Origin of the sequence: Streptomyces sp. NPDC001668 (assembly GCF_042893155.1) — a bacterium.
Classification (GTDB): Bacteria; Actinomycetota; Actinomycetes; order Streptomycetales; family Streptomycetaceae; genus Streptomyces.
Genome location: NZ_JBIAUQ010000010.1, coordinates 112,651 through 214,248 on the forward strand (window position 1 = coordinate 112,651; position 101,598 = coordinate 214,248).

General features: G+C 71.5%; 77 protein-coding genes (1 of these 77 only partly in view). 47 read left to right on the forward strand and 30 right to left on the reverse strand.

The genetic code is table 11. The annotated features are described in order from the left end of the window. Positions 1–167 carry the end of a WD40 repeat domain-containing protein gene (locus tag ACFYZ8_RS28155; protein WP_388537871.1) on the forward strand. The gene continues 1,057 nt to the left of window position 1, outside the view, so 167 of the gene's 1,224 nt are visible here — the last part of the coding sequence; its start codon lies off the left edge, out of view; its stop codon occupies positions 165–167. Here the strand turns inward: ACFYZ8_RS28155 and dapA are convergent, their stop codons facing one another. Then, entirely contained in the window at positions 168–1,061 is an 894-nt protein-coding gene (gene dapA / locus ACFYZ8_RS28160; RefSeq protein ID WP_388537873.1) for a 4-hydroxy-tetrahydrodipicolinate synthase, read from the reverse strand. A 154-nt stretch (positions 1,062–1,215) separates the two neighbouring features. Here dapA and ACFYZ8_RS28165 point away from each other — a divergent pair, with 154 nt between their 5' ends. Genes ACFYZ8_RS28165 through ACFYZ8_RS28180 form a run of 4 tightly spaced genes read left to right on the forward strand, consistent with a single transcriptional unit; the run spans position 1,216 to position 3,038 of the window. Continuing rightward, complete coding sequence (locus tag ACFYZ8_RS28165) at positions 1,216–1,344, forward strand: hypothetical protein (RefSeq protein ID WP_272920813.1); 129 nt, start codon at positions 1,216–1,218, stop codon at positions 1,342–1,344. Next, a complete protein-coding gene (locus ACFYZ8_RS28170; RefSeq protein WP_359029647.1) occupies positions 1,341–2,033 on the forward strand; it encodes a hypothetical protein in 693 nt (230 codons plus the stop codon). The genes ACFYZ8_RS28165 and ACFYZ8_RS28170 overlap by 4 nt, the downstream gene beginning before the upstream one ends. Positions 2,034–2,085: 52 nt before the next feature. After that, entirely contained in the window at positions 2,086–2,505 is a 420-nt protein-coding gene (locus ACFYZ8_RS28175; RefSeq protein WP_359029648.1) for a phage holin family protein, read from the forward strand. Then, the gene (locus ACFYZ8_RS28180) at positions 2,502–3,038 is read left to right on the forward strand and encodes a DUF3618 domain-containing protein (RefSeq protein ID WP_388537875.1); all 537 of its coding nucleotides are present in this window, start codon (positions 2,502–2,504) and stop codon (positions 3,036–3,038) included. The genes ACFYZ8_RS28175 and ACFYZ8_RS28180 overlap by 4 nt, the downstream gene beginning before the upstream one ends. A 92-nt stretch (positions 3,039–3,130) precedes the next feature. On the opposite strand, the gene ACFYZ8_RS28185 is transcribed toward ACFYZ8_RS28180, so the two are convergent. Then, on the reverse strand, positions 3,131–4,108 hold the full coding sequence (locus tag ACFYZ8_RS28185) for a YihY/virulence factor BrkB family protein (protein WP_359029650.1): 978 nt from the start codon (positions 4,106–4,108) through the stop codon (positions 3,131–3,133). A gap of 127 nt (positions 4,109–4,235) precedes the next feature. On the opposite strand from ACFYZ8_RS28185, the gene ACFYZ8_RS28190 reads away from it, so the two are divergent. From ACFYZ8_RS28190 to ACFYZ8_RS28200, 3 genes are all read left to right on the forward strand, one after another. Further along, entirely contained in the window at positions 4,236–4,937 is a 702-nt protein-coding gene (locus tag ACFYZ8_RS28190; RefSeq protein ID WP_359029651.1) for an antibiotic biosynthesis monooxygenase, read from the forward strand. 91 nt (positions 4,938–5,028) lie between these two features. Next, a complete protein-coding gene (locus ACFYZ8_RS28195) occupies positions 5,029–5,643 on the forward strand; it encodes an ArsR/SmtB family transcription factor (protein ID WP_388537878.1) in 615 nt (204 codons plus the stop codon). Positions 5,644–5,646: 3 nt separating this feature from the next. Further along, a complete protein-coding gene (locus ACFYZ8_RS28200) occupies positions 5,647–6,381 on the forward strand; it encodes an SRPBCC domain-containing protein (RefSeq protein WP_359029653.1) in 735 nt (244 codons plus the stop codon). A 22-nt stretch (positions 6,382–6,403) separates the two neighbouring features. On the opposite strand, the gene ACFYZ8_RS28205 is transcribed toward ACFYZ8_RS28200, so the two are convergent. Then, positions 6,404–8,227 carry an endonuclease/exonuclease/phosphatase family protein gene (locus tag ACFYZ8_RS28205; RefSeq protein ID WP_359029654.1) on the reverse strand — a complete coding sequence of 608 codons (1,824 nt, stop codon included), beginning with the start codon at positions 8,225–8,227 and terminating at the stop codon, positions 6,404–6,406. 275 nt (positions 8,228–8,502) lie between these two features. On the opposite strand from ACFYZ8_RS28205, the gene ACFYZ8_RS28210 reads away from it, so the two are divergent. From ACFYZ8_RS28210 to ACFYZ8_RS28230, 5 genes are all read left to right on the forward strand, one after another. Next, a complete protein-coding gene (locus ACFYZ8_RS28210; RefSeq protein ID WP_388537881.1) occupies positions 8,503–9,927 on the forward strand; it encodes a hypothetical protein in 1,425 nt (474 codons plus the stop codon). A 208-nt stretch (positions 9,928–10,135) separates the two neighbouring features. Then, entirely contained in the window at positions 10,136–11,578 is a 1,443-nt protein-coding gene (locus tag ACFYZ8_RS28215; protein WP_359029656.1) for an alkaline phosphatase PhoX, read from the forward strand. Positions 11,579–11,767: 189 nt separating this feature from the next. Next, positions 11,768–12,415 carry a GntR family transcriptional regulator gene (locus tag ACFYZ8_RS28220; protein WP_388537883.1) on the forward strand — a complete coding sequence of 216 codons (648 nt, stop codon included), beginning with the start codon at positions 11,768–11,770 and terminating at the stop codon, positions 12,413–12,415. Between the two features lie 40 nt (positions 12,416–12,455). Further along, positions 12,456–13,472, forward strand: a complete 1,017-nt coding sequence (locus tag ACFYZ8_RS28225; protein WP_388537885.1) for a 1-aminocyclopropane-1-carboxylate deaminase — start codon at positions 12,456–12,458, stop codon at positions 13,470–13,472. Between the two features lie 66 nt (positions 13,473–13,538). After that, the gene (locus ACFYZ8_RS28230; protein WP_359029659.1) at positions 13,539–14,102 is read left to right on the forward strand and encodes a helix-turn-helix domain-containing protein; all 564 of its coding nucleotides are present in this window, start codon (positions 13,539–13,541) and stop codon (positions 14,100–14,102) included. Positions 14,103–14,196: 94 nt separating this feature from the next. Here ACFYZ8_RS28230 and ACFYZ8_RS28235 read toward each other — a convergent pair whose 3' ends face one another. The 7 genes from ACFYZ8_RS28235 to ACFYZ8_RS28265 form a co-directional block, all read right to left on the reverse strand. Continuing rightward, positions 14,197–15,438: a TerD family protein gene (locus ACFYZ8_RS28235; RefSeq protein ID WP_388538089.1), complete on the reverse strand. Its 1,242-nt coding sequence runs from the start codon at positions 15,436–15,438 to the stop codon at positions 14,197–14,199. A gap of 59 nt (positions 15,439–15,497) precedes the next feature. After that, complete coding sequence (locus tag ACFYZ8_RS28240; RefSeq protein WP_388537887.1) at positions 15,498–16,487, reverse strand: zinc-dependent alcohol dehydrogenase family protein; 990 nt, start codon at positions 16,485–16,487, stop codon at positions 15,498–15,500. Then, complete coding sequence (locus ACFYZ8_RS28245) at positions 16,484–17,344, reverse strand: carbohydrate ABC transporter permease (RefSeq protein WP_388537889.1); 861 nt, start codon at positions 17,342–17,344, stop codon at positions 16,484–16,486. Before ACFYZ8_RS28245 ends, ACFYZ8_RS28240 begins: the two co-directional genes overlap by 4 nt. Then, positions 17,341–18,279 (reverse strand): carbohydrate ABC transporter permease, encoded by a 939-nt coding sequence (locus ACFYZ8_RS28250; RefSeq protein ID WP_388537891.1) that lies wholly within the window; start codon positions 18,277–18,279, stop codon positions 17,341–17,343. The genes ACFYZ8_RS28245 and ACFYZ8_RS28250 overlap by 4 nt, the downstream gene beginning before the upstream one ends. After that, positions 18,276–19,649: an ABC transporter substrate-binding protein gene (locus ACFYZ8_RS28255; protein ID WP_388537893.1), complete on the reverse strand. Its 1,374-nt coding sequence runs from the start codon at positions 19,647–19,649 to the stop codon at positions 18,276–18,278. The genes ACFYZ8_RS28250 and ACFYZ8_RS28255 overlap by 4 nt, the downstream gene beginning before the upstream one ends. Before the next feature lie 78 nt (positions 19,650–19,727). Further along, positions 19,728–20,495 (reverse strand): DeoR/GlpR family DNA-binding transcription regulator, encoded by a 768-nt coding sequence (locus tag ACFYZ8_RS28260; protein ID WP_359029665.1) that lies wholly within the window; start codon positions 20,493–20,495, stop codon positions 19,728–19,730. Between the two features lie 304 nt (positions 20,496–20,799). After that, positions 20,800–21,609 (reverse strand): NAD(P)-dependent oxidoreductase, encoded by an 810-nt coding sequence (locus tag ACFYZ8_RS28265; protein ID WP_359029666.1) that lies wholly within the window; start codon positions 21,607–21,609, stop codon positions 20,800–20,802. Between the two features lie 161 nt (positions 21,610–21,770). On the opposite strand from ACFYZ8_RS28265, the gene ACFYZ8_RS28270 reads away from it, so the two are divergent. Further along, the gene (locus ACFYZ8_RS28270; protein ID WP_388537896.1) at positions 21,771–22,715 is read left to right on the forward strand and encodes a 5-dehydro-4-deoxyglucarate dehydratase; all 945 of its coding nucleotides are present in this window, start codon (positions 21,771–21,773) and stop codon (positions 22,713–22,715) included. After that, entirely contained in the window at positions 22,712–23,872 is a 1,161-nt protein-coding gene (locus tag ACFYZ8_RS28275; protein WP_388537898.1) for a hypothetical protein, read from the forward strand. Before ACFYZ8_RS28270 ends, ACFYZ8_RS28275 begins: the two co-directional genes overlap by 4 nt. Here ACFYZ8_RS28275 and ACFYZ8_RS28280 read toward each other — a convergent pair. After that, complete coding sequence (locus tag ACFYZ8_RS28280; protein ID WP_388537900.1) at positions 23,809–25,188, reverse strand: MFS transporter; 1,380 nt, start codon at positions 25,186–25,188, stop codon at positions 23,809–23,811. The two genes, ACFYZ8_RS28275 and ACFYZ8_RS28280, sit on opposite strands and share 64 nt — an antisense overlap. A 139-nt stretch (positions 25,189–25,327) precedes the next feature. Between ACFYZ8_RS28280 and ACFYZ8_RS28285 the strand changes: the two genes are divergently transcribed. From ACFYZ8_RS28285 to ACFYZ8_RS28380, 20 genes are all read left to right on the forward strand, one after another. Continuing rightward, complete coding sequence (locus ACFYZ8_RS28285; RefSeq protein WP_388537902.1) at positions 25,328–25,912, forward strand: TIGR03086 family metal-binding protein; 585 nt, start codon at positions 25,328–25,330, stop codon at positions 25,910–25,912. Positions 25,913–25,986: 74 nt separating this feature from the next. After that, the gene (locus ACFYZ8_RS28290; protein ID WP_359029671.1) at positions 25,987–26,742 is read left to right on the forward strand and encodes an MBL fold metallo-hydrolase; all 756 of its coding nucleotides are present in this window, start codon (positions 25,987–25,989) and stop codon (positions 26,740–26,742) included. 160 nt (positions 26,743–26,902) lie between these two features. Next, positions 26,903–27,559 carry a GntR family transcriptional regulator gene (locus ACFYZ8_RS28295; RefSeq protein WP_359029672.1) on the forward strand — a complete coding sequence of 219 codons (657 nt, stop codon included), beginning with the start codon at positions 26,903–26,905 and terminating at the stop codon, positions 27,557–27,559. Beyond that, positions 27,556–28,467, forward strand: coding sequence for a dihydrodipicolinate synthase family protein (locus ACFYZ8_RS28300; protein ID WP_359029673.1), 912 nt, complete (start codon positions 27,556–27,558; stop codon positions 28,465–28,467). The genes ACFYZ8_RS28295 and ACFYZ8_RS28300 overlap by 4 nt, the downstream gene beginning before the upstream one ends. After that, a complete protein-coding gene (gene araD, locus ACFYZ8_RS28305; RefSeq protein ID WP_359029674.1) occupies positions 28,464–30,194 on the forward strand; it encodes an L-arabinonate dehydratase in 1,731 nt (576 codons plus the stop codon). The genes ACFYZ8_RS28300 and araD overlap by 4 nt, the downstream gene beginning before the upstream one ends. A 149-nt stretch (positions 30,195–30,343) precedes the next feature. Continuing rightward, complete coding sequence (locus tag ACFYZ8_RS28310; protein ID WP_388537905.1) at positions 30,344–31,279, forward strand: carbohydrate ABC transporter permease; 936 nt, start codon at positions 30,344–30,346, stop codon at positions 31,277–31,279. After that, positions 31,276–32,172, forward strand: a complete 897-nt coding sequence (locus ACFYZ8_RS28315; protein WP_388537907.1) for a carbohydrate ABC transporter permease — start codon at positions 31,276–31,278, stop codon at positions 32,170–32,172. The genes ACFYZ8_RS28310 and ACFYZ8_RS28315 overlap by 4 nt, the downstream gene beginning before the upstream one ends. Further along, positions 32,169–32,528: a hypothetical protein gene (locus ACFYZ8_RS28320; RefSeq protein WP_388537908.1), complete on the forward strand. Its 360-nt coding sequence runs from the start codon at positions 32,169–32,171 to the stop codon at positions 32,526–32,528. Before ACFYZ8_RS28315 ends, ACFYZ8_RS28320 begins: the two co-directional genes overlap by 4 nt. Beyond that, positions 32,525–33,715, forward strand: a complete 1,191-nt coding sequence (locus ACFYZ8_RS28325) for a Gfo/Idh/MocA family protein (protein WP_388537910.1) — start codon at positions 32,525–32,527, stop codon at positions 33,713–33,715. Before ACFYZ8_RS28320 ends, ACFYZ8_RS28325 begins: the two co-directional genes overlap by 4 nt. Then, positions 33,712–34,557: a PmoA family protein gene (locus tag ACFYZ8_RS28330; protein WP_388537912.1), complete on the forward strand. Its 846-nt coding sequence runs from the start codon at positions 33,712–33,714 to the stop codon at positions 34,555–34,557. The genes ACFYZ8_RS28325 and ACFYZ8_RS28330 overlap by 4 nt, the downstream gene beginning before the upstream one ends. Positions 34,558–34,580: 23 nt before the next feature. Then, positions 34,581–36,080 (forward strand): family 43 glycosylhydrolase, encoded by a 1,500-nt coding sequence (locus ACFYZ8_RS28335; RefSeq protein WP_388538091.1) that lies wholly within the window; start codon positions 34,581–34,583, stop codon positions 36,078–36,080. Positions 36,081–36,113: 33 nt separating this feature from the next. Beyond that, positions 36,114–38,138: a pectinesterase family protein gene (locus ACFYZ8_RS28340; RefSeq protein WP_388537914.1), complete on the forward strand. Its 2,025-nt coding sequence runs from the start codon at positions 36,114–36,116 to the stop codon at positions 38,136–38,138. Between the two features lie 56 nt (positions 38,139–38,194). After that, positions 38,195–39,538, forward strand: a complete 1,344-nt coding sequence (locus tag ACFYZ8_RS28345) for an ABC transporter substrate-binding protein (protein ID WP_388537916.1) — start codon at positions 38,195–38,197, stop codon at positions 39,536–39,538. Between the two features lie 96 nt (positions 39,539–39,634). Beyond that, entirely contained in the window at positions 39,635–40,435 is an 801-nt protein-coding gene (locus tag ACFYZ8_RS28350; RefSeq protein ID WP_388537918.1) for a rhamnogalacturonan acetylesterase, read from the forward strand. A gap of 31 nt (positions 40,436–40,466) precedes the next feature. Further along, positions 40,467–41,786 (forward strand): pectate lyase, encoded by a 1,320-nt coding sequence (locus ACFYZ8_RS28355; RefSeq protein WP_359029683.1) that lies wholly within the window; start codon positions 40,467–40,469, stop codon positions 41,784–41,786. A 284-nt stretch (positions 41,787–42,070) separates the two neighbouring features. Beyond that, positions 42,071–43,201 carry a pectinesterase family protein gene (locus ACFYZ8_RS28360; protein ID WP_388537920.1) on the forward strand — a complete coding sequence of 377 codons (1,131 nt, stop codon included), beginning with the start codon at positions 42,071–42,073 and terminating at the stop codon, positions 43,199–43,201. Beyond that, positions 43,201–44,232 (forward strand): pectinesterase family protein, encoded by a 1,032-nt coding sequence (locus ACFYZ8_RS28365; RefSeq protein ID WP_388537922.1) that lies wholly within the window; start codon positions 43,201–43,203, stop codon positions 44,230–44,232. Before ACFYZ8_RS28360 ends, ACFYZ8_RS28365 begins: the two co-directional genes overlap by 1 nt. Continuing rightward, a complete protein-coding gene (locus ACFYZ8_RS28370) occupies positions 44,219–45,376 on the forward strand; it encodes a dienelactone hydrolase family protein (RefSeq protein WP_388537924.1) in 1,158 nt (385 codons plus the stop codon). Before ACFYZ8_RS28365 ends, ACFYZ8_RS28370 begins: the two co-directional genes overlap by 14 nt. Positions 45,377–45,414: 38 nt before the next feature. After that, entirely contained in the window at positions 45,415–46,527 is a 1,113-nt protein-coding gene (locus ACFYZ8_RS28375) for a chondroitinase-B domain-containing protein (protein ID WP_388537925.1), read from the forward strand. Positions 46,528–46,621: 94 nt separating this feature from the next. Further along, entirely contained in the window at positions 46,622–47,419 is a 798-nt protein-coding gene (locus ACFYZ8_RS28380) for an HAD family acid phosphatase (protein WP_388537927.1), read from the forward strand. Here ACFYZ8_RS28380 and ACFYZ8_RS28385 read toward each other — a convergent pair. Next, entirely contained in the window at positions 47,416–49,614 is a 2,199-nt protein-coding gene (locus tag ACFYZ8_RS28385; protein WP_388537929.1) for a family 43 glycosylhydrolase, read from the reverse strand. The two genes, ACFYZ8_RS28380 and ACFYZ8_RS28385, sit on opposite strands and share 4 nt — an antisense overlap. 207 nt (positions 49,615–49,821) lie before the next feature. On the opposite strand from ACFYZ8_RS28385, the gene ACFYZ8_RS28390 reads away from it, so the two are divergent. Beyond that, positions 49,822–50,976, forward strand: coding sequence for a right-handed parallel beta-helix repeat-containing protein (locus ACFYZ8_RS28390; RefSeq protein ID WP_359029690.1), 1,155 nt, complete (start codon positions 49,822–49,824; stop codon positions 50,974–50,976). A gap of 108 nt (positions 50,977–51,084) precedes the next feature. Here the strand turns inward: ACFYZ8_RS28390 and ACFYZ8_RS28395 are convergent, their stop codons facing one another. The 3 genes from ACFYZ8_RS28395 to ACFYZ8_RS28405 form a co-directional block, all read right to left on the reverse strand. Then, the gene (locus tag ACFYZ8_RS28395; protein ID WP_388537932.1) at positions 51,085–52,767 is read right to left on the reverse strand and encodes a rhamnogalacturonan lyase B N-terminal domain-containing protein; all 1,683 of its coding nucleotides are present in this window, start codon (positions 52,765–52,767) and stop codon (positions 51,085–51,087) included. A 120-nt stretch (positions 52,768–52,887) separates the two neighbouring features. After that, positions 52,888–53,742: a hypothetical protein gene (locus ACFYZ8_RS28400; protein ID WP_388537934.1), complete on the reverse strand. Its 855-nt coding sequence runs from the start codon at positions 53,740–53,742 to the stop codon at positions 52,888–52,890. After that, entirely contained in the window at positions 53,739–54,305 is a 567-nt protein-coding gene (locus ACFYZ8_RS28405) for a SigE family RNA polymerase sigma factor (RefSeq protein ID WP_388537935.1), read from the reverse strand. Before ACFYZ8_RS28405 ends, ACFYZ8_RS28400 begins: the two co-directional genes overlap by 4 nt. 246 nt (positions 54,306–54,551) lie before the next feature. On the opposite strand from ACFYZ8_RS28405, the gene ACFYZ8_RS28410 reads away from it, so the two are divergent. Then, on the forward strand, positions 54,552–55,955 hold the full coding sequence (locus ACFYZ8_RS28410; RefSeq protein ID WP_388537937.1) for an NCS2 family permease: 1,404 nt from the start codon (positions 54,552–54,554) through the stop codon (positions 55,953–55,955). Between the two features lie 13 nt (positions 55,956–55,968). Here the strand turns inward: ACFYZ8_RS28410 and ACFYZ8_RS28415 are convergent, their stop codons facing one another. From ACFYZ8_RS28415 to ACFYZ8_RS28425, 3 genes are all read right to left on the reverse strand, one after another. Continuing rightward, positions 55,969–57,420 carry a peptidoglycan D,D-transpeptidase FtsI family protein gene (locus ACFYZ8_RS28415; RefSeq protein WP_388537938.1) on the reverse strand — a complete coding sequence of 484 codons (1,452 nt, stop codon included), beginning with the start codon at positions 57,418–57,420 and terminating at the stop codon, positions 55,969–55,971. An 80-nt stretch (positions 57,421–57,500) separates the two neighbouring features. Beyond that, entirely contained in the window at positions 57,501–57,971 is a 471-nt protein-coding gene (locus ACFYZ8_RS28420; RefSeq protein WP_359029696.1) for a GNAT family N-acetyltransferase, read from the reverse strand. 131 nt (positions 57,972–58,102) lie between these two features. Beyond that, on the reverse strand, positions 58,103–58,876 hold the full coding sequence (locus ACFYZ8_RS28425) for an IclR family transcriptional regulator (RefSeq protein WP_020121403.1): 774 nt from the start codon (positions 58,874–58,876) through the stop codon (positions 58,103–58,105). A 129-nt stretch (positions 58,877–59,005) separates the two neighbouring features. Here ACFYZ8_RS28425 and ACFYZ8_RS28430 point away from each other — a divergent pair, with 129 nt between their 5' ends. After that, positions 59,006–60,535 carry an aldehyde dehydrogenase (NADP(+)) gene (locus tag ACFYZ8_RS28430; RefSeq protein ID WP_359029697.1) on the forward strand — a complete coding sequence of 510 codons (1,530 nt, stop codon included), beginning with the start codon at positions 59,006–59,008 and terminating at the stop codon, positions 60,533–60,535. A 231-nt stretch (positions 60,536–60,766) separates the two neighbouring features. Next, entirely contained in the window at positions 60,767–61,375 is a 609-nt protein-coding gene (locus ACFYZ8_RS28435) for a DUF1349 domain-containing protein (protein WP_359029698.1), read from the forward strand. On the opposite strand, the gene ACFYZ8_RS28440 is transcribed toward ACFYZ8_RS28435, so the two are convergent. Further along, positions 61,335–62,723: an MFS transporter gene (locus tag ACFYZ8_RS28440; protein WP_388537941.1), complete on the reverse strand. Its 1,389-nt coding sequence runs from the start codon at positions 62,721–62,723 to the stop codon at positions 61,335–61,337. The two genes, ACFYZ8_RS28435 and ACFYZ8_RS28440, sit on opposite strands and share 41 nt — an antisense overlap. A 70-nt stretch (positions 62,724–62,793) precedes the next feature. Here ACFYZ8_RS28440 and ACFYZ8_RS28445 point away from each other — a divergent pair, with 70 nt between their 5' ends. The 3 genes from ACFYZ8_RS28445 (at position 62,794) to ACFYZ8_RS28455 (ending at position 65,713) form a co-directional block, all read left to right on the forward strand. Next, positions 62,794–63,768, forward strand: coding sequence for a GlxA family transcriptional regulator (locus ACFYZ8_RS28445; RefSeq protein WP_388537943.1), 975 nt, complete (start codon positions 62,794–62,796; stop codon positions 63,766–63,768). Positions 63,769–63,828: 60 nt separating this feature from the next. Beyond that, on the forward strand, positions 63,829–64,554 hold the full coding sequence (locus tag ACFYZ8_RS28450) for a DsbA family oxidoreductase (protein ID WP_388537945.1): 726 nt from the start codon (positions 63,829–63,831) through the stop codon (positions 64,552–64,554). 97 nt (positions 64,555–64,651) lie between these two features. Beyond that, positions 64,652–65,713 carry an aminotransferase class V-fold PLP-dependent enzyme gene (locus ACFYZ8_RS28455; protein WP_388537946.1) on the forward strand — a complete coding sequence of 354 codons (1,062 nt, stop codon included), beginning with the start codon at positions 64,652–64,654 and terminating at the stop codon, positions 65,711–65,713. Positions 65,714–65,869: 156 nt separating this feature from the next. On the opposite strand, the gene ACFYZ8_RS28460 is transcribed toward ACFYZ8_RS28455, so the two are convergent. The 11 genes from ACFYZ8_RS28460 to ACFYZ8_RS28510 all read right to left on the reverse strand — a co-directional run bounded on the left by ACFYZ8_RS28460 (position 65,870) and on the right by ACFYZ8_RS28510 (position 94,454). Then, on the reverse strand, positions 65,870–66,622 hold the full coding sequence (locus tag ACFYZ8_RS28460) for an alpha/beta fold hydrolase (RefSeq protein ID WP_359029703.1): 753 nt from the start codon (positions 66,620–66,622) through the stop codon (positions 65,870–65,872). Continuing rightward, positions 66,619–69,027 carry a beta-ketoacyl synthase N-terminal-like domain-containing protein gene (locus ACFYZ8_RS28465; RefSeq protein WP_359029704.1) on the reverse strand — a complete coding sequence of 803 codons (2,409 nt, stop codon included), beginning with the start codon at positions 69,025–69,027 and terminating at the stop codon, positions 66,619–66,621. Before ACFYZ8_RS28465 ends, ACFYZ8_RS28460 begins: the two co-directional genes overlap by 4 nt. A gap of 8 nt (positions 69,028–69,035) precedes the next feature. Then, positions 69,036–78,155, reverse strand: a complete 9,120-nt coding sequence (locus tag ACFYZ8_RS28470; protein WP_388537949.1) for an SDR family NAD(P)-dependent oxidoreductase — start codon at positions 78,153–78,155, stop codon at positions 69,036–69,038. 37 nt (positions 78,156–78,192) lie between these two features. Beyond that, positions 78,193–84,453 carry an SDR family NAD(P)-dependent oxidoreductase gene (locus ACFYZ8_RS28475; protein ID WP_388537951.1) on the reverse strand — a complete coding sequence of 2,087 codons (6,261 nt, stop codon included), beginning with the start codon at positions 84,451–84,453 and terminating at the stop codon, positions 78,193–78,195. 156 nt (positions 84,454–84,609) lie between these two features. After that, entirely contained in the window at positions 84,610–85,374 is a 765-nt protein-coding gene (locus ACFYZ8_RS28480; RefSeq protein ID WP_388537953.1) for a 2-oxo acid dehydrogenase subunit E2, read from the reverse strand. After that, positions 85,371–85,619, reverse strand: a complete 249-nt coding sequence (locus tag ACFYZ8_RS28485) for an acyl carrier protein (RefSeq protein ID WP_359029708.1) — start codon at positions 85,617–85,619, stop codon at positions 85,371–85,373. Before ACFYZ8_RS28485 ends, ACFYZ8_RS28480 begins: the two co-directional genes overlap by 4 nt. Then, complete coding sequence (locus ACFYZ8_RS28490; protein WP_388537954.1) at positions 85,609–87,543, reverse strand: HAD-IIIC family phosphatase; 1,935 nt, start codon at positions 87,541–87,543, stop codon at positions 85,609–85,611. The genes ACFYZ8_RS28485 and ACFYZ8_RS28490 overlap by 11 nt, the downstream gene beginning before the upstream one ends. Next, positions 87,533–88,600 (reverse strand): 3-oxoacyl-ACP synthase III family protein, encoded by a 1,068-nt coding sequence (locus tag ACFYZ8_RS28495; protein ID WP_388537956.1) that lies wholly within the window; start codon positions 88,598–88,600, stop codon positions 87,533–87,535. Before ACFYZ8_RS28495 ends, ACFYZ8_RS28490 begins: the two co-directional genes overlap by 11 nt. A 135-nt stretch (positions 88,601–88,735) precedes the next feature. Then, entirely contained in the window at positions 88,736–89,980 is a 1,245-nt protein-coding gene (locus tag ACFYZ8_RS28500) for an FAD-dependent monooxygenase (protein ID WP_388537958.1), read from the reverse strand. A gap of 853 nt (positions 89,981–90,833) precedes the next feature. Continuing rightward, a complete protein-coding gene (locus tag ACFYZ8_RS28505) occupies positions 90,834–93,563 on the reverse strand; it encodes a BTAD domain-containing putative transcriptional regulator (RefSeq protein WP_388537959.1) in 2,730 nt (909 codons plus the stop codon). A 6-nt stretch (positions 93,564–93,569) separates the two neighbouring features. After that, the gene (locus ACFYZ8_RS28510) at positions 93,570–94,454 is read right to left on the reverse strand and encodes a hypothetical protein (RefSeq protein WP_388537961.1); all 885 of its coding nucleotides are present in this window, start codon (positions 94,452–94,454) and stop codon (positions 93,570–93,572) included. 1,121 nt (positions 94,455–95,575) lie between these two features. Here ACFYZ8_RS28510 and ACFYZ8_RS28515 point away from each other — a divergent pair. The 5 genes from ACFYZ8_RS28515 (at position 95,576) to ACFYZ8_RS28535 (ending at position 101,459) form a co-directional block, all read left to right on the forward strand. Beyond that, positions 95,576–97,795 (forward strand): LuxR C-terminal-related transcriptional regulator, encoded by a 2,220-nt coding sequence (locus ACFYZ8_RS28515; protein ID WP_389050139.1) that lies wholly within the window; start codon positions 95,576–95,578, stop codon positions 97,793–97,795. Positions 97,796–97,825: 30 nt separating this feature from the next. Beyond that, complete coding sequence (locus ACFYZ8_RS28520; protein ID WP_388537964.1) at positions 97,826–98,896, forward strand: AMP-binding protein; 1,071 nt, start codon at positions 97,826–97,828, stop codon at positions 98,894–98,896. A 227-nt stretch (positions 98,897–99,123) separates the two neighbouring features. Beyond that, entirely contained in the window at positions 99,124–99,429 is a 306-nt protein-coding gene (gene fdxA, locus ACFYZ8_RS28525; protein WP_388537966.1) for a ferredoxin, read from the forward strand. 10 nt (positions 99,430–99,439) lie between these two features. Beyond that, complete coding sequence (locus ACFYZ8_RS28530) at positions 99,440–101,020, forward strand: methylmalonyl-CoA mutase (protein WP_388537968.1); 1,581 nt, start codon at positions 99,440–99,442, stop codon at positions 101,018–101,020. A 37-nt stretch (positions 101,021–101,057) separates the two neighbouring features. Further along, positions 101,058–101,459, forward strand: a complete 402-nt coding sequence (locus ACFYZ8_RS28535; protein WP_359040670.1) for a cobalamin B12-binding domain-containing protein — start codon at positions 101,058–101,060, stop codon at positions 101,457–101,459. Positions 101,460–101,598: the final 139 nt, after the last annotated feature.

Sequence of the window (101,598 nt, forward strand, 5' to 3'; positions counted from 1 at the left end):
GGCGGCTCATCGCCTGGGACATCGGCGAGAACGACAAGAACGAGCACCACAACCGGCTTGTGCTCGTCACCATCGGCAGCGACAAGGAGATCCCGCTCAGCGGCTTCAGGGAAGGCAACACACCGGACGGTGCCGGGCGCTGGTATCCACTCTTCGCCCAGCCCTGATCAGAGAGCCACCAGCCGTTCGTACTCCGCCAGCAGCCCGTCGGCCGTCTCCCGGCCGACGGGCCGCAGCGGGGCGCGGACCGGGCCCGCGGGCAGACCGAGCGCGTTGAGGAGGGCCTTGGCGGTGACCGTGCCGGGCAGGCCCGCCGACATCATCGCCTCGATCAGCGGTGTGGCCCTTTGTTGGAGGCGGGCGGACACGGGGGTGTCGCCCGCCTCGAACGTCTCCAGGATCGCCCGGAGCCGAGCGGGGACCACGTTGGCCACCGTGCTGACGTAACCCGCCCCGCCCACCGCGTACAGGGCGAGGATGTGCTCGTCGCAGCCCGCGTAGTACGCCAACTCCGTGCGGTTCAGGACCTTCTGGGTGCCGAGAAGGTCGTAGGAGCAGTCCTTGACCGCGACGATCCGTGGGTGCCCGGCGAGCCGGATCATCGTCTCCGGCTCGATGCGGGTGCCGGTGCGGCCCGGGATGTCGTAGAGCATGACGGGCAGTCCGCAGGAGTCCGCGATCTCCCGGAAGTGGGCCTCCAGCGCGTCCTGCGGCGGCCTGCTGTAGTAGGGGCTGACCACCAGCACCCCGTCCGCGCCCGCCTTTTCGGCGGCGAGGGCCAGCTCCACGGTGTGCCGGGTGTCGAAGGTGCCGACCCCCGCCACGACCGAGGCCCGCCCGCCCACCGCCTCCCGTACCGCCATGACCAGCGCGGCCTTCTCCGCGTCCGTCGTGGTCGGCGACTCGCCCGTCGTGCCGGAGAGGACCAGCCCGTCGCAGCCCTCCCTCACCAGGTGGTCGGCGAGCTTCTGCGCGCCGTCGAGATCGAGGGCGCCTGCCTCGTCGAAGGGCGTGATCATGGCGCAGAGGGCGCGGCCGAAGGGCGGGGAGGCTGTCGTCATAGGCGTAGTCTCGGCAGATCCACCGTGAAGCTCCACTTAATTCTTCTACGGTGCATCGGTAAGTGATGCTGCGAGAAGATGCCATGTATCCAAATCGGGCCCATATGGGTCACCATGGTCGGGACGGTGCACGACCCCTGGTCCTGGAGGCGTCATGAAGCTCGGCAAGGCACTCGCCACCGGAGTCGCGGAAGAGCGGCCGGAGATCCACGAGGAAGAGCTCGAGCTCCCCGAGGAGATCAAGGAGCTGAAGGTCCCCGAAGAGGTTCCGGCGGCCCGATGAGACTGCGGCTTCCGGAGGAACGCCCGACGGAGCCGCCGACCGGATACAAGATCGCCCACCCGGTGCTGTCCCAGGACGGCACCCGGGCCGGGTTCACCGGTGTGTCGCTCGGCGGCGCGCTGCCGTACGGCGTCCTGGCCGACGCGTCCTGTGTCTACGGCCTGCGGCACCGGGCGCCGAACCGCCGCTGCGACTGCGGCTTCCACTGCGTGCACGACCGCGCGGCCGCCGAGGCGCTGCTGTGCACGGCCGAGCACCGCACGGCCGTCCTCCTCGACGTCCTGGTCCTCGGCCGCTACCTCCGCTTCGAGCTCGGCTTCCGCTACGCCCGCCAGCGGGTGCGGACCGCCACGGTCGGCCCCTGTGCCTGCGGCGCGGTCGCGGCGGCCCTCGCCGACGCCGGCTGGGGCCGGCCCGGCTGGCGCGCCCTGGCCCCCTCCTGCGCGGACTGCCTGCGCGGACGTACGGCCCTCTCGCTCGCCGGGTTCGCCCGGCTGGCCGGGGAGGGGCTGCGGGTGGTGGCACGGCCGGCCACCGTGCTCGCGCAGGGTGATCCGCTTCTGCCCGAGGAGGTCGGGGTGCCCGAACTCGCCGCCGAGGCGGCCCTGTTGCAGGCCCGGCTCGACTGGTTCCAGAGCCAGCTGGCCCGGCTCGGGCAGCGCGGACCGGACGGCGGTCCGCAGGGGTAGTGGACGCCGGGTCGGGTACCCGGGTGTTCCGACCGAGAGGAGGCGGAACACCGTGACCGGAACCACGGCCCCCAGGCCGGCGCACGACGAACATCATTCGGTGGGCGAACTCGTCGGACAGGCCACCGAACAGGTCTCCCTGCTGGTGCGGCAGGAAGTCGCCCTCGCGAAGGAGGAGCTGGCCGAGAAGGGCCGCCGGGCCGGAAAAGGCGGCGGGCTGCTCGGTGCCGCCGGCGCCTTCGCCTACGCGGGACTGCTCGCCCTGGCCGGAACGGCCACCGCCGCTCTCTCGCTGGTGCTGTCGGTGTGGGTCTCGGCGCTGATCGTGACGGCTGTGCTGTTCGTGATCGCGGGGGTGCTCGCCGCCATGGGCCGCGCCCAGCTGCGCCGTGCCACACCCCCGACGCCCGAGGAGGCCCTCGGCAGCGTCAAGGCGGACGTCGAGGAGATCAAGGAGAGGGCGCACCGATGACGGACAGGACGAGCGGCGAGCCTACGGCGACGGGGGCCAAGGGGCCCGATGAGCTGCGCCGCCAGATCGAACGGACCCGCAGTGAACTCGGCGACACGGTAGAGGAGTTGGCAGGCAAGATGGACGTCAAGGGTCGCGCGCGGGCTCGTGCGGCAGACCTCAGGGACAAGGCGGGCGCGATGACCGTGCAGCTGCGCAGCAGCGCCGCGCAGGCCGGCCACACCGTGCACGACAAGGCCACCCAGGCCGGCCACACCGTGCACGACAAGGCCACCCAGGCCGGCCACGTGGTCCAGGACCGGGCGGTGCGGACCGGTCATCAGGTCCAGGACCGGACCCAGCGGGCGGGCCGGCTCACCCAGGGCAAGGCCTCGCAGACGAGTGCCGCGCTGGAGCGCAGGGCGGAGCACAGCGTGCCCCAGCCGGCCCGGCCCCTGGTCCTGGCGGCGATACGGCATCCGCGGCCGGTGCTGATCGTCGGCGCGGCCCTGGCGGCGGTGATCGTCGTGTCGTGGCGGTACCCGAAGAAGTAGGCCGCGGCACTCCGAAGACCGGAGGGGGCGGCACCCGGAACCACCGGGTGCCGCCCACATCCGTGCGTGCGGTCCGCCCGCCGCGGGGCGCGTCACTTCCCCCGTGACACCCGCGCCCGCAGCCTCGGCGGCCACTTCCGCGTGTCCCGGGGCTCCACATACGGCTCCTCCGTCGGCTCGGCCGCACCGGAGGCGATCGCGCGCTCCCGGGCCAGCTCCGCGTCGAACTCCAGGCCAAGCAGGATCGCCAGGTTCGTCAGCCAGACCCACACCAGGAAGACGATGGCGCCGGCGAGGGTGCCGTAGGTCTTGTTGTACGAACCGAAGTTGGCGGCGTAGAGCGCGAAGCCCGCGGAGGCCGCGAGCCAGACCAGGGTGGCGAGGACACTGCCCGGGGAGATCCAACGGAAGCCGTGCACACGGACGTTGGGGGCGGCCCAGTACAGCAGCGCGATCATCAGGACGACCAGGAGCAGCAGCACCGGCCACTTGGCCACGTCCCAGAGCGCGATCGCCGCGTGGCCGAACCCCACGGCCCGGCCCGCCCGTTCGGCCAGCGGGCCGGTGAACACCACGATCAGCGCGCTCGCCGCCAGCATCAGCATCAACGTCATGGTCAGCGCGATCCGCAGCGGGGTCAGCTTCCACACCGGGCGCCCCTCGGGAAGGTCGTACACCGCGTTGGACGTACGGATGAACGCGGCGACGTACCCGGACGCCGACCACAGCGCGGCGAGCAGTCCCAGGACCGCCAGCACACTGCCCGTGCCGCCGCTGTCGCCGAGCTGGACCACCGCGTCCCGCAGGATGTCCCGGGCCGGGCCCGGCGCGAGGTCCCCGATGTTGTCCAGGATCTTGTCCGTGGCGCGCTGCCCCACCACGCCCAGCAGGGAGACCATCACCAGCAGGGCGGGGAACAGCGACAGAACGCCGTAGTACGTCAACGCCGCCGCGCGGTCGGCCAGTTCGTCGTCCAGCAACTCCTTCGCCGTGCGCCGCAGCGCCGCGCGCCAGGACCGCGCGGGCAACTTGGAGGGGCTGTGCGGCTGTTCCTCGGCCTGCTCGTCCATGCCGTGGCGGGTCTCCCGAAACCATCTCCCGAATCGCCTCCCGAACAGCCGACTTGACCTGAATCGAGGTTGAGGTTGAAGGGTGGGCGGCGCACACACCGAGCTGCGATCCGAGGAGGTCCCGCGTATGACCCGCCGTACCGACATCCATCCCGACCTCACCCGCCCCGGGGTGGGCGCGTCCCTCTTCAGCACCTGGCGGGTCGGCAACCCGCTGCGGCAGCGGCAGACCGTCGAGGCCATCGCCGGCGCCTGGGAACGCCGGCCGTGGCCCGCCGGCGGACTCCTCGGCTACCACGTCTACACCAGCCACGACACCGCGAGCCTCCTGCACTACTCGCAGTGGACCGACGAGCAGGCCTACGAGGCCTTCGCGCGCACCCAGCGCCTGGAGCGGGTCGACGAGATCGACACCGCCGTCCCGGGCATCGAGCGGGTGGGGCTCGGCCGCTACCGGCACTACCGCAGCGCCGTCCGGGACGGTGACCAGCGGATTCCGGGCTGCATAGTGATCGTCGACATCGAGTTCGAGGGGCCCGACCCCGACCGGCAGCGCGTCTGGGTGGACGCCGTCATCGAGGCGCTGGAGAGCGAGCCGAACCCGCACCCCGGCGGTATCGGTGCCCACTTCCACCTCAGCACCGACGGCACCCGCGTCCTCAACTACGCCGAGTGGGAGAGCGCCCAGGCCCACCTCGACGCGCTCGCCGCGCCGGGGGACGGGATCGGCTCGGCCTCGGACCGCTGGGAGCGGGTGCAGACCTGGCCGGGGCTGAAGAGCAGTGTGGTCAGCCGGTACGACCACGCGCTGGGCCTGCTGCCCGGATAGGGCGGCCTCGGACAGAGGCGCTTCCGGCGGGGGCGCTTCCGACAACTCTGCTCGTCTGGACAAAAAAAGTTTTCGGTGAGACGGTGGATCCATGCTGGACGTCACCGTGATCGAGGACCCCGAGGCCGCAGCCGTCTCCCTGGACCCCATAAGGGCGAGGCTGCTCGCCGAGCTGGCGGCCGGCCCCGCGTCGGCCGCCATGCTGGCCGGCAAGGTCGGGCTGCCCCGGCAGAAGGTGAACTACCACCTGAAGGCGCTGGAGCGGCACGGCCTGGTCGAGCTCGCGGGGGAGCGCCGCAAGGGCAATGTCACCGAGCGGCTGATGCGGGCGACCGCGGCGTCGTACGTGATCTCGCCGCTCGCCCTCGCCGCCGTACAGCCCGACCCGGACCGCTTCCGCGACCAGCTCTCCGCGCGCTGGCTGCTCGCGCTCGGGGCCCGACTGGTGCGGGATGTCGGTCAGTTGATCACCGGTGCGGCCAAGGCCCGCAAGCGGCTGGCGACTTATGCGCTGGACGGCGAGGTGTGTTTCGCCTCGGCCGCCGAACGGGCCGCGTTCATCCAGGAGTTGACGGCGGGGATCACCGCGCTGATCCGCAAGTACGACGCCCCGGACGCCGAGGGCGGACGGGATCACCGGATCGTCGTGGCGGTCCATCCCACGCTCAAGCAGAGCGAGCCCACCGAACAGAGCGAGTTGGAGTAGATCATGTCCAAAGAGTTCGAGATCGCCCGCGAGTTCGAGGTCGACGCCACACCGGAGCAGGTGTGGGAGGCGATCACCACCGGGACCGGCGGCTATCTGTGGCCGATGGAGCCGCCCGAGCCCCGCGTCGGCGGCACCGGCCCCTTCGGGTCCAAGGTCACCGCCTGGGACCCGCCGCACCGCTACACCAACCGCGTCGAGGACGTCGACGGCATCAACGAGCAGACCCTCAACCAGCTCGACTACACCGTCGAGCCCCGCGACGAGGGCCGGCGGGCCTGGGTGCGGTACGTCCACAGCGGGATCTTCGTCGACGACTGGGACAACCAGTACGACGGCGCCGCCAAGCACACCGACTTCTATCTGCACACCCTGCGCGAGTACCTCACCCACTTCGCGCCCCGCCCGGCCGCCTTCGCCACCTTCGACGGACCCGAGGCGTCCAAGGCGCCGGACGCCCTCACCGTCGTGGGACGGGCGCTCGGGGTCGGCGAGGAGGTGGCCGCGGGCACCCGGCTGACGGTCCACGGGCCGGACACCTTCGAGGCCGTGGTCGACTTCCGCAACCCGTACTTCATCGGCCTGCGCACCGACCGGGGCCTCACCCGGATCTTCGGGCGCAACCACTGGGGCCACCCGGTCGGCATCTCCCTGCACGACTTCGCCCCCGACTCCGACATCAAGGAGTGCGAGGGCGAGTGGCAGGCCTGGCTGAACGGGGTGTTCAACCAGGCCTGACCGGGCGGGAGTCCAGCGGGTGCTACGGCTTGAAGCGCAGCACCTGCGGGTCGTGGTCGCTGATCTGGTCGTTGAACTCCGAGTTGATGTGCACGCTGTCGTACTCGAAGTCGCAGCCGCGCCGGATCGACGGGCTCACCAGGATCTGGTCCAGGACCTGCTGGTTGCCCTGGTAGTCGTAGGTGTAACGCTCGCTCTTCGGCAGCGACTTGATCGCCGACCAGAGCTCGCCGTCGCCCTCCAGGATCTTCGCGGTGTCGGAGAACTCGAAGTCGTTGATGTCGCCGAGGGCGATGACGTCCGCGTTCTTCTGGACGTCGAGGATGCTCTTGACGAACGCGTTCACCAGCGTCGCCTGCGCGTGGCGCTGGACCTCCGAGCTGCGCGGCACCGGCTGGGTCGCCGAGGTCAGACCGTAGTCGCCACCCTTGGAGTTGAGGTGGTTGGCGATCAGGAAGACCGTGCGGCCACGGAAGACGAACTCGCCGGCCAGCGGCTTGCGGCTGGACTTCCAGGCGTCGTTCGCGGGGTCGATCCGGCCGGGGGAGGCCGTCAGCTGGGCCTTGCCGTGCACCTTGGTGACACCGACGGCGGTCGTCGAGTCGCCGCCCGCGCGGTCGACGAAGGAGACCCGCTCCGGGTTGAACAGGAACACCTGGCGGATGTTGCCGCCGGGCTCGCCGCCGTCCTGGTCGTTGACCGGGTCGATCGAGCGCCAGTCGTACTTCGGGCCGCCCGCCGCCACGATCGCGTCGATCAGCTTGTTCACCGTCACGTCGGCCGCGACCGTACCGTCGTCCTTCGCGCCGTTGTTGTCCTGGATCTCCTCCAGGGACACGATGTCGGGCGACTTGAGGTTGTTCACGATCGCGGAGGCGTGCTCCTCGAAGGTGGCGTCGGTCGGGTCGAGGTTCTCGACGTTGTACGTCGCGACCGCGAGCTCGCCGTTCCGCTGCTTCTGCGTGGTCTCCCGCTGGAGACCGGCGCTCTCCAGCGTGCCGATCTGACCCGCGACCAGGGTGTAGCCGCCGAACTGGTTGTAGTCCAGCGGGCCCGCGGTGGTGCCGGTGAGGACGTCACCGACGTTCGCGACCGGGAAGGCGGAGGTCGAGCCCAGCGACTGGATCTGGAGCCGGCCGGTGTTCTGCGAGCTGTAGGAGCCGTAGAGCGTGCCGCCGCGCTCGGTGGCGTTCTCGCGCGGCTTCACCGTCACCCACAGCTCGGTGTACGGGTCCGTCGCGCCGACCACGCGAACGTCCTTGACCTGGACGTTCATGCCCTCCAGGGACTCGTAGTAGTCCAGGGCGTACTTCTTCGGCTGGAGGGTCAGGCCGTTGATCGAGTTGCCCGCGGCCGGGTCGCCCTCCGGGGCGTACGCGGCGGGCACCGACCTCGCGTCGACCACGGTGGCCGCCGGGACCGCGTTGCCACTGGAGACGACGGTGACCGTCGGCTTGGTGATCTCGGTCACCGACTGGTTCCCGCTGGACGTGCCGCCCGGGACGTACTCCGAGACCGTGCCGGTGACCGTGACGGCGTCACCGACGGCGACCTTCGGGGCGGAGCTGGTGAAGACGAACACGCCCTCACTGGTGGCCGGGTCGGCATCGGGGTTCGGATCCTGGATCCAGAACCCCTTGGAGGAGCCGTAGGTGCGCACACCGGTGACGATTCCGGCCACATCCGTGACCTTCTGACCGGCGTACGGGGATATCCGGGTCGCGCCCTGGATGTCATGGATGCTGACGGCGGCCGCGTGCGCGGGCGACACGAGGACGACGGTGGAGGCCGCGGACAGGGCGGCGACGGTGAGCGCGGCGAGACGCGCGGACTTCTTGCTCGGCAACGGGATCCCTCCGGGGACGAACGTAGGCGCCGGGACGAGGGTGACGTGGAACGGTGGGAGCCGCGACCTGTGGGGCGGTTGCGACGCGCGTAGAAAATACAGTGAACAGATGTCCGGCGGATTTCTACGCGCGTCAATCTCCTGCCTGGTCAGTCCAGTTGTCAAGGTTTCAGCCATGGACGGGAGCGGTCGGGGAGATGAACCGGGCGGCATGGGTCCATATCCGTCTACGCTGAGCGGCTGAGTGGCACGACGCGTCCGAGGAGAACCAGCCGATGTCAGACAGCTCCCCCCTGCCGCCGGTGCGGCTGCACCCCGAAGCGGAGCTGGCGCGGGCCGCCCTGTCCACCCCGCTGCTCGCCCGGGCCGCCCGGCTCGCCCGCTGGGCAGGCGAGGACACGCGGGTCGACGCCGGGGGCGGACTCGTCGAGGAGCAGCTGCCCGCGGCCGCCGCGCACCTCGGACTGACCGGGGACGAGGCGGCGGCCCACGCGAGCGAGGCATGGCGGGTCGCCGTCGACACCGGGCTCGTCGAGATCACCGACGAGGAGGAGGGCACGGTGGTCACGGGCGAGGACCTGGCGCTGCTGTCCGGGTCCCCGCAGGACGTGCTCGGCGTGTGGACGACGGCTCTGGAGACCGCGCTGGCCGACGCGAGCGTGCCGGATCTGGACGATCTGGTCGACGCCCTGGACGAGAGCGGGGAGGTCGACTTCGCCTCCCTGGACTGGGACCCGGAAGCCGAGCAGGAGTTCCTCGACGGGGTGCTCGGCAACCTCTACCTGCTCACGGTGAGCGCGGACGGCCCCGGCGACGGGCCCGTGCCGCTGCCCGCCCTCGCCGCCTCGATGATCGTGCCCAGCGACATGGGCGAGCCCACCAACGACGTCCTGGAGCAGGTGTCCGACGCGATGATGCGGCTGGACGACCAGTTCCGGATCCTGGAGCCGGTGGGGCTCGTCGAGTACCAGCCCGTCGACGAGGCGCTGATGGCCGACGCCGACGAGGAGCCCGCCGCGCCCGTCGACGACACCGACGTCTCCCGGTACGGCATGGTGCGGCTGACCCCGCTCGGGCTGTACGGACTGCGCTCACGGCTGCTGGAGGCGGGCATCCCGGCGCCGGCCGTCGGCGACCTCGCCGACAAGGGGGCGGACGCGCTCCTGGACGGCACCGCCGGGTTCCCGCCCGCGGCCGCCCAGGCCGAGACCGAGCAGTGGCTGGACCGGCGTGAACCTCTCGCGGCGGCACGGGAGTTGCTGGCGGCGGCCCGGGGGAGCGACACGGGGGCGCCGCTGCGGAGGCTGCGGTGCCAGCAGGCCCTGTCGTTGGTCGGCACGGTCGCCGAGCCCGCGCTGCGGGACGTCCTCGACGATGCCGAGCTGGGCGGGCTGGCCCGGGTCTGGCTGGCCGAGCGGGGGTTCGGGGATGTGCCCGCGCCGTCCCAGGACATGGTGTTCTGGCTGACCGTCGACACGATTGCCGCGCAGCTCGCCGCGGAGGGGAACTCCGAGGAACTCCAGGCGCTGGTGGAGGGGCTGGCCCAGCAGCACAGCGGGTTCTTCGCGGCGGCCTGGAAGGTCGACCATCCCGCCACGGCGGATGTGCTGGAGGCGATGGGGCGGCTGCACCCCGACAAGAAGGTGGCCAAGGAGGCCCGGAAGGCGGCGTTCAAGGCGCGGTCGCAGCAGGGGGGTTGAGGTTGTGTCGCGGGTGCGGGTGAGTGGGGGCTGGTCGCGCGTTCCCCGCGCCCCTGAAAGAGGCTCTTTTCTCGCCCTTTGTTGATTCATGGAACCGGGTGCACTGAAGTCTCCTGGCGTTCAACCGGTGTTCAGATGTGGGCGGGAGCGTAGCGCCGACCCGAGGTCCCCCACCCTCCACGGCATACCCACCGTCTCAGGAGACACCATGTCGCTCACCCGCAGGGACTTTGCCGCGAAATCCGCGATCACCGGGGCCGGAGTCGCGCTGGCTGGCACGGTCGGCGCTCTCGCCACCGCCCCCAACGCGCTCGCGGCCACCGACGTCGAGAGCGCGGACGCGCAGACTGCGGGCGCCCACGGCGGCGTCGGCTACGGCCCCCTGATCGCCGACCCCGAGGGCCTGCTCGCGCTGCCCGCCGGATTCACGTACGAGGTCATCACCTACAGCGGCAAGACCAAGCTGGAGTCGGGTGAGTTCACCCCGTCCAACCACGACGGTACGGCCACCTTCTGTGGCCCCCGCGGTGCGACCCTCCTGGTCAACAACCACGAGCTCAAGGGCCCGCGGGCCAACTGGCCCCACCCCGTGCCGCTCACCGAGGGCCTCGTCTACGACCCCGCCGCCTCCGGTGGCTGCACGGTCGTCGAGGTCCGCCACGGGCATGTCGCCGAGTGGGTCGGCATCGCCGGCACCTCCACCAACTGCGCGGGCGGCACCACCCCTTGGGGCACCTGGCTCACCGGCGAGGAGACCGAGGACAAGGCCGGCCAGAACGGCATGACCAAGGACCACGGCTACATCTTCGAGGTCGACCCCGAGGACCGCCGCGCCAACCGCGACCCCAAGCCCGTCAAGGCGTTCGGCCGGTACGCCCACGAGGCGGTCGTCATCGACCCCAAGCGCGGCCACGCCTACCTGACCGAGGACGCTTCCGGCCCCAACGGCCTGCTCTTCCGCTGGACCCCGCCGGCGGGCTTCCACCACGGCCGCGGCAAGCTGCGCACCCTCGCCGACGACGCGGGGGTCCTGCAGGCCTTCAAGTGCTTCGACTCCGGCGGCAAGTTCGTCGACGACCTCTCGCGCGCCACGAAGATCGGCACGGTGTACGGCGTCGACTGGGTCGACGTGCCCGACCGCGACGCCAGGACGGTCTCCGTCCGCAAGCAGTTCACCGACGGCCAGGTCACCCGCGCCCGCAAGCTGGAGGGCATGTGGTGGGGCGACGGCGGCGCGTACATCGTCTCCTCGTACGCCCGTGAGGAGAGCCCCGTCCAGCACGACGGCCAGGTCTGGTTCTACGACCCCAAGCGCCGCACCCTCACGCTGAAGGTCCTCCTCGGCGTGAACCCGGACCCCTCCAAGGACGGCGCCTTCGACGGCCCCGACAACATCACCGTCTCCCCGTACGGCGGCCTCGTCATCGCCGAGGACGGCGAGGGCGTCCAGCACCTGTTCGGCGCCACCGAGAGCGGCCGCACCTACCCCATCGCCCGCAACGAGCTGAACATCGGCACCGAAGAGAAGCCCGAATACAGCGAGTTCACCGGCGTCACCTTCTCGCCCGACGGAAAGACGCTGTACGCCAACATCCAGACGCCGGGAATCATGCTGGCGATCACGGGGCCCTGGAAGCGCCAGCGTCGCTAGAACACAGGATCACTCGTGCAGGCAAGAGGCGGAGGCACGTCGTGGGGGAGCCCACGCCGTGTCTCCGACTTCCTCCGGCGGAAGCAGCTTCGGGAGGCTGTCTGCCGCCCGTAGGCATCGTTCTGACTGCAGTGTCCTGACACAGACCCCACTTGTCTGCCCGCCGACTAATATCTAACATTTCAGTTCATGGAAGCCATCCGGCCGCTCGGTCGCACCCTCCTCCGCGACCGCGCCTACGCCTCCATCCGGGACGCCATCGTGGCCGGGGAGATCGAGCCCGGGGCGGTGGTGCGGGACGCGGATCTCGCCGAGCGGCTCGGGCTGTCGCGGGCGCCCGTGCGGGAGGCCTTCGCCCGGCTGGTCGACGAGGGGCTGCTGGAGAGCAAGCCGCAGAGCTACACCCGGGTGACCCAGGTCGTGGCCGCCGAGGTGCGGGACGCCGCCGCCGTGGTCGGGGCCATGCATGAACTGGTCACCCGGGTCGCCGTGCCACGGCTGTTCGCCGCCGACGTCGAGACGATGCGCGCGGCCAACGAACGGTTCGCCGCCGCCGTCACCGCCGGTGACGTGGACGAGGCCCTGCGCGCCGACGACGAACTCCACGACGTCCTCGTCCGCGTCAGCGGCAACCGCGCGGCGGCCGCCACGACGGCCCGCTACACCCCCCTGATCCGCCGCCTGGAGCGCCGGCGCTTCGGCGAGGGCGGCACCTGCCGTTCCGCGGGCCTGCACGACCGGCTGATCGAGGCCTGCGCGGCCGGTGACGTGGACGGCGCGGTCCGGGTCACGGCGGAGATCTGGCGAGGGCTGGCCGAACTCGCCGACAGCGACTGATCCCTCCCCGGAGGGCCCCATCCCGTCACAGGAGGACCCCATGCCCCTCGCGTCCTACGACCGTTACCCCCTCCTCTTCGGACCGTCCCCCGTCCACCGCCTGGAGCGCCTCACCGCGCACCTCGGCGGTGCCGCCCTGTGGGCCAAGCGCGAGGACTGCAACTCCGGGATCGCGTACGGCGGCAACAAGACCCGCAAGCTGGAGTACCTGGTCGCCGACGCGCTCGCGAAGGGCTGCGACACCCTCGTCTCGATCGGCGGCGTCCAGTCCAACCACACCCGCCAGGTCGCCGCCTGCGCCGCCCGGGCCGGGCTCAAGTGCGTGCTGGTCCAGGAGAGTTGGGTGGACTGGCCGGACGCCGTCTACGACAAGGTCGGCAACATCCTGATCAGCCGGCTCGCCGGGGCGGACGTGCGCCTCGTGAAGGCCGGGTTCGGGATCGGGTTCAAGGAGAGCTGGGAGCAGGCCCTCAGGGACGTCGAGGAGGCGGGCGGCAAGCCGTACGCCATCCCCGCCGGCGCCTCCGACCACCCGCTCGGCGGTCTCGGCTTCGCCGCCTGGGCCTACGAAGTCGCGGACCAGGAACGGGAGTTGGGGGTCTTCTTCGACACCGTCGTGGTCTGCTCGGTGACCGGGTCCACCCAGGCCGGCATGGTCGCCGGTTTCCGGGCGCTGGAGGAGGCGGGCGGGCGGCCCCGGCGCGTCCTCGGCATCGACGCCTCCGCCAAGCCCGTCACCACCCGGGAACAGATCGCGCGGATCGCCCACAGCACCGGGCAACTCATCGGCGTACAGAAGGAGTTGACCGAGGAGGACGTGGAGCTGGACGAGCGGTACCACGCGGGTGTCTACGGCATCCCCGACGCGACCACGCTGGAGGCGATGCGCCTCGCCGCCCGCACCGAGGGGATGGTCACCGACCCCGTGTACGAGGGCAAGTCCATGGCCGGGATGATCGACCTCGTCCGGCGCGGAGAGATCGGCGCCGACTCCACGGTCCTCTACGCCCACCTCGGCGGGCAGCCGGCGCTCAACGGGTACAGCGCGCTCTTCTGACCGGATTGCCCTCTTTGCCGTTCGATAGCATGCGGCGAGAGTCTCCGGTTCGCGAGGAGTATGTGGATGGCGCAGGTCAGGCCCATGCGCGCGGACGCCCGGCGCAACTATGAGCGGCTGCTCAAGGTGGCCGCGGAGGCGTTCGCCGAGCGCGGGGAGGGTGCGTCGCTCGACGACATCGCCAAGCGGGCGGGTGTGGGGTCCGGGACGCTCTACCGGCACTTCCCGACCCGGCAGGCCCTGCTGGAGGCGGCGTACCTGGACCGCGTCGAGGGGTTCGCACGACGGGCCGACGAACTCGCGCGGGAGCTGCCGCCGGGGCAGGCGCTGGGGGAGTGGCTGTACGAGCTGTGCGTCGGGACGATCGAGGTGCGCGGGCTGAGGACGCTGCTGGGGTCCGCGATGGCGGACGGGAGTGCGGTGCTCACGGTGTGCGGGACGCATGTGCGGGGGGCCGCGACGCGGTTGGTGTCGGCGGCGCAGGAGGAAGGCTCACTGCGCCGGGATGTCGAGCCGATCGAGCTGCTTCGGCTGGCGCACGGGGTGGCGGGGGCGGCGGAGCTGGGTGACGGCGGGGGCGAGTCCATCCGGCGGTATCTGACGTTGCTCACGGAAGGACTGCGGGCCTAGTCGGACCGGACCCGCGGCTGAGCCGCCCCAGGGGCGCGGGGAACTGCGCGACCAGCCCCCGCTCAGCCGCGGACGGACCACTACCCGGCGCCGCTCAAAGGGCCTGCGCCGCCGGTTTCACCATCCCCCGTACCGTGCGGGACTTCACGAAGTCGCCGATCGCCGTCATCTCCCACTCGCCGGAGAACTGCTTGATCAGCTTGGCCATCATCACGCCCGTCTGCGCCTCCGCGTTCGTGAGGTCGAAGCGGACCAGTTCCTCGCCGCTCGCCGCGTCGATGAGCCGGCAGTACGCCTTGGCGACCTCGGTGAACTTCTGGCCGGAGAAGGAGTTGACCGTGAAGACGAGACCGGTGACCTCCTGGGGGAGCCGGCCGAGGTCCACGACGATCACCTCGTCGTCACCGCCGCCCTCACCCGTGAGGTTGTCGCCGGAGTGCTTGATGGCGCCGCCGACGATGGACAGCTTGCCGAAATAGCAGCTGTCGATGTGGTTGCGCTGCGGACCGTAGGCGATGACCGACGCGTCGAGGTCGATGTCCTTGCCGCGGTAGGCCGGCTCCCAGCCGAGGCCCATCTTGACCTGGGAGAGCAGGGGGCGGCCGCCCTTGACCAGGGAGACGGTCTGGTTCTTCTGGAGGCTGACCCGGCCCTTGTCGAGGTTGATCTTCCCGGCGCCGGGAGCGGGAGCGGGCGGAGCCGGGGGAGCGGCGGGTGCCGGCGGTGCGGCGATCCGCGGGTCCACGGCCGGGGCGGGCGGGGCCACCGGGGTCTGCACGGTCGGCGCGGGCGGGGCGGGCGGCGGAGTCACCGGCTGCGGCGGGGCCACGGGGGCCGGGGCCGGTTCGTCCACGGAGACGCCGAAGTCGGTCGCGATGCCCGCCAGCCCGTTGGCGTACCCCTGTCCGACCGCGCGGGCCTTCCAGGCGCCGTTGCGCAGGTAGATCTCCACGACCACCAGCGCCGTCTCGGTGCCGAGCTGCGGCGGTGTGAAGGTGGCCAGCACGCTGTTGTCGTCCGCGCCCCGGATCGTGGCCGTCGGTTCGATGCCCTGGAAGGTCTGGCCCGCGGCGTCCGGGCTCGCGGTGACGACGATCTTCTCGATGCCCGGGGGCAGGGCGGCGGTGTCGACGCTGATCGCGTCCGGTGCCGTACCGCCGCCCGACCGGTAGGTGACCCCCGGCCCCGTCGGCTGGTTGTAGAAGATGAAGTCGTCGTCGGAGCGCACCTTGCCGTCGGCGGTGAGCAGCAGGCCCGATACGTCGAGCCGCACCGGAGCGGAGACGTCCACCGTCACACGGGTGACGGGGAGGGGGATGTTCGAGCCGGGGGTCATAGCTGTCATGCCCGGTGAACGAGCGACGCCGCTTTACCGTTCCCTTAATCTTCCGCCCTTCACGGCACCACCACGATCTTGCGTCCCACCCCGGCCGCGAACTGCTCCAGCGCCTCGGGATAGCGGTCCAGGGGGAGCCGGTCGCTGATGAAGATCCCGGGGTCCAGGACGCCGTTCGCGAAGAGTTCCGCCGCCCGTTCGAAGCTGTGCAGGACGGCCATGGAGCCCGTGATGGTGATCTCCTGGTTGTAGATCCGGTACGGGTCGATCGTCACCCGCGTCGCGTAGTCGGCCACCCCGAACTGGAGGAAGGTGCCGGCCTTGGCCACCCGGTCCAGGCCGTCCTGGATCGCCGTCGCGTTGCCCGTCGCGTCGATGACCAGGTCCCAGCCCTGCGGGCGGTCCAGCTCGTCCGGGTTCGCGGCGGAGGCCGAGACGCCGAGCTTGCGGGCCGTCTCCAGACGGGACGGGTTCACGTCGACCACGTCCACGCTCGCCGCGCCGGTCCGCTTGGCCAGCTCCAGCATCATCAGGCCCATCGTCCCCGAGCCGTAGATCAGGACATGGGCACCCAGGCGGGACCGCAGGACGTCGTAGCCCCGGACCGCGCAGGACAACGGCTCCACCAGTGCCGCGTCCTGCGTACGGACGTGTTCGGGCAGCCGTACGCAATTGGCCACCGGCGCGACGGCGAACTGCGCCGCGCCGCCCGCCGTCGTCACGCCGATCGCGGCCCAGCGTTCGCAGAGGTTGTTGTGGCCGGTACGGCAGTAACGGCACTCGTGGCAGTAGAGCGAGGGGTCCACGGCCACCCGGTCGCCGACCGCCAGCTCGGTGACCCGGGTGCCGACCCCGACCACCGCGCCCGCGAACTCGTGGCCCGGCACGATCGGCAGCTCGGGGGCGAACTCGCCCTGGAGGATGTGCAGGTCGGTGCCGCACAGTCCGCAGGCGGCGACCTCGACGACGACCTCGCGCGGGCCCGGCGTCGGGTCCGGGACCTCGGCGACGACGGCACGGCCCACGGACTCGATGACGGCGGCCTTCATTTCACGGCTCCAAGGGACAGGCCCTGGACCAGTTTGTCCTGGGCGGCGAACCCCGCGGCGAGCACCGGCAGGGAGATGACGAGCGACGCGGCGCACACCTTCGCCAGGAACAGGCCCTGGCTGGTGATGAAGCCGGTCAGGAAGACGGGGGCGGTCTCGGCCACGACGCCGGTGAGCACCCTCGCGAACAGCAGTTCGTTCCAGCTGAAGATGAAGCAGATCAGGGCTGTCGCCGCGATGCCGGGCAGGGCGATGGGGGCGACCACGCGCGCGAGGACGGTCGGGAGGCGGGCCCCGTCCACGCGCGCGGCCTCGATCACCGCGACCGGGACCTCGGCGAGGAAGGACTGCATCATCCAGACGGCGATCGGCAGGTTCATCGACGTGTAGAGGATGACCAGCAGCCAGATGTTGTCGAGCATGTCCGTGTTCTTGGCGAACAGGTAGATGGGCAGCAGCCCCGCCACCACCGGCAGCATCTTCGTCGACAGGAAGAAGAACAGGACGTCCGTCCACTTCTTCACCGGGCGGATGGAGAGCGCGTACGCCGCCGGGAGGGCCAGCAGCAGGACGAAGAGGGTCGAGGCCAGCGAGGCGACCGTCGAGTTGATCAGCGCCGGCCAGGGGCTCGCGCCGCCGCCCGTGCCGAAGAACTCGCGGTAGCCGTCCAGGGTGAGGGCGGCGCCGAAGGAGGGCGGGTTGGTGGCCGCGTCCGTCTCCGAGTGGAAGGACGTCAGGGCCATCCACGCGATCGGCAGGAAGAACACGATCCCCAGCAGCCAGGCCACCAGGCCGAGGCCGAGTCCCTTGCGCGGTACAGCCCCTTTGCGCTTCACGGCAGTTGTGCTGATGCTCATGCCCGGCCCGCCTCCTCACGGAACAGGGACGACACCACGCGCAGGGCGAAGGTCGCGATGATGATCGAACCGATGACGACCAGGACGCCGGCCGCCGAGGCGAGGCCGTTCTCGTGGGCCTGGTAGAAGCTCTGGTAGACGGTGTAGGGCAGGTTGGCGGTCCCGAGGCCACCCGAGGTGAGGGTGAACACCGCGTCGAAGTTCTGGACGATGTAGATCGAGCCCAGCAGCGCGCCGAGTTCGAGGTACCTGCGCAGATGCGGGAGCGTCAGATGGCGGAATATCTGCCAGTCGCTCGCGCCGTCCACCCGCGCGGCCTCCATCTGCTGCTGGTCGCGGCTCTGGAGTCCGGCCAGCAGGATGAGCATCATGAACGGGGTCCACTGCCAGATGAGGGACGCCTCGACCGCGAGCAGCGGGGTGTTCGAGATCCAGTCGGGCTGTGGGCCGCCCACATAGTGCAACAACCCATTGAGCAAGCCATATTCAGGGTTGTAGAGCACGTGTTTCCAGAGCAGGGCCGCCGCCACCGGGACCACCAGGAAGGGGGCGATCAGCAGGGTGCGGACCACGCCCCGGCCCTTGAAGCGACGGTCGAGGAGCAGGGCCAGAAGCAGTCCGAGGACCAGGCTGACCAGGACGACCGTGACCGTCAGCAGGACCGTCGTCCACACCGAGTGGCGCAGGTCCGCGTCGGTGAGGACCTCCTGGTAGTTGTCGACGCCGGTGAAGTGACGGGCCTTGGGATAGAGGGAGTTCCAGTCGAAGAACGAGATCACCACCGTGGCCACGAACGGCAGCTGGGTGACCACGATCATGAAGACCAGGGCGGGGAGCAGCGGGCCGCGGGTGGCCCAGGCGCGCAGCCGGTTCGAGGGCTGCCGCGCGGTGCGTACGGTCGGAGCGGCCAGGGGGGCCGTGGTGGTCGCGGTCATCGTCCCTCGTACTCCTCGGAGATCTTCTCGGCGATCCGCTGGGACTTCTCCAGGGCCGACTCGACGGACTGGCGTCCGGCGATGGCCGCGCTGATCTCCTGGGAGACCCTGGTGCCGAGGTCGGTGAACTCGGGGATCCCGACGAACTGGATGCCGGGCGCGGGGCGCGGCTGCACACCCGGGTCGTTCGGCCGGGCCTGCTCGATGGCCTCCTTGGTCATCTCCTGGAAGGCGGCGGCCTCCTTGACGTAGGCGGGGTTGGTGTACGTCGAGGCGCGCTTGCCGGCCGGTACGTCGGACCAGCCGATCCGGTCGCCGACCAGCTGCTCGTACTGCTTGCCGGAGGCCCAGGAGACGAACTTCCAGGCCTTGTCGGGGTTGCGGGAGGCGTCCTGGATGCCCCAGGCCCAGGTGTAGAGCCAGCCGGAGGACTTCGTCTCCTCGACCGGGGCGGGGGCGTAGCCCACCTTGCCCTTGACCGGGGAGCCCTTCGCCTCCAGGGAACCGGCCGCGGAGGTGGCGTCGTACCACATGGCGACCTTGCCCTGGGTCATGTTGTTGAGGCACTCGGCGAAGCCGGACTGGGCGGCGCCGGACTCGCCGTGCTCGCGCACGAGGCCGACGTAGAACCTCGTCGCCTTCTCCCATTCCGGGGAGTCGAGCCGGGCCTTCCAGCTCTTGTCGAACCAGGTGCCGCCGAAGGTGTTCACGACCGTGGTGAGCGGGGCCATGACCTCGCCCCAGCCCGGCAGGCCGCGCAGACAGATGCCCTTCATGCCGGGCTCGGCCCCGTCGGCCCTCGCGGCCAGGTCGGCCACCTGCTGCCAGGTGGGGTGGGCCGGCATCGTCAGGCCCTTCTGCTCGAAGACGTCCTTGCGGTACATCAGGAAGGACGACTCGCCGTAGAAGGGCTGGCCGTAGAGCTTCCCGTCGTCGCCGGTCAGCGACTGGCGCATCGGCGCCAGGACGTCCTTCTCGTCGTACGACGGGTCCTTGGCGACGTACGTGTCCATCTCGTGCAGCCAGCCGTTGCGGGCGTAGATCGGTATCTCGTAGTTCGACAGGGTCGCCACGTCGTACTGGCCGGCCTGGTTGGCGAAGTCCTGGCTGATCTTGTCGCGGACGTCGTTCTCGGGCAGGACGGTGAAGTTGACCTTGATCCCGGTCTCCTTGGTGAAGTGGGCCCGGGTCAGCTTCTGCAGCTCGGTCATCTGCGGGTTGTTGACCATCAGGACGTTGATGGCGTCGCCGCCCGACCCGGCCCCGCCGGCTCCGACCCAGCAGCCGGAGAGCAGCGGGGCGAGCAGCGTCCCTGCGGCGGCCATGGCGAGCGTGGCTCGCGGAGGCCGTCGTCGGCTCTGGGTTCGCATGGATCGCTCCTGGACATAGAGGAATATAACGGGCGCCCTGGGGGCGTGGAAGTCCTACGGATCACGTCAGTCGGAGAGTCAGGCGCGGATGACCTGGGGCCCCAGCAGGGAGTACCGGTGGGCTTCGGAAGAGGGCAGCAGCGTGCTCGTCACGATCGCCTCCAGCGCGCCGATCTCCGCGAAGCGGCAGAAGCTGACCGCGCCGAACTTGGTGTGCACGCCCGCGAACACCGTGCGGCGCGCGGCCCGGATCGCCTGCGCCTTGACCTCGCTGACCGCGGGGTCGGGGGTGGTGAGGCCGTGTTCGCGGGAGATGCCGTTGGCGCCGATGTAGGCGAGGTCGAGGACGAAGCCGGCCAGCATCTTCGTCGTCCAGTGGTCGACGGTGGCGAGGGTGCCTGGACGGACCCGGCCGCCGAGCAGCAGGACGGAGGTGTTCTCGGCCTCGGCGAGGGCGCCGGCGACCGGCAGGGACGCGGTGACCACGGTCAGCGGCCGGTCCCGGGGCAGGGCCTCGGCGATGAGCTGCGGGGTGAAGCCCTCGTCGACGAAGACCGTCTCGGCGTCCCCGAGCAGCTCGGCCGCGGCGGCCGCGACCCGGCGCTTCTCGGGGACATGGCTGGTGGCCCGGAAGGCGAGCGTGGTCTCGAACCCGGCGCTCTCCACGGGGTAGGCGCCGCCGTGCGTGCGGCGGACCAGGCCGTGGTCCTCCAGGGCGCGGAGGTCTCTTCGTACGGTTTCCTTGGCGACGCCGAGTTGGGTGGCGAGGGTGTTGACGTCGACGGAGCCGGTGGAGCGGGCGGTGCGGACGATCTCCCGCTGGCGTTCTTCCGCGGTACTGGTCATTCGGTCACCGCCTTCTCTGCCGTGTTGCCCGTTCGGGCCGTCTGCAGGAAGTTGTACAGCGGGTGCGGGGTGGTGACCAGGTCTGTTGCGGGGGAGATCCTGTCCGTGTGTGCCCGTTCGGGCGGGCCGGGCCTACGGGGCTGGGGAGTGCGGTCGGATGGCGGCTGCGGGTCCGATGTGGCTGGTCGCGCAGTTCCCCGCGCCCCTGGGGGTGGCGCTTCGCGCCTACCTCAGAACCCGTTCTCGTGCCCGGAACGGCCGCGGGCGGGCCCGTTCGGTGCCCGCCTGCTGGTGTCGGGAGGTGTCAGTACGGCCAGATCGGCGGGTCCGTCACGAACTGGCCGCCCAGGTAGGCGTGGCCCTCGTTGCCGTCCTGGAGTTCGCCCTGTTCGGCGATCAGCTTCTCCGCGTACGGCTCGGAGTCGTCCTGCGGGTCGTAGCCGAGTGCCCGCGCGGTGGTGAGGTCCCACCACAGGCGGGTGTTGGCGGAGGAGCCGTAGACCACGGTGTGGCCGACCCGCTCGGCGGTCAGGGCCGCGTGGAAGAGACGGGCGCCGTCGGCCGGGCTCATCCACACCGAGAGCATGCGCACGCTGGTCGGCTCGGGGAAGCAGGAGCCGATGCGCACGGAGACGGTCTCCAGGCCGTGCTTGTCCCAGTAGAACTGCGCGAGGTCCTCGCCGAAGGACTTGGACAGGCCGTAGAAGGTGTCCGGGCGGCGCGGGGTGTCGATCGGGATCAGCGGGTCGTCGCCCTGCGGGCGCGGGGTGTAGCCGACGGCGTGGTTGGAGGAGGCGAAGACGATCCGTCCGACGCCCTCCGCGCGCGCGGCCTCGTAGAGGTTGTAGGTGCCCTCGATGTTCGCCTTGAGGATCTTCTCGAAGGGGGCTTCCAGGGAGATGCCCGCGAAGTGGACGACCGCGTCGACACCGCGCACGGCCTCGCGCACCGCGTCCTTGTCGGCGAGGTCGGCGACGAGCGCGTCCGGCTCGCCCTCGATGGGCCGCAGATCGAGCAGGCGCAGGTCGTAGCCGTAGGCCGGGAGGAGATCCCGCATCAGGGTGCCGAGCCCGCCGGCGGCGCCGGTGAGCAGGACGGTACGGGGAGCGGGCATCCGTGAGTCTCCTTGAACGGCCTCATGAGCACGGTATTCACATCCGTGGACAAGTTAGAGATCGTGTCTTGGCTTCGTCAAGGGTGGCGGGATGTGTGTTCATAAATATAAACTCTGATCAGTATTCTGCATGATTCTGCATGCCACTTTAGGGAGAGCCTGTGACGCCGTCCGCCGACCTCGCCCGCCGACTCGGCATCCCCAGCGGGCCGCTGTTCTTCCCCGTCACCGCCTACGGCCCCGACGGATCCCTCGACCTCGACGTGTATCGCGCGCACATACGCCGAGGCGTGGACGCGGGGGCCGCGGCGGTGTTCGCGTGCTGCGGCACCGGGGAGTTCCACGCGCTCACGCCCGAGGAGTTCGAGCGTTGCGTCCGGGCGGCCGTCGAGGAGACGGCGGGGCGGGTGCCGGTGGTGGCCGGTGCCGGATACGGCACCGCGCTCGCCGCACGGTACGCGCGGCTCGCCGAGGCGGCCGGGGCCGACGGACTGCTCGCCCTGCCGCCCTACCTCGTCGTCGCCGGACAGGAGGGGCTGCTGCGGCACTACCGCGAGGTGGCCGCCGCGACCGCGCTCCCGGTGATCGTCTACCAGCGCGACAACGCCGTCTTCACCCCGGGGACCGTCGTCGAACTGGCCCGCACCGAGGGGATCATCGGCCTCAAGGACGGCCTTGGCGACCTCGACCTGATGCAGCGGATCGTCAGCGCGGTACGCACCGAGGGCCCCGGCGACTTCCTCTACTTCAACGGACTGCCGACCGCCGAGCAGACCCAGCTCGCCTACCAGGCCATCGGCGTGCCCCTGTACTCCTCCGCCGTCTTCTGCTTCGCCCCCGAGATCGCCCTCGCCTTCCACCGCGCGCTCGTCGACGGCGACCGGGCCACGGCCGACCGGCTGCTCGACGGCTTCTACCGCCCCTTCGTCGAACTGCGCGCGCGTGGCCGCGGATACGCGGTCTCCCTGGTGAAGGCCGCGGTCCGGATGCGCGGTCTCGACGTGGGGGAGGTCCGCCCGCCGCTGCACGAGCCGGGCGGGGATCATGTGAAGCAGCTCGCGGAGATCATCGAGCGCGGATACGCGCTCCTGGAGGAGGCACAGTGAAGGCGTCGACGTTCGTATACCCCTGGGACGTCAACGGGGACCCGGAGGCCGCGGCCCGCATCGCCGGACTCGGCGTACAGCAGGCGACCCTCGCCTCCGCCTACCACTCCACGCGCGCGTTGACCCCCCGCCACCCGCGCCACCGGATCGTCACCGCCGAGCACGCGGCCGTGCTGTATCCGACGGACGCGCGCTGGGAAGGACGTGAGCTGCGGCCGTACGCCGCGGGCGACTGGGCCCCTGGTGACGCCTTCGGGGAGGCCGCGGCGGAACTCACCCGGGCCGGCCTCGAAGTGCACACCTGGGTCGTCCTCGCGCACAACTCCCGCATGGGTGCCGAACATCCGGACACCTCGGTCGTCAACGCCTACGGCGACCGCTACCCGTGGGCCCCGTGCATCGCACAGCCCGCCACGCGCGCGTACCTCGTCGACCTCGCCGCCGAGGCGGCGCTGCGCCCGGGAGCGGCCGGCACCGAACTGGAGTCCCTCGGCTGGTACGGCCTCCAGCACCTGCACGCCCACGACAAGACCGGCGGGGTGCCCCTCGGCGACGCCGGGATGTACCTCATGGCGCTCTGCTTCTGCGGGACGTGCCGCGAGGGGTACGGCGAACAGGGGCTGGACGCCGACGCGCTCGCCGCCGCCGTACGGGCCGCCCTGGAGCCGCTGTGGCAGGGCGCGCCGGACGACGGGGGCTGGGCCGGGGTCGAGAAGCTGCTCGGCGCCGGGACGGCGGCGGCCACGCGCGCGTGGCGCGACGAGACCGCCCGCACGCTCCAGGAGACGGCGGTCCGCGCGGTCCGCGCGGCCGCGCCCGAGGGCTTCCAGATCCTGCTCCACGCCGACCCCGTGACGTACCACGTCGGAGCCAACCCGGGCGTCGACGCCGAGCACATCCTGTCCGTGGCGGACGGTGTCGTCGTGCCCTGCGCGGGCGGACCGGACCTGCTCGCGCCCTTCGCCCGGGCCCGGAAGGACGCGGTGATCGCCGCCAACTTCCCCGTCGTCTCGCAGATGGGCGGCAGCCCCGGCACACTCGCGGCGGACGTGGCCCGCGCGCGGGAGTTCGGGGCGACCGAAATCCGGCTGTATCACGCCGGCCTGGCGTCGGACGGCGACCTGTCCGCGATCCGCGAGGGGCTCGCCGTCCTCTGACACAACGGCAGGGCCGTGGCGAGCCAGGCCACGCCCAGGACGGCCGACAGCGGTCGCTGGTCGACCAGTTCGACCAGGGCCGCGCCCGCCGCGAGACCGAGCACGTTCGGGGCGTACACGAGCGTCTGCGCCGTGGCGACGGTGCGGCCCAGCAGCGCGTCCGGGGTCTCGCGCTGCGCGGCGGTGAGCGCGGCGATCAGCACACAGGGCAGGCCCGCGCCGATGGCCGCGCTGCAGACCAGGGCGAGGGGGCCGGACGGGATCGCCCGCAGTCCCGCGGCCACGGCGGCCAGGGCGATGCCGTACGCGGCGAACCGGCGCTCGTCCAGCCGGCGCAGCGCGGGCCCGGAGACCAGCCCCACGGCCACGGAACCGGCGCCCTGCACGGCGTACAGCGCACCGGCGTACGCGGGGGAGTGACCGAGGCCGTCGATCACGGCGTAGAGCAGGGCGCCGTTGACCCCGGCACAGAGCATGGTGGTGCTGCCGGCCAGGACCAGGGGGCGGAGTATGGGGTGGGCCCATATGTGGCGGGTTCCGGTGCCGACGGGGGCGGGCCTGGAAGGCGTCGGTGTGCCACCGGGTGCTTTCGCCGCCCTTGTCGCGGCGCGCCTGAACAGCCTGCGCCCGGTGACGGCGGCACGCACGCGCCCCGGGGGCCCCGCCGCGGACGCCGGTCGCCCGGACGGTTCGTCCGCGCTGCCGCCGTCCGCCGTCGCCGAAACGAGGGCGTCCGGCCGGTTCTCGCGGACCCGCAGCCCGGTGTAGAGGAGCGCGGCCAGGGCGAAGGTCGTGGCGTCCAGGAGGGCCACGGCCGGTCCGCCGTAGAGGCCGTAGAGCCCTGCTCCCGCCGGCGGGGCCACCAATTTCATGCCCTCCGTGATCGCCAGCCGCAGTCCGTTGAAGTCACCGAGCAGGGACGGGGGGACGGCGCCGGCGACCAGGGCCGACTCCGCCGCGTCATGGACCACGCCCGTGGCGCCGTACACGAGAAGGACCGTGAGGAGGAGCCACACGCGGCCGGGCGTGTCCACGGCGAGGAGCGCCGGGAGGAGGGCCGCGAGCAGGAGGCTGCCGCCGATCAGCAGGGGTTTGCGGCGGACCCGGTCCGCCAGGGTGCCGAGCAGCGGGCCCGCCAGGGTCGGTGCCCACATCGCGAGCAGGCACAGCGCGGCCAGGCCGTTCGAGCCGGTGAGGTCCTTGACCCAGACGCCGGACACGAGCCACAGGGCCGAGGTGCCGAAGCCGGAGACGATCACTCCGGTGAGAAACAGCCTGGCGTTGCGGTCGCGCAGGACCGTCCATGTCTTCGTCATGCCTCGACATCGTGGGTCTAAGGCCCCGGGGACGGGATGGGGCAGCTGCCCTGGATACCGGCGATGAGTTTTCGGGGCGCGCGCGGTCAACCCCTCACCACACCGGCAGCCGCTGCCCGGACACCACAAGGAGCACCGCATGACCGTCCCGCCCCTGGACCTCGGCCCGCAGACCCGCGTCATCGCCCTCCTGGCCGAAGGCGTCACCGACGACCAGCTCGGGAACACCACGCCGTGTCCCGCGTACGCGGTGCGCAACATGCTCGGCCACCTGCTCCACCTCTCCGCCGCCTTCCGCGACGCCGGCCGCAAGGACCTCGGCGCCACCACCGACACCCCGCCGACCGACTCCGTCCCGGACATCGGCCCGGGCTGGCGCGAGGACCTCCCCAAGGTCCTCGACGAACTCGCCGAGGCCTGGCGCGACCCGGCCGCCTGGACCGGCATGACCCGCGCGGGCGGGGTCGACCTGCCCGGTGAGGTCGCGGCGGCCGTCGCCGTCGACGAACTGGTCGTCCATGGCTGGGACCTGGCCCGCGCCACCGGCCAGGCGTACGATCCGGACCCCGCCGCGCTCCGGGCGACGTACACCTTCCTCCGGGCCTCCGCGGAGGACCCGGGCCGTGACGCCATCTTCGGGCCGATCGTCCCGGTGACCGAGGACGCGCCGCTGCAGGACCGGGCCCTGGGCCTGAGCGGGCGGAACCCGGGCTGGAGGCCGTAGACACGGGGGGCGACCTGCCGTAGACGAACGGAAACCGGCGGCGGGCGGCAGGTCCGGACCGTACGCTCCCCACCATGCCGCCCCTCAGCCTCACCGTCCTCGGTACCGCCTCACCGCACCCGGCGCCGGGCCGCCCCTGCTCCGGCTATCTGCTGCGTGGCGGGGGCGCCGAGGTGTGGGTGGACGCCGGGCCCGGAACCTTCGCGGAGTTGCAGCGGCACACGGATCCCTCCCGGCTGACGGCGATCTGGATCTCCCATCTGCACGCCGACCACAGTTCCGATCTGCTGTCCGCCGTGTACGCCTTCGCGTACGGCGGACTCACCCCGCCCGCCCCGATCCCGGTGTACGCGCCACCGGGCTGCGCCCACCGGCTCGCCGGGTTCTTCGGGCGCTCGGACGTGCGCTTCCTCGACGGCATTCTCGACTTCCATCCCCTGTACGACGGCCATGACGTCCGGCACTGGAACCTCCGGCTCGCCGCCCGGGCGGTGGCGCACGACACCGAGGCGTACGGGCTGCGGGCCGAATGCGCGGGGCGCGTCCTCGCCTACTCGGGGGACAGCGGGCCCTGCGCGGCCCTCGTCGAACTCGCCGCGGAGTCGGACGTGTTCCTGTGCGAGGCGGACATCGACCGCCATCGCGAAGGCGAACAGGTCCATCTGACCCCCGAGGACGCCGGTGACATCGCCCGCAAGGCCGGGGCGCGCGAGCTGGTCGTCACCCACGTCGGACCCACCCTGACCAGGGAGGCGGCGACCACACGCGCGGCCGCCGCCTTCGCCGGGCGCACCAGTACGGCCTTCGAGGGCGCCACCCGGCTTGTCTGACGGCTCACTTCACCGCAACTTCAACTTCCTTTGCCAGAAGCATTGACGAAACATCACGCCCCTCCTACCTTCAACGCGTCGTACTTCGTACGTCATATATGAGACGCGATACGCGAGATCAGATACGCAAGATCCGATACGCGAGATCCGAGAGGCGCGCATGACCTCTGTGCCCACGCCGATCCCCTCCCGCACGCAGTACGTGCTGGAGGAGATCAAACGCCGCATCCTCACCGGGCGCCTGACGCCTGGTCAGGCCCTGGTGGAGACCGAACTCGCCGCACAGTTCGGGGTGTCCAAGACCCCGGTGCGCGAGGCGCTCAAGACCCTGGCCGGGACCGGGCTCGTCGTGATGAGCCAGTACAAGGGCGTCACGGTGCGCATGGTGGACGCGGACATGGCGCGTGAGGTCTACGACGTCCGCCTGCTCCTCGAACCCGAGGCGCTCAAGCGGGCCGTGCGGCGCGGGGCGTCGCTGGATGCCGCCCGTGACGCCCTGACCCGGGCCGACGACGCCACCGACACCGCCGAACGCTCCCTCGCCAACCGGGAGTTCCACCGCTCGCTCTACCTGCCCTGCGGCAACCCGCTGCTCGGCCGGATGCTCGACGAGGTCCGCGACCAGGCCGCCCTGGTCTCCGCGGTCGCCTGGGCGGCCTCGCCCTCCTGGGAGCGGGAGGCCGGCGAGCACCGCGAGATCCTGCGGCTCGCCCTGGACGGCGACGCCGACGGCGCGGCCCGCGCCCTGCACGCCCACATCGCGTCCTTCGTCGAACGGGCGTTCCCCGGAGTACTGGACCAGGAAGGTCAGGAATGAGCAGCGAGACGTTCGAGACCCAGCGGACGGCCCTGGCCGACGTGGTGGCGATCCCGGTGACCCCGTTCGCCGAGGACGGCACCATCGACCAGGACGCCCACCGGGCCCTGCTGCGTCGGCTGCTCGACGGCGGGATCACCACCCTCACCCCCAACGGGAACACCGGCGAGTTCTACGCCCTCAGCCCCGAGGAGCGCCGCCTGGTCACGGAGCTGACCGTCGAGGAGTCCGGGGACCGGGCGGACGTCCTGGTCGGCGTCGGGCACGACCTGCCCACCGCCGTCGCCTCCGCCCGGCACGCCCGGGAGCTCGGCGCCGGGATGGTCATGGTCCACCAGCCCGTCCACCCCTACGTCTCGCAGAGCGGCTGGGTCGACTACCACCGCGCGATCGCCTCGGCCGTCCCCGAACTCGGGGTCGTCCCGTACGTCCGCAACGCCCAGCTCAGCGGCGACCGCCTCGCCGAACTCGCCGACGCCTGCCCGAATGTGATCGGCGTGAAGTACGCCGTCCCGGACGCGGCCAAGTTCGCCGCCTTCGCACGGGACGCGGGCCTTGAGCGGTTCGTGTGGGTGGCCGGGCTCGCCGAGCCCTACGCCCCCTCGTACTTCTCGGCGGGCGCCACCGGCTTCACCTCGGGGCTCGTGAACGTCGCCCCCGCCGTCTCGCTGAACATGATCGAAGCGCTTCGGTCCGGTGACTACCCGGCCGCCATGAAGGTCTGGGAGCAGATCCGCCGCTTCGAGGAACTCCGCGCGGCGAACGGCTCCGCCGACAACGTCACCGTCGTCAAGGAGGCCCTCGCCTCCCTCGGCCTGTGCCGCCGCGAAGTGCGCCCGCCCAGCCGCGAGTTGCCCGAGAGCGAGCGCTCCGAGGTCGCCGCGATCGCCGCCGGGTGGTCGATATGACCGACCGGAAGCGTCCCGAAGAGCTCAGGAGCCACCAGTGGTACGGCACCGAGGGCCAGTTGCGCACCTGGTCGCACAACGCCCGGATGCGCCAGCTCGGTTACGAGGCCGAGGAGTACCGCGGCCGCCCGGTGATCGCCGTCCTCAACACCTGGTCCGACATCAACCCCTGCCACGTCCATCTGCGCGAGCGCGCCGAGGCGGTCAAGCGGGGCGTGTGGCAGGCCGGGGGCTTCCCGCTGGAGTTCCCGGTCGCCACCCTCTCGGAGACCTACCAGAAGCCCACCCCGATGCTCTACCGCAACCTCCTCGCCATGGAGACGGAGGAGTTGCTGCGGTCGTATCCGATCGACGCGGCGGTGCTGCTCGGCGGCTGCGACAAGTCGACGCCGGCGCTGCTCATGGGCGCGGCCTCGGCCGACGTCACCTCGCTCTTCGTGCCCGCGGGTCCGATGCTGCCGGGGCACTGGCGCGGTGAGACCCTCGGGTCCGGCACCGACATGTGGAAGTACTGGGACGAGCACCGCGCCGGCAACCTGACGGACTGCGAACTGCGTGAGCTGCAAGGCGGGTTGGCGCGCTCCCCGGGCCACTGCATGACCATGGGGACCGCGTCCACGATGACCGCGGCGGCGGAAACCCTTGGCATGACCCTGCCGGGCGCGTCCTCGATCCCGGCCGTCGACTCCGCGCACGAGCGGATGGCCGCGGCCTCCGGGCGCCGCGCGGTGGAACTCGCCTGGACCGGGATCAAGCCGTCCGAGATCCTCACCCGCGAGGCCTTCGAGGACGCCGTCACCACGGTGCTCGGGCTCGGCGGTTCCACCAACGCGGTCATCCACCTGATCGCGATGGCGGGACGCTGCGGGGTCACGCTCACCCTCGACGACTTCGACCGCATCGCGCGCACCGTGCCGGTGCTGGCCAACGTCCGTCCCGGCGGCCAGACGTACCTGATGGAGGACTTCTACTTCGCGGGCGGCCTGCCCGCCTTCCTCTCCCGGATCACCGACCTGCTCCACCTGGACCGGCCGACCGTCAACGGCACCCTGGGCGAGCAGATCGAGGGAGCGGTCGTCCACAACGACGACGTCATCCGCACCCGCGAGAACCCGGTCGCCGACGAGGGCGGGGTCGCCGTCCTGCGCGGCAACCTCTGCCCGGACGGCGCCGTCGTCAAGCACATCTCCGCCGAGCCGCACCTGCTCAAGCACACCGGACCCGCGGTCGTCTTCGACGACTACAAGACCATGCAACGCACCATCAACGACCCGGAGTTGCACATCACCGCGGACAGCGTGCTGGTGCTGCGCAACTCCGGTCCCAAGGGCGGACCCGGCATGCCCGAGTACGGCATGCTGCCCATCCCCGACCATCTGCTCAAGCAGGGCGTGCGGGACATGGTCCGCATCTCCGACGCCCGTATGAGCGGCACGAGTTACGGCGCGTGCGTGCTGCACGTGGCCCCGGAGTCGTATGTCGGCGGACCGCTGGCTCTTGTCCACACGGGTGACATGATCACGCTCGACGTGGAGGCGAGGACGCTGCAACTCAACGTGGACGACGAGGAGTTGGAGCGCCGCCGCAAGGACTGGACGCCCCCGCCCAGCCGCTACGAACGCGGCTACGGCGCCCTCTACAACGACCAGATCACGCAAGCGGACACCGGCTGCGACTTCGAGTTCCTGGCCAGGCAAGGCAAGGTCCCAGATCCGTACGCAGGGTGACTGGTCCCACCTTCAGGGGCGCGGGGAACTGCGCGACCAGCCACAACGCACCCGCACCCGCCACACAACAACAAGTGGCACCCCACGCACAGCGAGAAAGCGCTTTCCGCACCACGAACGCAAGCCGTACCGAGAACGGAGCCTCTGTCATGGCCCAAGCCGCAGCCGTGGCGAAACCGCCCGCGCCACCCCGGCGGCGCCGTGCCTCCGCCACGCCGCGCAGGCTGCCGTACCTGCTGATCGCGCCGGCGGCCCTGCTGATGCTGGGCTTCATCGCCTACCCGGTCATCAGCGTCTTCTACTACAGCCTGCAGAACTACAACCCCACCAAGCCCTGGCGCAACGGATACGCGGGCTTCGACAACTTCGTCCAGATCTTCACCAAGGACCCGCAGTTCTGGGACACGCTGACCTTCAGCGCCAAGTGGGTCTTCGTCGAGGTCGGACTCCAGCTGCTGTTCGGCCTGGCGCTGGCGCTGATCGTCAACCAGACCTTCGTGGGCCGTGCGGTGGGCCGTGCGCTGGTCTTCTCCCCGTGGGCCGTGTCCGGGGTGCTGACCTCCGCGATTTGGGTGCTGCTCTACAACTCCCAGACGGGCATCACCCGTTACCTCGCCGACATGGGCGTCGGCTCCTACGGCACCAGCTGGCTGTCGGACACCTCCACCGTCTTCTCGGCGGCGGTCGTCGCCGACCTGTGGCGCGGTGTCCCCTTCTTCGCGATCCTCATCCTCGCCGACCTCCAGTCCGTCTCCAAGGACCTGTACGAGGCCGCCGAGGTCGACGGGGCCAGCACGCTCCAGCAGTTCTGGCACATCACGCTGCCCCACCTCAAGGACGCGATCATCCTGTCCACGCTGCTGCGCGCGGTGTGGGAGTTCAACAACGTCGACCTGCTCTACACCCTGACCGGCGGCGGCCCCGCGGGGGAGACGACCACCCTCCCGCTCTACATCGCCAACACCAGCGTCGACGCCCACAACTTCGGCTACGCGTCCGCCCTGACCACGGTCGCGTTCGTGATCCTGCTCTTCTGCTCGATGGTCTATCTGCGGCTGAGCAAGTTCGGAGGCGGTTCCAAGTGATCACCAAGGAGGCCACACAGGTCGCGCCCGCGCCCGTGCACGAGACTCCCGAACCGCCCCGGTCGGTGAAGCGCCGCCGCGCCTGGGACGAGGTCCCGCGCTGGCACATCTACCTGCCGCTGTCGATCTACCTCGTCTTCACCCTCATCCCCTTCTACTGGATCCTCCTCTTCGCGCTGCGCCCGGCCGGCTCGACCTCGCTCGTGCCCTGGCCGATCACCTTCGACCACTTCGAGAAGGTGTGGACGGAGCGGTCGTTCGGGACGTACTTCGAGAACAGTGTGTACGTCGGTCTCGCCACCCTGGTGATGACGACACTGGTCGCCCTGGCCGGGGGTTACGCCCTGGCGCGGTTCGACTTCAAGGTCAAGAACGCGTTCATGCTGGCCCTGCTCTGCTCCCAGTTCGTACCGGGCGCGCTGCTCCTGGTGCCGCTGTTCGAGATCTTCGCCGAGCTGAAGATGATCAACTCGCTGGGCAGTGTCATCATCGCCGAGACGGTCTTCCAGCTCCCGCTGTCGATGATCCTGATCAGCAACTTCATCAAGAACGTGCCGTACTCCCTGGAGGAGGCGGCCTGGGTCGACGGCTGCAACCGGCTGACGGCCTTCAGGATCGTCGTCCTGCCCCTCCTGCGCCCCGGCCTGATCGCCGTCGGCTCCTTCGCCTTCGTGCACTCCTGGAACCACTTCCTGTTCGCCCTGATGTTCCTCAACAACCAGGACAAGCAGACGATCCCGGTCGGCCTCAACACCCTGATGAGCGCGGACAGCGTCGACCTCGGCGCGCTCGCCGCAGGCGGCATCATCGCGGCCGTCCCTGTGGTGATCGTGTTCGCCTTCATCCAGAAGTGGCTGATCACGGGCTTCAGCGCGGGGGCGGTGAAGGGATGACACTCCGTCGGATCGCCGTGGGGGGCCTGGTGCTGGGCCTGGTGGGTGTCGTCGTCCGGTGCGAGGGGCGAACCGTGGGCCGTGCCCTCCTGAGGAGAAGCGACGCACGGGTGCCCGAGACACCGGGTGCGGCGGTCATCGACCGGGCGCGGTATCCCGCCGGAGGCGACGACGACCGCAACTCCCTCGGAGTCTCCACCGAGTCCGCGATCCACGCCGAGGACAACGCCTTCCACACCTCCGGTCACCTCACGGCGGACGTCGCCTGGACGCCTACCCTGCACACAAAGATCGACAGCGCCGCAGTGGCCGACCGACAGGTGGCGCGCGGCGCGGGCGCAGGGAGGATGCCATGAACACCGTGGACACCAGGAACACCGACGACACCCCGGGGACCGTGGACATCGTCCTGGCGGGCGCGCGCGGGCACGGCCGCTGGCACCTGGAGAACATCCGGCGACTTCAGGACAAGGGGATCGTACGGCTGGCGGGGATCTGCGAGCTGACCCCGCTGACCGGGGACGAGATCCCCGAAGGGCTGGGCACGCCCGAGCAGTCCGCCGACTTCGGCGCGCTCCTCGACTCCACCGGCGCCCGGATCGCGGTGATCTGCACCCCGATCCCGACCCACACGGACCTGGCGCTCGAAGCGGCCCGCCGAGGCGTGCACATCCTCCTGGAGAAGCCCCCGGCGCCGTCGTACGCCGAGTTCCGCCGCATGGCCGACGGGGTCGCCGCGGCCGGGGTGGCCTGCCAGATCGGCTTCCAGTCGCTGGGCTCGCACGCCGTGCCCGCGATCCGCGAGCTGGTCGGCCAGTGTGCGATCGGTGAGGTCACCGGGATCGGCGGGGCCGGTGCCTGGGCGCGTGCCGAGGCGTACTACCGGCGGGCGCCCTGGGCGGGCAAGCGGCGGATGAACGGCGTCGACGTGATCGACGGCGTGCTGACCAACCCCCTCGCCCACGCCGTGGCCACCGCGCTCGCCCTGAACGGCACCACCCGCGCCGAGGACATCACCCGCATCGAGACCGAGCTGCTGCGCGCCAACGACATCGAGTCCGACGACACCTCCTGCGTCCGCGTCACCACCGCGAACGGCCTCCCGGTCACCGTCGCCGCGACCCTGTGCGCCGAGGACCCCGACGAGCCGTACGTCGTCGTGCACGGCAGCCACGGCCGGATCACCTACTGGTACAAGCAGGACCGGGTGCTGCTCCAGCGGGCCGGCCACGGCCCCGAGGAGTACGAGTACGGCCGTACCGACCTGCTGGAGAACCTGGTCGACCATGTCACCGACGGCGACGAGCTCCTGGTCGTCCCGGAGGTGACCGGCGCGTTCATGAAGGTCGTCGAGGCCATTCGGACGGCCCCCGACCCGACCCCGCTCCCGGCCACGGCCTGGCACCTGCTCCCCGACGAGGACCGTCGTGTCGTCCCCGGCATCGACGGACTCGTCGCGGCCGCCGCCGACAACCTCGCCCTCTACTCCGAGCTGGGCGCCGACTGGGCCCGGCCACACGTCGCGAACGAGGTGAGCACATGACGACCCCCGATTCCGCGGTCCTGCGTGTCGCGGGCCGCCCGGTCGGCCGCTACGTCACCCGGCCCGAGCTGCCCGCCCGGCTCTCCCCGCGCCCCTACCTGCACCCCGTCACCACCCTGGCCGGCACGGCGGTCACCGAACTCAGCCCCGCCGACCACATCCACCACCTCGGCGTCGGTGTCGCCGTTCCCGACGTCGAGGGGCACAACTTCTGGGGCGGCCGCACCTACGTCCGCGACCAGGGCCCGACCGAGCTCGACAACCACGGCGCCCAGCGCCACAGCTCCTTCCAGCTGCGCGACCCGGACGGCTTCGTGGAGGAGCTGCGCTGGGTCGCCTCGGGAGCGGAGCTGCTGCGCGAGCGCCGTACCGTCGCGGCCACCGAACTGACCTCGGCCGCCTGGGCGTTGGACTTCACCTTCTCCCTCACCAATGTCACCCAGGACCCCCTGTCGATCGGCAGCCCGGCCACCAACGGCCGCCCGGGCGCGGCCTACGGCGGCTTCTTCTGGCGGGCCCGCAAGGAACAGGACGCGCCGGACGTCTTCACCGCCGACCGCGAGGGCGAGGCGGCGATCCACGGGACCCGCGCCGACTGGGTCGCGCTCACGGGCAGCACCTGGACGCTCGTCTTCGCCGGGGCCACCGACCAGACCCGCCGCGACCCGTGGTTCGTGCGCGCCGACGAGTACCCGGGCGTGGGCTCCTCCCTCGCCCACGACTCAAGGCTGCCGATCCCGCCCGGCGAGACCGTCGTACGCCGGATCGTCACCGTGGTCGCCGACGGACGCCTGCCCAAGCTGGAAGCGGCGGCCCTGGTGCGGAAGGCGGTCAGCCAGTGACGACCACGCCTCCGACCGCGCCGCTGACCTACACGAACCCCGTCCTGAACGCCGACTGGTCCGACCCGGACGTCATCCGCGTCGGCGACGACTTCTACCTCACCGCCTCCAGCTTCGGCCGCGTCCCCGGCCTGCCGCTGCTGCACTCCCGCGACCTCGTCAACTGGACGCTGATCGGCCATGCCCTCGAACGCCTGGAACCGGCGGGGGAGTTCACCAGGCCCCGGCACGACTGCGGGGTATGGGCACCTTCTCTCCGGTACCACGACGAACGCTTCTGGATCTTCTGGGGCGACCCGGACCAGGGCATCTTCCAGATCAACGCCCCCGGGATCAGGGGTCCTTGGACCCGCCCGCACCTCCTCAAGTCGGGCAAGGGCCTGATCGACCCGTGCCCGCTGTGGGACGAGGAGACCGGCGAGGCCTACCTCGTGCATGCCTGGGCCAAGTCCCGCTCCGGCGTCAAGAACCGCCTCACCGGCCACCGGATGGACCTCGACGGCCGGGAACTCCTGGACGAGGGCAAGGTGATCGTCGACGGGGACCGGATCCCCGGCTGGTTCACCCTCGAAGGACCCAAGCTCTACAAGCACGAGGGCTGGTTCTGGATCCTCGCGCCCGCCGGGGGAGTGGAGACCGGCTGGCAGGGGGCCTTCCGCTCGCGCGGCTTCTTCGGGCCGTACGAGGAGAAGGTGGTCCTGGAGCAGAAGGACACCGACGTCAACGGCCCGCACCAGGGCGGCTGGGTGCGCACCCCGTCCGGCCAGGACTGGTTCCTGCACTTCCAGCAGAAGGGCGCCTACGGCAGGGTCGTCCACCTTCAGCCGATGCGCTGGGGGGAGGACGGCTGGCCGATGCTCGGCGACGAGGGCGCCCCCGTCGCCGTACACGCGAGGCCCGAGCTGCCGCCGCAGCCGGACGCGGCGCCCGCCACCGGCGACGACTTCCCCGGCGGACGCTTCGGCCGGCAGTGGCAGTGGACCGCCAATCCGCAGCCCGGCTGGGCCACCCACCACTCCGGCGACGGACTGCGGCTCACCTGTGTCCGCTCGGCCGACGCGCACGACCTGCGCAAACTGCCGAACGTCCTCACCCAGCGACTGCCCGGCACACCATCGGCCGTCGAGGTGGAACTGCGACTGCACAGCGAGGAACCTGGTGCACGCGCCGGTCTCGCCGTCCTCGGGGACGCCTTCAGCTGGATCGGGCTCCAGCGCGGCGCCGACGGGAGCGTCCATCTCGTGCACCGGTTCGCCGAGGGCGTCGCCGAGCGGGAGCGGGACGCCGACCATCCGCGCTCCGCACCCACCGGAAAGGTCCGGTTGCGCATCGAGATCGGCACGGGGGCCCGCTGCCGGTTCTTCCACGACCTCGGCGACGGCCTGCGCTCTTCCGGACCCGTCTTCGCCGCCACCCCCTGGCGCTGGGTCGGAGCCCTGCTGGGACTGTTCGCCCTCGCGCCCGTCGGAGGAGGACACGCCGGAGCGGCAACCTTCTCGCACTTCAGGATCGACCACCTGTAACGGACCGAACCCGTAAGCCTGTTGGGAGCCGCAATGACGCAGCACCTTCATAGCAAGCGCTTGCAGAGACCGGGGTACGGCAGAGTCGTGGCCGCCGTACTCGGCCTCGTCGCCGCCCTGGGCCTCGGGGCGGCCGGAGAGGCGAAGGCGGCCCCCACCGCGCAGGTCTCCGGCGCGTCGGCCTCCGTGGACCGCTTCTCCGGCGCGTCGGCCTCCGTGGACCGCTTCGACGACCGGCCGCACGGCTTCGCCTCCCTCGCCGGCGGTACCACCGGAGGAGCCGGCGGCAAGGTCGTCACCGTCACCGACCAGGCCTCGCTGGCGAAGTACGCGGCGGCCGAGGAGCCGTACGTCATACGGGTCTCGGGAGCGATAGCCGTCGAACCCTTCGGCTCGGACATCGTCGTGACCTCGGACAAGACGATCATCGGCGTCGGCGACACCGGCGAGATCGTCCACGGCGAGCTGCATCTCAACCCCGGCACGCACAACGTGATCATCCGCAACCTGACGATCCGCGACTCGTACGTCGAGGGCGACTGGGACGGCAAGACCACCGACTTCGACGCCATCCAGATGGACACCGTCGACCACGTCTGGATCGATCACAACCGCTTCGAGCACATGGGCGACGGGCTGCTCGACATCCGCAAGGACAGCCGGTACATCACCGTCTCCTACAACCAGTTCACCCACCACAACAAGGCGTTCGGGATCGGCTGGACCACCAATGTCCTGACCGAGATGACGATCGACCACAACTGGTTCCGCGGCACCAAGCAGCGCAACCCCTCGGCGGACAACCTCGCCTACGCCCACCTCTACAACAACTACCTGTCCTCGCAGGTAGCCGACGGCGACCCGGTGTGGACGTACGGGAACTGGGCGCGCGGCAGGACGAGGATGGTCATCGAGAACAGCTACTACGACGGCGTCCAGCATCCCTACCAGGCCGACACCACCGCGGAGTTGGTGCAGCGCGGGTCGATCCTGAAGAACACCACCGGGCGAACGGACGCCTGGGGCAAGGCATTCGATCCGCGGTCCTTCTACGACTACCGGCTCGACCCGGCAGCCGCCGTGCCCTCACTGGTGTCGAGGTTCTCCGGCCCGCAGCGGCGGATCGGCGTGACCCTGCACGTCCCCGGCGACCACCCGACCGTGCAGGCAGCCGTGGACGCCGTGCCCGACGGCAACGCGGAGCCGGTGACGATCGCCGTCGCGCCGGGTACCTACCGGGCCAAGGTGTACATCCCGGCGACCAAGCCGAAGATCGTGCTCCAGGGGACTGGACAGGACCGGTCCGACACCGTCATCGTCTACGACACCCCCGCCGAGTACGGCGGTTCGACGGGCAGCGCGACGGTCCGGATCGCCGCGAACGACGTCACCGCCCGCCACCTCACCTTCAGCAACGACTTCGACGAGGCCGCGGTCGAGCTGAAGGGCGAGCAGGCCCTCGCGATGAAGACGACCGGCGACCGGATCGTCTTCGAGGACACCGCCTTCCTGGGCAACCAGGACACCCTGATGACCGACAGCCCCAAGCTGGACGTGATCAGCCGGGTCTACATCCGCGACTCGTACATCGAGGGCGATGTCGACTTCGTCTACGGCCGGGCGACCACGGTGATCGAACGGTCCGTGATCCGGGCGCTGAGCCGCGGCTCGGACACCAACAACGGCTACATCACGGCCGCTTCGACCTGGACGGGCAATCCGTACGGTTTCCTGATCACCCGGTCGAGGATCGTGAGCGACGCCCCGGACCAGAGCTTCCACCTGGGCCGGCCGTGGCACCCCGGCGGTGAACCCGCCGCCGTGGCCCAGGTGTTGATCCGTGACACGGCACTGCCGGCCGCGGTGAAGACCTCGCCGTGGACCGACATGAGCGGCTTCTCGTGGAGGGACGCGCGGTTCGCGGAGTACCGCAACACCGGACCGGGAGCCGCACCGAGTGCCGACCGGCCGCAGCTCGCCGCCGCCGACGCGAGGACGTACACCGTCGCGAACTACCTCAAGGGCACGGACGGCTGGGCCCCCCACGCCCACCACTGACTTCCCCCCACAGCTTCATGTCTCCGCTGGAATCAGAAGAAGAAGAGAGCCGATCAATGAAGATCAGTATCCGCAGAAGCAGGCGCGCTGCCATAGCCGTCGCCCTCGGGTCCGTCCTGGCGCTGACCGCCACCGCCTGCGGTGACGACGGCAGCGGGTCGGGCGGTGACAAGGGCGACGCGGGCAACGGCAAGGGAAAGATCGTCTTCTGGGACAACAACGGCGGTGTGCGCACCGACATCTGGAAGGAGGTCATCGCCGACTTCCAGAAGGCGAACCCGGACATCAAGGTCGAGTACGTCGGCATCGCGTCCACCGAGTACCAGTCCAAGGTCGACACCGCCATCCAGGGCGGGGGCCTGCCGGACGTCGGCGGCGTCGGTGCGGCCATGCTCGCCGGCTTCTCCGCCCAGAACGCGCTGGAGCCGCTGGACGACCGGCTCGCCAAGTCCTCGCTGAGCGGCAAGCTCAACGAGAAGATGGTCGAGTCGCTCAAGGCGGCGGGGGGTGGGGACGGGACCCTGTACTCGATCCCGACCTCCGCCAACAACGGTGTGCTCTACTACCGGACCGACCTGTTCAAGAAGGCCGGCCTCGACGAGCCGACGACCTGGGACAAGTTCTACGAGGCCGCGAGCAAGCTCACCAACTCCAAGAAGAACGAGTTCGGTTACACCATCCGCGGTGGTGCCGGGTCCATCGCCCAGGCCCTGGACGCGGCATACGGGCAGAGCGGGATCACCTCCTTCTGGAACGGTGACAAGACCACCCTCAACGACCCGAAGAACGTGGCGGCGCTGGAGAAGTACGCGGCGCTGTACAAGAAGGACACCCCGGCGGCCGACCTCAACAACGACTTCACCAAGATGGTCGCCCAGTGGGACTCCGGCACGATCGGGATGCTCAACCACAACCTGGGGTCGTACCAGGACCACCTGAAGGCGCTCGGGGCGGACAAGTTCCGGGGCATCCCGCAGCCGATCGGCGCCGGCGGCAAGAGGGTCCAGGTGTCCAACCCCGTCGACGGGCTCGGGATCTTCAAGAGCTCGAAGAACAAGGACGCCGCGTGGAAGTTCATCGAGTTCGCGACCTCGCACGCGGAGAACTCGAAGTTCAACAAGTCCGCCGGGCAGGTGCCGTCGAACAACGACGCCGCGAAGGACTCCTGGATCTCCGAGGCCGAGCCCACGAAGCTCGCCGCCGCCGCGCTGACCGACGGCTCCACCAGCATCGTTCAGCTGCCGTACTACCTGCCGGACTGGAACACCATCTCCAAGGCGGACAACGAGCCGAACTTCCAGAAGGTGCTGCTCGGGGACATGAGCGCCAAGGACTTCCTGGACACCATGGCTGAGCAGCTGAACAAGGCTCAGGCGGAGTGGAAGGAACAGAACGGCTGAGAGCTCGGGTGGTTCCGGACGTGGGGAGCTGCGGGTCCGCCGTGGCCGGTCGCGCAGTTCCCCGCGCCCCTCACAGGTCAGAAAGGTGCACCTGATATGACACTCACGCGTAGACAAGTCACCGTCGCGGCGCTTGCCACCGTGCCGCTCGCTCTCGGCGCGGCCGGCACCGCTCAAGCCTCTCCCCGGAGGACTCGCACCCTCTTCATCGCCGGCGACTCCACCGCCGCCCAGAAGTACTCCGACGCCGCGCCCGAGACCGGGTGGGGCATGGCACTCCCCTTCTTCCTGGCCCAGGACCTGGCCGTCGCCAATCACGCGGTGAACGGCCGGAGTTCTAAGTCCTTCGTGGACGAGGGACGGCTCGACGCGATTCTCGGTCTGATCAAACCCGGTGACTTCCTGCTGGTCCAGTTCGCGCACAACGACGAGAAGACCGCCGATCCGACCCGCTACACCGAGCCCTGGACGACGTACCAGGACTATCTGCGCCTGTACATCGACGGCGCCCGCGCGAAGGGTGCCCGGCCGGTGCTCGCCACGCCCGTGGAGCGACGGAAGTTCGACGCGAGCGGCAACGCCGTGCCGACCCACGGCGAGTACCCGGCGGCCATGCGTGCGCTCGCCCAGGAAGAAGGCGTGACGCTGCTCGACATCCAGGCGCTGTCGCTCGCTCTGTGGCAGAAGCTCGGCGTCGAGGAGACCAAGAAGTACTTCAACTGGACCGACACCGAGCAGGACAACACGCACTTCAATCCGCCCGGTGCCATCGCGGTGGCGCGTCTGGTCGCCCGTGAACTGCTGCGGCACCGCGTGCTGGCGCCCCGGGACGTGCGCCGGCTCGACGCCGAGATCCCGGAGTCGTGGATCACCTGGCCGTCGCCGGCCACCGTCTGACCCTCCCCTTCATCCAGAAGAGAGCCGCACAATGAACGCACAGATATGGCATGGGCATGTCATGACAAAGGCGATGGCCGTGGCAGGATGCGCCGCCCTGGTGCTCACGGTCACCGGCACCACCGCCCAGGCCAAGGGGCACGACCTCGCCCGCGACACCCTCGCCGCCGGTGACGGCTGGGCCTCCGACGGCACCGGCACCACCGGAGGCGCGGCCGCCGACGCCGCCCATGTGTACACCGTGACCGACTGGGCCGGCTTCAAGGCCGCCCTCGCCGCCGGCGGGACCGCACCGAAGATCATCAAGGTGAAGGGGACCATCGACGCGGTCTCCGAGGGCTGCGACTCCCTCGCCGCGCCCGGGTACGACTTCGACGCCTACCTGGCGAAGTACTCCCCCGAGGCGTGGGGCCTGGACACCGACCTGAGCGCCGAGCCCGACGACAGCCCCGAGGGCCTGCGCCGCGTCTCCGCCGCCAACCAGGACCAGACCATCAAGGCGAACGTCCCCGCCAACACCACGATCGTCGGTATCGGCAAGAACGCCGGGTTCAAGGGCGCGAGCCTCCAGATCAAGGCCGTGGACAACGTCATCGTCCGCAACCTCACCTTCGAGAGCCCCATCGACTGCTTCCCGCAGTGGGACCCCACCGACGGCGACAAGGGCAACTGGAACTCCGAGTACGACACCGCCGTCGTCTACGGCTCCACCCATGTGTGGCTGGACCACAACACCTTCACCGACGGCTCCCACCCCGACAGCGCCGCGCCGACCTACTTCGGCATGCTCTACCAGCAGCACGACGGCGAGCTGGACATCGTCCGGGGCGCGAACTACGTCACCGCCTCCTGGAACGTCTTCACCGAGCACGACAAGACGATCCTGATCGGCAACAGCGACAGCGAGTCCACGGCGGCCGGGGACCGGGGCAAGCTCAAGGTCACCTTCCACCACAACCTGTTCTCCAACCTCGTCGAGCGCGCACCCCGCGTCCGCTTCGGACAGGTCGACTCCTACAACAACCACTTCGTCGCGAACAGCGACTACGCCTACAGCTTCGGCATCGGCAAGGAGTCCCAACTCGTCGCCGAGCACAACGCGTTCACCCTGCCCACGGGGGTCAGCGCGGCGAAGGTGCTCAAGCGGTGGAACGTCTCCCCGCTCACCGCCGACGACAACTACGTCAACGGCACGCTCACCGACCTGATCGCCGTCCACAACGCCGAGATCCCCGCCGAGACCCTGTCGTCCGGCGCGGGCTGGACCCCGACCCTGCGCACGAAGGTCGACCCGGCCAAGAAGGTGCCGGGGATCGTCGACCGCGGCGCGGGCGCGGGCCGCATCTGCTGACATCGTTCCCGTTGGGCCGGCCTGGGCCGTTGGCGCGGGTTCTGTCGGCGGGCGCCCGCTGGACCGGTCGGCCCGCCGACGTGGTCCCTCCGACCGACGGGCCGGCCTGCCGGCACCGGCCCGCCAGTCGACCGGGCCCGCCGACCCCAGCCATCGGCAGGCCCGCGTCTGCCCGTACCACCCCCTGACCGGCCGGGGCGGAATCCAGCGGCCGCCCCGGCCACCTTCCCCACCCCCCACAGCGAGGCACCCCCTACCGAGCCGCACGCCCAAGGAGCACCCGCATGTCCTCGCCCCACGCACAACTCCCCCTGTCCAGAAGGGGGTTCCTGCTCGCGAGCACCGGAGCGGCAGCCGCGCTCGCCCTCACCACGAGCCCCGCGACGGCCGCCCCGGCCAGGCGCCCCTTCGGCCGCTTCGGATCGCCGGCCGCCCGGCTCTCCCCGCAGACGCTCTACGTCGACCCCCGGGGCCGCGGCGACCACACCACCGTGAAGGACGCCGTCACCGCCGCCACCGGCAGCGGCTGGACCCTGGTCCTCGCCCCCGGCACCTACCGGGAGACCGTCGCCGTCGACGCCACCCGCACCGAGGCGACCTGGATCGGCGCCACCGAGGACCCCCGGGACGTCGTGATCGTCTACGACAACGCGGCCGGCACCCCCAAGCCCGGCGGCGGCACCTACGGCACCACCGGATCGGCCACCACCACCGTGCAGGCCGACGGCTTCACCGCCCGCTGGATCACCTTCGCCAACGACTGGCTGCGCGCCGACCACCCCGAGATCACCGGCACCCAGGCCGTCGCCCTCAAGGTCCAGGGCGACCGCTCCGCCTTCCACCACTGCCGCTTCCTCGGCCACCAGGACACCCTGTACGCCGACTCGATCGCCCTCACCTCCTTCGCCCGCCAGTACTTCGCGCACTGCTACGCCGAGGGAGACGTCGACTTCGTCTTCGGGCGGGCCACGGCGGTGTTCGAGCACTGCCACTTCCGGACCCTGAACCGGACCGACCTGGCGGCGGCGCCGTACGGCTTCGTGTTCGCGCCCTCGACGGCGGGGGCCAACCCGCGCGGGTACCTGGTGACCCACAGCCGGGTGACGAGTGAAGCCCCGGACGGCTTCTACAAGTTGGCCCGTCCATGGGTGCCCAGCTCCGACACCACCGCGAAACCGAGCCTCACCGTCCGGGACACCTGGCTGGGCCCCGGTATCGACGCGGCCGCCCCCTACACCAACATGTCGGACACCTTCCCCTGGCAGAACCAGCGCTTCGCCGAGTACCGCGACACCGGCCCCGGCGCCAGGATCACCGTCCCGGAGAACCGGCCCCAACTCACCGCGGAGCAAGCCGAGTCGGCGACGCGCGAGACCTACCTCGGCGACTGGCGGCCCTGGAAGGAGTCGTGCTGATGCGCAGGCGCACCCTTCTCGCGGCCGGCCTCGGACTCGCGGCGGCGGGAGCGACCCCCGCCTTCGCCGCCGGAGGACACCGCGTCCTCCACGTCCGCCCCGGCGACTCCGTCCAGGCCGCCGTCGACGCGGTGACCGGCCCCGGCTGGACGATCGTCGTGCACCCGGGCACCTATCGTGAGGTCGTCGACGTCCCCGCCGCCGCGGCGGAGTTGACCCTGCGCGGCGCGAGCCGTGACCCCCGCGCCGCCGTCATCGTGTACGACAACGCCAACGGCACCCAGAAGCCCGACGGTTCGGGCACCTACGGCACCGCCGGCTCCGCCACCTTCACCTCCGCCGCCCCCGGCCTCACCGTCCGCGACCTCACCCTCGCCAACGACTGGCTGCGCGCCGACCACCCCGACATCACCGGCACCCAGGCGGTCGCCGCCTACACCTACGGCGACCGCACCCACTTCGAGAACGTCCGGCTCCTGGCCCACCAGGACACCCTCTTCGTCGAGACGACCGCGCTCACCGCCTTCGACCGGCAGTACTTCCGCCGCTGCTACATCGAGGGCGACGTCGACTTCGTCTTCGGCCGGGCCACCGCCGTCTTCGACGAGTGCCACTTCCACACCCTCCAGCGGGACGTCGGCTTCACCCCCAAGGGCATGGTCTTCGCCCCCTCCACGGCCCGCGCCAACCCGTACGGCATCCTCGCCGTCCGCTCCCGCATCACCTCCGGGGCTGAGGACGGGGCGTACAGACTGGCACGGCCCTGGGTGCCGTCGTACGAGACGACCGCATGGCCGTCGCTCGTCGTGCGGGACTCCTGGATCGGGCCCGGAATCGACCCGGTCACGCCCTACACCAACATGCGCGAGGCCTACCCCTGGCAGACCATGCGCTTCCGGGAGTACGCCAACTCGGGCCCCGGCGCGGTCATCACCGTCCCCGACAACAGGCCCCAGCTCACCGCCGCCGAGGCCGCCGCGCACACCCCGCGGACGTATCTGGGGGACTGGAGGCCCTATGGGCACCGGTGACCCGCTGGGGCGGCGGGCGTTCGTGGTCGGCGCCGGAGCGGCCGTGCTGGCCGGGGGAGCGGTGAGCCCCTCCGAGGCCGGGGTGGTGGACGGCCCGCTGCCCGACTTCCACCCGGCGCTCAAGGCCGAGCTGACCTTCCCGCTGGCCTGGGGGACTTCACCGGTCCGCGACTTCCGCACCTGGCGCCGGCAGGCCCGTGCCAAGGTCGAGGAGCACCTGCTCGTCGACCGCGAGGACGGAACGCCGTACGCGCCCGAGCGCAGCCAGGTCTCCCAAGGCGACGGCTACACGCGGGAGTTGGTCACCCTCTCCCTCACCCGCCACGAACGCGTCCGGGCCGCCCTGCTCACCCCGCACGGCCCCGGCCCGTTCCCCGCCGTGCTGCTGCTCCACGACCACGGGGCGAAGTTCGACATCGGCAAGGAGAAGCTGGTCCGGCCCTGGTACGACGACACCCGGCTCGCCTCCGCGCAGGCCTGGGCCGGCAAGTACTTCAGCGGCCGGTTCGTCGGCGACGAGCTGGCCCGGCGCGGCCATGTCGTCCTGTGCGCGGACGCCCTCGGCTGGGGCGACCGCGGACCGATCACCTACGACCAGCAGCAGGCCCTGGCCAGCAACTTCTACAACCTCGGCTCCTCGCTCGCCGGGCTCATGGCCCGTGAGGACGCCCGCGCCGCCGAATTCCTCGCCGGCCTCGACCAGGTGGACCCCCGCAGGGTCGCCGCCGTCGGCTTCTCCATGGGGGCCTACCGCGCCTGGCAGACCGCCGCGCTGACCGACGCCGTCAAGGCGACGGCGGCCGTCTGCTGGATGACCGGCCTGAAGGACATGATGGTGCCCGGCAACAACACCCTGCGCGGGCAGTCCAGTTACTACATGCTCCACCCCGGGCTGCCCCGGTTCCTCGACTTCCCCGACGTGGCGAGCATCGCCGCCCCCAGGCCGATGCTCTTCTTCGACGGCGGGCTCGACCCGCTGTTCCCCGCCGACGGCGTCCACGTGGCGTACGACAAGCTGCGCGCCGTCTGGCACTCCCGCCACGCCGAGGAGCGGTTGCGCCTGAAGACCTGGCCCGACCTCGGCCATGTCTTCGTCGACCGCATGCAGGACGAGGTCTTCAGCTGGCTCGACTCCGTCCTGTGAACCATCCCCCCACCCGCACCCGAAGGGACCCGCTCCCCATGTCTCGTCGTACCTCTCTCACCGTCCTGTCGGCCCTGTCCCTGGGCGTCGGCCTCGCCGTCCTCCCCACCCAGGCCCAGGCCGCGACGGTCGTCGTCAGCAACTCCACCGACCTGTCCAACGCCATCAAGAACGCCACCGCCGGCACGGTGATCCAGGTCCGCGGCGGCACCTACTACCCGACGGCCACCCTCCAGTCCACGGCGAACGGCAGCTCCTCCGCGCCCATCACGCTCACCGCGTACGGCTCGGAGACCGTGAAGATCGACGGTTCGTCGCTGCCCGCCGGCGCCTGGATCTTCAAGCTGACCGCCGACTACTGGAACGTCTCCAACATCACCTTCCAGAACTCCCCGGACAGCGCGGTCGTCTGCCAGTCCTGCACCGGCACGGTCTGGAACAACATCAAGACCATCAACGGCGGCGACTCCGGCTTCACGCTCACCGGCGACGGCACAGTGAACAACACGGTCAAGAACCTGGACAGCTACGGCAACTACGACCCGGCGGAGCACGGCCAGAACGCGGACGGTGTCGCCATCAAGTTCGGCTCCGGCACCGGCAACCTGGTCACCGGAGCGCGCCTGTACAACAACTCGGATGACGGCATCGACCTGTGGTCCTTCGCCTCGCCCGTCACGATCGAGCACTCCTGGTCGTTCGGCAACGGCGTCAACCGCTGGGGCGACTCCGCCTTCGAGGGCAACGGCAACGGCTACAAGCTGGGCGGCGACGGCGAGGTCGTCGCGCACGTCGTCAACAACTCCGCCGCCTGGGGCAACGCGGGCAACGGCTTCACCGAGAACTCCAACACCGGCGCGATCGTCATCAACCGCACCACCGCCTACGCCAACAGCAAGTGGGGCTACTACTTCGCCACCAGCTCCGCGAAGCTCGGCAAGAACCTCGCGGTGAGCAACGGCGGCGGCTCGGTCAGCAAGGGCTCCAAGGTCAGCTCGTCCGGCAACAACTGGGACAGCGGGATCAGCACCCCCGCCTTCAAGTCGACGGACGCCTCGACGACGTACAACGCCCGCAGCTCCAGCGGCACCCTGCCCGCCACCACCTTCCTGACGACGGGCAGCACCACCATCGGCGCGACCATGAACTGACGCGGCCCGCGAGGACCCCGTCCCGGGGCGCTTGACCCGTTTTTTACCCGGCGGGTCTCGCGCCCACGCGGGTGACGCGCGTAGAACCTCTGTCATGCATAAGTCACTGCGTATCGCAGCCGTCACCACCGCCTGCGCGGTCGTCGGCGTCGCCGTGTACGGCGCCGGTGCGGCCACGGCCCACCAGTCCACGGCGAACTCCACGCACGAGCCCTACAACATCGGGCTCCTGGTCAAGGACATCGACACCTACTACGGCACCGCGCCCGACGCGAACGGTGTCTACCAGGCGTCGCCCACCAGCCCGTACGCCAAGGACCTCGCGAGCATCGACGCGGCCGCGCGGAAGTACATCGACCAGGCCGCCCGCAAGGCGCACCACCGGGGCGAGAAGCCGGCCGTCGTCTTCGACATCGACGACACCCTGCTGCTCAGCCTCGACTACGAGAAGCGGTACAACTACACGTACAACGCCACCACGTGGGCCGACTACGTGAACCGGGCCGACCGTCCCGGGGTCTTCGGCAGCGCCGAGCTGGTGCAGTACGCCGAGAAGAAGGGCGTGGAGGTCTTCTACAACTCCGGCCTGAGCGAGGCGCAGCGGACCGCCGCGGTCGAGAACCTGAAGAAGATCGGCGCCGATGTGAACCTCGACGCCGACCACATGTTCCTCAAGGACAAGGCGAACCCGCCGTCCTACCTGAACGCCTGCGCCACGCCCGGCACCTGGACCTGCACCACCGTGCAGTACAAGTCCGGCACCCGCGCGCACATCGAGAAGGACCTCGGGTACGAGATCATCGCCAACTTCGGCGACCAGTACTCCGACCTCGACGGCGGTTACGCCGACCGGACGTACAAGCTCCCCAACCCGACGTACTTCGTGAGCTAGTTCCGCACCGGCCGGATCCCCGCCAGGGTCGGCACCACGGGCTTGATCGTGCCGTCCGCCGCGAACTCCATGCGGTCGACGGTGGTTTCGCGGTGCATACCGTCGCCGCCCGGCTTCCCCGGCCCGTTCAGGGCGAACCGGTGATAGACGATGTACCAGTCGTCGGTGCCGGGGACGTTCACCACGGAGTGGTGGCCGGTGGCGAGGATGCCGTACTCGGGACGCTTGGACAGGATCGTCCCCTTCTTGGTCCACGGACCGAGCGGGGACGGTCCCGTCGCATAGGCGACGTGGTAGTTCTCGCTGCGGGTGTCGTCCTCGGACCACATGAAGTAGTACGTGCCGTTCCGCTTGATCACGAACGACCCCTCGCGGAAGTTGTCCGGGGTGATGTCCTCGATCTTCGAGGGGTCGTACGACACCATGTCGTCGTTCAGCGGCACCACGTACCCGTGCCCGTTGCCCCAGTAGAGGTACGGCGTCCCGTCGTCGTCCGTGAAGACGGCCGGGTCGATCATCTGCCCCTTCAGCGCACCGCCCTTGGCCACCAGTGGCTTGCCGAGCGCGTCCTTGAAGGGACCCGCGGGGGAGTCCGCCACGGCCACACCGATCTGCTGCTCGGCGCAGAAGTAGAAGTAGTACGTCCCGTCCCGCTCGGCGATCGCCGGCGCCCAGGCGTACTTGTCGGCCCACGACACGTCCGCGCCGAGGTCCAGGATCACCCCGTGGTTCTTCCAGTGGACCAGATCCTTCGACGAGTACGCCGTGAACCGCGTCCCGCCCCAGCCCTGGAAGCCGTCGGTCGTCGGGTAGATCCAGTACTCGCCGTCCAGATAGTGCACGTCCGGGTCGGCGTTGAGGCCGGGAAGAACCGGGCTACCGGTCGCCACGGCCTCGACCGTCCATCCGCGGGTCGTCCCGTCGGCCCCCGTCACCGTGTACGTCTGCGGCTTGCGGAAGTCACGCCGGGTGCCGGAGGCGGGGCTCACGCGGGCCCCCGCGCCGACCGCCAACTCCGGTGCCAGACGGGTGAGATCGATGCCGGGCCGCATCGGCAGCACGACCTTCGAGGCGGCCTCCGTGACGATCGCGTACCCCTTCTGGCCCTCGGCCGTCGCGTCCACGACCGAGGTCCCGGAGACCGGATACGCGGCCAGCAGCCGGTCGTACTCCTGCTGCGTCACCGGAAGTACCGTGCCATGGCGGGGACTTGCGGGCAGCTGGTAGTTCGTGGACGGGGTCCACTTCCCCGAGTCGAGGTCGGTGGTCTCGAAGGGGACGTATCCGCGACCGCCGTACTCGTCGATGAACAGGTACCACTTCTTCTCGGTGTTCGACTTGAACACCGTCGGACCCTCACCCCGGTCCATCGCACCGCTGCCGATGCAGTCCGCGACCAGGTCGTACTTCGTCGAGGTCAGACTCGTCGACTTCTCGCCGGTGATGAACTTGGCGCAGGGCGAGCTGGAGGTGGGGTCCCGCTCGTCCTTGGTGTAGCGGTAGTAGGTGTCCTTGTACTTCACGACCGTCGAGTCGATCACCGAGTAGCCGGGGTCGTCCCAGACCTTGGGCGCGCTGAAGGTGCGGAAGTCCTTGGTGGTCGCGTACAGCATCTTGTTGTACGTCGATCCCGTGTGCCCGGGGTCCTCGTCGGCGTACAGCTTCGACGCCCAGAAGACGACGTACTCACCGAGGCCGGCGTCCCAGTAGGCCTCCGGCGCCCAGGTGTTGCCCGCGTTGTCCGGGGCCACCTTCACCAGCCGCTGGTCGGTCCAGTGGACCAGGTCGGTGGACTCCCAGATCATGACCGACTTGCTGCCGTGCCGCTGGACGTCGTCCCAGCTGCCGCTGCTGTTCCGGTACATGCGCAGGTCGGTGGCGATCAGATAGAACTTGTCGCCCTCGGGGGAGCGGATCACGAACGGGTCGCGCAGGCCCTTCTCGCCGGTCGTCGACGTCAGGACGGGCTTGCCCTGGTTCAGCTCGCGCCAGTGCAGCGGGTCGTTGCCGCGGCTGAGGGCGTAGCGGATCTGCTCGCCGTCGGCGGTGCCCTCGCCGGTGAAGTAGGCGAAGAGATAACCGGCGTACTTGGGGTGGCTCACGGGTGGTGCTCCTGAGTGGGCGGTACCGGGCGGTGCGGTGAGGAGGGCGAGCAGTAGCGAGAGACAGGCGACGAGGAGGATACGTGGGCGCATGTCGCTCCTGTGAGTGTGGGGGTGTGGGGGTTTCTGTTGGGGGCTGTGCGCGCCTTCGGAGTGTTACGAGCGGGAAACAGCGCGTCAATCGGTGAGCGCGGGATGACAAGCAGCGAAAGTTTCGGTCGTTTTCGTTGAGCCGTGGCAACCTTCGGGGGGCACGGCGGCGACTTCAGGGCGTCCCGTCACCAAGGAAAGGAACGCCCCGTGCGTCACAGCACCGGCCGTCACCGCCGCACCCGCACGCTCTCCATCGCCGCGGCGGTCGCCGTCGCCGCGGGCGCCGGCGGTGTGTATCTCGGCCTGTCGGGCGGCGGGGCCGAGGCCGCGTCCACGACGGTCACCGTCTCCGGCACGGCCCAGCTGGAAGCCGCGGTCAGGAACGCCGTCGCCGGTACGACGATCCAGGTCCGCGCGGGCACGTACACCCCCTCCGCCACCCTCAAGTCCACCGCGAACGGCACGAGTTCGGCACGGATCACCCTGCGGGCCCACGACGGCGAGAAGGTGCGGATCGACGGGTCCAAGCTGCCCGCCGGGTCCTGGCTTGCCGGGATCTACGGCGACTACTGGACCGTCCAGAACCTCACCTTCCAGAACTCACCGGCCCAGGGTCTCGTCGTCACCTCCTCCGTCGGCGGTGTCTTCAAGAACCTCGTCACCGCGGACAACGGGGACTCCGGATTCACCCTGCGGGGCGACGGGACCAGCGACAACCTCGTCCAGAACCTGGACAGCCACGGCAACTACGACCCGGCGGGGCACGGTCAGAACGCCGACGGGATCGCCGTGAAGTTCGGGTCCGGGACCGGCAACAGGATCACGGGGGCGCGCCTCTACAACAACTCCGACGACGGGCTCGACCTGTGGCAGTTCTCCTCGCCGGTCACCGTCGAGCACAGCTGGGCCTTCGGGAACGGGAAGAACCGGTGGGGTGACGGCGCCTTCGAGGGCAACGGCAACGGGTTCAAGCTGGGCGGCGGGGGCGTCTCGGTGGCGCACCTCGTCAACAACAACGCGGCCTGGGACAACACACTTCACGGCTTCACCGAGAACTCCAACACCGGGGCGATCGTGCTGAACCGCAACACGGCGTACGCCAACACCGAGGCCGGGTTCTACTTCGCCACCGGCCGGGCCCGGTTGGCCCGGAACCTGGCGGTGAGCAACAAGGGGGGCCTGTCCAAGCTGGGTTCGTCCACCGTGTCCGCGGCGAACAACTGGGACCGCGGTGTCGCCACGCCGGCCTTCAAGTCGGTGGACGCGGCCACGGCGTACGGGGCCCGCGCGGCGGACGGCTCGCTGCCCGCGACGGCCTTCCTGACCACCGGCTCGACCGTCGTCGGCACGACGATGAACTGAGCGGCGAAACGCCGAAGCGACGAAACGCCCCGCCTGTCGTCACAGGCGGGGCGTTCCTCGTGCCGGCCCGAGGGGGGCTCCAGCCGGCAGCTGCTGGCCGAGGGGGGCTCAGGCCAGCAGGTCTACGCAGTCGAACGACGTGCCCGCGCTGAGATAGGCACTGCCGCCCGAACCGCTCACGATGTCGAGCTTCAGGACGTTGTACTGGGAGGTGTCGCTCTTCCAGGCACTACTAGGGACGTTGAACGTGAACGAATGGTTGTTCCCACGGTACGAACCCGTGGTGAGAGAGCGGGTGCTGGGCTGCGTGGGAGCCGTGGGAACGGCCGAAACCCAGTCGTTGACGGTGACGCGGGGACGGCCGCCCGCGAACGCGTCCGTGACCCCGACCCGCAGCGTGTGCGCGGCCGCCGCCTGCGCCGCCGTCAGCTTGAAATAGATCAGGATGCCGTCGTTGACGTCCTTCCACATGTACGCGGGGAAGGACGCCGCCTCGCCGCCGCTGCCGATCGTGACGTTGCCTGTCCACTTGGCCGCGCGCCCGTCGGACGGATGCGCGTACGTCATCAGCTGGGCGTTCTTGAACCCGCCGGGCGTACCGTCCCAGTCGCCGAGCCGCCAGACGGCCTTGGCGGTGGACGGATCGCCGGTGATCGTGAGGCTGTGCAGGGAGGTGGTGGCGCCCGCCGTGACCTTCACCGACGCGGTGTGCACGGCGAGTTCGCCCTTGTAGACCGTCATCGTGTACGTCCCCGGCAGCATCCCCTTGCAGGAGAACGCCCCGGTCCCGCTCGCGGCCTTCGCCCAGTACTGCGCGTCCGCGTTGGCGAATCCCACCGTGTACGGGTACGTGGCGTCCATGCCCTTCAGGCCGACCCCGGCAACCTTGCCGCGGCCGGCCGCGCCGACCCAGCCGGTGACGCCGAGCCCGTCGACCCAGCCGGTGTCGAGCCTGTCGTGGAAGAGCGAGGACGAGGGAGCGCCGCCGTCGGTGAAGGAGAGGACGTACGGGCCCTGGAGGCCGAAACGTTCCGCCTCGGTCTGGGCCTCGTTGTAGTGCAGGATCTCGTACAGCCCGGCACCCTTGTCGTTCGAGTGCCGCAGCAGCGAGCGGTAGAAGGGACCGCCGGAGGCCTTCTCGTGGTTGGAGCGGACGATCCAGAGGCCGACCGAGCCGGTGGTGAAGCCGATGTGGTCGTAGTCGATCGTCCGCTTGCCCGAGTAGTGCTTGGAGTGGGTCGTGCCGTCCGCGCGCTTCCAGACGTCACCGGCCTCGATGATCCGGTCCGAGGTCTCGATCCAGGAGTCCGAACCGGTGTTGGGGAACATCCCGGGCTTCAGGCGGACGATGTAGCGGGTCGCGGTGAAGGAGGCGTCCTTCTTGTCCGTCCACAGGTAGACGTTGTTCTGGCCGCTGCGGGCCGCGTACCACTGGGTGATCGCGCCGTGCACGACCTTGATCAGAACGACCGCCCCGGACTGCCTCACCGTGACCGTGGACGCCCCGAGCCCCGACTCGACGTGCGAGTTCTTACCGCCGTACCCCTGGTACTCCTTGCCCTTGTAGACCAGGGACGTGAGGTCGCCGGTCGTCTTCGAGACCTTGAAGACCAGGGAGGATCCGGTGTCGACGACGTAGTTCTTGCCGTCGTCCGAGTAGCCGAACGTCGCCGCGGATGCGGCGGAGAGGAGGCCGGTGCCGCCCGCGACGGCAACACCGGTGGCGGCGACGCCCAGCGCCGAGGCGCCGAGTACCCGTCGGCGGGTGAGGGGTCTCTTGTGCGTGCTCAAGGGGAGGTGCTCCGTCATCAGGGGGGACCGTTCACCCATTAAGTGGCCGCTGACGAGGAAAGGGTTGCCGCGCCGGCCGAGATTTTCGGTAAGACTCCGGCAAGAGACCCGCACGTCCCCTTACGAGTCCCCTTCGTCCGTGGCGCCCTCGTCCTGCGCCGCGAAGTCACCCTTCACGGCGAGGTCCCCGGACTTCGCGGTCGCGGTCGCCGTGTAGCCGTCGTCCTTGGCGTCCCGGCCGCCGCGCTGGTGGTTGTACTGCCCGGCGAACACCCACTCGCCCTTCGGGACCGTACGGCCGTCCTTGAGCACCCAGGTGTAGACGAGGAAGCCGTCCCGCTCGGTGACCGTCAGCGTGAAGTCGTCCTCGGGCAGCGAGCGCCAGGCGCCCGCGTTGCTGACCCCGCCGGTCTGGGCGATCCTCAACTCGACGGTGAGCGCGGTCAGCTGCTCGGAGGTCTTGAAGGTCAGATTGCTCTGCGCCCAGAACTCGTTGCTGTGCGGGTCCACCGAGCCGTCCGACCACAGCGGGCCGTCCTCGACGCCGGTCGCCCGCACCTCGGTGGAGTGGTGCGGGGTGCCCGAGGGGGTGCTGCTGGGCTGCTCGGCCCGGTGCGTGGGTGCGCTGCTCGGCTTCGGGTCCGCCGACGGGGCGGGCGGGCGGCTCGTCGCGTCGGGGGAGGGGGTGGGCGTACCCGTGGAGACCACCGATCCCTGCGCGGGCGGCTCGTCCTTCACCGCGGACGCCACCGCGTACCCGCCGAGGCCCAGCACACAGGCGACCGCGGCCGTGGCGCTGACCACCCGCACCCAGCCGTAGACCGGCGGCCGGGTCGCCCGGTGGTCGGGGCGGGTCTGTTCCGACATGCCGCGCTCGATCCGGGCGAGCATCCGCTCGCGGTTCGGCTCGTGCGCCTCGGCCGCTTCCTGCAGCCGGGCGCGCAGTTCGCCGTGCACGTCCCGCCGCATGGTCATCGGTCCCTTCCTCCGGCGTCACCGGTACGCGCCATCGCGGCGTGCACGGTCAGCGGAGCGTTCCGTGTGCCGAGCAGCCGCTGCAACTCGGCCATCCCCTTGGAGGTCTGGCTCTTAACCGTACCGACCGACACCCCGAGGGCCAGCGCGGTGTCCTTCTCTGAGAGATCGAACGCGTGCCGCAGCACGACACACGCCCGCTTGCGGAACGGCAGTCTGCGCAGCGCCTCCTGGACGTCGACCACGCCCGCCACGTCGGGGTTCTCGACCTTCTCCTCGCGCTGCGACCAGAACAGGGCGATGCGGCGGCGCTCACGGACCGCGCTGCGGATACGGGTGCGGGCCAGATTGGCGACCACCCCGCGCGCGTACGCCGCCGGGTGGTCGGCCGCGCGCACCCGGTCCCAGCGGTGCCACAGCGCCAGCAACGCGTCCGCCGCCAGGTCGTCGGCGGCGTCCTGCTCGCCGGTCAACAGATGGGCGAGGCGGGACAGTTCGGCGTAATGGCGCTCGAAGAAGGCGTGGAACTCCACGGAGGCGGCGTCGTCGACGACTGTGCCCACGGGCTCCCTCTCCCTTGTGTGTCATGTGAATGACATGTGATCGTCCGGGGGTGGCCGGGCGGAGATCCGGAAGCGTAGCAGTGATCGAATACCCGTTTCTCGTACGGGTCTTCGAACGAGGTGTGACAGGGCGACCGGGGTGACCCCCCGATCCGTAACACGGGGAAAACCTGAAACGCGTTCAACACAGGAACAATCCAGCCAGCATCCGCACACAGATCATTCAGGCACCAAGGAGCATCGACCATGTCCGTCGACCGGTACTTCAGGATCTCCGAAAGGGGATCCACCTTCGCCCGTGAGATACGCGGCGGCTTCGCCACGTTCTTCACGATGGCCTACATCCTTGTCCTGAATCCCATCATCCTCGGCAGCGCGAAGGACAAGTTCGGGCACCAGCTGGACGCGGTCCAGCTGACCACCGCGACGGCCCTGGTGGCCGCGGTCATGACGATCATCATGGGCGTCGGCGGCAACCTGCCGCTCGCGCTCGCCGCCGGGCTCGGTCTGAACGCCGTCGTCGCCTTCCAGATCGCCCCGCTGATGAGCTGGGACGACGCGATGGGCCTGGTCGTCCTGGAAGGACTGCTCATCTGTGTGCTGGTGGTGACCGGTCTGCGGGAGGCCGTCATGCACGCCATCCCGCAAGCGCTCAAGCAGGCGATCAGCGTGGGCATCGGGCTGTTCATCGCGTTCATCGGCTTCGTCGACGCCGGCTTCGTGAGCCGTATCCCGGATGCCGCGAACACCACCGTGCCGGTTCAGCTGGGCGGTACCGGCGCGCTCACCGGCTGGCCGATCCTCGTCTTCTGCCTCGGGGTGCTGCTGACGATCGGGCTGCTCGCCCGCAAGGTCAAGGGCGCGATCCTCATCAGCATCGTCACCATGACCGTCCTCGCGATGATCATCAACTCGGTCGCCGACATCAAGACCTGGGGGCTCACCACACCCGCCTGGCCCGACAAGATCGTCGACACCCCCGACTTCGGGCTGATCGGCCACTTCAGCCTGTTCGGCTCCTTCAGCGCGCCCGGCGTCGGGATCGTCACGGTCGTGCTGCTGATCTTCACCCTGATCCTGTCCGACTTCTTCGACACGATGGGCACGGTCGTCGGCATCAGCGCGGAAGCCGGACTCCTCGACGAGGAGGGCAAGGTGCCCAACCTCGGCCGCGTGCTGCTGATCGACGGGGCGGCGGCGGTGGCCGGCGGTGCCGCGTCCGCTTCCTCCGCCACGTCGTACATCGAGTCGGCGGCCGGAGTCGGTGAGGGCTCGCGCACCGGCTTCTCGAACCTGATCACCGGCGGCATGTTCGCCCTGGCGCTGTTCCTGACCCCGCTGCTGACCATCGTCCCGCTCCAGGCCGCAGCCCCCGCCCTGGTCGCCGTGGGCTTCCTGATGATGACGCAGGTCAAGCACATCGACTGGGACCGCTACGACATCGCGATCCCGGCGTTCCTGACCATCGCCGTGATGCCGTTCACCTACTCGATCACCAACGGCATCGGGGCCGGGTTCCTCGCCTACGTCGTCATCAAGGTCGTGCTGGGGAAGGCCAAGGAGATCCACTGGCTGCTGTGGGCCGCCTCGGCGCTCTTCCTCGTGTACTTCGCGATCGACCCGATCGAGCAGCTGCTCGGCGCCAAGTAACCACCGGGAAGCGTCAGTTCTTGAGGGCCGCCTCCATCATGGCCTTGGCCACGGGGGCGGCCAGCCCGTTGCCGCTCACCTCCGAGCGGGCCGCGTTCGACTGCTCCACGACCACCGCCACGGCGACCTCCTTGCCGCCGGCCTTCCCGTAGGACGTGAACCAGGCGTACGGAGTCTTGCTGTTGTTCTCGCCGTGCTGGGCGGTGCCCGTCTTGCCGCCGACCGTGACGCCGTCGATCCTGGCGTTGGTGCCGGTGCCGTCCTGGATCACCGACTGCATCGCCGACTGGAGTTGCTCGGCCGTCCGGGAGCTGACGACCTGGGTGGTGGACGCCTCGTCGTCGTAGTTCTTCAGGACGTCGCCGCCGTGGTCGGTGATCGTCGACACCATGTGCGGCGAGACCAGCTTGCCGCCGTTGGCTATGGCAGCGGAGACCATGGCCATCTGGAGCGGGGTGGCCGTGACGTCGAACTGGCCGATACCGGTCAGGGCCGTGGACGACTTGTCCATGTCGGAGGGGTAGACGCTGGCGTAGGCCCGCACCGGCACGTCCTGCTCGTCGTCGTTGAAGCCGAACTTCTCGGCCATCGCCCGCACCTTGTCCTGGCCGAGGTCGACGGCCATCTTCGCGAAGACGGTGTTGCAGGAGTACTCCAGCGCGACCCGGATCGAGGCGTTCTCGCAGGGCGCCGAGGCGTTCTCGTTGCCCAGCGGCCGCACCGTGCCGGGCAGGGTGTACGGGTCCGGGCTGGACGTCTTCTCGTCCACCGAGGAGTACAGGCCGTCCTCCAGCGCGGCCGCGGCCACCACCAGCTTGAACGTCGACCCCGGCGGCAGCGGCTGGCGCAGCGCGCGGTTGGTGAGCGGCTTGTCGGAGTCCGCGGTGAGCCGCTTCCAGGCACTGCCCGCGGTGTTGGCGTCCGTCAGCGAGGACGGGTCGTACGACGGCGTCGACACGACGGCCAGGATCTTGCCGGTCGTCGGGTCGATCGCGACGGCCGCGCCCTTCGTGTCGCCGAGCGCGTCGTACGCCGCCTTCTGCACCGCCGGGTCGATCGTCGTGATCACATCACCGGGCTCGGCCCGCTGGTTGGTGACCGTGTCCATGACGGTCTTCAGCCGGCTGTCCGTGCCGTTGAGGAGGTCGGCGTAGATGCCCTCCAGCTGGGTCGGGGCGTAGGCCTGCGAGGCGTAGCCCGTCACCGCCGCGTACAGCTTGCCGTTCGTGTACGTCCGCTTGTACGCGAGGTCGCTGTCCGTCGTCCTCGCGGAACCCGTCACAGCCTTTCCGGCCACGATGATGTTCCCGAGCGGCGAGGAGTACGTCTCGATCGCGTTCCGCCGGTTGTCGTTGTCGTCCGCGAGTGCCTGGCCCTCGTAGAACTGCACCCAGGTCGCCCGGATCAGCAGAGCGAACACCAGGAGCAGCGCGAAGACCGATGCGCGCTTGATCGTCTTGTTCATCCCACTCCGAAGACGATCAGAGGGGTGCGCATCGTTCCTGATCGCCGGCTTTTCTCATCGGACGCTCATCTACGGCTGTCTCACGCGTCCAGCGTCAGCACGAACTCGTCGATCTCCGCACCGCGCGCGTGGGCGTACCCGGAGGCCCGGGCGGTGACCCGGAACCCGCACTTCTGGAGCACCCGCAGCGAGCCGGCGTTGTCGGCGGCCGCGCGGGCGTACAGGGGGCGCTCGGGCACCTCGGTGACCAGCTCGCGCAGAGCCGCGGTGGCGATGCCGCGCCCCCAGTAGGCGCGGTCGATCCAGTACGTCACCTCGCGCTCGCCCGGCTCGCCGTACACCGCCGCGCTGCCCACCACGTCACCGTCCGCCAGGACCGTGCGGTGCACCGCGTCGGAGGCGCGGATCCGTTTCCAGTGGGCGTCGAAGGCCTCCCGGTCGGCCGGGTCCTTCGGGGTGAAGGCCGCCATGTGCAGGGCCTCGGGGTCGTTCATCTGCCGGAAGAAGACCGGCAGATCGCTGTCATGGACTTCGCGGAGAACGATCTGCATGCCTCAGAGCCTAGGGCCTGGCCGGCGGGTCGGGCGGTCGGGTGGTCGGGTGGTTGTTCGGGTGCGGCTTGGTGGGGGCGGGCGTCTTTGCGCCCACGTGGCGGAGCCGCGTGTCGACACGGCCCCGGGGCTCAGAGCCTACGGGTGGCCAGTGTCAGCCGGTCCCGCGCGTCGAACAGCGCGTCCTTCACCAGCTGTTCGTGCGCCGGGGTCAGCCGCGCCACCGGCACCGAGCAGCTGATCGCGTCCCGCGCGGGCGTGCGGTACGGGATCGCGACCCCGAAGCAGCGCAGCCCGAGGGTGTTCTCCTCGCGGTCCACGGAGAAGCCCTGCTCGCGGATCTGGTGCAGCTCCTCGATGAGCTTCTCGCGGTCGGTGATCGTGTGCTCGGTGAGCGCCGGCAGGGTCTCCGGCAGCATCTTGCGGACCTGCTCGTCGGAGTAGGTGCTCAGCAGCGCCTTGCCGAGGGAGGTGGAGTGGGCCGGCAGGCGGCGGCCGACCCGGGTGAAGGGCCGCAGGTAGTGCTGCGACTGCCGGGTGGCCAGGTAGACGACGTTCGTGCCGTCGAGGCGCGCGAGGTGGATGGTCTCGGTGGTGTCGTCGGAGAGCCGGTCCAGGGTGGGCCGGGCCGCCGCGACCACCTCGTCGCCGTCGATGTACGAGGTGCCGACGAGCAGCGCCCGCACCCCGATGCCGTACCGCGTGCCCGTCGCGTCGGTCTCCACCCAGCCCAGCTCGACCAGGGTCCGCAGCAGCATGTAGAGGCTGGACTTGGGGTACCCGACGGCCTCCTGGACCGCCGCGAGGGAGTGCATGCCGGGGCGCCCGGCGAAGTATTCGAGCAGTTCAACCGTCCGTACCGCGGACTTGACCTGTGACCCGCCGCCCGTCTCGCCTGCCGACATCGCCCTTGACCCCTTTGTTGGACGAGAACCAGAGTTATAGACTCCGACAGCATATTCACCATCAGAGACAGCGTTCAGCATATCGAACGTTCCTGGTGGCTGACCCAGATACACGTGGAGGGACCCGCGGTGGCAGCAGCACCAGTCTGGAGTGTCGACCCCCGAACCGGGAAGCAGCGCGAACAGGTTGCGGTGGAGGCCACAGCCCAGGAGGTGGACGCCGCCGTCCGCGCCGCGCACGACGCGCGCGCCTCCCTCGCCGACCGCACTGTCCGCGCGGCCTTCCTGCGCACGGCGGCCGCCAAGCTCGAAGAGTCCAAGGAACACCTGGTCGAGGCCGCCGACGCCGAGACCGCCCTCGGCCCGGTCCGGCTCACCGGCGAGCTCGCCCGCACCTGCTACCAGCTGCGGGCCTTCGCCGACATCGTCGACGAGGGCGAGTTCCTCGGCGTGGTGATCAACCACCCCGACGACACCGCGACCCCGCCGATCCCGGACCTGCGCCGCTACAAGGTGCCGCTCGGCGTCGTCGCCGTCTACTCGGCCTCCAACTTCCCCTTCGCCTTCTCGGTCGCCGGCGGCGACACCGCGAGCGCGCTGGCGGCCGGCAACCCGGTCGTCGTCAAGGCCCACCCCGACCACCCGGGTCTGTCCGAGCTGGTCGCGTCCGTGCTGCGCCGGGCCGCCGACGAGCACGGCATCCCCGCGGGCGTCCTCGGCCTCGTGCACGGCTTCGAGGCCGGCATCGAGCTGATCAAGCACCCGCTGGTCGCCGCCGCGGGCTTCACCGGCTCCGTGAAGGGCGGCCGCGCCCTGTTCGACGCGGCGGCCGCGCGCCCGGTGCCGATCCCGTTCCACGGCGAGCTGGGCTCCCTGAACCCGGTCGTGATCACGGAGGAGGCCGCGGCCGAGCGCGGAGAGGCCATCGGTGCCGGGCTCGCGGGCTCCATGACCCTCGGCGTCGGCCAGTTCTGCGTCAAGCCGGGCCTGGTCCTGGTGCCGTCCGGCGCGGCCGGCGACGGCCTCGTGAAGTCCCTGACCGACGCGGTCAGCGACACCGACGCGGGCGTCCTCCTCGACCACCGCATGCGGGACAACTTCGTCGCCGGCGTCGCCGAGCGCGCGGAACTTCCCGAGGTCGAGACGCCGGTGACGCCGGGCGCGGGCGGCGAGCACACGGTGAGCGCCGGCTTCCTCACGGTGGCGGCGGAGAAGCTGACCACCGAGGGCGCGTACGACCTGCTCCTGGAGGAGTGCTTCGGCCCGGTGACCGTGGTCGCCCGGTACGAGGACGACGAGCAGGCACGGGCGGTGCTCTCCCGGCTGCCCGGCAACCTCACGGCGACGGTCCACCTGTCCGAGGGCGAGGCCACCGGCCAGGGCCGCGGCGCCGAGATCCTGGCGGAGCTGACCCCCCTCGCCGGCCGTGTCCTGGTGAACGGCTGGCCGACGGGCGTGGCCGTGGCCCCGGCCCAGCAGCACGGCGGTCCGTACCCGGCGACGACGTCCACGTCGACGTCGGTGGGCGGCACGGCGATCGAGCGCTGGCTGCGGCCGGTGGCCTACCAGAACGCGCCGGAGGCCCTGCTGCCGCCGGAGCTGCGGGACGACAACCCGCTGGGCCTGCCCCGCCGCTTCAACAACCGCCTCGAGCGCTAGGGCCTGTCGTTTGGATCAGGCCGGCTGTGAGGTGCGGTGCTTTTCAGCGGACTCCAGCGGGGTCTGGTGCGTGCAGCTGCAAGGCGGAGGAGGGAGTCGACGCGGAGCGTCGGCGACCGACGACAACGCCGCAGATGTGCGTGCCAGACCCCGCGACGCCGGGATGATCCAAACGACAGGTCCTAGGCACCCCACGCTCGGCCGCGGAGAGGGAACTGGAAAACTCTGAGGATGGACGTCGAACTCCCCGAACTCCCCTTCCCTCTCCGCACCTACGGCCCCGACGGGCACTGGGCCTACGAGGACGGTTTCCTCTCCGGCTGGGCAGGTCCCCGGCAGGACCGGTTCGTGCCGCCCACCGGGGAGTCCCTGGACCCCGCCGCCGACGCGCCGCGGCTGCTCGGTGCGCCCGAGGGCGACTTCCAGCTGATAGCCCGGGTCACGGTGGGCTTCAACGGCTCGTTCGACGCGGGCGTGCTCTACGTCCACGTCGGCGAGCGCGCCTGGGCCAAGCTCTGCCTGGAGAACTCCCCGGACGTGCCCACCGTCTGCACGGTCGTCACCCGCGGCCACTCCGACGACTGCAACTCCTTCACCGTGGACGGCAGTTCGGTCTGGCTGCGGGTCAGCCGCACCGGCCGCGCCTTCGCCTTCCACGCCTCCCGCGACGGCAAGCGCTGGACCTTCGTCCGCCTCTTCACCCTGGGCGACGAGAAGGAGACCGGCGCGGCCCTGATCGGCTTCATGGCCCAGTCGCCCATGGGGGAGGGGTGCGTGGTGACCTACGACCACATCGAGTTCAGGCCCGACTGGCCGGCCGACCTGCGCGACGGAAGCTGAGCGCCCCCGTCAGCACAAGCAGTCCGGCGCTGATCGCCAGGCTGAGCCGCAGGCCGGTCTCGAACCCGTCGGCGAGCAGTACCCCGAACACGGCGACCGCCAGCCCTCCGGCCACCTGACGGGCCGCGTTGAGGACGCCCGCCGCCAGCCCGGCGCGTTCGGCCGGTACGGCCTCCAGCATCGCGGCCGTCAGCGGCGGCACCATCAGCGCACAGCCGAGGGCCAGCGGCACGAGCAGAAGGGCGACCAGCGAGGCAGACGTCCCGGTGCCGACCGTCAGGAGCCCCAGCAGCCCGGCGACCGCGAGCCCGTGGCCCGCCAGTATCGGCAGCCACGTGCCGTACCGGCCCGCCAGCTTGCCCGAGAGCACGTTCGTCACCCCGATCAGCCCGGTCATCGGCAGGAACATCAGCCCGGCGTGGAGCGCCGAACGCCCCTGCACCTGCTGGAAGAAGAGGGAGAACATGAACACCACGCCGTAGAAGGCCACGCTGTTCGCCGCTCCCACGGCGACCGCCATGGAGACGGTCCGGCTGCGGAACAGGCCGAGCGGGACCACGGGATGAGCCTGGCGCGCCTCGATCCGAAGGAAGCAGACGCCCGCGAGGACGGCGATCGCGAAGGACACCAGCCCCGTCGGCCCGCCCTCGATCACCGCGAAGGTCAGCGCGGCCAGCGTCACCACCGCCGTCACCTGGCCCGGCAGATCCAGCGGGGCCGGGCGGCGCTGCGAACGGGGAGCCCGGAGCAGCAGGAGCAGCGCCACCGCGCCGAGCGGCAGGTTGACGAAGAAGATGCTCCGCCAGTCCCACAGGGTCGTCAGCGCGCCGCCCGCCACCGGTCCCAGCGCCACCGCCACCGAACCGCCCGCCGCCCACACGGCCACCGCACGGGCGCGATGGGCCGGTTCCGTATAGGCCTGGCGCACCAGCGACAGGGAGGCCGGCAGCACCGCGGCCGCGGCCGCGCCCTGCACCACCCGCGCACCGATCAGCGCCGGCAGGTTCGGGGCCAGCCCGCAGACCACCGAGGCGAGCGTGAACACCGCGATCCCGGTCGCGTACGCCCGGCTCGCCCCGGCCCGGTCCGAGAACGCCCCGGTGGAGAGCATCAGGGCCGCGAAGGTGAGGGTGTAGGCGTCCACCACCCACTGGAGAGCGGACATCCCGCCGCCGAACGAGGAGCCCATGGCGGGCAGCGCCACGTTCACGACGGACGCGTCGAGCGTGATCAGCGCGAAACCGAGGAGGGCGGTGGCGAGGGTCAGCGCGGGGGAGGGGCGCCTCTCCGGCAACTCGGGCTCGGACGAGGTGAGTTGCTCGTCCCGGGGGGTCTGGTCAAGGGGCATGGCTCCATGCTGCGGAACTTCGCCGACGTACAGTAGTGGCCTGAATGCCACACCCCCGGAGGTTCTGGCCATGCGCCGTGTCGCCGTCGTAGCCCCCTCGCCCGTCTCGATGTTCAACCTGGCCATTCCCGAGCTGCTGTTCGGCAAGGTCGTGACCGACGGGCGGCCCGGCTACGAGGTGGTGATCTGCGCGCCCGAACCGGGGCCGGTCCCGACCACCGGCGGCCTCGACCTGTACGTACGGCACGGGCTCGACGTCGTACGGGACGCGGACACCGTGCTGGTCGTCGGGGCCGGGCTGCTGTACACCGCCGACCCGCGCACCGAGGCGGCCCTGCGGGAGGCGGCCGCCGCGGGCAAGCGGATCGCCTCGATCTGCACCGGCGCCTTCTCGCTCGCGCAGGCGGGGCTGCTGGACGGGCGCAGGGCCACGACGTACTGGGGGCACTCGGAGGAACTGCGCCGCCGCTATCCGCAGGTCGATCTGCGCGGGGACGTCCTCTACGTCGAGGACGGTCCCGTCCTGACCTCCTCCGGCTACGCCGCGGGCATCGATCTCTGTCTGCACCTCATCCGTACCGACTACGGTGCCGCCGTCGCCAACGAGGTCGCCCGCCTGGCCCTGGTCGCGCCCGTCCGTCCCGGCGGCCAGACCCAGTTCACCCAGACCCCGCTGCCGCCCGAGCGGGGGACCGTCTGCGCGGACACCAGGGGCTGGGCCATGCGCAACCTGGACAAGCCGCTCACCCTCGCCGACCTGGCCCGCCACGCGGGGGTCTCGGTACGGACGTTGACGCGCCGGTTCCACGCGGAAAGCGGGGTGAGCCCGCTCCAGTGGCTCCTCCACCAGCGGGTCGAACGCGCGAAGGAACTGCTGGAGACCACGGCCCTCCCCATGGACCAGGTGGCCCGCGCGTGCGGCCTGGGCACGGCGGACTCCCTGCGCGGCCACCTGGTCCGCAGGACCGGACTGACCCCGAGCGCGTACCGCGCGCAGTTCAGCAGGCTCTCGGCGCCCCCCTCGGGAATGGAACCCGCTGCTTGAACGTTCACCGACTCGGCGGAGGGAGCCTCCGCGCCCGCACGACCTGGAGAGAGCCGAACCATGCGCGTCGAGATCTGGAGCGACATCGCCTGCCCCTGGTGCTACGTGGGCAAGGCCCGCTTCGAGAGGGCGCTGGAGGCCTTCCCGCACCGTGACGGGGTCGAGGTGGTGCACCGGTCGTTCGAGCTGGACCCGGGGCGGGACAAGAACCACGTCGAGCCCGTTCTCGCGATGCTCAGCAAGAAGTACGGCATGAGCGAGGCCCAGGCGCAGGCCGGCGAGGAGAACCTCGGGGCGCAGGCCGCCGCCGAGGGGCTCGCCTACCGCACCCGGGACCGGGACCACGGCAACACCTTCGACCTGCACCGCCTGCTGCACCTCGCCAAGGAGCACGGCAGGCAGGACGGGCTCGTCCAGATCTTCTACCGGGCCAACTTCGCCGAGGAGAGGTCCCTGTTCACCGAGGGCGACGAGCGCCTCGTCGAGCTCGCCGTCGAGGCCGGGCTCGACGCCGAGGAGGTCCGCAGGGTCCTCGCCGACCCCACCGCCTACGCCGACGAGGTCCGCGCCGACGAGCGCGAGGCCGCCGAGCTCGGCGCGAACGGCGTCCCCTTCTTCGTCCTGGACCGCAAGTACGGCGTCTCCGGCGCCCAGCCCGCCGAGGTCTTCACCCAGGCCCTCACCCAGGCCTGGGGCGACCGCTCCCCGCTGCAGCTGATCGACCAGGGCCAGGCCGGCGCGGAGGCCTGCGGCCCCGACGGGTGCGCCGTACCCCAGCAGGGCTGACAACCCGCGGGCCGGCGCGGACGTATAAGCGTTCCTTGGCGGAACCACGTAGAAAATCGCGATGGACCTACAGGTCTCCCGGCCCCACAGTGGACCCATGGAGACCTTCGAGAGCCTCGTCCGCGCCGAGTTCGCCCCGAAGAACACCTTCCTCAACACCGCGAGCAGCGGTCTGCTGCCCGCCCGTACCGTGGCCGCCCTCCAGGAGGCCGCGCTGATCCGCGCCGAGGGCAGGCCGCTGGATCCGCTGTTCGAGGACGTGGAGGCGGCCCGCGCCGCCTTCGCGAGGCTCGCCGGCGTCCCGGTCGCCCGGGTCGCCGCCGGTGCCTCCGTGTCCACCCACTCGGGCCTGGTCGCCGCCTCACTGCCGCCGGGCGCCGAAGTCCTCACCGCCGAGGACGACTTCACCTCCGTCGTGAACCCCTTCCACACCCGTGGCGACCTCAAGGTCCGCATCGTGCCGCTGGAGCGGCTCGCCGACTCCGTCCGTCCCGGTACCGCCCTCGTCGCCGTCAGCGCCGCCCAGTCCGCCGACGGCCGGATCGCCGACCTGCCCGCCCTGCGCGAGGCCGCCAGGGCACACGGGGCCCGCACCTACGTCGACTTCTCGCAGGCCGCGGGCTGGCTCCCGGTGGACGCCGAGTCGTACGACTACACCGTCTCCACCACCTTCAAGTGGCTCCTCGGCCCGCACGGCGCCGCCTTCCTCGTCGTGCCGGAGGAGTCCCAGGGCTTCGGCGACCTGAAGCCCGTCCTCGCCGGCTGGGTCTCCGGGGAGATCCCGTGGGACAGCTGCTACGGCCCCGTCACCGAACCGGCCCACTCCGCACGGCGGTTCGACGTCAGCCCGGCCCTGTTCACCTACACCGGCACCCGCCGCTCCCTCGAACTCCTGGAGGAGCTCGGCGTGGACGCCGTGCGCGCCCACGACCTCGCCCTCGCCGACCGCTTCCGGACGGGGCTCGCCGGCCTCGGCCACACACCCCTGCCCGCTCCCGGCTCGGCGATCGTGTCCGTGCCCGGACTCGGCGGGCGCCAGCCCGAGTTGAGCGCCGCGGGCATCGAGGTGTCCAACCGGGCCGGCAACCTGCGCGCCTCCTTCCACCTGTACAACACGGCCGCGGACGTCGACCGGCTGCTGGACGCCCTGTCCTCCTGAACCGCAGGCGCCGGCACTGTTCGCGGTCGGGGGGCGTCGACGAGTGGGTCCTGGCCTGCTGGGTGGAGGGGGCGGCGCGGCTGTAGCCGGCCGGGGCCCCCTTCGAGCGTGCGGAACCCCCAACCGGCCGCACGGCAGGGCCGCTTCACCCCGTTCTCAGCCCTCCGGCAACGGGACCACGGCCTGGACCTCCTCCACCAGCGCACGGGCGAAGTCCTTCATCGCGGGGCCCGCGAAGTAGAAGTGGCCCCCCGGGAACACCCTTCGGCGGCAGCCCCGAGCCGACTCCCCGGCCCATCCGGCGAGCGCGGGCAGCGGTGCCCAGATGTCGTCCGTCCCGGTGAAGACCGTCAGCGGACAGGACAGCGGGACCCGGTCCGGATCCGGGGCGTAGGACTCGACCGCCCTGAGGTCGGCGCGGGTGACGCGGAGGAACCGCTCGACGAACGCCGGGACCTCATGGAGGCGATCCGGCATACCGCCCATGGCGACCATCGCCCGCAGCAGTTCCTCGTCGTCCAGTTGCGACAGCCGTGTCCCGGGGCGGCAGCCGGGAGGCACCCGCCCGGACACCCCGACCCACAGCGGGGGCCGGCCCAGACCGTCCAGCACCCGTCCGGCCTCCAGGGCCACCAGGGCACCGAAGCTGTGGCCGACCAGTGCGAACGGGCTCCCCAGCCAGGGCTCCAGGTCCGCGACGGCACGGGCGACCACCTCGTCCAGTCGCTCCAGCGGCCGCTCGCCATGCCGTTTGCCGCGCCCGGGAAGGTCGAGCAGGCACAGCTCCCAGTCCGCGGGGAGCTCGCGGCCGATCGGGTGGTACATGGCCGCGGACCCGCCGGCGTGATGGAAGCCGAAGACCCGCACAGCGGGGTCGGCCAGTACCCTCGGACGCACGAACGGGCTCATGCGCCGACCTCCTGTTCCGGTGCGCGGGTCCGGGACCGCGCGATGAACTCGCTCAGCCGCAGGACGAGTTCGGCGAGCGGCACATCGACGACGAACTCCTCCAGCGGCACCTCGATCCGGTACTCGTCCTCGATGTTCATCGTCAGCTGCATTGCCATGAACGAGTCGCCGCCGAGTTCGAGGAAGCTCAGTGCCGTGTCGAACTCCTCGTCCGCGTGCATGAGCCGCTTGAGTTCCGTCTGGAGGAAGTCACCGATCTCCCGGTGGTCCGCCGCCGCGCCGGCCTGCCCGTCGGCGTCGGAGGGTTCAGGGGCGGCGGCCGGGGCGGCCGTGGGCTCGTCGATCCAGCACCGCTTGCGGCGGAAGGCGTAGGTCGGCAGGTCGGCCGGGCGTCCGGTACCGGCGGCCCGCAGCCCGTCGAGCCGCAGATCGGCCCCCGCGCGAAAGAGCGCGGCCAGCAGATCGAGCAGCAGCTCCGGCGCGGCCTGCGCGTCCGCGGTGAGCAGCGGATACGCCCGCCCGTCCCACTCCGCCTCGGCGACGGTGGACACGGACGCGGGAGCCGTCTCCTCGACAATGACCCGCGCGCCGAGCCGTCCGAGCAGCAGCCGCAGCCGGGTCGCGGGGGCGTGCGCAGCCTCCTCGGGACCGGCCGCCAGCGCCGGGTAGGCGTCCGTCAGGACGGCCAGGCCCTTCTCCGCCAGGGCCGCCTCCGCACCCAGACGCAGCCGCACGGCCGGGGCGCCCTGCCGCCCGCCGGGCGTGTACGCCTCGGCGGCCGCCGTGAGCCGCTCCCGCAGTTCGACCGGGGTGGCTCCGGTGACGGCGATCCGGTGCTCGAAGGCCACCCGTCCGTCGCGCAGGGTGGCGGCGACGGCGGGCAGGTGCTCCGGTGCCGTGCGGGAGAGGTAGGAGGCGGTGGCGTCGGCCAGCGCCTTCAGGCTCTCCGGGGACCTGGCCGAGAGCGTCAGCAACTCCGTGCGCCTGGCCTCGACGGGCGGTTCGGGCGCGGCGTCGTACGACTCGAACACCGCGTGCGCGTTGGTGCCGCTCATGCCGAAGGCGCTGACGCCCGCGATCCGCCGGCCCGGTCGTTCCGGCCAGTCCCGTGGCCGGTCCGGCAGGTCGAGCCGCAGCCGGTCCCAGGGGATGAGGTGGTTCAGCGGGCCGTCGGCGCCGGTGACGCTCGCCGGTATCCGGCCGTTGCGGAGCATCAGCACCACCTTGATCACGGAGGCGATGCCCGCCGCGCTCTCCAGGTGACCGATACGGGACTTGACGCTCCCGAGCATCAGCGGCGTCTGCCGGGCGGGCGCGCCGGTGCCGAGCACGGCGTCGAGCGCTCCGGCCTCGATCGGGTCCCCGAGCGCGGTGCCGGTGCCGTGCGTCTCGACGTAGGAGACCTCCTCCGGTGCCACCCGGGCGTCGGCGAGTGCCGCGCGGATCACCTCCTGCTGCGCGGGCCCGTTGGGCACCGTCAGGCCGGAGGACGCTCCGTCGTGGTTCACCGCCGTACCGCGCAGCACCGCGAGGACCGGCCTGCCCTCCCGCTCCGCGTCGGCGAGCCGCATGAGGACGACCACGCCGACCCCCTCGCCGCGTCCGTACCCGTCGGCGGAGTCCAGGAAGGCCTTGGAACGGCCGTCGGGCGCCAGGGCCTTGCTCTGGCACAGCGACACCATCAGGTCGGGCGAGAAGAAGATGTTCGTCCCGCCGACCAGGGCGTAGCGGCACTCCCCGCGCCGCAGGCTCTGGGCCGCGACGTGCAGGGCGACCAGTGAGGACGAGCAGGCGGTGTCCAGGCTCAGCGCCGGGCCGCGCAGGCCCATGGCATAACTGACCCGGCCGGCCGCCATGCAGTGACCGCCGCCGGTGCCGTAGTAGGGGTCGATGCCGGTCCGGTCGCCCGGCGCGGACATCCGGGTGACGTAGTCCGAGGACATGATGCCGACGAACACCCCGGCGTCGAGGCGGTCCTGACGGCGCACCGGGATCCCGGCACGCTCCATCGCCTCCCACGAGGTCTCCAGCAGCAGGCGCTGCTGCGGGTCCAGCGCGTCGGCCTCCCGCTGCGAGATCCCGAAGAAACCGGGGTCGAAGCTCGCCACGTCGGACAGGAAGCCCGCGCGGTCCACGTACGAGGAGCCGGGCCGGTCCTGCCGGGGCTCGTACACCGACCGCAGGCCGGGGCGGTCCTGCGGGATCTCGGACAGCGCCACCTCGTCGCCCAGCAGGAACTCCCAGTACTCCTCGGGGGTCCGCGTTCCGCCCGGCAGCCGCAGCGCGGTGCCGACCACGGCCAGCGGCGTGTGCCGCGCCTCCTCCAACTCCCGCACCCGGGCCTTGAGATCGCGGGAGAGCCTGAGCTGGTCCTCCATCACCTTGCGTATGTCGTCGAGTTCCATGCTCGTCCTCATATCTCCAGGTCGTTGCTGACCGCTTGCAGGAGTTCCTCGAAAGACAGGTCCGAGGGGTCCGTCCCGTCCGCCGGTTCCGCCGGTTCCGCCGGTGCCGTTCCGGCAGGCCGGGACACCGCCGCGCCGGCGCCCGGGCCGGTGTCACCGGCCCCGGCGGTCAGGGAGCCGGTCACGAAGCGGACCAGGGCCGGGACGGTCGGGTGGTCGATCGCCACGGTGGCGGGCAGGTCCAGGTCGAGGGCGTGGGCGAGCCGCGCCCGCAGGTCGATCACCATGATCGAGTCCAGGCCCAGGTCGGCGAAGCCCACCGTCTCGTCGACCAGGTCGCCCTCGCCGAGGATCTCCACGACCAGATCCCGGACCGCGTCCCGCAGGCCGTCCTCCCGCGCGGAGACGGGGACGCCGTCGAGCAGTTCGCGCAGCCACCCCTTGGGCCGGGTCCCGCGGTTCTCGGCCGCCTGCTTGCGGCCCTCCTCCGACACCAGGGCCGAGGTGAACGCCGCCCGGGGACGCTCGCCCACCTGCTCGGCGTAGCGGGCCTGGTCCAGCGAGACGGCGACCAGCTGCGGACGGTCCCCGCCGACTGCCAGGGCGAGCAGCGGCGCGGCCTCCTCGTCGGTGAGCGGGCGGACGCCCAGCCGCTCGGTGGCCCGTCCCACCGCGGCCTCGGCCGCCATGCCGCCCTTGGCCGCAGGCACCCACGGCCCCCAGGCCACGCTCGTCGCGGGCACGCCGGCGGCCCGCAGCCGCCGCGCCAGGCCGTTGAGGCAGCCGTTCGCCGCGGCGTAGTTGGCCTGCCCCGCCGAGCCGAGCACGCTGGACACCGAGGAGAACAGCACCAGGGAGTCGAGCACCTCGCCCTTCGCCGCCGCGACCAGGTTCTCGGCGCCGCGCACCTTTGCCGCGAACACCGTCTCGAAGGACTGCGGGGCCAGGTTGTCGAAGGCGCCGTCGGCGTTGACACCCGCGAGGTGGAAGACACCTCGCAGCGGTGCCACGGCCGTCGCGGTCTCCACGGCGCGGACGCAGTCGGCGGGTTCGGTCACGTCACCCCGGGCCACGGTGACCCGGACGCCGTCCGCCTCCAGGCCGGCGATCACCTGCCGGGCGACCTCGTCCGGCTCGGACCGGCCCATCAGCGTCAGGGCCCTCGCCCCCTGCCGGGCGAGTATCCGGGCGGTGGCGAGTCCGAGCGCGCCCAGACCGCCGGTGATCAGCACGCTGCCCTGCCACGACGGCACGGCGGGCGCGGTGGCCACCGGGAGCAGCCGTGCGGCCCGGACCGTACCGGGGCCGACCGCGAGCCGGGGCTCGGGAACCCCCGCGTCCAGTGCCGAGGACAGCTCCCGCGCCAGGACCGCGGCGTCCCAGCCGTCGTCGAGGGTGACGCGCAGCAGGGTGCGCTCCGCGTCCTCGGCCTCCAGCGCGGTGAGCATCCCCCACAGGGCCTCACGTCCCGGCGCGGCCTCCGGGCGGCCGTCGCCCAGTACGGCGTACGGCACCGACCGCGCCGCCTTCAGCGACGCCGCGAGGTCGAGCACCGCGCCCAGCGCGTCCTCGCCGCTCTGCGCGCCCGTCCGGCAGAACCGGGCGTCGACGACGAGGTCGGCCGAGAGGGCCGCGGAAGGGACGACCGCCGGGACCTCCGTTCCGGTGGACACCTCGTGGCCGAGGGCACGCAGCGCGTCCAGGAGCCGGGTGCCCCACCCCTGGTCGGCACCGACCAGGAGGATCCGCCGCGCGGTGACCGGACCCGCGGGGCGCACGGGCAGTTCCGTCCAGCCCGGCTCATAGGCGTGCGGCAGGCCGGCCCGCAGGCTCTCCTGCAGGACCGACTTCGGCGCGTGCCGGACCCGGAACCCGTCGGCCACCAGGACGCTCGTACCGGAGCCGGTGAACAGGTGCAGGTCGGCGGTCTCCACCCGGCGGCGCCCACGCGGCAGCGGGTCCGCCTTGGTGACCCGCACATGGCCCCACAGTTCGCCGGCGGCCCGGGGGCGTGCCGGGAACGACAGCCGGGTCGCGGCGAAGGGGATCGCCAGCGAGGGCGCCTCCTCGGCCACGTCGTCGACCATGAAGCCGGCGATGCTCTGGAAGCAGGAGTCGATCAGGCCCGGGTAGAGCTCGTAGTCCGACACGTCGTCGGGCAGTTCCGGCCGGGCGTAGCGGACCAGGGCCTCCTCGCCGCGGATCCACACGTCGGCGATCCAGCGGAAGGACGGGCCGAGGGTGTAACCCAGCTCGCGGAAGTAGCTGTAGAAGTCCTCTCCGGTGATGTGGCGGTCGGCCTCCGCCGTGAAGGCGTCGCGGTCGGGCGCGGCGGGGTGGTCGTCGCCGGGCACGGCGACCCGGGCGGACAGGTGTTCCTCCCACTCGTCCGTGTCCGGGCGGACCAGGCTCTCGACCCTGAGCCGTGCCGGCCCGTCCGCCCCGTCCGCGCCGTCCACCAGGATCTGTGTGTCGAAGACCTCGTCGTCCTGGATGACCAGGGCCCGGGGGCAGACCAGGTCCTCGAGGGTGAGGGGGGCACCGTTCGGGGCCAGGGCCGACAGGATCGTGCCCAGGTGCGAGGCGGCTGGGGTGACGACCGTGCCGTACAGGCGGTGGTCGGTGAGGTACGCCGGGAAGCCGCTGCTGCGCCGGAACGAGAAGACCCGGCCGGTCAGCGCGGGCGAGCGCAGCTCGGTGCCCCAGTGCCGGGCACCGGGTGCGACGCCGAGATCCGCCGTGGTGCCCGGGGTGGGGCGCGGGGCCACCCGCGTCCAGTACCTGGTGTCCGCGAACGGGTAGCGGGGCACGTCACCCCGCGATCCGCCGAGGAACGCCTGCACCTTGTCCCAGCGCAGGTCCTGGCCCTGCTCGTACAGCGCCTTGACGGCGCCCAGCATCATGGTCCGGTCCTTGCCGCCGCGCCTCAGCGACGGCACGGTGCCGCCCGCGGGGGCGAGCCCGGCGGCGGTGACCAGATGGCCGAGGGTGCGGTCGGGGCCCAACTCCAGGCAGAGGTCGACGTCGAGTTCGGCCAGTTGACGGGCGCCGTCGTGGAACAGCACCGGCCGACGGATGTGCCGGGACCAGTACTCCGTGCCGTACTCGTCGGGCAGGGCGAGCCGGCCGGTCACGTTGGCGATGAGCGGGATGCCCGGAGCGCCGAACTCCAGCGGTGCGATGGCCGCCTCCAGATCGGCAAGCACCGGCTCCATCAGGCGCGAGTGGAACGCGTGCGACACGACCAGGGCGCGCGCGGTGACCCTCTGCTCCTTCATCCGCGCGGCGAACGCCTCGACGTCGCCCGGCGCGCCGGCGACCACCACCGCCTCCGGGCCGTTGACGGCGGCGACGTCCAGATCGGTGTCCCGCAGCCACTCGGTGACCTTCTCCAGAGGCGCGTTGACGGCGAGCATGCCGCCCGGCGCGGTCTCCTGCATCAACCGCGCACGGTGCGCGATCAGCGTCAGGCCCGCCTCCGGGCCCATCACGCCGGCGTGGATGGCGGCGGCGATCTCGCCGACGCTGTGGCCCATCACCACACTCGCGGTGACCCCCCAGGACTCCCACAGCGCCGCCAGCGCCAGTTCCAGGGTCACCAGCGCCGGCTGGGTGTACCGGGTCTGGTTGATCAATTCCTTCTCGGCGGCGCCGTAGAACATCAGTTGGTGCAGTGAGACGTCGAGGTGCCGGGCGAGGATCCGGTCGCAGGAGTCGACGACGTCGCGGAAGACCGGTTCCGTCTCGTACAGCTCACGGCCCATGCCGAAGTACTGGCTGCCCTGGCCGGAGAAGAGGAAGGCCACCCGCGGCGCGCGGCCGGCCCCGGCGGACGGCGCGGGCTTGCGCAACGCCGTCAGCAGCTCCGCCGTGTCCTTGCCGAGGACGGCGCGCCGCACGGGGAAGTGGGCGCGGCCCGCGCCGGCGGTGGTCGCCAGGGCGGGCAGCGCCGCGTCCGGCGCGGCCGCGAGGTGCTTCTCCCAGGCCGTGGTCAGCCGCTGGAGCCCGGCCTCGTCGGGCGCCGCCAGCGGTACCAGGTACGGGCCCTCGGCCGGACCGCCGGGGACGTCGGGGGCGGTCGGTGCCTCGCCGATGACGAGGTGGGCGTTGGTGCCGGAGAACCCGAAGCCGGAGACACCGGCGTAGCGGGGCCGGTCGCCGGCCCGCCACGGGACGGGCGTGTCCACCACGCGGATGTTCATGTCGCGCCAGGGCACATGCGGGTTCGGCGTGCCGAAGTGCAGGTTCGCCGGGATGCGTTCGTGCCGCAGGGACAGCACCGTCTTGATGACGGCCGCCATGCCGGCCGCGGACTCGCTGTGGCCGATGTTGCTCTTGACCGAGCCGATGAGCAGCGGCTCGCCGGGGCGGCGGCCCTCGCCGAGCGCCGACCATGCCGCGCGCAGCTCGATCGGGTCGCCCAGGGACGTGCCGGTGCCGTGCGCCTCCAGATACGACACCTGGGATCCCTCGACGCCGGCGTCGGCGAGGGCCGCCTTGATGACCGCTTCCTGGGCGCGGCCGTTGGGCGCCGTCAGCCCGGAGCTCGCGCCGTCCTGGTTGATCGCGCTGCCGTGCAGGACGGCCAGCACCCGGTCGCCGTCGCGCCGCGCGTCACTGAGCCGCTTGAGGACCAGCACCCCGCAGCCCTCGGCCCGCACGAACCCGTCCGCCTCGGCCGAGAAGACCTTGCAGCGGCCGTCGGGCGAGAGCATGTGGGCCCTGCTGACCGCGACCGAGCACGAGGGCGCGGCGATGATGTTCACGCCCGCGGCCAGGGCGCAGTCGGTGTCGCCGTGGCGCAGTGACCGCATGGCCAGGTGCAGGGCGACGAGCGAGGAGGAGCAGGCCGTGTCGACCGCGAGCGCCGGACCGGTGAGGCCGAGGAGGTAGGCGATGCGGCCGGCGGCGGCGTTGAGGGCCGTACCGGTGCTGAAGTAGGCGTCGAGCTGGTCGAGGCCGCCCTGTTCGAGCAGCCGCGCGTAGTCGGAGTTGGAGATGCCGAGGTAGACGCCGGTACGGCTGCCCCTGAGGCGCCGGGGGTCGATGCGCGCGTCCTCGATCGCGTGCCAGGCGGACTCCAGCACCAGCCGGTGCTGGGGATCCAGGCTCTCCGCCTCGCGGGCCGGGATGTCGAAGAACGCGGCGTCGAAGCGGGCCGGGTCGCGCAGGAAGCCGCCCTGGTCGGTGGTGACGCTGCCGGGCCGCAGCGGGTCGGCGTCGGTCAGCCGGGCGCTGTCCCACTTCTCCGGCGGTACCGGACCGACCCCGTCCCGGCCCTCGCTCAGCAGGTCCCACAGCTCGTCGGCCGAGTCGGCGCCGGGGAAGCGGCCCGCCATGCCGACGATGGCGATGGGCTCCTTCGTCGGTTGCTCCGGGGCGGGCTCGGGGGCGGGGTGCGTGGTCGGGGCCGGCTGGGGGGCGGTCGGCCGGGGGGCGGCCGGTACGGATCGGGCCGCGAGGGATGCCGGGCGGGGGGCGGCCGGTTCGGGTGCCGTCACCGGTGGGACGGGCGGTTCGGGCGACGGGGCGCTCAGGAGCAGGCCGAGGGTGTGCTCGGCCAGTTCGGTGACGGTGGGGTGGTCGAAGATGTCGGCGACCCGGACCTCGACGCCGAACGCGGCCGACAGTTCGCGTTCCAGGTCGATCGCCATGACGGAGTCCAGGCCCAGGTCGAAGAAGCCCAGGTCGTCGCGGACCGCGCGGGCGTCGTCGTGGCCGAGGATCGCCGCCAGGGTGGTGCGTACGTGATCCCTGGCCGCTGCGGGCCTGGCCCGCTCGGGCTGTGCCAGGACGGCCGCGGCCGCGGGGGCCGAGGAAGGGGTCGACGCGGGTGTCGTCGCGGGTGCGGGCTCAGGTGCCGTCGCCGGGGCGGCCGTCACCTCGGCGTCCGGCCCGGCGGATCCGGCCATGGACGCGTCCGGCCCGGCCGCCCCCGCCGCGGGCGCCATCCGCGCGAACAGCGGGCGCCGTCTGCGGACCGCGAGAACCTCGGTGAACCGGGGCCAGTCCACGGGGCAGGCGATGAGCAGCGGCTCGGCGCCAGGGGCGGGGGTGACGAAGCCGCCGGTGCCGGTCTGCGGGGTCAGTGCGCCGACACCCGTGCGGGCCAGCGCCGCGCGCCCGGCCTCGTCCGCCATGCCGCCCTCGACCGCCCACGGGCCGAACTCGACACTGACCGCGGCGAGTCCGGCGGCGGCGCGCACCGCGGCCACCGCGTCCAGTCCGCCGTTGGCGGCGGCGTACGCGCCGTACCCCTCGGTGCCCCACAACGCGGAGACCGAGGAGGTCAGCACCATGAAGTCGACCGGCCAGTCGCGGCTGAGCAGGTGCAGCCACCAGGCGCCGGTGTACTTGCCCCGCAGCGCGGCGGCGAACGTCCCGGTGTCCGCCTCGACGAGCGGCTGGTGCGGCAGGGTGCCCGCGGTGTGCACGATGCCGCGCACCGGGGGCATCGTCTCCAGCACCCGGCAGGCGGCCGCCAGTTCGGTGGCGTCGTCGCAGTCGGCGGCGCGGTACGCCACGTCGACGCCGTCCTCGCGCAGCGCGCTGAGCAGCGCCGCGGCCTGCCGGCCGAGCCGGTCCTGAGGTGTGCGTCCCACCAGCAGCAGATGGCGTACGCCGCGCCGGACGAAGTCGCCGACGACCGCGCGGCCGATTCCGCCGAGGCCGCCGGTGATCAGGTAGGTGGCGTCGGGGCGGACCGGGAGCGGGGTGACCTGGTCCCGTGCCACCTCCGTGACGCGGGCCGCCAGGATCCGGCCGGACCGGACGGCCACCAGGTCCTCGCCGGACTCGCCGGCGACCAGGCGCAGCAGCGCCGCCGCGTCCGGCCCGGCGGGGTCCGCGGGCAGGTCCAGCACGCCGCCCCAGCAGTGCGGGAACTCCAGGCCGAGCACGGCGGCGAGGCCGTGCAGCAGGCCGTGGTCGGAGGCCGTCACGGCCTCCTCGTCGGTGATCCGGCGGGTGCCGGTGGTGACGACATGGGCCCTGCCGGAGGACGAGCCGGCGTCGAGACCGTGCACCGCCGCGGTGACGGCGGCGCACAGTGCCGCACCGCGCCCGGCGATGTCCTGCTCCTCGCTGACGTCGTCGGGCAGTGGTGCGGCCCGCATCGCCAGTACCAGACGGACCCGCTCGGCGGCGGGCCGGCCGGCCCAGAACGCGGCCCAGCCCTCCAGGTCGACGGGCAGGACGGCGTCCCGCTCTTCCGAGCCGACCCCGTCGTCCGCCGGTCGCAGGACGACGGTGTTCAGACCCTGGGCCACGGCCTCGCGCTCCAGCAGGGCCAGCAGCCGCTCGTCGTCACCGGCGAGGACGACGGCGCCCGCCACGGCCTCCGGCGGTGCGACCTGCTCCCAGTCGAGCACGTGCAACGGCACCTCGGACGCTGCGGGTCGGGCCGACCCCGGCGCGTACCGCCGCCGTTCCCAGGGGTAGTTGGGCAGGTCGAGCACGCGCCGGGCCGGGGGGACCGGGGCGGGGTCGACCGTGGGCACACCGTCCAGGACGGTGACGGCGGCACTCGGGGCGCCCGCTGCCACGGAGTCGAGCGCGGCCACCGCCGTGACCCGGTCCGGGGCCTCCACCCGGGCGCGGACCGGGAGCCGGGCCCGCCCGGCGGTGACCGTGTAGGCGAAGGCCGGGTAGTCCTCGTCCGCGGTGGCTCCGAGGCGCTCACCGAAGCGGGCGGCCAGCGCCCGCAGGGCCTGCGGGGACCTGGCCGAGATCTCGAAACCCGTCACGGGCCCGTCGTCGTCGGCTGCCGGGCGGATCTCGGCCGGGCCGAGGACGACATGGGCGTTGGTGCCGCTCATGCCGAACGAGCTGACACCGGCGTACGCACCGGTCCGTGCGGTGTCCCACGGCACGAGCTCCGGGCTCAACAGGACGTCCGCCCCGTCGAGTTCGATACGGGGATTCAGGGTCCGGAAGTGGACCAGCGGCGGCACCGCGCGGCGCTGGAGGCACAGGACGGCCTTGACCAGACCGGCGATTCCGGCGGCCGCCTCGAGATGCCCCATGTTGGCCTTCACCGAACCGACGTGCAGCCGGGCGCCGCCGTTCCTGCGGGCCAGGGACTCGAGAATCGCCTCCATCTCTATGGGGTCGCCCAGCGCGGTGCCCGTGCCGTGCGCCTCGACCAGGCCGATGTCGGCCGGAGTGAGGCCTGCGTCCGCCAGCGCGGCGCCGATCAGGGAGATCTGGGAGAGGACGTTCGGCGCGGTGAACCCGTTGGAGCGCCCGTCCTGGTTGACGGCCGACCCCCGCACGACGGCGTGCACGCGGTCACCGTCGCGCACCGCGTCGTCGAGGCGCTTCAGCACCACGAAACCGCAGCCCTCACCGCGGGTGAAGCCGTTGGCCCGGGCGTCGAACGGCTTGCACAGGCCGTCGGGCGCGAGGGCGCCGGTGTGGTTGATGACCCGGGTGGAACCGGGGGAGACCACCAGGTTGACGCCGCCGGCGAGCGCGATGTCGCACTCGCCGCCGCGCAGGGCACGGGCCGCGTCGTGGAGGGCGACCAGCGAGGAGGCGCAGGCCGTGTCGTTGGCCACGGTCGGGCCGGTGAAGCCCATGGTGTAGGCGATGCGCCCGGCGGCGAAACTGTGCCCGTTGCCGGTCGGCCAGTGGGAGTCCATGTCACCGGCCAGCCAGTCCCAGTAGTCGTGGCGGCCGCTGATGCCGACGAAGGTACCGACAGTCCGCCCACCCAGCCGGTCGGGCGGCAGGGCGGCGTTCTCCAGCGCCTCCCAGGCGACTTCGAGCAGCAGGCGGTGCTGGGGGTCGATGGCACGGGCCTCGCGCGGGCTGATCCCGAAGAACGCGGCGTCGAACTCCATGATCTCGTCGAGGAAGCCGCCCCGGTTGGGCAGGGCCGCCCACTCCCCGGCGAAGGGGCCCGTCCGTCCCTGAGGAATCGTTGTCACCAGGTCGTGGCCGTTCTCCAGCGCCTCCCAGAAGGAGTCGAGATCGTGGATCCCGCCCGGGAAGCGCAGGCCCACGCCGACGATGGCGAGCGGCTGGCGGCCGCTGCGCTCGTCGAGCTGGGCCCGGAGGTTCTTGATCGTCTCCATGGCGCGGGTCAGCGGAGTGACGGTCTTCCCCGCGCTGCTGCTCGAAGTCATGGTCAGGCAGTCCTTGTCGTCGTGGCAGTGGTCGGGCTCAGGCGGCGGGGGACATCGAGTCGAGCAGCCGCTCGCGCAGGACACCGGACAGCGCGCGGGTGCTGCCGTACGTCCACAGCAGGGTCGGCGAGAGCTTCAGGCCGAACACGGCCTCCAGACGGTTGCGCAGCTCCAGGCTCATCAGCGAGTCCAGCCCGAGCGTCTTGAAGGCCGTGTCCCGGTCGATCGCCGCCGGTTCCAGGCGCAGCACCCGGCCGGCGATCTCCCTGACCCTGGACTCCACCAGTTCCTGGTGCGTGTCCGCCTCGGCCGTCCGCAGCAGCGCCCGGAACTCGCCGCCCGCCGCCGAGGACGCCGGTCCGGCCTCCCGCGACAGGTCGCGCAGCAGCTGCCAGGTCTTCTGGCCGGCGGTGTCCGGATAGGCGTCGAACCACTGGCGCAGGTTGAGCGGCACGTATCCGACGACCTGCTGGTCGCGGCCCAGGAAGCGGGCCAGCGCCTGCCACGCCTCCTCGGCGGGGAAGCTGTCCATGCCGCGCTCGCCCAGCCGTGCCCCGCGGACGTCGTCCTGGGCGGCGAGTCCGATGCCGGCGAACGGGCCCCACTGGACGCTGAGCCCCGGCAGTCCGCGGCGCCTGCGCGTCTCGGCGAGCGTGTCCAGGTAGGCGTTGGCGGCCGCGTAGGCGGCCTGTCCGGCGTTTCCGACCAGGGCCGCGGCCGAGGAGAACATCACGAACAAGTCCAACGGGTCGCCCGCGGTCGCGGCGTCGAGGTGCCGGGCGCCGTCGACCTTGGGCGCGAGCACGCGGTCCACCTGCTCCGGCCGCATGTTGACGACGGTGGCGTCGTCGAGCAGACCGGCCGCGTGGAAGACACCGCGCGGTACCGGCAGTTCGGCCCGGATCCGCCGCAGGGTCTCGCCGAGTGCCGCCTCGTCGGAGACGTCGCAGGCGTACGTCTCCACCCGCACGCCGCGCCGCCGCAGCTCGGCGATCCGGGCCAGCGCCTGCTCACCGGGCCGTGAGCGGCCGAGCAGGGCCAGGGCGCCCGCCCCGCGGTCGGCGGCGAACTCGGCCAGCGACAGGCCCAGGGCACCGAGGCCGCCGGTGATCAGATAACTGCCGTTGGCCCGGAAGCGGCCCTGCGGCATCGGCTCCGGCGCCACCACGGACACGGTGTTCGGCCCGGTGAGCACGAACTTGCCGATGTGGTTGCCGTGCGACATCTCGCGCAGCGCCTCGGCCGCGTCCACGAACGTGTAGGGCTGGACCGGCAGCGGCGCGATGCTGCCGTCGGTCACCCGCCGCCAGACGTCGGCGAAGAGCCTGGCGAAGCGTTCGGGACGGCGGTTCATCAGGCCGGCGAGGTCCACGGCCGCGAAGCTGATGCCCTTGCGGAACGCGGACAGGCTGATGTTCCTGGCCCCGTAGATGTCCTTCTTGCCGACCTCGATGAAGCGGCCGTCCTCGGCCAGGACCTCCAGACCGAGCCGGATGGCCGCGCCGGTCAGGGAGTTGAGGACCACGTCCACCCCCCGGCCGCCGGTGGCGGCGCGCACCTCGTCGGCCCACGACAGGTCGCGGGAGTCGAAGACGTGCTCGATGCCCAGGCCGCGCAGGTGGGCCCGCTTGTCCTCGCTGCCCGCGGTCGCGATGACCGTGGCCCCCAGTGACCTGGCCACCTCGACGGCGGCCAGGCCGAGGCCGCCGGCCGCGGAGTGGACCAGGACGGTCTCGCCCTGCGCCAGCCGGCCCAGGTCGTGCAGTCCGTACCAGGCGGTGGCCAGGGCCAGCGGAAGACCGGCGGCGTCGACGTCGTCCACGCTGTCCGGCACCCGCTGCACGTGGTCCGCGCGGACCACCACATGGGAGGCGAAGGAGCCCATGACGCAGCCCACCACCCGGTCGCCCGGGGACAGGTCCTCGACGCCGGGGCCGACCGCGGCCACCCGTCCGGCGCACTCGCCGCCCAGCAGCGACGCGCCGCCCGAGGGATCGGGGTAGGTGCCCATGGCCTTCATGACGTCGATGAAGTTCAGCCCGGCCGCCGTCACCGCGATCTCGATCTCACCCGGTCCGGGAGCACGCCTGCTGAGCGGGCGGTGGACCAGCGAGTCCCAGAAGCCGGGGCGGTCCGCGCTGAGACGGAAGGGCTGGCTGGAGCTGCGCCAGGGCACCGGCACCGCGTCCGGGGCGTCAGCGGACGTGCCGCGCACCAGACGTCCGACGAGACGGCGACCACCGCGCAGCACCACCTGGTCCTCGCCGTCCCCGGTGAGCAGTTCGGCCGCGCACTCCCCGGCCCCGTCGCCCGGCCTTACGTCGACGAGCAGGGGCTGGAGCTCGGAGTGCTCGCGGCCCAGGACCCGGGTGAAGCCCCAGAACAGGGCGGCGCCGGGGTCGGGGCGGTCGGCGGCGTCGACGGCCTGAGCGGCGGTGGTGACGACCGCGAGGCGCGGCGGTACCGGCCGCGCGAGGCAGGCCTTGACGAGGGCGGGAAGCGCGGCCAGGGCGGCGCGCTGCGCGGCCAGTCCGTCCCGCGCGTCCGGGGCCGCGTAGGCGACCGCCGTGACCTCGCCGGCTGCGGCGAGGTCCGCCGCCCAGCTCTCGGGGCCTCCGTCACCGGCCAGGGTCACGGGCGCTCCGGCTGTCCGGAGGGCCTCGGCGAGTTCCCGCGCGGCGTCCGCACCGCAGACGAACCAGGCCGGCGGCGGTGTGGCCGCCTCGGGGCGCGGCTCCTCGCGGAACACCAGGCGGTACTCGCGCTCGGTGTCGTCGGTGGCCGGCCCGCCGGCGGCCAGCGGCCGCAGTTCCAGGCCCTCCATGACCATCAGCGGTCGGCCACCGGACGTGTCCGAACCGTCGGATGCGAAGAGGTACAGGTCGAACAGGTACGTGTCGCGGCGCACCGCGTGGGACCACAGGGCGAGGACCGGCTCGGGCAGGTCGTCGAACAGGTGCACCCTGTGCACCCCGGTCGGCACGACCGTCCGCCCCTCCTCGGTCAGTGCCAGGCAGGCCTGCAGGGCGCCGTCCCACAGCGCGGGGTGCAGCCCGTGCGGGCGGGCGCCGGCCCGGCACCGGTCGGCGAGCCGTACCTCGGCCAGCGCGGCGTCCCCGTCGACGTGGAGGTGCTGGATCCCCTGGAAGGCCGGGCCGTAGTTGAGCCCGCGGGCGGCGCAGTCCGCGTAGAACTCCTCGGCGGAGCGCGGCGGAACGTCCAGCAGGTGGGCCGGGAAGTCGACGGCCGGCGCATGAACGGGCCGCTGCCGCACCCGTGCGGTGGCGTGCTCGGTCCACTCGGTGGCGCCGTCGGCCAGGGACAGCAGGGCGAAGCTCCCGCCCTCCGAGATGTCGTCGCGCCACAGGGCGCTGAGCCGGGCCGGTTCCCCGCCGAGCGTCAGATCGCTGCTGAAGACGACGTCCTCGACGGTGGCCGGCAGGACTCCGTGCCGGGAGCGGGCCGCGCCGAGGGCGAACGCCATCATCGCGGCGCCGGGCAGCACGACCGCGTCGTCGACCTTGTGGTCCTCCAGCCACGGCGTGCCGTCCACGTCCAGGTCGAGCGTGCCCTGCCAGGTGTCCTGCTCGGACGCGGCGGGCGACAGGGCGAAGTCGAGACCGTCACGGGGCACGGAACGCCGCCTGCCGGTGTCGAGCCAGTACGCGGCGCGCTGCCACGGATAGTGCGGCAGGGGGGCGTACGCACGACGGGGCAGACCGCCGAACGGCTGGAGACCGGACACGTAACCGCGGGCCAGGGCCTGTGCGAAGTCGGCCGGGGTGCCCGCGTCGCGGCGCAGCGAGGTCAGCACCGCGGGTTCGTCGTCGCGGGTCGCGGCGAGCTGCTCGATGGCAGGGGCCAGGACGGGGTGGGGGCTGATCTCGACGACATGGGTGACGCCGTCGTCGAACAGGGCGCTCAAGGCGTCGGCGAACAGCACCGGCTTGCGCAGGTTGTCGATCCAGTAGGAGGCGTCCATCTCCGGACCCTCTAGGCCGGTGACGCGCACGGTCGACATCAGCGGCGTGGTGGCCCGGCGGGGTCGGACCGGGGCGAGCGCGTCGGCCAGGTCGTCCCGCAGCTCGTCCATCTGCGGGCTGTGGGAGGCGTAGTCCACCTTGACCATCCGGCAGTAGACGCCCTCGGCCTCCAGGATCTCCCGGAGGGTCTCGACCGCGTCGGTGGAGCCGGACAGCACGCAGGAGGTGGGGCCGTTGTTGACCGCCAGGGACACCAGTTCCTCGAAGCCGGCCAGGGCCTCCTGGGCGGCTTCCCTGCCGAGTTCGACCGCGAGCATGCGGCCGCGTCCGGAGGTGCGGCGGGCGATGGCGCTGCGCAGCGCCATGACGAGGGCGGCGTCCTCGTACGACAGGATGCCGGCGACCGTGGCGGCGGTGACCTCGCCCTGGCTGTGGCCGATGACGACGTCCGGCTCGACACCGGCCCGGCGCCACATCTCGGCGATGCCCACGGAAACCGCCCACAGGGTCGGCTGCAGCATGTCGATGCGGGTGAGCCACTCGTCGCCGGCCCAGCCGGTGACGACCTCGACGAGGTCCCAGTCGATGTGCGGTTCGAGGGCCTTGGCGCAGCGGTCGACGACCGCGGCGAACGTGGCGTCCCGTTCGTAGAGCTCGCGGCCCATGCCCGCCCACTGCGACCCCTGGCCGGGGAAGACGAACGCGGTACGGCCGTGGCGGCGCGAGCGCCCGGTGACCACGCCGGGGATGTCCTGCCGCGGGTCGGCGGCGAACCGCTCCAGGGTGTCGGCGAGGGCCGCTCGGTCCGCGGCGACGAACCCGGCCCGCACCGGCAGGCTGTCGCGCTGCCAGGCGAGCGTCCCGGCCACCTCGTCCAGGGGGACGTCGTCGCGCGCCACCGTGGCCCGCAGGTCCTCGGCGCGCCGGCGGAGCGCCTCCTGGCTGTGTCCGGACAGCGGCAGCAGCACGGGGGCCGCCGGCGACGACGGTGCGGGAACCGGCCCCCGCGCCACCTCGGCCGGGGCGCTGGCCAGGACGACGTGCGCGTTGGTCCCGCCCCAGCCGAAGGAGTTGACGCCCATGTACAGCGGGGTGTCCTGCGGCAGCGGCAGCGCCTCGCGCACCACCGTGACGTTCAGTTCCTCGAACGGGATGTCCGGGTTGAGTTCGTCGCAGTTCAGGCTGGGCGGCACGAGGCGGTTCTCCAGCGCGAGCACGGCCTTGAACAGACCGGCCATGCCGGAGACGGCTTCGAGATGGCCGATGTTGGTCTTGATCGAGCCGACCGGCAGAGGTCCCGCGGCGCCACTGCGGCCCTGCCCGACGGCGCGGCCGATGGCCCCGGCCTCCGACGGGTCGCCGCGGCGGGTGCCGGTGCCGTGGGCCTCCAGGTACGCGAGCTTGTCCAGCGGCACACCCAGTTCGGTGTAGGCGCGGCGCAGCAGCGTCTCCTGTGCCGGAGAGTGCGGGGTGACCAGGCTCTCCCCGCCGCCGTCGTTGTTCACGAAGGTCCCGGCGATGACGGCGTGGACGCGGTCGCCGTCCTCCAGCGCCCGCGACAGGGGCTTGAGGTACATCGCGGCGACGCCCTCGCCGCGCACGAAGCCGTTGGCGGCGGCGGAGAACGCGGAGCAGCGGCCGGTCGGTGACAGCCCGCCGAAGTGGGTCAGGCCGATGGACACGTCCGGCGACAGGATCAGGTTGACGCCGCCGACCAGTACGGAGTCGACGTCACCCTGCCGCAGCGCCTGGACCCCCAGGTGGAGCGCCACCAGGGAGGAGGAGCAACCGGTGTTCACGGTGAGGCTCGGGCCGGTCAGCTCCAGGAAGTACGACAGCCGGGCCGAGATGACGTCGATCGCGTGCCCGACCGCACTGCGCTCGGTGGCGCCGCCGCCGTTGTTCTTGCGCAGCAGCTCGTAGTCGTGCCAGCAGGCGCCCACGTAGACGCCCGTCCGCGAGCCCCGCAGGTCCTCGGCGCGGATGCCCGCGTCCTCCAGGGCCTGCCAGCCGGCCTCCATCATGAGGCGCTGCTGGGGGTCGATGTCCTCCACCTCGCGCGGCGAGATACCGAAGAACGTCGGGTCGAACCGGTCGACGCCGTCCAGGAAACCGCCGACCGCCTGGATGTGTTTTTCGGGATCGAGCTGCGCCGTCGCGTCCCAGCGCTCCTGCGGGACGTCACGGATCGCGTGACGGCCCTCCGTCATCAGCGTCCACAGGGCGTCGGTGTCCGGGGCGCCGGGGAAGCGGCCGGCCATGCCGACGATGGCGATGGATTCGGAAAGGTCGGGGGTGACTTCGTCCGCGTGCATGTCTACCTCGGGTGTGGGGAGCGGTCGGCAAGGGCGGCGGGTGAGCCGGGAAGCGCGGATCTCGCGCTGGGGAGTCGGCCGGGGAGTGCCGTGGTGCGTGATCCAGGGGGAGACAGGGAGGAGAGGTGGGGTGGGCCGTCCGGTGGGCGGTCGGTGTTACGGCAGGTCCCAGCACTCCAGCCGGGCCTTGACCCGTGCGAGTACCTCGGACGCGAGGGCGCCGTCGATCACCCGGTGGTCGAAGGCGAGGGACAGGGTGAACCGGGGCGCGATCACCACCCGGCCGTCACGGGCCACGGGCTCTTCGGCGATACGGCCGATGCCGAACCCGAGAGTGCCGGAGATCATGGGGAAGATGGCCCGCACCGGTTCCTGCCCGACGGACGTCACCGAGAACGTCCCCTGCGCCGCCGCTCTGCGGGCCGGGTTCCTCAGGACGGCGCGGTAGACGAGCCGGGCGACGGGCAACGGCAGCCGCTGCATGCGCAGGATCGGCCCGAACGGCCCGTCGGGGGTCATCGGCGCGTCCTTGTATCCGTCGATGGCGTCCTGCACCTCGATCGCGGACCGCTCCTGGGCTGCCTCGACGGTTCCGGCGAGCACACACCGCTCGCCGTCGACGGTCTTGTCGAACAGCACCTTGACGTCGACGTCGTCGAGCACCGCGAGCCGCGGCCGCAGGGAGCCCCCCTGCAGCATGGCGCGTGCCTCCGGGTAGTCGGCGACCACGTCCGCGGCCGCCTTGACCACCAGGCTGACGTAACTGAGCTTGCCACCGCTCGACACCCGGGCCTGCCGCAGGCCGGTGGCGTCCACGTCGGCCATGAGGTAGACGTGGCAGGTCTCGCGCGCCCCTCCGTTCAGGAAGGTCCAGGTCCCTCGGCGGGCCCGCGGGAACGGGCGCGGGGCCGGGCCGCTCATGCCGCGGTCCCCTCGGCCAGCGCGTCCGCGACGACGGCGGCCAGATCGCCGAGCGAGCCGGCCTTCATGAACCGGTCGTAGTCCAGCGACGTGCCCAGCTGTCGTTCCAGGTAGACCAGGATCCGCATCTGGTTCACGGAGTCCCAGCCCTCGATCTCGGCCGGGGTGGTGTCCAGGGTCAGCTCGTCGGCCTCGATGTCGAAGAGCTGCCCGATCACCTCGATGACGACTGCGTCAGCGGACATGGAAGGCTCCCTCGTCGTTGGTGATCCGGATCGACCCGGGCAGGTCGGCGGTGACGGCCAGGTCGTGGCGGAAGAGCACGGACGGCGAACCGTCCTCGGTGGGAAGGGGGGTGAAGCCCTGGGCGGGGTAGAACGCGGCGAACCGCGCGTTCTTCGGCGTCGGCCGGAAGCGGGCCGTGACGGCGCGGGCGCCGTACTTCCTGGCGGAGCGCAGCACCAGGCCCACGAGGGCGTCCTCCACGTTCCGGGAGAACACCCGGCAGCTCAGGACGAAGTTCTCGATCTCCCAGACGCCGTCGTCCTGTTCCCGCAAGGCCAGCGCGGCGATCAGTCCGTTGTCGCCGTAGTGGTCGGTGAGGCGGGCCCCGAAGAACGCGCCGGTGCCCTCGGCGAGGCGCTGGGCGACCTCTGTCTCGCTGTAGCGGACGCCGGCCAGGTTGAACTGGTTGGTCTTGCCGAAGAGTTGCACGATGCGCGCGGTGTTCAGGGGGCCGGCGGGCTCGACGGTCAGTTCGGAGCCGAGCGCCCGCAGGTAGTCCTCCAGGTTCCCGGCCGTGCTCTCGAGCTCGGCACGCCGTGCGCGGGCGCGGTACAGCTCCGTGCGGTCACGGTCCTCCTCGGTCAGCTCCAGCAGGTTGAAGTCGCCCCGCGCGGCGAGGGTCGCGGCGTAGCCCGCCGGATCCCTCGGCATCTCGACGGTGGCCACCTCGGGGAGCAGCCGGCGCATCAGACCGCGTTCGACCGGGTTGTCGTCGACGAACACCATGGCGTCGAGGCCGATGTTCAGCTCGTCGGCGAGCGCGCGGACGTTGTCGGGCTTGGGGTCCCAGTTGGCGCGGAACCGTACGAAGGAGTCCTCGCGCAGCAGCATCTCGGGGTGGGTGGCGACGGCCTCCCGGGCGACTTGGTCGTCGTTCTTCGACACGACCGCGAGCATCACGCCCTGTCTCATCAAGTCCCTGGCCAGTGCCTGGAGTTCCAGGTGCGCCGTGCCGGGATAGGCGCCACCGAGCTTCAGGCCGCCGATGTCGTCGTCGCCCACGACACCGCCCCACAGGGTGTTGTCCAGGTCGAGGAGCAGGCACTTGGCCGCCCGGCCGAGACCGGCGCGGACGACCCGGACCAGTTCCTCGGCGTAGGCCTTCAGGAACTCCGGTGCGAAGACGTGCGCCGCGACATGCCGCATCCGGTCGCCGCCGAACACGGTGCCGGCGTGCGCGGCGATGGCGGAGTGGGACAGCACGACCGTGGCCGGCTGCCCGGCGGCCAGGTCCGCCACGGCGGCGTTCATCCGGTTCCAGACGGCGTCCAGCCGGGCCTTCGACCGGTAGTCGGTGATCCGGTCGCGGCGCAGCGGGCTCAACGGCAGCGTGCACAGCACGAGGAGCCCGCCCAGCGACTCCCGTACGGCGGTCGCCCACTGGGCGAGCTCCTCGGCGAAGGCCTGGCAGCGCTCCTCGAGTTCGGCGACGTCGAGCGGATCCGTCACTGCTTCGAACACCGCGCTGTCGTCCAGGAGACAGGCCACCACGCCCGGCTCGAACTCCTTCAACTCCGCGGCGCCCGCGAGGATCTCGAACCGCCACTGGTTGAAGCCCGACAGCCGGATCCGGGGCAGTACCCCCTCACGCACCCCGACCGCCGTCAGCAGGTGGGGGAGCGAGTCCATGGTCGTGCTGCCCAGCAGGGCCATCCGCTGTCCGGCGAACCCGCCCGCGGCGGCGAGCTGTTCGAGCGGCACCGCCCCGCCGAGGAGGGCTCCCGCCGCCTCCAGGTCCAGCACGTCGTCGATCTCACTCAGCAGCGTGCGCACCGGGGGACCCCCGGAGGGGAAACCGCCGCGCTTGAGCACGCGCAGCTCCCTCATGGCGGTGGCACCGGGGCGTGCCGCGGGTCCGCCGACGGCGTCGAGGTCAGGCGACATCCCGCACCCCCTCGGGCCGGTGGCGCAGCGCCAAGCCCGAGACCACCCACTTGGACGACTCGATGGTGGTGACCAGCACGCGTCCGCCGGTACCGGGGCCGGCCTCCAGGCGCCGCAGGGCGCGGTGCAGTTGGATGAAGGGGAGGGCGTTGCCGTTGTTGCCGGTGTCGGCCACGCAGGACACCGCCTGCTCGGCGCTGACCCCCATGCGCTGACGGATCTTCTCGGTCATGGCCCCGTTCAACTGGGGCGGCAGGACGTGCTCCACCTCGGCTACGCGCCATCCGGTGGCCGCGGCCAGTTCCTCCAGGACCATGCAGGCCAGGCCGGGGACGTGCTCCTCGATGGCCTTGTAGTCCTCCTCTCCCATCGCCTCGCGCACCTGCGTGCCGTTCGGGCCGGGGACCGTCGGCGCGCCGTCCGCGCCGTACCAGCGCACCACCTGGGCGGGGGCGCGGCCCTTGCCCACGGTCCGCAGCAGGAGGTGTTCGACGACCAGGCCGGGGCCCTCGTCGTCGGCGTCGACGACGGCGGCACCGGCTCCGTCCCCGAAGAGCGCGAAGTTGGCCAGCTCGGCGGGTCTGATCCGCTTGAGGTCACGGTCGGCGGGCCACAGTTTGACCACGGAGTCGGCGCCGATCACCAGGCCGCGCCGCAGCCCTGCGGCGAGCAGGCCGCGGGCGGTGTAGAGGGCCGTCAGCGCGCCGGCACAGCCGGAACTGAGCTGGAAGGTCGGGATGTCGTTGATGCCGAGGCGGTCGGCGACGGTGTTGACCGTCGCCGGCATCAGGTGGTCGGGCGAGCCTGTCGCGAGCACGAGGAAGTCGAGCCCGGCCGGGTCGACGCCGGCCGCCTCGATGGCCTGCCGGCCCGCGGAGGTGGCCAGGTCGCCGGTGTTCTTGGGCACGTCCTCGGAGCTGTGGGGATCGCAGAAGTACCGGCTGCGGTTGCCGGTCATCCGGTCGAGCCACCTCTCGTGCAGGCCGAAACGCTCCGCCATGTCGCGGTTGGTCACCGGTTCGCCCGGCAGTACCTCGCTGAGGCCGATGAGTCTCACAGCGTCGAGTCCTTATGTAGGCGGTGAGGGTTTTCCGGAAGCCCGGTGGGATCGAGCGATCCTGAACCTAGGAAGAGGTCCTTGCGGACGGCTAAAACCGGTCCGGCGGCGCAGGACGGGCCCGTCGCCCGGTCTCTACGGCCGCACGGGTGCCGGGGCCCGCAGGTCGGCGGGGTCGATGGCGTGAGGCGCGTTGATCACCTTGTTGAACAGCGCGTATTTCAGGGGCAGTCGGTCCAGCGTCCTGAACCGCGCCCGCCGCACCAGGGTCTGCAGGGGCGTGTGCTTGGCCAGGGCCGCCTCCTGGATGCGCTGGAAGCGGGTCACCAGCTGCTTGTGCTTGCGGCGCGAGGCGATGAACTCCGAGAACTCCGACGCGGGCACCGGATCCTGCGGCTTGGTCCTGTCCAGCGCCCGGGCGATGAGGGGCGACAGGCACACGCTGTCCTGGAGGGCGAGGTTGACCCCCTGTCCCAGGATGGGGGTGCAGGTGTGGGAGGCGTCGCCGATCAGGACGAGGCCGTCGCGGGCCCATTGGTCCACCTCGGCGGTGAAGATCTCCAGGAAGCCGGTGTCGTCCCAGGTGCGCACGTGCTCCTCGAGCAGCGGTCCCAGCCGGGGGTCGATGGCCGCGATACCCGCACGGAAGGCCTCCAGGCCCTCCTTGCGGAGCGCGCCCATCCCGCGCTTGGGAATGTTGTGACCGATGCGCAGGTAGTCCGGGAAGGTCGGCAGCACCACCAGGTGCTTGTCCCGGTCCACGACGAGCTCCGCGTCGTTTCCCCAGTCCGCCGGGCGGGGCAGCTTGATCCACAGGAAGTCCCGCTCCATGGGCTGGATCCGGGCGGTCAGGCCGGCCTCCTTGCGCACCTTGGAGAAGCGGCCGTCGGCGCCGACCACGAGCCGTGCGCGGACCTCCACGCTCGAGCCGTCCTGCTGTCTGAGGACCGCGCCCCGGACGGTGCCGTCCCGTTCCAGCAGACGGGTGAAGCTCGTCCCGGGGGCGTAGGCGTATCCCGGCAGGCTCCGCGCGGCCTCGTTGAAGACGCCGATGAGCGAGGGCTGGGGGATGTCGATCGGGAGCTGCCCCACCGGGAACCGGCCGTAGTCCACGCGCATCACCTGCCGCCCCTCCATCCGCATGGACACGGCGGCCGTCCGGAGGTAACCCCGCTCGCCGAGGGCGGGGCCGAAGCCGAGCCTGTGCAGGGTGACGACCGAGGGAGCCGCGATGGTCTCGCCCCGGAACTCGCGGGCCAGACTGGCCTGTTTCTCGGCGACCAGCACATTGATGCCGCGCCGGGCCAGCAGGCAGCCCAGCAGGGCTCCCGCCGGCCCGCCGCCGACGATCAGGACATCGGTCTCGGTCGGGATGGTCATGCGATCTCCCACAGTCGGCGCGACCTCTTCGAAACGGAGGGTAGAAACGGCCCCTTGTACGCGGCTAAAGGCGTCCACACGCCGGTGGCGGGGAGTTCGGAACCGGGGCGTCCGCTCGGGCGTCGGGTCCGGCGCCAAGGGGACCAACTCCCCGGTGCAGGCGACGCCGTACGCCTCCGTCCCGTACCGGGCGAGCCTCCTACGCCGACCCCTGGTTCCGGGCGGCCCCGTGGGCAACACTCGGCCCAAGCGGGGCCCGTCGGTCAACTCCCCGGTCCGGGCGGCGTCGTACGCCTCCGTCCCGTGCCAGGCGAGCCCTCTACGGCAACCGCCCGGTGGGTAAAGGCGGCCTCGTAGGCCAACCCCGGGTTCCGGGCGGTCTCGTGGACAACATGCCGGTCCAGGCGAGCCCTCTACGGCAACCGCCCGGTGGGTACAGGCGGCCTCGTAGGCCAACCCCCGGTTCCGGGCGGTCTCGTGGACAACACGCCGGTCCAGGCGGCCCAGTACGCCACCGCCCGGTGGGTACCACGCGGCCCAGTACGCCACCGCCCGGGTACAGGCTGGCGGACCCGTACGCCAACGCCACCTCGCCCAGGCAGCCTCGTACGCCAACGCCACCTTGCCCAGGCAGCCTTGTACGCCAACACCTCGCCCAGGCAGCCTCGTACGCCAACACCTCGCCCAGGCAGCCCCCGTATGCCACCGCCCGCCCCTGCAGCCGCAAGGCACCGCACGGCACCTCACGCGGCTGTGCGTGGAGCACGGTCGCCCGGCCGTCACGACGCACCCCGGTGCCACCGCCTCGCCCCGCGCCCACCGGCCGTCCCGTACCGGGACACCGGCCCGCGGATCACTGTGCCGTTTGCTGGGGTCTGATCCCGGTCGTGTCCATGGCCCACATGCCGGGGCGCACCTCCAGCGGCCCGCCGTGCGGTCGGTCCCCGGTCGCCAGGGCCGTCCGGATGTCCGCGGCCGTGCGTCGCGCGTACTCGGCCCACCGCCGGTCGCCGAGCGCGTCCGCGGCCTTCTCGCACTCGGCGAAGTTCCACGACGCCCTCTTGAGGTTTCCCTTGCGCAGGTTGGCCAGGCCGAGACCTCGCGACGCGTCGCACAGACCCCGTAGATCACCGTCGGCGCGGCTGAGGTCGCAGGCCCTCTCGAAGAGCGAGCGGGCCTCCTCCGACCGCCCGAGACCCCACTCGGCGTCGGCGAGGCCCACGAGGGCCCGCGCCTCGGTGCGACGGTCCTTCGCGTCACGGGCGACGTGCCGGGCGAGTTGAAAACGCACCGCCGCCAGCGTGAACCGGCAGCGCTGCCAGGCCAGTTCGCCCTGAGCGCAGAGCAGGACGGCCTCGACGGCGGGTTCCCCGCACCGGCGCGCGGCGTCCAGACCCAGTTCCGTGACCTTCTCCCACTGGTCCCACTCGCCGCTCACCTGCAGATAACCCGTGAGGCTCTCGGCCAGCATCCAGACGGCGGGCCACGCTCCCGCCGCGCTCGCCCGCTGGACGACCGCCACGACGGCGGGCCCCTCTTCCTGGAACCAGCGCAGCGGTGTCTCCCCGACCGGGTGCTCGGGCCCGAGCCACTCGGCGGCGCACACGGCGGCCTCCGGGACGTCCCGCGCCGCCGGGGCCACGGTGCCGCGCCCCGGCGCCAGCCGTGCGTCCGCGTACCGGGCCAGCGCCAGGTAGGCGGCGCACAGGCGCAGCGTGGCCGCTCGGGCCGGCTCGTCACTCTCGTCGGCGAGCAGTGCGAGGGCCATCGCCCGGGGCAGCTCGTCGTAGCCGTAGCGCACCGGGCGGCGCCCGTCGGAGCTGGGGCGGGCGCTGAGCAGCCGGGCCTGGACCAGTTCGTCCACGGCGCGTTGTGCCTGGGCGTGGTCCACGCCCAGCAGGGCCGCCGCGCTCCACAGCGGCAAGTCGGCGCCGGGCCCGAGGACGAGCAGACGGAACGCCTGCCGGTGCTCCGGAGCGAGTTCGCGGTACCCGGCGAACAGGCGGTCACGTATGCCGCGGTCGCCGATGCCGAGCACCTCCAGGCGGGTGCGCTCGTCGTCGAGGTGTGCCGCCAGCGTCGCGGCCGACCAGTGCGGGCGGGCGGTGAGTGCGGCGCCGGCCGCGCGTACGGCGAGCGGCAGATGGCCGCAGAGCCGGGCGATCCGCTCGGCGGCCGCCGGGTCGTCGGCGACCCGCTTCCCGGCTGTCGCGACCAGGAGTTCGGTACAGGCTTCGGGACTCAGCACGTCCAGGGTGAGGGCCATGCCGCCGTCCACCACGGCTGTGGCCCGCCGACCGGTGATCACCACGGCCCCGGCCGACAGGGCCGTCAGCACGGGTCCCAGCCGCGCCTGCGGCCCGGCGTCGTCCAGGACGAGCAGCAGCCGCCGCCCCGACAGCGTCACCCGGAGGAGGTCGGAGAGCTCGTCCACGTCGGCCTGTGGATCGGGGGAGGGCGCGCTGGGACCGGGCCGCAGCAGCCGCAGCAGCCGCAGCAGCGTCCGGCGGGCGTCGAGGGGGCGCCCGTCGGACCCCCTCAGTTCCATGAACACCCGGCCGTCGGGGAAGAGACCGGCGGCACGGTGGGCGAGCGCGAGACAGAACGCGGTCTTGCCGACCCCGGAGGGGCCGAGGACGTGCAGCACGCGCACGGGGGGTGACGTGGACGTCCCCCGCAACATCGCCTCGGCGGCCGCCAGTTCCCCTCCGCGGCCCGCCGGCTCGGGGCCGCGCGGGGGCAGCCGTACGACAGGCTCGGGCCGTGTCGTGCCGCGCACCGTGACGGCCCGGGCACCGGGGCGGCACTCCTCGACGTGCGCGATCGGTTCCGAGCGAAGGACGCGCTGGTGCAGTTCGCGCAGCCCCGTCCCCGGATCGGCACCCAACTCCCGTATCAGGGAGCGCCGCAGGCTGTCGTAGACGGTCAGCGCCTCGGACTGCCGGTTGGAGCGGTACAGGGCGACGATGAGGTGGGCGTGCAGGGTCTCACGCAACGGATGCTCACCGGCGAGGACGGTCAGCTCGCCTACGAGCTCGCGGTGGCGACCGAGCCACAGGTCCGCGGCGATCCGCTGCTCGAGCGCGTCGAGACGCAGTGTCTCCAGCCGGTTCGCCGCCGCTTCCAGGCGCCGGCCGTGTGGCACCCCGTCGAGAAGCGGGCCGGTCCACAAGCCCAGCGCCTCCCTCAGCGCGTCGGCCGCACCGGCGAAGTCGTGCCGGGCGTAGGCGCCGTGTCCCTTGGCGTACAGCGTCTCGAAGCGGTGCAGATCGAGTTCCCCGGGGCCGGTGCGCATCAGGTAGCCGGGCAGCTTCGTCTCGATTCTCTCGTCCCGCTGCCCGCCGTCTGTCTCGTCGCGCCGCACTCCGTCGTCGGCCAGCAGTTTGCGCAGGTGGGACACGTAGACATGGAGAGTGGTCAGCGCCGTGCGCGGAGGGGCGTCACCCCACAGCTCGTCGATGAGGCCGTCCGTGGAGACCACTTCGTCGGCGTGGACGAGCAAGGTGCCCAGGACGGTGCGCATCTTGGCCGCCGTGGGCGTTCGCGGCTCGGCTCGGAGCGGTCCGAGGACGTGAAATCTCATGGCAGTTCAGCAATCCTGCAGAACATCGACGGTGACGGCGCCCACGTACGCGTCGCCCTGGGTGAAGTCGACGCGGACAGGCAGCAGGGGGCGGTCGCCGGCATCGCGGGCGACCGTTCCCGGTACGGCGGAACAGCGCAGCGGCGATTCCCCGGCCAGGGGGCCGGCGAACTCCCCCGACCAGTCCGTCACGATGCAGAAGGCGCCGCGGAAGCCTCTGAACTCGACCGCGGTCAGCACGGCGGCCTGGCACGACGCCTCGACGAGCAGCTCGGTGCCGGCCTCGTCCGGCCGGGCGGGAACGAGCGCCGGGTCGCGGGGGTGCGGCAGGACGTCCATCAGCATGTGGTGCTCGCGCACCACCCGCGGAGCACTGAGCACGGACTCCCGCAGCGGGCCGTGCCGGCCGGCGCCGAGCGGCCGGACACCGTGCGGACCGTCCGAGGGGACGAGCGGGCCGGCGCCGGCGGGACGGGGGGCCTGCGCGGGGGAACCGAAGTGCGCGCTGGCCTGCGCACAGAGCACCCCGCCGACGCTCACGGTGGCGGTGCACTTCAACCCGCTGGGCGCCCCCGCTGTGCCCAGGCCGGTCAGGGTCAGGTCCATCACCACCGGCGCCGGGCGCCGGCCGGCGCGCCAGGGCTCCACGTCCGTGATGCCCACGGCAGCCTGGGTGAGGACGGGAGGACGGCCGGCGGCGAAGCGAAGCCGGCTGAGTGCCACCAGATGCGCGACCGACTGCGTGGCCTCGGTCACGAAGTGCAGGGCGTCGCTGCCGCAGCCCGCGTGCCGGGGCCGGCCGGGGGGTAACTCGTCGGAGAGGACGAAGGAGTACTCTCCTTGAGCCGCGGTGCCGAACAGCAACTGTTCCGGACTGCCAGGGCGTTGCATGAGGTGCCTGACGCCGCCGGATCCGAGGCCGGTGCCCGACGTCCTGCCGGCCCTCGCCTCGACCTGGTCGTGAAGCGCTGAGATCTGAGATACCACGAGCGCCACCTCCTTCTACCGCACAGGCCGGGGCGGCCCGCTCGAAGGGGGAGCCGCACACGAATGGGCAGGTACCGACACCATCGAGTGAGCCTGCCGCACCCGCCGACGCACCTGCATGCTAGGAACGCCGGTCGCGGCCCTGCCATGGCAAGTGGCTGGCAGGGGTGTGACCGGTTGTCGAACGCACTGGCAACAAACTGCTATTGCACGGACCAGTTCGATGTGTGCGGCCCGCCGGTCGGAAATCCTCTGGGGCGCCAAGCCGGTGTTCACCCTCATCGTGACAATGCGGGCAGGTGTGAATAAAAGCTGTGGATCATGCCTAACCGGGTGGATCGAGAATAGAAGTCGACCGGGTAGGGATCGCCTTGACAAGGCAGCTCGGGCCGGTTTTGAATTGAACACGCTGGCAAAGCGCGCAGGGAAAAATGCGGCATGAATGCCGCCCCTGCCGTACGACTTGCCAAGCCGCACGTCCGGGTTTTCTGCGCCCGCGTGCCAACGGCCGAAGGCCGGCGCCCCGTGCAGGGGAGGAAGAACTCGAAATCCCGCACCTGTTCGCCCGTCAACAGGCGTGCGCCCGCTGGTGTCCTCGGGTCTTCCTGCATGTGAAGTCCCGGCCGCTCCGCCCATCGCCGGCACTCCCCGGGTGGGAATCGGAAAGCGGCGAAGGTCTGTCGGTTCTCTGTCGCCCGTCACGGTATTTGAGGTTTCAAGGGACTGGCGCGGGAAAGGGTTGGATCACGAGATGATGGGTCTTATCCTGGACGCTTGAACTGTGCGCACCGGATGGGCCGGTCCCTACTGCAAGACGGGTTCTTCGTATGCAGCCGACTCCCGAACTGCCGTCCCCTCGGCCGAAATGGTTGCCGAAGCCGACCGTAATTATTGTCCCGCAATTCAAAGCGGCGAAACTTTCAGCTCATACTCGTGTGATAGGCAGAGACGCCGAGCTCGCGATGCTTCGGGGACTGCTGTTCGATCCGACCATAAGGATACTGACGCTCGCGGGGCCGGCCGGAGTGGGCAAGAGCAGGCTGGCGCTCGCGGCCGCCGCGCAGTGCGATCCCGGCGGCCTGGTGGTCGTGGTCGATCTCGGTGACACGGACGACGACTTCACCGCATGGACCGAGATCGCCGCCCAGGTCACGCGGGCGGTCGGCCGCGGTGGGGGTGGGGGTGGGGGTGAGGGTGAGGGTGAGGGGGTCTCCACGCCCGAGGAACTGGCCGACCTGATCGAGTGCCGGGAGCTGCTGCTCATCCTGGACAACTGCGACCTGGTCGCCTCCCGACTCTCCCTGGGAATCGCCCGGTTGGTGGCCAGTTGCTCCGGACTGCGCGTGCTCAGCACCAGCCGGGTGTCCCTCGACATCTACGACGAACAGCTCTTCTGGGTCTGCCCGTTCAGCGCATCGGTGGCGGACTGGTCGTCGGTGACCGACCCGGACGCGTCCGCGGTCCGCCTGTTCGTGGAACGCGCACGCGCACAGCAGCCGAGCTACGCCCTCGTCGACGACGACCTTCAGGTCATCAACGACATCTGCGCGGCGCTCGACGGCCTGCCGCTCGCCATAGAACTGAGCGCCGGCGCTGTGGGAATGCTCGGACTGCGCGGACTGCTGAACCAGCTCCGGCAGGACAGGTGGCCCGCCAGCAGCCGGCTTCTGGACCTCCCGGCCCGCCACCGCACACTCGCCAAGGCCCTTGCCTGGGGGGACGGCGCACTGGCCCCCGAGCACCGGGGCTTCCTGCAGCAGCTCACGGTCTGCGTGAACCCGTTCGACGCGGAGACCGCCCGGCGGGTCGCGGACCTCGACCTGCCCACGGCCATGTGCCACCTGGAGGTTCTGGTGCACATGAGCCTGTTGCAGAGGACGGAGCAGGCCACCGGCGAGGTCACGTTCTCGATGCTGAACCTGGTCCGGCACTACTACTCGGTGCATGTCCCTCTGGACCCCGACGGACTGGTGAAGGCCCGCGACCGGCATGCCGCGCACTTCGCGGAAACCGTCGCTCTGGCGGCCTGCCGGCTGAACGGGCCCGACCACGCGTCCGTGCTGGGGCGCCTCCGGGCCCGGCGCGGCGACCACCTGGCCGCGATCTCCCATCTCCAGTCCAGCGGCCGGCACGATGCGGCCGCCCGCATGCTCATCGCGCTGGACGGAGCGGTCTACGACCTCCGCTGCCTGGCGGAGATGCACGAACGGCTGCTGCGTTCCGCCGAGCGGCTGGAGGACCGGCGCGGGCAGGACGACGACCGCTCGCTGCGGGCGCGCGCCTTAGAGACGGCGGGAGCGTGGTCGCTGACGCTCGGCGACCCGGACGGTGCCGTGGCGGCGCTGAGCCGAGCCCGTTGCCTGTACGGCGAACTGGGCGACGACGCCGGGACCGCCCGGGTCGCCGCGCACAGCGCGGAAGCGGCCCGCAGGACGGGTGATCACACCGCCGCGGCCGACCATGTGACCTACGCGGTGACCGAGCTCGATCGCCTGGGCGACCGGCGGAGCGCCGCCCTCGCCCGACGGACCCTGGCGCTGGTCGAGACGGCGGCGGGCAAGCCGCACGCGGAGGCCCACCTGACGACGGCCCTCGGCGATCTGCGCGCCGTCGGCGGCCCGCGTGCCGTGGCGCTCGTGCTCATGGACCTCGCGCGGGTCCTGACGGCCGGGAAGAAACCCGTGGAGGCCTGGGCGGCGATACGGGAAGCGATGGACCTGCTGTACGACGTGGGTGAATCGCAGGACGTGGCCGACGCCCTGGAGACGGCCGCCCGTGTCCTGCCGCTGGTGGACGAGTGCCACCAGCGCCGGTCCGCCAGGCTGCTGCTGATCGCCCAGGCCCTGCGCGCCCGGCACAAACTGCCCGAGCCTGACGACAGCAGCGCGCTGGAGAGGCTCCTGGCCCGGCTGGACGCGTCCCTGGGCTACAGCACCATGACCGAACTGAGCCGCCAGATACGCGGCGTCACACCGATCGCCGCCCTCAACGACGCGCTGTCGGCCCCGCTGGCGGTCCCGAGCGCCGCGCGCCAGGTGGAGGGGGACACGCTGTGGGACCTCACGCCGCGCCAGTCGCAGATCGCCAGGATGGTCGCGGACGGCCTGACGAACCGCCAGATAGCCAGGGCGCTGGAGCTGTCCGAGTGGACGGTGATCAACCACCTGCGCCAGGTCATGCAGAAACTCGGCTGTCCGTCCCGGGTGCACGTCGCCCGGCTCGTCCAGCAGGCGACCACCCCATAGGAACCGGACAGGACCAGAGAGGAGGGGAGAGTGGCCGATCACTCCGCCGAGCCCCCGGCTCGTGGGCCGTTGACCTGCTTGGCGCAAGGGGAAACGATCGTCACCGCCCTCTACCAGGTTGCCTCGGCGCTGCCGAACCGTCCGGCGCTGCTCACCCGCGGCTTCGGCCGGTCAGCGGCCGTGCCGGTCACCTACGGCCAGTTGCTGGAGAACGTCGAGCGGTTCGCGGAGACGCTCTCCTTCTGCGGCGCCCGCAGGGGCGAGACCGTGGCGCTGCAGGTGCCCAACTGCTGGGGGAGCGCCGCGCTGATCCTGGCCTGCCTCAGGGCGGGCCTGGTCGCCCTGCCCATCTCCCCGTCCGTCGGGGAACAGGACCTGGAAGAAATCCTCGCCGCGACGGACGCCGACATGTGCGTGGTGTTCGACACCTACCTCGGACAACGCAACGCGGAGACGCTGCTGGCCGTGTCGAAACGTCTCCCGGCGCTGCGGCACCGGGTGGTGGTCGGCAACGCCGCCGCCACCGGCGCCCTCGACTTCGAGCGCCTCTTCCGTCATCGGCAACGCCTCTGGCAGGCGGGCCCCGCGCGGCTCGGCCGACTGCCGCGCGACACCGACGGGGCCTGCCTGGCCCCCTCGCCGGCCGGCCTCACGACCTCCACGGTCCGGCTGTACCGGCACCGCGACCTGTACGCGCAGGCGCTGTCGTACCTGGACGGAACCGCGGCGGAGGACCGCCCCGCGCCCGTCGGCGGTCCCGGCCCCGGCTGGGAGGTGTTCGGCACCACCTATCCACTCGCCCTCACGGCCGGTCTCGTCACCGCCGTCTGGCAGCCGCTCCTCCAGGCCGGCACCGGCGTGTTCATGGACGAGTTCCACGCCGAGCGGTGCCTGGAGCAGTTCCGCCAGGCAGGCGTCACCCGGATGCTGTGCCCTGCGGAGCACTGGTCCGAAATGGTCGACGCCCAGCGGGCGAAGCCGCGGAAACTGCGGCGCCTGTGCGACGCGGCCACCCTCGGCCCGGACGTACCCCAGGAATTGGCCGACCGCGTACGGGACGCGTTCGGCGTCTGCCTGCGGGTACTGGCGGCACCGGCGTGACCGGGCGCCGCCGCGCGGAGCGACCCCGGCACCACTCGTCGCCCGCGCACCCATTCCCGCCCGCGTACCGCTCCTCGCCCGCGCGACCCCCGTGCGCGCCGCGTACCGGCAGGAACTTGCCGGTGTCCGCACGCGTCTGCGCTCCCTAACGTCATCGGCAGGCCGCGGCACCTTCCGGCCCGAGGGTTGGCCACGGCTGGACTCCGTCGATCCGCGAGGAAGCCAAGATGACATACGTGATCGCTCAGCCTTGTGTGGACGTCAAGGACAAGGCCTGCGTCGACGAGTGCCCGGTCGACTGCATCTACGAAGGTCCGCGCATGCTCTACATCCACCCCGAGGAGTGCGTGGACTGCGGGGCCTGCGAGCCGGTCTGCCCGGTCGAGGCGATTCACCACGAGGCGGAACTGCCCGAGGACTGGGGCGCCTACCGGGACATCAACGCGGAGGTGTTCGACCGGCTCGGCTCGCCCGGAGGCGCCGCCGCGACGGGAGTACTGCGCGCGGACCACGATGCGGTGGCGGAGCGGTAGGGGAGACGACATGGCGCGCGAATCCGAGTCCGGACTGCCGATCGTGCCGGTCTACGGGCCGGGTGACCTGACCGGCTGGAATCCGGCGGAGAAGCTGGGCGAGCCCGGGGCGTACCCGTTCACGCGGGGCGTGTACCCCTCCATGTACACCGGCCGGCCCTGGACGATGCGGCAGTACGCCGGTTTCGGCACGGCGACGGAGTCCAACGCCCGCTACCGGCAGCTGATCGCCCACGGCACCACGGGCCTGTCCGTCGCCTTCGACCTGCCCACCCAGATGGGCCACGACTCCGACGCGCCGATCGCGTCGGGTGAGGTCGGCAAGGTGGGGGTCGCCATCGACTCGGTCGACGACATGCGGGTGCTCTTCGACGGCATTCCCCTGGGCGAGGTCTCCACGTCGATGACGATCAACGCCCCGGCCGCCGTGTTGCTGTTGCTGTACCAACTGGTCGCCGAGGAGCAGGGGGTGGGCGCCGACCGGCTCACCGGCACGATCCAGAACGACGTGCTGAAGGAGTACATCGCGCGGGGCACGTACATCTTCCCGCCGAAGCCCTCGCTGCGGCTGACCGCCGACATCTTCAAGTACTGCCGGGCCGAGATCCCGAGGTGGAACACGATCTCGATCTCCGGCTACCACATGGCGGAGGCGGGCGCGTCACCCGCGCAGGAGATCGCGTTCACCCTCGCGGACGGCATCGAGTACGTGCGTACGGCGGTCGCGGCCGGCATGGACGTCGACGACTTCGCCCCACGGCTGTCGTTCTTCTTCGTCGCGCGCACGACGATCCTGGAGGAGGTCGCCAAGTTCCGCGCGGCCAGGCGCGTCTGGGCGCGGGTGATGCGGGAGGAGTTCGGCGCGCGGAACCCCAAGTCGCTGATGCTGCGCTTCCACACGCAGACGGCCGGGGTGCAGCTGACGGCCCAGCAGCCGGAGGTCAACCTGGTCCGGGTCGCCGTCCAGGGCCTGGCCGCCGTACTGGGCGGCACCCAGTCCCTGCACACCAACTCCTTCGACGAAGCGATCGCGTTGCCCACCGACAAGGCGGCCCGACTGGCCCTGCGCACCCAGCAGGTGCTGGCCTACGAAACGGATGTGACGGCCACCGTCGACCCGTTCGCCGGCTCGTACGTTGTGGAGAGCATGACCGACGAACTGGAAGGGGCGGCTCTGGAACTGCTGGCGAAGGTCGAGGACTTGGGCGGCGCGGTCGCCGCCATCGAACGCGGGTTCCAGAAGAACGAGATCGAGCGCAACGCCTACCGCATCGCGCGGGAGACGGACTCCGGTGAGCGGGTCGTGGTCGGCGTGAACCGGTACCGGTTGGACGAGGAGGAGCCGTACGAGCCGCTCCGCGTCGCCCCCGCCATCGAGGCCCAGCAGGCCGAACGCCTCGCCACACTCCGTGCCGAACGTGGTCGGCGGGCGGTGGACGCGGCCCTGACAGCTCTGAAGAAGGCCGCCGAGGGCGAGGACAACGTCCTCTGCCCGATGAAGGACGCCCTGCGCGCCCGGGCCACGCTCGGCGAGGTCTGCAACGCCCTGCGCGAGGTGTGGGGGACGTACACCCCGTCGGACGTGTTCTGACCAGACCATCCGCAAACGCAGACCAAGGAGGCGACGTATGACGGTGCCGATTCGTGTGGTGGTGGCCAAACCGGGGCTGGACGGCCATGATCGCGGTGCCAAGGTGATCGCCCGGGCGCTGCGGGACGCGGGGGTGGAGGTCGTCTACACCGGCCTGCACCAGACGCCCGCGCAGATCGTCGACACCGCGATCCAGGAGGACGCCGACGGCATCGGCCTGTCCGTCCTGTCCGGGGCCCACGCCACCCTGTTCACCAGCGTCCTGGAGCTCTTGCGGGAGCGGGACGCCCAGGACATCGCCGTCTTCGGCGGGGGCATCATCCCGGAAGCGGACATCACCCTGCTCAAGGAACGCGGGGTCGCGGAGATCTTCGTCCCGGGCACTCCCACGGGCCGGATCGTGAGCTGGGTCCAGGCCAACCTGGCGGGACACCGGTGAGCTGACCGACCGACCGGGGCCGGGTGCCGGAGGAGGGCATGGTCCTCGTGCACCCCGGCCCCCCGGGAAACCGTCGCCCCGCACGGGCCGGCGAACCCCTGCCCCGCGGAAATACCCCCGCCGGTGATCACCCGGGAAA

Coding starts and splice junctions, on each gene's coding strand:
- dapA (WP_388537873.1), bottom strand. CDS start 1,061: ATGACGACAGCCTCCCCGCCCTTCGGCCGCGCCCTCTGCGCCATGATC.
- ACFYZ8_RS28165 (WP_272920813.1), top strand. CDS start 1,216: ATGAAGCTCGGCAAGGCACTCGCCACCGGAGTCGCGGAAGAGCGGCCG.
- ACFYZ8_RS28170 (WP_359029647.1), top strand. CDS start 1,341: ATGAGACTGCGGCTTCCGGAGGAACGCCCGACGGAGCCGCCGACCGGA.
- ACFYZ8_RS28180 (WP_388537875.1), top strand. CDS start 2,502: ATGACGGACAGGACGAGCGGCGAGCCTACGGCGACGGGGGCCAAGGGG.
- ACFYZ8_RS28185 (WP_359029650.1), bottom strand. CDS start 4,108: ATGGACGAGCAGGCCGAGGAACAGCCGCACAGCCCCTCCAAGTTGCCC.
- ACFYZ8_RS28190 (WP_359029651.1), top strand. CDS start 4,236: ATGACCCGCCGTACCGACATCCATCCCGACCTCACCCGCCCCGGGGTG.
- ACFYZ8_RS28195 (WP_388537878.1), top strand. CDS start 5,029: ATGCTGGACGTCACCGTGATCGAGGACCCCGAGGCCGCAGCCGTCTCC.
- ACFYZ8_RS28200 (WP_359029653.1), top strand. CDS start 5,647: ATGTCCAAAGAGTTCGAGATCGCCCGCGAGTTCGAGGTCGACGCCACA.
- ACFYZ8_RS28210 (WP_388537881.1), top strand. CDS start 8,503: ATGTCAGACAGCTCCCCCCTGCCGCCGGTGCGGCTGCACCCCGAAGCG.
- ACFYZ8_RS28215 (WP_359029656.1), top strand. CDS start 10,136: ATGTCGCTCACCCGCAGGGACTTTGCCGCGAAATCCGCGATCACCGGG.
- ACFYZ8_RS28220 (WP_388537883.1), top strand. CDS start 11,768: ATGGAAGCCATCCGGCCGCTCGGTCGCACCCTCCTCCGCGACCGCGCC.
- ACFYZ8_RS28225 (WP_388537885.1), top strand. CDS start 12,456: ATGCCCCTCGCGTCCTACGACCGTTACCCCCTCCTCTTCGGACCGTCC.
- ACFYZ8_RS28230 (WP_359029659.1), top strand. CDS start 13,539: ATGGCGCAGGTCAGGCCCATGCGCGCGGACGCCCGGCGCAACTATGAG.
- ACFYZ8_RS28235 (WP_388538089.1), bottom strand. CDS start 15,438: ATGACCCCCGGCTCGAACATCCCCCTCCCCGTCACCCGTGTGACGGTG.
- ACFYZ8_RS28240 (WP_388537887.1), bottom strand. CDS start 16,487: ATGAAGGCCGCCGTCATCGAGTCCGTGGGCCGTGCCGTCGTCGCCGAG.
- ACFYZ8_RS28245 (WP_388537889.1), bottom strand. CDS start 17,344: ATGAGCATCAGCACAACTGCCGTGAAGCGCAAAGGGGCTGTACCGCGC.
- ACFYZ8_RS28250 (WP_388537891.1), bottom strand. CDS start 18,279: ATGACCGCGACCACCACGGCCCCCCTGGCCGCTCCGACCGTACGCACC.
- ACFYZ8_RS28255 (WP_388537893.1), bottom strand. CDS start 19,649: ATGCGAACCCAGAGCCGACGACGGCCTCCGCGAGCCACGCTCGCCATG.
- ACFYZ8_RS28260 (WP_359029665.1), bottom strand. CDS start 20,495: ATGACCAGTACCGCGGAAGAACGCCAGCGGGAGATCGTCCGCACCGCC.
- ACFYZ8_RS28265 (WP_359029666.1), bottom strand. CDS start 21,609: ATGCCCGCTCCCCGTACCGTCCTGCTCACCGGCGCCGCCGGCGGGCTC.
- ACFYZ8_RS28280 (WP_388537900.1), bottom strand. CDS start 25,188: ATGACGAAGACATGGACGGTCCTGCGCGACCGCAACGCCAGGCTGTTT.
- ACFYZ8_RS28285 (WP_388537902.1), top strand. CDS start 25,328: ATGACCGTCCCGCCCCTGGACCTCGGCCCGCAGACCCGCGTCATCGCC.
- ACFYZ8_RS28290 (WP_359029671.1), top strand. CDS start 25,987: ATGCCGCCCCTCAGCCTCACCGTCCTCGGTACCGCCTCACCGCACCCG.
- ACFYZ8_RS28295 (WP_359029672.1), top strand. CDS start 26,903: ATGACCTCTGTGCCCACGCCGATCCCCTCCCGCACGCAGTACGTGCTG.
- ACFYZ8_RS28300 (WP_359029673.1), top strand. CDS start 27,556: ATGAGCAGCGAGACGTTCGAGACCCAGCGGACGGCCCTGGCCGACGTG.
- araD (WP_359029674.1), top strand. CDS start 28,464: ATGACCGACCGGAAGCGTCCCGAAGAGCTCAGGAGCCACCAGTGGTAC.
- ACFYZ8_RS28310 (WP_388537905.1), top strand. CDS start 30,344: ATGGCCCAAGCCGCAGCCGTGGCGAAACCGCCCGCGCCACCCCGGCGG.
- ACFYZ8_RS28320 (WP_388537908.1), top strand. CDS start 32,169: ATGACACTCCGTCGGATCGCCGTGGGGGGCCTGGTGCTGGGCCTGGTG.
- ACFYZ8_RS28325 (WP_388537910.1), top strand. CDS start 32,525: ATGAACACCGTGGACACCAGGAACACCGACGACACCCCGGGGACCGTG.
- ACFYZ8_RS28330 (WP_388537912.1), top strand. CDS start 33,712: ATGACGACCCCCGATTCCGCGGTCCTGCGTGTCGCGGGCCGCCCGGTC.
- ACFYZ8_RS28340 (WP_388537914.1), top strand. CDS start 36,114: ATGACGCAGCACCTTCATAGCAAGCGCTTGCAGAGACCGGGGTACGGC.
- ACFYZ8_RS28345 (WP_388537916.1), top strand. CDS start 38,195: ATGAAGATCAGTATCCGCAGAAGCAGGCGCGCTGCCATAGCCGTCGCC.
- ACFYZ8_RS28350 (WP_388537918.1), top strand. CDS start 39,635: ATGACACTCACGCGTAGACAAGTCACCGTCGCGGCGCTTGCCACCGTG.
- ACFYZ8_RS28355 (WP_359029683.1), top strand. CDS start 40,467: ATGAACGCACAGATATGGCATGGGCATGTCATGACAAAGGCGATGGCC.
- ACFYZ8_RS28360 (WP_388537920.1), top strand. CDS start 42,071: ATGTCCTCGCCCCACGCACAACTCCCCCTGTCCAGAAGGGGGTTCCTG.
- ACFYZ8_RS28365 (WP_388537922.1), top strand. CDS start 43,201: ATGCGCAGGCGCACCCTTCTCGCGGCCGGCCTCGGACTCGCGGCGGCG.
- ACFYZ8_RS28370 (WP_388537924.1), top strand. CDS start 44,219: ATGGGCACCGGTGACCCGCTGGGGCGGCGGGCGTTCGTGGTCGGCGCC.
- ACFYZ8_RS28375 (WP_388537925.1), top strand. CDS start 45,415: ATGTCTCGTCGTACCTCTCTCACCGTCCTGTCGGCCCTGTCCCTGGGC.
- ACFYZ8_RS28380 (WP_388537927.1), top strand. CDS start 46,622: ATGCATAAGTCACTGCGTATCGCAGCCGTCACCACCGCCTGCGCGGTC.
- ACFYZ8_RS28385 (WP_388537929.1), bottom strand. CDS start 49,614: ATGCGCCCACGTATCCTCCTCGTCGCCTGTCTCTCGCTACTGCTCGCC.
- ACFYZ8_RS28400 (WP_388537934.1), bottom strand. CDS start 53,742: ATGACCATGCGGCGGGACGTGCACGGCGAACTGCGCGCCCGGCTGCAG.
- ACFYZ8_RS28410 (WP_388537937.1), top strand. CDS start 54,552: ATGTCCGTCGACCGGTACTTCAGGATCTCCGAAAGGGGATCCACCTTC.
- ACFYZ8_RS28415 (WP_388537938.1), bottom strand. CDS start 57,420: ATGAACAAGACGATCAAGCGCGCATCGGTCTTCGCGCTGCTCCTGGTG.
- ACFYZ8_RS28420 (WP_359029696.1), bottom strand. CDS start 57,971: ATGCAGATCGTTCTCCGCGAAGTCCATGACAGCGATCTGCCGGTCTTC.
- ACFYZ8_RS28425 (WP_020121403.1), bottom strand. CDS start 58,876: ATGTCGGCAGGCGAGACGGGCGGCGGGTCACAGGTCAAGTCCGCGGTA.
- ACFYZ8_RS28435 (WP_359029698.1), top strand. CDS start 60,767: ATGGACGTCGAACTCCCCGAACTCCCCTTCCCTCTCCGCACCTACGGC.
- ACFYZ8_RS28440 (WP_388537941.1), bottom strand. CDS start 62,723: ATGCCCCTTGACCAGACCCCCCGGGACGAGCAACTCACCTCGTCCGAG.
- ACFYZ8_RS28445 (WP_388537943.1), top strand. CDS start 62,794: ATGCGCCGTGTCGCCGTCGTAGCCCCCTCGCCCGTCTCGATGTTCAAC.
- ACFYZ8_RS28450 (WP_388537945.1), top strand. CDS start 63,829: ATGCGCGTCGAGATCTGGAGCGACATCGCCTGCCCCTGGTGCTACGTG.
- ACFYZ8_RS28455 (WP_388537946.1), top strand. CDS start 64,652: ATGGAGACCTTCGAGAGCCTCGTCCGCGCCGAGTTCGCCCCGAAGAAC.
- ACFYZ8_RS28460 (WP_359029703.1), bottom strand. CDS start 66,622: ATGAGCCCGTTCGTGCGTCCGAGGGTACTGGCCGACCCCGCTGTGCGG.
- ACFYZ8_RS28465 (WP_359029704.1), bottom strand. CDS start 69,027: ATGGAACTCGACGACATACGCAAGGTGATGGAGGACCAGCTCAGGCTC.
- ACFYZ8_RS28470 (WP_388537949.1), bottom strand. CDS start 78,155: ATGACTTCGAGCAGCAGCGCGGGGAAGACCGTCACTCCGCTGACCCGC.
- ACFYZ8_RS28475 (WP_388537951.1), bottom strand. CDS start 84,453: ATGCACGCGGACGAAGTCACCCCCGACCTTTCCGAATCCATCGCCATC.
- ACFYZ8_RS28480 (WP_388537953.1), bottom strand. CDS start 85,374: ATGAGCGGCCCGGCCCCGCGCCCGTTCCCGCGGGCCCGCCGAGGGACC.
- ACFYZ8_RS28485 (WP_359029708.1), bottom strand. CDS start 85,619: ATGTCCGCTGACGCAGTCGTCATCGAGGTGATCGGGCAGCTCTTCGAC.
- ACFYZ8_RS28490 (WP_388537954.1), bottom strand. CDS start 87,543: ATGTCGCCTGACCTCGACGCCGTCGGCGGACCCGCGGCACGCCCCGGT.
- ACFYZ8_RS28500 (WP_388537958.1), bottom strand. CDS start 89,980: ATGACCATCCCGACCGAGACCGATGTCCTGATCGTCGGCGGCGGGCCG.
- ACFYZ8_RS28505 (WP_388537959.1), bottom strand. CDS start 93,563: ATGAGATTTCACGTCCTCGGACCGCTCCGAGCCGAGCCGCGAACGCCC.
- ACFYZ8_RS28510 (WP_388537961.1), bottom strand. CDS start 94,454: ATGCAACGCCCTGGCAGTCCGGAACAGTTGCTGTTCGGCACCGCGGCT.
- fdxA (WP_388537966.1), top strand. CDS start 99,124: ATGACATACGTGATCGCTCAGCCTTGTGTGGACGTCAAGGACAAGGCC.
- ACFYZ8_RS28530 (WP_388537968.1), top strand. CDS start 99,440: ATGGCGCGCGAATCCGAGTCCGGACTGCCGATCGTGCCGGTCTACGGG.
- ACFYZ8_RS28535 (WP_359040670.1), top strand. CDS start 101,058: ATGACGGTGCCGATTCGTGTGGTGGTGGCCAAACCGGGGCTGGACGGC.